Source organism: Chitinophaga jiangningensis, from assembly GCF_900142605.1.
Classification (GTDB): Bacteria; Bacteroidota; Bacteroidia; order Chitinophagales; family Chitinophagaceae; genus Chitinophaga; species Chitinophaga jiangningensis.
In genome coordinates, this window is sequence record NZ_FRBL01000009.1 from 115344 (window position 1) to 230686 (window position 115343).

Genomic DNA, 115343 nt, shown 5'->3' on the forward strand with positions numbered 1-115343 from the left:
GGAGAGATGTATTGCCTGACGTATGTTAAAGGCCTTATAACATTATATCAAAAAAATTAGAAGGGTGGATGTATGTTGATAATGCATGCTGCACATACCTCCCATTTGACCTATCCAACACAAACCACACTCATAAGAGTCGCGCCTCTCTTAGCTTATCCTCCACAATATGTGGCTGCCGCTGTAATAATTCCGCAACCTTATCTACGCGTTCAAATTTTATATAAGCTCTGGACATTATTTCAATCTCGCGTGGAAGCCATTCTTCATATGCCCGTTGATAGTTCTTCCTGATTTCTATTTGTTGCTGCGTAAGATCACAGGTATCTCTTTTAGGCAAATTTTCTACCGCCTTTCGGGCAAGGTCAATTAGCCTGTCGATTTCTACTTCTGGTAATTTAGGTTTATGAACTACTTTTGCCGGATATGCTTTAGATTTGTTTCTAATTTCAGATAGTTTTTCATCAGTCATACGTGTAAACCGCCACTCGCCACCAGTTGATCCTACCGTATAACTACATTGGGGAATAACTCCGAGATAACCGTTTTTATTTAATTTTTGAAGGAATGAGCGAAAATGAAAACCTTGGTGTCGGTCTCGCTCTATCAAATTGCGCTTGGCTAGAAATTCGTATAAATCTGTGCTCCGAACTTCCTGATAGTTATAATTTATGCGAAAATACTCTTGAATAGCATTTGAAATCCTGAGAGCTCTTTGCAAATCTTCGTGACAACAATTCATCTCCAGTTTTTTTGAGGTAAAAGCAGTATTAATCGACTGCAGGTAGCAATACTAACATCATAACCTTCCACTATAGGCAATTTAAATTTACAAAAATTCTACCTGATTTGGTAAAGTATACTAAGGCATAAGTCAGAGTCATCAAAAAAAAGCCAAAAGCCTCCCCACGGCATTCGTGCTCAGACCTGTAATCTCCAAGTCAATAAACATCAAATCGTTATAATGAAAATATATCAAAGGTTTGTCAACATAATTATGCCGTATTAATAATCCATTTCCTGGAATATTTTCTCTATCAGGTTTAATTGTCTTTTCAGCGCAGCTTTGTTCTGACCTTCTGTGGCAGCCAAACACAATTTTTAAGTTAACACCTAAGAGAGATTGTGACCTTGAAAATAGAATAACAGTTGCAATAAATTCGCGGCAGTATGATCTGTTAGTTTTGATTTGACTTAAGAAACCATTTTTTATAACAAATGGACGTGCTGCAAACACCATTAATGGTGATAATGTTTTTGCCAGTAATTTATAAATTGCTGCTGCGAGTTGCCCATAATCCTATTTCATTATTTTCACCTAATACCAGCCTACGAACAGAACTACAGCCTTATAGCTTCCCAGGTATAATCCGCATTTAAACATCAAAATAGTACATAATAATCAAATTCAACACCTTAAAGTGCGAAATGGATGCCAACTAAAGAGGAGTGCCGCTACAGCACTCCCACCTTTTCATTCTATTTTACTTTGACGCTATCCGGTGGCGTATAACTACATCCACCAACATATTTATATCGCGTTGGATAACATATTACAAAAAAGGGTGGTGCGACATAAATTTGATCCTGGTTACCCGGCAGCAAATCATATGATGAAAGTAGCATCTTTTCCATAGCAACACTTGGTAATAGTATGTGCTTGCTTGCGGTTGAATCATCAGGAACAAAATAGAATGTCCACCAAATTTTAAAATCCGTTTTATTCTCAACTTCCGGTATAAAATCTGTCCACGGGAAGTCTTGGAATCTTTTCCTACATTTATCAATCCACTCCTTAAAATCAGGTGAGCTATTTTTTGAAAATTGAATAGAATCAACTAGTTTATTTTTTTTGTATTCAAGGATAATTCCAAATATTTTGACTTCCCCATCTCTCATTATATCTTTTGGCCCCATTGGTATCCTATAATAAGGTCGGAGATAGTCAGCTGATTTTGCTCTTTGACCACTTGCAACATGGCTCAATAAGAGTAGAAATACTAATAATATTTTCATAATATTCCAATTTTAAATCCCATCAATTACACTTTGTACCTAATTCACCATTTCGATACTTTCCTGCTATTGACTGAATACTTTGCTTTTGAGCCAAACTTAACGCTTGATATTGGGGTGTTTCTTCCAATCCTCTCCAGGTTAATGATTGTGCATCAGCTAATGAAATTCCAGGGTACATTTCCTGAAGTGCCAGAACCATACTATTAAAAAAAGAGTCGCCGGCCATCTGTCCATGATCCCACGGATTATTATTGTAAACATTATATTTTACAAAAAAATATCCATGAATTAGTTCATGTAAAATTGTAGCAGCAATATATTCCCTGGAACCATTGGCAATAGAATTATTAAGAGTGATATCAATATTTACTACAGCTGCGCCTCCTGAACCAGCCACCCCTGGAATATTTTTTGCGTCTACTGTATCAGCAAGTTGTCCTTCATTAAATCGCGCATTAACAACGTCGGACGTTTGATACAGTGTCGATAAAGTCCTGGCTAAACTGCTTGTCAAATTGTTAAAACCCATATATTGTAACGTAGCTTTAAAACAGGGACTTGATAGCTCATCTACAACATCGGTTAAAATAACAGGTGGCGGAGGCATGTTACCAGGAGTCTCTCCACTGCCTGACCCACTACTTCCTCCTCCTTCTGGGGGAGGTAATTCCTGCCAATCACCTGGTGCATTTTCACCAGGTCCCTCTGGACCAGCATCTCCTGTGCAAAATGTGTTTGAGAAATTAAACTGCCAAGGGCCTCCGTTAACACTGTACCAATAATTCACGGTAACACAACTTCTTATTGCATTATTAAATCCGTCGCTTGAAGTCTTTCGAGCATTTGTTGTTGAAACAGCTCCTCCATCCAGGGCGTTAATTCGGCAATTATTCCCATCCCAGTCACTTAACAGAACTAATCCTGAGAATCCATGTCCGTTACTACCATGCGGAATGCAGCGCATTACAAGTGATCTGTAATTGCTATCTGCATCCTTATAAATAAACAGATAATCCTTAATGCTTAATGGCAAGATGTGATTACCATAAGTCACACCTGCAGAATCAGAAGATAAAGGGACTTGCACTACAGTAGCTCGACTCATGCTTCTGATAGTGGCCTGCTCCCATATAAGTTCACCATTTGGTATTTGGGATACTTTAGCATTCTTAAATTCATTTCTTTTTAGATTTTGGTCAAAAAATTCTTTTGCGTTTTTAATTAAATCGCCGTGAACTGGTTCATTTTGTGGTTTTCTACATGACAAAATAAACAGGAAGGCAAGGGGAACTAATAACAGTTTTCTCATTTAGTTTTGAGGTTCGTGAATATGAATAGGAAATAAAAACGCTTTGGATCCATCCAAAAATGGATACAGATATAGGATACACGAATAGTGGAGGTAATTAAAAAACTTTAGTTGATATAAGGATTAACTTAGGGTATTCTTACATTTTAATATACTGAAATTAACGATTAATCTAAAGTACCAAATTATATGAAATTATTCTATTAAATTTTAACAGGTGAATAATAACTCGACACAGAAATAAGATGACAAGCCTGGAAAGCCCCAAAAACAAACGCTGCATTGTTCGTAGCTTCTAGGTTTTTCCTGGTACATGGGTACTACTTTTTTAAATAGCTTAATTTCTTATTATAATTTGTTAGTGTCTCAGTTTGAACTTTTGTATTAGTCAGCGATTCTTTGCAATACCTTCTATTTCTTTTTGTATTAGAGCCAAGGCAATTTTTAGACCTTTAATTCTGTTTATAAGCAAGGTTTGTTGAGAATTCCTCTCCGTCAATTTCTCCAATGATTTTTCGCATTTATGAGTTAGCGACGTAATTACAATCGTTGCCTGGATTAAATCGAGCTCTGAAAAACTTTCCATTTTTTTAAAAATTAATCGGTGACTTTTCTATTTATACCAACTTCCAAAGTAATATAAACTATTACATAACCGAATAAGTATGTTGAAGTCGTTATTTTATTTGCCCCATCTGCTGTTGGTAAGCGAAACAGAAGGTCCGTTGATGACTGCCGCCACTTCTCCACTAAGTACAACAATTGGTACCAATAGCATGCCGTACCAGCAAGGATTGCAGCCCATTTTCAAAAGCGAACGAAATAGGAAGAATGTGGAAGAAAGAAATTTTTTGTAACACAAGTGCCGTGTTGACAGACTGTCAAAATGTAAGCAGGCAGTGGTTTTGGAGTGTAAGAACGTGTGTCATGTCGTGTGTCAATTTTGTGTCGTGAAAAGTGGACGAAAGTGGAAAAAAACGGACAAAAAACGACATTGACACAAATAAAAAAAGGTTGTAAGTCAAATACTTACAACCTTTTTTGTGCCCAGAACTGGATTCGAACCAGCACACCCTTGCGAGCGCTGCGACCTGAACACAGTGCGTCTACCAATTTCGCCATCTGGGCATCACTGATATTGTGTTTCAGGGCTGCAAAGATAATCACCGCCACCAATATTCCAAAAATATTTTATCCCTTTTCGCAAACGGTTGCATAAAATAATTCACACAGTTATCTGTGAATCAATGTATTTTCAGTGCTTAAATACCACGGAACATGAACATGAAAACCAGCACCCTGTTGCTGCTGCTTACAGCTATGGGCACCCAAACGCAGGCCCAGCAAGGAAAGCAACGAAAGCCAAATATTATCTTTATCTATGCCGACGACCTGGGAATCGGTGAAACCGGTCCTTACGGACAACAAAAAATCAAAACACCCCGACTGGACCAGCTTGCACGCGAAGGAGTAAGATTCAATAAATTCTATACCTCCACACCGGTATGCGCTCCCGCCAGATGCATGCTCCTCACCGGCCGTCACGGCGGCCACAGCTACATCCGCGGCAACTATGAAATGGGCGGATTTGAAGATGCAAAGGAAGGCGGACAAATGCCCCTCCCTGAAGGCACCATCACCATCGGACATATGCTGCAACAAGCCGGCTATAAAACCGCCGCCATCGGCAAATGGGGTCTGGGCATGCAAACCACCACCGGCAACCCAAATAAACAAGGCTTCGACTACTTCTACGGCTACCTCGATCAAAAACAAGCACATAACTACTACCCGACCCACCTCTGGGAAAATGGGAAGGTGGACAAGCTCAACAACAACTATGTATTCGTTCATAAACAAATCACCGCAGATCAGGCAACCGACAGCATATTTAACCTCTTCAAAGGCAAAGACTACGCAGTCGATGAAATGACGAAAAAAGCAGCGCAGTTCATTACTGCCAACCGCAGCAATCCTTTTTTCCTGTACCTCCCCTACACCATTCCACATGTATCCTTACAGGTACCGGATTCGGCTGTACGAAAATATATAGGCCAGTTCGACGAACAGCCCTACCTGGGCCAACAGGGATACATTCCGGTGAAATATCCGAAGTCCACCTACGCCGCCATGATCACCTACCTCGATACACAGGTCGGCATAGTAATGGACCTTGTAAAAAAACTTGGCCTGGACGATAATACCATCATCCTCTTTTCAAGCGATAACGGCACCACTTTCAACGGCGGCGTAGACCCAGCCTACTTCAACAGCGTAGGCAACCTCCGCGGATTAAAAATGGACCTCTACGAAGGCGGCATCCGCGAACCACTCATCGCCAGATGGCCCGGCAAAATACCGGCAAACTCCACCTCGGATGTCCTGTCCGTACAATACGATATCATGGCCACGCTGGCAGCCATTGCCGGCACCAAAGCCCCGGCCAATGATGGTATCAGCCTCCTTCCCGCCCTCACCGGCAACACTGCGGCAGTACAACAGCGGGAATACCTCTATTTCGAATATCCTGAAAAAGGCGGCGCAATCGCTATCAGAACGGGCGACTGGAAAGCGATCAAAACCGGTATGAAGAAAAATAAAAACGCCCCCTGGCAGCTATACAACCTGGCTACCGATCCTGGCGAGCAACAGGATGTAGCCGCACAGCATAAGGACATGTTGCCACGATTCGATGCTATTGTGGCGAAGGAACACCGCAATGCACATATCAGTGAATGGGAGTTTATTGATAATAAAAAAGATTAACGAATGCCTTCGGCATTCGTTGGGTGGTGTCCCGCCGGAGGCGGGACACTTAATCAGGCTTGACTAAACGCCCTCGCTTATACCAACGCAGGTTACTCCTATGTTTGCAATAAACAACAAAACACAAGTCTTTGCTGCTTACCTGCCTTGCTGCTTTGCGTGCAAAAAAGACCGCGCCCTGGCGCCGAAGGCGCCTAAATCCCCATCAGTCTTTGCGAGCAAAAAAAGTCCGCAGGAAGACCAAACCCCTGCGGACTATATTATGAATAAAGCGTGTTTGCTATTTGTTATCCCACTTGAAATATTTCACACCCAGCCCCACAAAAACCAACGTATAAGCCAGTATACCGGCCACGGCAAGGGTATGATCCATCGTCCAGGTTAATGGTTGCAAACTTCCTGCCAGTGCCTTTTGCACCACTCCATAGGGCGACCAGATCACAAAATATTTCACCACGTCACCCAACACCCCAAACTGCCCGAACATACCCACCATGATAAAGGCAAAATATACCAAACGGGTAGTGCTGTTCACGGTTTCAGGATTCTTTATCAACCCTGTTATCAGCTGTCCCAGCCCCAGATACAGGCAGCCTGCCAGCAGTGTCATCAAAAAGCCGGTGACGTAGCCCAGTGCAGAAATACGGATACCGTCCACGGCATAACCAACGGTAAACACCAGCAGCGTCATCACCGCAATCAGCGCCACCTGCACGGATATACGGGAAAACATGATCGTCCAGGAAGATACGGGCGCCACACGAAGACGCTGAAACACGCCTTTGTCGCGGTCCCTGGCAATGGAGTTCGTATAGCCCATTAAACCAATACTGGTTAAACCAATGGTTAGTACGGACGATAGCACCACAAATGCTCCCAGGTGGCTTACCAATCCCTTCCAGGAAATTAAAATGATCAAAGGCACGGCCAGCACTAATCGCAGCGAACGGCGATTACGCCATACCGTAGTAAAATCGGCCCGAATCAGGGCAGTCAGCACCTCTTTTGTTGCAGGTATTTGGATAGCCATTTATATTAAATTATGAACGTACGGCACGTCCGGTTAAACCAATGAACACATCTTCCAGTGTAATTTTCCCCTTGCGCGAAACACTGATTACCTCGGGATCTTCACGATGCAGGTCTATCAGCCTTTCCGGCGTATCTATCGCAATGATGCGGCCATGATCAATGATGGCTATACGATCACACACCGCTTCAGCCTCCTCCATGGAGTGGGTGGTCAACAGCACACCATGGCCCTGCTCACGGATTCCTTCAATGCGTTCCCACAGCTGGCGGCGCGATTGCGGATCCAGCCCGGTGGTAGGCTCATCGAGCAACACCAGCACGGGATTGTGAATCGTGGCAATCAACAGCGACACCCTTTGTTGCTGCCCACCGGATAACTGCCCGAATTTCTTCCCTACAGCATCCAGGAGCTGTATGTCCTCCAGTTTTTTTGTTATTTCGGCAGATGTTAACTTCACCCCGTAAATACCCGCAAACAATCGTAGTATATCCGTAATCGTTAGCTCGGGCTGGTAACTGGTAGATTGCAACTGCACTCCCATATTTGCCTTCGCCTCCAGCGGCTGTTTCACCACATCATAGCCCGCTACCGTAATAGTGCCGGCATGGGGCTTCAGCAAGCCTTCTATGGCACTCAGGGTGCTGGTTTTACCGGCCCCGTTCGGACCCAGCAAACCAAAAATTTCACCGGGCCGCACGTTGAAGGAAACCTCCTTTACCGCCTGAAACTGCCCGTAGTAAACGCTTATCTGATTTACATCCAGGATTAATGACGCATCAGTTGTAATCATTGTAGGGATCTTGTTTTGATTGCGTTACAAATGTAGGTACTGACCCGTTACTTTCTATCCCCTAAAAGGTGAATACAGGGCAGACTGTCGGTTAAACCATCACATTCACCGGTAAAAAAGAAAAAGCGTATTTTTATTTGCATGTAAAAGTCCAGGCAACAATTCCTGTCGTATATATAAAAGCTAATCACCCCTCAAAAATCACATTTACTAATAATAATATCTGTAAATCATTAATCTAATGGCGTTATTTCCCCAAATCAAACAATTTATTCGTTCTTACTACCGTGAAGGCGTGCAGCTGTTTTTGAGTCGACCGGTGAATCCCATCGAACAGCCCTGGCACGAAATCACGGATGGATTCCCTACCCCGCCACTCATTGAAGAAAACTACACCGACCTGGCCTACAAAGCCATGAACACCATACACTACTTTAAATCAGCACTGCAAACGCCGCGGGAACAGCAACACCACTTCGCCGTGCGCGTGCGCATCATTACCGATAAAAACACTGCCGAGCCCTGGTTAACATCTCCCCAAATAATGGATGGAAAAGTGACCGGCATTATCGCCAATAAAACAAACCTGCGCCGCCACCGGCCGGGCAAAAAAATTACCCTCCCGGAAGAAGCCATCCTCGACTGGATGATGGTAGAAGACGGATACCTCCTCGGTGGCTACTCCATCCGCCTCGGTATCAAAAACCTGGAACGCTGGGACCGCCGCACCGTGTACGACAACCTCCCCTTCCAGGTAGATGATGGTAACGATCATTTCAAACACGACCTCAGCACACCGGAAGGTGCACTGCTCCTCCTCGGCGATGCCATCGATGAAAGAGATGCGGATAAAATCCACTACTGTAAAGACTTCTATCGGGAAGCACTGTACCTGCTGGGTACCACCACACACCCCAGTGTACCCAAACCCATTACAGAAGATATGGTGCAAATGCTGGAACAGCGACTGGAAGAGGTTTTCATGAAGTTTAACCTGCTCCCCGAAACCACCTCCTTCTACGATGCTAAACGCGCCTTCCTCTACCGCCGGGAATGCCCCATGAATGTTTGGGAAATAACAGAAATTAGAACATATTACAATCCGAAATTCAAAACCATGCACCTGATCAACGTGCAGGAAACAAAAGACGGATGGAAAGTACTCAGCAACATGAACGATGTACAACTCTATCCACGGCCCAAAAATGATAAAGGACCAATCATCGACCTGACAGGTGACCATATAAAATTTTATGAAGACTACAACTTCCCGCTCTTCCTCAAAAACAGAAAAAAAGACTGACGAGCGAATAGACGCATATATCGAAAAAGCAGCAGATTTTGCCAGGCCTATCCTGACACATCTCCGCGAACTGGTGCACAACGAATACCCGGAAATAGGCGAAACCATCAAATGGGGATTCCCACATTTTGAATACAACGGCGCCATCCTCTTCAGCATGGCAGCTTTTAAAAAGCACTGCGCGGTAGTACTCTGGAAAGCCAGCCTCATGGAGGATCCGGATAACATCCTCTCCGAAGTAGGCGAATCAGGCATGGGACACCTGGGTAAACTCGAAACACTGAAGGACCTGCCCTCCGATAAAATCCTGAAGAAGTACCTGAAACAGGCCGCCAAACTCATTGACGAAGGGGTAAAACTGCCGAAAAAGCCGGTGAGCAAGGAAAAGAAGGAAATTACCGCGCCGGCAGATCTGATGGCCGCACTGAAGAAAAATAAAGCAGCATTAAATACGTACGAGGCATTCAGCTACTCTAACAAAAAAGAATACGTAAGCTGGATTGAAGAAGCAAAAACGGAGGCTACCCGGCAAAGTCGCATTGCTAATGCGGTGGAGTGGATGGCGGAAGGGAAAATTCGTAATTGGAAATACCTTAAAAAATAACGTTTGGAGCCCCCTGCACCTCTGGTGCAGGGGGCTCCAAACGAAAGCGGGCCCCGTCGGGGCCCGCTTTCGTTTGGGAAAAAAATTATAACTTCAGTAACCCAATCTTATGCAAAGTATTGACCGGCTTATTATCCCAAAATAATTCAAAATCTTCCAGCCCCGCGGCCTCATAATTCTCCTTTACCTCCTGTAACGTATACGTCCTGGCATTTTTAATATCCAGCTCGCGCAACATACCTGCCAGCCAGTTGCCCTGGGGTGGGTCCACCTTGATGTTAAACGGCTCCCGCTTTCCCTGGAACGTAAGGGAAGCCATTTCCCAGGTGCTACCCTTCTTGGATTTTGTAACCACTTCAAGCGCTGGCTGCCTGCCTAAAAACACTACCTTGGAAGTAGGCTTCACTGTGCCCGCTTCTTCCTCAAAAAGCGCACGGGTAATGAAATCCGGCGCTACCGATGTTTTGGGCACCTTGAAATCAAACCATTTATTCAATGGGTAATCCAGACAGGCACCGTGCATGAAGTTCAGCAGCGACTTCTTAAGCCCATAGCTGAAGCTTTCATGGTCCGCACCGGTAGGGTCCAGGTGCATGATATCATTATTGGCAAAAGTGCCGGTTTCTTCTGTTTCTTTCTGCACTTTGAATTTGGCAGGGTCCATACCTACAGGGCTGTGGGCTGTCATGGTAAACTGATGCCAGTAAGCCGACTGCAAAATACCTGCGGCAAACATTTGTCGCACCATTTCCAGCGAGTCAATTGTTTCCTGGGCCGTTTGGGTAGGGAAGCCATACATCAGGTAGGCATGCACCATGATGCCTGCTTCGCTGAAGTGCCTGTTTACACGGGCCACCTGCGCTACCGTAATACCTTTCTGTATGAGCCCCAAAAGACGGTCAGAGGCCACTTCCAGGCCACCACTCACGGCAATGCAACCGGAGGCCTTCAGGAGCAGACAAAGATCCCTGGTGAAGCTCTTTTCAAAACGAATGTTCGTCCACCAGCTCACATTGAGCTTACGCTTAATAATTTCAAGCGCCAGCGCCCGCATCAGCGCCGGTGGGGCCGCTTCATCCACAAAGTGGAAACCGGTCTGCCCCGTTTGTGCTATGATAGTCTCCATGCGGTCACATAGCATCGATGCCGCAATGGGCTCATATATCTTTATATAATCCAGCGAAATATCACAGAAAGTACACTTGCCCCAATAGCAGCCATGCGCCATGGTCAGCTTATTCCAGCGGCCATCACTCCAAAGGCTGTGCATCGGGTTCACCACTTCAATGGCAGAGATGTAATCGTCCAGCAGGAAGTCGCCATAGTCGGGCGTTCCCAACTGGCTCTGCTTATAATCATGGCAGGCAGCGTTGTTGATATACGTTACCGCACCATCTTTCAGCAGGAAGGTACGTTTCAATTCCTGCTCCGCTATGCTGCCCTGCACAAACCGGATCAGGTTTTCTACAGGTGCTTCGCCGTCATCCAGGGTAATGAAATCGATATAATCAAAAACCCTTGGATCCGATAATGAGCGTAATTCAGTATTGGGGAAACCACCGCCCATGGCTATTTTCACGGATGGGTAATGCTGTTTGATCCATTGTCCGCAACGGAAAGCAGCATATAAATTACCCGGAAAAGGTACAGAGATGCAGACCAGCTGCGGCTGAACCGCAGCCATACGGGCTTTAAGCAAGGCGATTAATATCTCATCTACATAGGTATATGGCTGCTGTAGTGCTGCATGCAGCTCATCGAAACTGTTTGCTGAGCGACTCAGTTTTTCCGCATAGCGACTAAATCCAAAATGACTATCCACGCATTCCATGATCAGGTCCGACAGGTCCTCCAGATACATCGTGGCCAGGTGTTTGGCTTTATCCTGGTTGCCCATGGAGCCAAAGGCCCAGGCCAGGTCGTCCAGCTGGGCAAAGCGGCTGGCTTCCGGCAGGTAATCCCTTTTTACGATCAGGTGGGCAATAGTTGGATTTTTGCCTTGCAGGAAAGCGATCACGGCATCGATGGTGTTGATATAGTCCTCCTGCAGCGCGATCATGCGGGCGGCATTCTCCGACACCGCGGCAGCCTGGTTGGCGATATGAGCAAAGAGCTGTGTTAACCCCGCTTTTGAAAATAATGCCAGCGTCACCTCAATCCCCAGGTCCGACTGATAGGAAGTGATTCCCTTCGTGTTCAGAAATCCTTTCAGGTAGGCGGTTGCCGGATAAGGCGTGTTCAGCTGTGTAAACGGTGGTGTAATTAAATAGACTGTCTTACTCAAACCAGGTGTTTTAAACCGCAAAGGTACAACATCAGCGGCGGATTAAAAACCTCCTGTAAAAGGCTTACAGCGAAGGGTTTAAGGCCGGCACCATCATTAGTCTACAAATTTTATAGACTTTTATTTGGAAATTATTTTCCCCACTCCTATCTTTGCTATCACCACCATTATCTTTTCAAAAGCATACCTTATGTTGTACCAGGCATCCCGATGTTAAATTAGTCTCTCTTCTCCACCACCACCATCTTCATGTGCCTCAATTCTTCCCACCGGGATTGAAAGCGTGTATCCGTAACCGTTTCATTCTTCATCCTAAACTCATATCAGCCATGAAATCGTATAAGCAAGTATTTCTGTCTGCCCTGTTTGCTGCAGGCTTCTGGGGCAGCACATCCGCAACACCCGCAAAACCTTTCATAAAGGAAGGCGTATGGCGCGGGGTATTTACCTTAAGCGAATCGCAGGTACCGTTTAACTTCCAACTGAGCGGCAAAGATGCCGAGCATGCGGTGTTTACGCTGTTAAATGGTACACGCCGCGACGACTTCCATGTACAGCGCATCGGCGACGATTCATTGTTCATCAAGATGAACACCTATGATGCTGCACTGGTAGCAAAAATTGAATCCGATGGCCGCATCACCGGCGAATACCGCAGCCTGGTACCCAACTTCAGAGGCAACGCCCTTCCATTCACTGCGGAATATGGGCAGTCGTACCGTTTTGCGCCCAATGGTACAGAAGAAGCGCCTAAGTTCAACATCGACGGTAAATGGGAACTGAAAATTTATTCCAAAGAGCCTACCCCGGATCGTATAGGCCTGCTCCACCAGGACGGTAATAAACTGACCGGTGTAATCATGTCCGTAGTGGGCGACAGCCGCGAGCTGGAAGGCACCATCCACGGCGATGAATTTGAGCTCTCCGGGTTTACCGGCCCCAGTCCCATCTACATCAAGGGAAAAGTGAATGATGACAAAACGTTGACAGGAGAACTGTCGCTCGGCATTTATAACAACATTAAATTTGACGGCGAAAAAAATCCTGCAGCGGAGTTACCTGATCCCTATAAGCTGACTTACCTGAAGGAAGGCTATTCGCAACTGGACTTTACCTTGCCAGACTTAAACGGGAAAAATGTTTCTCTTTCCGATGAAAAATACAAAGGCAAAGTTGTAATTGTAGAAATCATCGGCACCTGGTGTCCGAACTGTACTGACCAAACCTCCTTCCTTTCGCCCTGGTTCAATAAAAACAAAGACCGCGGCGTAGAAGCCATTGCTATTGGTTTTGAACAAAAAGACGACCTGGAATATGCCCGCTACACGCTGGGTAAATTAAAAGAGAAATACAACATTCAATATGATATTCTTTTTGGTGGCATTGCTGATAAGAAAGTGGCGTCAGAAAAGCTTCCGGCGCTCAACCGTATGATGGCATTTCCTACAACTATTATTATAGACAGGAAAGGCGTAGTCAGACAAATACATACGGGTTATACCGGTGAAGTGACCGGCCAGTATTACAAGGATTATGTAGCCAGATGGAATGCCGATCTGGACGCACTGATCGCAGAAAAATAAATTCTAAACCACACATATACATGCAAAAATTAGCATCATTATTATTTATCGGCGGTTCCATCGTGCTGATGTCTTTCGTTGCCCCTGTTAAAAACGGTGATAAAAAAGCGAAAGCTTCCACTACCAAAGTAGTGAAAGCCGCTACCTATACTGTGGACGCAGCACAGAGCAAGCTTACCTGGGTAGGTAAAAAAGTTACCGGCGAACACTCCGGCACCATCAACATCGCATCCGGTGCACTGGTGATCGAAAACAACGCACTGAAAGGCGGTAACTTTTCACTGGATACCCGTACCATTGCCGTTACCGACATCAAAGATGCCGGCGGAAATGCAAAACTGGTAGGCCACCTGAAAGCAGATGATTTCTTCGGTGTAGAAAAATACCCTAAAGCGGATTTCGTCATCACCAGCATCAAACCTACCGGCAACGGCTCTTACGATGTAACCGGTAACCTTACCATCAAAGGTATTACCAACCCGATCACCTTCCCTGCAACCGTTGCAGTGGCAGGTAATAAACTGACTGCAAAGGCTGATATTACGGTGGATCGTACCAAATACAACATTAAGTACGGCTCCAAATCCTTCTTCGAAGGAATTGGCGACAAAGCGATCTACGATGATTTTAATCTGGCGGTTGAATTAGTAGCCACTACCAAATAACGATACTTACTCCCTGCCTCCGGCCGGAAGTAAGTATCGTTGGAGAGCGCGCCAGCAGCGCGCTCTCCAACTCTTAACATAACAGTTCAAGGTCCCACCACCCCATTTACAGCCCACCACTTACAGCGCCCTAAAATCTTTTCAGCCGGTATGAACCACACAAAAATGATTTTCATTTTTATGGCATTGCTATGCCTGTACTTTGCTGTGGAAGGCTTCCGGATAAAACCGGCAGGCCCTCCCACTAAAGCGGTGCTGGGAGAAAAGCTCTTCTTCGAAAAGCTGCTCTCCAGGGACCAGACGCTGTCGTGCGCCTCCTGCCACCTGCCGCAGTTTGGCTTTGCGGACACCATTCCATTCAGTCGCGGTATAAATGGAACGCCTACACGCAGAAATACCCCCGGCATTACCAATGTTTCCGGGCGACCCAACTTCTTCTGGGACGGCCGCGCCGCCACCCTGGAAGACCAGGCCCTGCAACCCATCATTTCTCCGGATGAAATGGGACTACCCATTGCAGTTGCCGTGCAGCGGCTCAATCAAAACGAAAGCTACCGGCTGCTCTTCCAACAGGTGTTTAACGACAGCGCCAATGCCCGTAATATACTCCAGGCGATTGCTGCATACGAGCGCACACTGGAAACCGCCAACAGCCCGTACGACCGCTACATCAACGGCGACGATGCAGCGCTTACCGCCGCTGCCAAGCGCGGCCGCATGCTGTTTATCGGTAAGGCGAACTGTAATAACTGTCACTCCGGTGAGGACTTTACTGCCGATCGTTTTAAAAACATCGGGTTGTATAACGGTACTACGCTATTGGATCCGGGGAGATACGAAGTTACCCACGACAGCGCCCACCTCGGTCTGTTTAAGGTACCGAGTCTGCGCAACGTAGCGGTTACCGCTCCCTACATGCATAACGGCATGTTCAAAACCCTGAAAGACGTATTGCACTATTATAATCAACCAGACTCCTTCCTGCGCAACAGCATTAAGCGGGACCTCTCGCTCAATAAGCCATTGCAGCTATCCTCCGCCGAGCTGGACGACCTGGAAGCCTTCCTGGTATCGCTTACAGATGACCGATTTGTAAATCATCACAAACCATTAAAAAACTAATGGCATGAAAAAACTGCTACCCGTATTTACTCCCCTGCTGATTGCTCCGGGCATATTGTATGCCCAGGACCGATCGCATCCTTTTACTGATACCACCCGCCAGTTGGGCGAAGTACAAATTGTAGGCTCCCGCAGCGCCAACCGTACCAAAATCAACTCACCGGTACCAGTGGATGTGATAGACATCCGCACCTTGCAGGAGCAGGCACCACAAACCAGCATCACACAATTGCTGCAATACATCTCTCCGTCTTTCCATTCCGTGAATGGTAGTAATGCGGGAGATGCCGGTTCCGCCCTTAATCTGGCGCAACTAAAAGGCCTGGGCGCTGATCAGCTGCTGGTGCTCGTGAATGGTAAACGGCGACATAAAAGCTCCAATATCAACTGGGGCGGACTGGCCAACGGTGCCACGGGGTACGACCTCAACGCCATTCCCACCGCGGCCATTGAGCGGGTGGAAATACTGCGGGACGGCGCCGCCGCACAATACGGCTCCGACGCTATTGCCGGCGTGATTAACATCGTACTCAAAAAACAAACGGACAATATCCTCGTCAGCAGTACTGCGAGTATCCGTAGACGTGGGGACGGCCTCAGCACCCGCACCAACATCAACTATGGCGCAAGGCTGGGCCAGCAGGGCGGCTATGTAAACATCACCGCGGAATTTGCCACACAGGCCATTTCCCTGCCTCCGGGCCGGGACGATGCCGGCCTTTACAACGGACCAATTTATGGTGGCGGTGCCAACACCCGGGGATACGATAACATCTACACAAAAGAAATTGATGAAGCGATATTAAAGAGTCGCGGTATAGACCGGCATTACTTTGACCAGCGTGGCGGCGGCTCCAACAAGGCAAAAGATGCACTGCTGTTTTTCAACGCCGCTATTCCGTTGAAAGATAACTTCGAAGTATATACGTTTGGTGGCATCAGCAACCGCAACTCCCAGTTCACGGCCGTGTACCGCCTGCCGGGGTGGACGGAGCGCAATAATACCCTCTTGTATCCCGATGGCTTTCTGCCGGCGATGGACAATGGCATCACTGATAAATCCATAGCGGTGGGTATCAAAGGAAAAGCCGGCGAATGGAAAATTGATTTATCGAATGTATATGGCCGTAATGATTTCAGCAATGTGATCAGCAACTCCCTGAACGCAAGTTTAGGGGTGAAGAGTCCGACTACCTTCGATGCCGGCAAGTATAACGCCTCACAAAACACGGCCAGCCTGGATATCAGCCGCTACTTTGCCGCACCGTTACATGGCATCAACCTGGCCTTTGGGGCACAGTACCGCACGGAAACCTACCAGATCATAGCCGGAGAGGAAGCCTCCTATATCAAGGGCGATCTGCGGCAGATTTACCGGATCGACACGAGCGTAAACGGCGTGCCTTACCTCGCGGATGCCGGATTGATTGCGCTGAATGGCCTTAGTCCCGGATCGCAGATCCATGCTGGCTTCCGGCCTGGCAACGAGGTGAATGTAAGCAGAGCCATTGCTGCTGCTTATCTGGATGTGGAGGCCAACATCACTGAAAACTGGTTACTATCGGCAGCACTGCGTGCAGAGCATTTCTCTGATTTCGGCAATGTGACCACCGGAAAAGTAGCCACCAGGTATACTTTCGCGCCCTGGCTCAGTATCCGTGGATCGGCCAACAGCGGGTTTCGGGCTCCGGACCTGGCCCAGTTCTACTATACAGAAACCAGCACCAGCTTCCAGCAGGGCCGGGCGGTGGACCAGGTAACGGCTTCCAACAAAAGCGCAGCTGCCAGGGCCCTGGGCATTCCTTTGCTGAGCCCGGAGAAGTCCACTGGGTATACAGCGGGCATTACATCCCAGCCAGCTACCAACGTGGAACTGACCATTGACGGCTACCTGATTGATATCAAGAACCGGGTGGGCAATACCGGTAACTTTAGTGCTACCGACCCTAACCTGCCTGCTGAAGTCAGGAGCTTACTGCTAGCCACGGGTACTACGCAGGCTAAGTTCTTTTACAATGCATTCAGTACCCGTACCAAGGGGCTGGAAGTAACGGCCAGCTATCGGCTGCCGGTACCTGGGGGCAACCTGCAGATCCTCGCTGGCGGCAACTTCGCGAAAAACGAGGTAACGAAGGTGAACACCCCTGCGGGTTTGGAAGCTTATCGTTATGTGATCTTCAGTCAGGCCGAGCAGGCGCGGGTTACTACCAACATACCCCAGCAAAAAATCACTTTACAGGCTAACTATGCTATTCACCGGTTTAACGTGTTGCTGCGCACGGTGTACTTTGGATCTGTTACTACAGCCAGCGCGCTCAATGCCACTTTCCCGCGGCCAGATTACTTTCTGCAGGAGCTGAAGCCGGTATGGGTAACGGATGTTGCCGTGGGATACCGCATCAGCAGGGCCTTTCAGGTTACAGCAGGCGTAAACAATGTATTTAATGAACTGGGAGATTATACCGATCCGACGATTTCGGGGTTACGTAACCCTACGGTGGTGGGTATTCAGAACGGCAGTGCGGGTATACAGCCATTTATACGTTTGGCAGCAAAACTTTAAAACAAGATTGTTATGAAACCATATACATTATTCTTTTTGGCTACAGCAGCACTGTTCAGTGCCTGCAAAAAAACGGATTACCTGGATGTGAACGCGGGTGAGCGCCCGCCGCTGAGTGCACATATCAGCTTTGTGAATGCGCGCAACAGCAGTGCGGGCATTCATTTCTGGACGTTTACCACGCAGCTCACCACTACCCTGCTGGGCAGCGGGCAGGCGAGTCCGTACCTGGCCACCACTTACGGCAATGTGCAGATTAACGTAACGGAAGGCAGCGGCAGCGCTTATAAGATATCGCGACAGTTTGGCAACAGCGCCACCTATACTGCTACCGGAGGCCCCAACGGCCCTATCGCCACGTTTTATCATACCGTGTTTGCGGCACAGCAGCTCACTGACCCGGCAAAGGATTCCCTGATACTGTTCTATGACGATCTGAGTGCTCCGCCCGCCGGTAAAGCCAAATTACGCTTCGTTCACCTGGCCTCGGCCACGCCCCGGGTGCAGGTGAATCTCTCCCTAAAAACCGGAACAGAAGAATTATTTAATAGCGTGGGTTATGGGAGTGCAGGAAACGGCGACATTAACGGTAACGCCTATACGCTTGGGCCATTTGTAAATGTAACTGCGGGCAATGCAACAGTGGTGGTGAGTGAAAAGGTAAGTTTGAAGCCGGTGCCCATCTATCAGGATAAATTGAGCAATATCACCCTGGAATCAGGCAAAATATATACTGTTTTTATTCATAATGTGACAGGTGGAAGTGGCGCAGTAACGGCGGACATCATTACACATCAGCCATAAAAAAACAAAGGGGTGCCGGGGTAAAGCCGACACCCACATTTGTTTTGCAAGTATCAAGTTAGTCAATCTTGACCTCGCCGCTTTGAAAAAAGAGCATTACTTGTATATAGCTTAATACAATTGTTAAGGGAAAGACTTTTAGCTGATAAGTGACTGCTAAATCGTTTAAGAACTTAGGAACCAGATCAGTTGGACATAGCGAAGTTACAAATATCAGTAAAACAAGCAATACCAGTTTCACACTTTTGTGTGAATACAATGTTAATATGGATACAGCCCCCGTCACCGCAATCACATAGGTGGGCGATTCAGCCGCCTGGTTAAAGATCACCACCCATATCATCAGGTATGCTAACAGCAGGAACCTGCTGCGTTCCGTGCGGGCAATAGCCGTACAAACCGCCGCTGTAGCCAGTCCCCCCACTGCTGCGGCAAAAATCCAGGTATCCGCCGGCGTTGGCTCCCTGGAAAAATCATGGTGAAAGGCATGCAGCATCCCAAATAGTGAGCAATCCTCCCGGATAAATGGATCGGTAATGAGTGCAAACCAGTCGGCATAATGCTGCCACAACGTAGCCGGACTAATAAACAGCAACGGCAGCAAAGTGCCTGTGATGCCAAAGATGATGCAATACTTCAGATATTCCAGCTTCCGATCGACAAACAGGAACATGATCCCTACAATTGCCCCATAACCCTTGATAAAGAATAATATACAGGTAAATAAGGCCGCTGAACGTACCCTTCCCTTTTGCAGGTTGATGCCTGTGAGCAGCATCAGGGCTGTCATCAGCGGGTTAACCTGCGACGACTGTATTGCATTCAGCAATTCCAGCAGGATCAGCAGCAGGATCATGTTGTGCTGCTTTGGGGTAGCAGGCAGCTGCCGTACGGCGTAAAATACCGCAAACGTGTTCAACAACATCCAAAGGAGCAAACTCAGTTGCAGCGGCAGCACCGCAAATGGAAAAAACAAAACTGGAAAACTCGGGTGATAGAGAAATAAATCCCCATACTCCGCCGGATAAAATTTGTAAAGCGGCAGGCCATGCACCAGGTGCCCCCAGGAACTTCTGAAAATGTGGAAGTTGTTGATCCGCTGGGTCAGCACCGCCTGTATAAACAGGATCAGCGTTCCTAAGGTATACATCCCCGCAATCAATCGGGTGTTTCTTTGGCTCTTATCAGTTGGCAGCCGGTAGCTTAGCAGTACATCCCGCATTATTCTATTCTCACTTTGTTATACTGATGACGCGGGAAATGGTACATCCCTCTACCCCGGATTTGATTTGGGCCTGCGGCCCAAAACAAATCCGGGATAATCTGCTGGCCAAAGTCCAGCAGATTATCCCGGAAAATAAAAAGGAGATATTTTACAGCTTTACCGCTGCCCCTACCGTCATCCAACGGCCCGGCATCGGCACTGCACCTGCCTCAATATAGGTTACATCCAGTAAGTTGGTCGCATCTACATAAATCCTGTATTTAGGTTGATGCCAGGTAATCCGGGCATCGAGCAGCGTGTAGTCTTTATAATTAATGCGTTTGCAATAGCGGGTATTAGCGGATACACTGAAATGATTGATAATGTCGGTACGCACACCTGCAATAAACTGATGGCGCAGGCTTTCAATCACGTAGCGGGAAATTTTGTTGTGGGTATCGTCGCCTTTGAAGTCGGGCGACAGGTAGTTATACCCCGCGTTCAGCCCCAGGCTGTTGAACACGGCCTTTTCGCCAAAGGAGGTATTATACGCTACACTACCCGTGAGTCCTTTGGTATCAGCGCGCTGGAAGTTCTGTGGCTGCCATGGCTGTGGGATGCTGTCTTTCACGTAATCGATAAAATCGGATATCTGGCGGTAAAAGGCACTGGCAGTAAAATTAAACTTGCCGGCATATTTACGCAGGCCGAGTTCCGTGAACACAGCTTTCTCCGGGCCTAATTTATCATTACCCAGGATGGTAGCACTTTTGTAGTAGAGGTCCGTATAAGTAGGCAAACGCTGCGCTGTTCCGGCATTGGCATACAGCTTCAGGTCGGGCGTGATATCGAAACCGGCATCCGCACCCGGGAAAAATTGCCAGCCATACATGGTGTTATAATTGAGGTAGCCACCTATGGAGAAGTTGAAGCGTTTGATGCCACGGGTTTTATATTCCGCAAAAGCACCCAGGTTGGTACGCTCATGGTTACCGAGGTTGGAGCTTACAATATGCTCGTAGCGGGCTTCTACACCGGCACCGAAATATCCAATTTTGGTATTAAAGGTATTGTTCAGCTCTGCATCTACGATATGCGTATTATGCAGGTTCCTGGCTTTCGCAGTTGTTTGTTTGATATAACGGTAATCATCCTCCGCAAAGCGATAGCTGACGCGGGGCGTCATCAGCCAGTTCTTCTTAATTTGATGGGAGCTGCTAACGGCTGCCAGTGCAGTTTTCACATACTCTTTCGACTCTATATCACCAGGTGCGGCATAGTAACCGTTAGCGCCATACTGGTTGTCCACATAACCGGCCAGTACCTGGATGCTGTTTTGGTCGTTCATCCGGAAGCCGCCCTGGTACAGTGCTTTACCGGTCTGGTACGCCGTATTATAACGGTAACCATTACCCGCATTCATGCTGGCAGAGAGGGATTGCGTACTGTTGGATTTCACTACAGCGCCGTTAGCACCTGCGTTATAGCTGTTATAGAGCTTATTATTTTCATCGCGATGGAAGCTGGAGCCCAGGCTGCCATATACTTCCCCACCACTTTCTGTAGCCTTGCGGGTGATGATATTAATGGCGCCATTGAGGGCATTGATACCATACACGCGAGCGGCGGCGCCACGCAGTACTTCGATATGATCTACATCGTTGAGGGAGATGGGCAGGTTCATAATATTATGCCCTGTTTGCGGATCGGTGATTTTAATACCGTTTACCAGCACGAGCGTCTGGTCAAAAGTACCACCGTCGATCCCGATATCCGTCTGCACCCCTTCCGGGCCGCGCTGGCGTACGTCCAGTCCCGGCACATAGGCCAGCACTTCATTGATGGATACTGCCGCCATAGATTCAATCTGCCGGCGGCTGATAATGGTAATATTTCGGTTTGATTCCTTCAAAGGGGCCGACAGCCGGTTTTCCTGGACAATTACTTCTCCGAGGTTGCGCGAGCGGCCGGTATCCGGCTGCTGCTGGGCTGCCACGCTGCCTGTGGCACAGGCTAGCAGCAATGATAAATAACCACGCATTCGTTTGATTTGGTCTTAAAAGACCGCAAAGCTAAGTGATTTTACATTAAAACCTCCATGCCACTCCTGCCTTCAGCGCAAACGGAGTGCCCGGCGTATAATGCAATTCTGTAACGGCATGCTCTTCGCCGCGCAGCTGCGTTTCTGTTTCAAACTGCGCTTCATTCCAGTTTACATTAAAGAGGTTTTGCGCCTGGAGGGTAAATTCCATGCGCTTCCAGGTATAGGCCAGCGCCAGGTCGTTTACAAAATACCCATGGGCTGTGATGCTGTTATCTTCGTTGGCTGGCCTGTCCTTCATATATCGGTAACGCAGGTTTGCAGAAAAGCCACCAGGCAGCTTCACCGCTGCACCACCCGTACTGGTGAGCACCGGCGCCAGCGGAATATAATTCGCCCCTTTCGGATCATCGATGGAACGGCCATGTGCATAGTTTACATCCGCATCCAGGTACAACCAGGGCAGCGGCTGATAACGCACACTGAGGTCCATCCCAAGCCGGCGGGTTTTACCACTGGGCTCTACCACAGCCTCATCTCCCACATATACAAATTCCTGTTGCAGGTATAAATACCACAAGGCAGGCTGTATAAACAGGTTGTGTACCGGCTTCCAGATGACGCCCAAATCAGCCCCGGCAGACAAGGGCATGATATCTTTTCCCTGTTGCTGCACTACTACGCGCATGTCATTGGAGTGAAACCCTAAGCCGGTTTTCAGATACCATAAGGCTTTGCTGCCACTGGAATAGCTGAAATTCAACTTCGGACTTACGCGGCCAGCCTGCTCCTTTTGATGAGCGCCCAGCAGCTGGTCGTTATAACTAAACAGGAGTTGGTCATATCGCAAACCCGGGGTAATCGTCCAGTTGTGGAGGCGATATTCCAATTCCGTATAGGCGTAGAGGTTAGTTTGTATACCATTACCCCAGGAGAGGCGGTTCAGCAGGGTATCCCGGTGATACACATGGTTCAGTTCCAGGTCGTTGATATCATCCATCCTGACACCAACGCCGGAACGCCAGCGGGCATTACGGAACTCCCTGTTATACCGCTGCTCAAAACCATAAAGATTGCGGTTATCCCTTTGTTCTATTTCATCTCCATACACCGGATCATTCAGAAAAAAGGTAAAGTTGGAAAAGAGGTTGAACTCGTAATGCGTGAAATATAAAAAGGATTCAGTATATGCGTGTTCGTTATACAAATGTTGCCACGTAAAGGCAGCGTTGGTACGTTGGGTATTGCCGCCTTCTGTTGGGTCGATGCTACCCCAGCGACTAATCAGCCCTTCGGCCACCGCACGCTCCGGAATCTGGCCGGAAGCATTCCAGCCGGAGTGAAACGTAGATGCCTGGAAATTGATATAATTGCGACTATCTAACCACTTGTTGTATTTGGCAAACAGGTTGAGTCGATTGAAATTTTGCTTTACGTCAAACGGACCGTCTGTATACCCATAATCCGCCGCCACGTACAGGTTCTCTGCCTTTGGCCCGCCCTTATGAATAAGGTTAAAAAGGCCGGTACCACGTACTGTATTAAAAGAGCCGCCTTCGAGCTTGATCATACTGCCGGGTAAACTATCGGCCGTATGGAAACTCACGTACCCGGAGGTATTTAAATCTCCCCTGGCAGCATAATAAGCGCCTTTACCAAAATCAATGCTCTCAATGGTTTCAGGGATCAGGAAATGCAAATCCGCGTAGCCCTGCCCATGTGCGTGGGATACCATATTTACCGGCATACCATCCGCGGTAATATTGATATCTGTTCCATGGTCGTTATCAAACCCGCGGAGGAAGATCTGTTCCGCCTTTCCGCCGCCGGCATGCTGTGCGATAAACAGTCCCGGCACTTTACGTAACAGGTCCTGTGCCGTATTGACCGGTGTCATTTTCAGGTCCACCTTCATCAACGACTTTTCTACTCTTGGGGCGCGTACTTCCACTGCTGCCAGGTGTGATTCCTTTATGGGCAGGGAGTCCTGCGGCTCTCCCGCATAGGCAGCGCCGGAAATCAGACAGGCAACAAGTGTCAATTGCTTCTTCATTTTTTATCAAATATTTTCTTGATCAATAAGGTCAGCCAGGAAGCCAGTACAAACGGAAATGTCAGCACCGTCATGTCCAGCATCAGCATACCAACATCTATCAGTACCGCCAGCACTACTGATACCAGTACGTATAGCCCATCCCGTTTGCGGTTACCGGCAAACGTAATGGCGCACAGCACAGCATTGAAGCTGAACAGCCCCATGTGCACGTCATCCATTGGTTCCGCAAATTGCATGGAAATGTAGGCGCCTACCACCGAAGCGGCCATGCCGTACAATGCCGAGATAGGTGAGCTTACGAATACGCCGAGGAAAAATAACAGTCCTGCTGTCATACTGCCCTGGAAAATCACTTCTCCAAAGCCATGGGTAGATACTGTAAAGTCCTGGTACACGGGTAAAGTGGCCGTCACTTCCGACGAAGGAGGCACCATATACAGGTGCCGGAACAGAAAAAGGAATACCCAGGTGATTACAATAAAAGGTAAAGTAAACCCTGGTATGTTACGCTTAATCAGTGCGTGCTGAAAAATAGCGGCGAGGGCGGAACCGATTACCAGCGCCACCCAAATCACCGGCTGCGCTTCGAAATAGAAGGTTAAGGCCACCCCTACCAGGGCAGCGCTGAACCCATATAATCCCTGTGCAATTTCTTCCGGCGGATATTTTAACAACACAGCTACACCGGTACCTATAGCCGTTGCCAGCAAGGCGCCTACCCCCATGGTCACGGAATCATAGAAGATACCGATCAGGAATAAGAGGCCTGTCCATACGTTCCCTTGTAGCATGATCTGCCCTACACCCCTGGGTACAGCGGCGATGGGTTGCAAGAATTTCTTTAGCATAATTGTGTACTAGCTTACCAGCCCAGGAACACCATGCCTATGCCGCACATGGTTACCACGCCACCACCAATGGCGTGTACATATCGTTCCAGCTTATCTGTTTTGATGAATGAATAGCCATAGCACCCGATGAGCACCATAGTCAGCATAGTTATAACCGTAGTAATGGAAAATACGCTAATGAGCAAAATCACTTCCATGGCGGAGCGATGCGCACCTGAATAGAACAGCAGCGGCACCAGTGGCTCACTCGGGCCCATCACGAAAATTGCAAAGAGTATCCAGGGCGTTACCTTCACCCGGTTTTGCGGATATACCACTTCCCCATGCCGGTGCTCATATACATACACTTCTCCATCGCCATACACATCAAAATGTTTGTGCGGGCGATTGAGCCAGGCGGCGCGCAGCCCCCAGAGCAGGTATATAAGGCCAAAGCCCAGCAGGCACCAGCCGGAAATGTTTCCGCGCATATCCTGGAACCAGGTCAACTTTGAAAGCTGCCAGCCCAGCAAAACACCAGCCAGCCCTATCAGCACGGAGCTTAAAATATGCCCGAACCCGCAGAGCACTGTCCACAAAATGGTTTTGGACAGCTTCCAGTGACGGGAGCGCGACAATACAATAAACGGCAGGTAATGATCCGGCCCTGTTGCGGTGTGCAGGCAACTGATGGTTACCGCTGATAAGGCCAATGTTGTTAGTCCGATATTCATGAATGCGTTTCTTGAGTTTTGTAATGACGGCAATGATGCGCTACCTTTTGCAGGGCGTTGAACAACTGCTCTCCGCCGTTGCCCAGCATACGCAATACCAGCACTTGTTTGGAAGGGCTGCTGATCCCCAGTGCCACTTCCTTTTCTTCTTCCAGCAACGTATACAGTGCCGGCACGAGGTCCGCGCCGATACCTTCGCCGGTATCAACATGCATCAGTGTAGCCTGGTGCGTGAAGCCTTCCATCTGCCCGATGGCGGCCATATCCACCGTAAGTGGTTGCAGCAGCAGGTTATCCTTCACGAGCAGTTTGGCGTGATGATATACTTCCGTGATGTTATGAAAGGAAGTATAGCGGAAAACTTCACCCGAATGCTTACGCCCACAGGTAAGGATTTCACCGAAAGTAAGCAGGCAATCATCTGCCAGTTCTATCCGGTTACGCCCTTTAAATATTGCTTTTTCATGCGGCACCACCGGATGCTGCACATAGGTGAAAGCCGCGCCGGGATGCAGTTTTATCTGCTGCAGCTGGCTGGCTCCCCGCTCCATGTTGAAAATACGCTGGTAGGATTGCGACTGCAACTGCAGGCTGCAGCCGGTTTCTACCTCTATATTGATATCGTAATGATCTCCATCCAGCATACCCGGCGAAGAGCTCATCACCATTACGTAGGCCGTTGGATCATGGCGATGCTCACTCACATCCACTACCCGGAAAGGAGGCGTAAAAAACGTATCCTTCAGGTAACTGCGACCATGCTTGAATCCTCCCTTTATCGTGAGCCTGTTGTTCATGTTGTTGTTCTCCTTATCGCACCAGTGCAGGCTCTTCCACGTTTTCGAGGAGTGCGTATTTCTGGATCCAGCCTATCACGGTATCCAGGCCCTGCAGCGACATGAGGTTAGTAAATACAAATGGTTTTCCGTTGCGCATCTTCCTGGCATCACGTTCCATCACGCCGAGGTCAGCATGTACGTATGGCGCCAGGTCAATTTTATTGATCACCAGCAGGTCGGAACGGGTAATGCCCGGGCCTCCTTTACGTGGGATTTTATCCCCTTCGGCCACGTCGATCACGAAGATGGTGACATCTGCCAGGTCGGGACTAAAAGTTGCGCTGAGGTTATCACCACCACTTTCGATGAGGATCAGTTCCACATCCGGAAAGCGTGCCGCCATTTCATCTACGGCTTCCAGGTTCATGCTGGCATCTTCGCGGATGGCGGTATGCGGGCATCCACCGGTTTCCACGCCGATGATGCGTTCCTTCGGCAGGAGACTGTTTTTGGTGAGGAACTCTGCATCTTCTTTAGTATAAATATCATTGGTGATCACACCTAAGCTATACCTGTTCAGCAGGTGACGGCTCAAACGCTCTATCAGTGCTGTTTTCCCGGAGCCTACAGGTCCGGCTACTCCTACTTTCACATATTTTCTGTCACTCATGGTAACCTGTTTTTAATTGTTATTAAGACATATAGAGCCTTGAATAAAGGCGTTCGTGCTGCATGCAGCGGATATCGAAACCGGTATTACAGACCCCTACCAGGTCGCGGTCCAGCGCCATGGTTGGTGCAATCAATGCGGCGATGTTTGTTTGCATCCGGAACAGGATATCCTGCCCGTCCAGCTGCCCCAGCGGCACTAGTTTCACGGCGTTGGTAACCATACCTGCGGCGGCGTTGTAGTAAAATGCATACAATGCTTCTGCCAGGGGAATACCTAACAGGCAGGCATATACGCCGTAAGCGATGGCGAAATGTCCGTGTGTTTTTTTCGCGACAATAGCGGCCTCAAAAGCCGTTACCAGCGGGTATTCCTGCTGCCGGCGGAAGATCTTGATCAGTCGCAGTCCCAGTTTCTGGCTGGCGGATTTTATTTCCACCGGCAGTTTCAGGGCGCCCAGTTCTTCATCCAGCAGCTGCAGTTGTGCTAAGTCGTTGGCAGCGGCGGCGTGGTAGGCGAGGCATACAAACGCCGCATCGTTGAAATGCAGGTTTGCTTCCAGCATCTGTTTCACATATTGTTCCGCGGTGGCTACATTGTGCACCAGCCCTTGCTGTACGTAGGTTTCCAGTCCGTTCGAGTGCGAGTATGCCCCGATTGGTAACGTTGGATCGCTGAGGTGCAGCAGGCTGCCAAGGAAAAAACTATTCATGGTCTGTTGCATTTATCGGTTGGAGAGTCCCATTATTTTTGAAAACAGGGAACTGCCTCCGCTGCCGTGGCTGTGTGGCTGTACGTTTGCATTGAGCAGGTTGGTGAGCCGGGTATGCTGTTTCTCGGTGGCGTAGCCACTGGCCAGCAGCCAGCGGTAGATAGGCTCTTCGAAAGGCATGAGCACCTGGTCGTTCTGGATAAACAGCGGCAGGTGTTTGTTGCCGATTTCATAGCACACGCTGCCCATTTCCAGGATGGACCTGGGCGTCACCACAATCGCATCGCTGGGGATGATGTCTACCACCACGGCTACCTCAGCGTCGATCAGCAGGATATCACCCTGGCGGAGCCGCTGGCCTTCTTTCAGAAAGCGGATAGCGATTTCGCGGCCTTCCGCTGTTTTCTTCCGTTGTATGCGCTTGGTGGTTTCAAACCATTCCAGGTGCAGCAGGTCAGTGCGGAGATCCGAAATATCCTTATCTGCTATGTTTCCAATCACGGATTCAATAATCATACACACAGTTTTAGCGGATCAAAAAAGAAAATAGCGTTGCGCCAGCGGCACTACCGATACGGGTTCGCAGGTGATCAGCTCACCATCTACCCTTACCTGGTAGTTTTCCGGGTTCACGGTTATTTCTGGTGTTTTATCGTTATGTATCAGGTCTTTTTTGGAGATGTTACGGCAGCCTTTCACCGGCAGCACGATCTTTTCCAGGCCGTATTCCGCAGCAATATTATTATCCACTGCCGCCTGTGATACAAAGGTGATACAGCTGCGTTGCAGTGCTTTCCCGAATGCGCCGAACATATTGCGGAGGATGACAGGTTGTGGCGTTGGGATACTGGCGTTAGGATCACCCATTTTGCTGGCGATGATCATACCACCTTTGATGATCATTTCCGGTTTGGCGCCGAACAGTGCAGGCTTCCAGAGTACGATGTCGGCAAACTTACCGGCTTCGATAGAGCCTACATGTTGAGAGATACCGTGTGCAATGGCCGGGTTGATGGTATATTTTGCCACGAAGCGTTTTGCGCGGAAGTTATCATTACCACTGTTTCCGTCTTCCGGCAGGGCGCCGCGTTGTAATTTCATTTTATCAGCGGTTTGCCACGTACGGGTAACTACCTCGCCTACACGACCCATAGCCTGGGAGTCGGAACTCATGATGCTGAACACGCCGATATCATGGAGGATATCTTCGGCAGCAATGGTTTCAGGGCGGATACGGGAGTCAGCGAAGGAAACATCTTCCGGGATGCTTTTGCTCAGGTGATGGCATACCATCAGCATGTCCAGGTGTTCGTCGATGGTATTTACCGTGAAAGGACGGGTAGGATTGGTAGATGCCGGGAGCACGTTCGGGAACATGGCCGCGCGGATGATGTCCGGCGCGTGGCCGCCGCCGGCGCCTTCGGTGTGGAAGGTATGGATCACGCGGCCGTTGATGGCGTTCATGGTATCTTCCAGGAAGCCGGCTTCGTTAAGGGTATCCGTATGGATGGCTACCTGCACGTCGTATTTGTCGGCCACTTTGAGGGAGGCGTCGATTACGGCAGGGGTAGCACCCCAGTCCTCATGGATTTTAACTCCCAGTGCACCTGCTTCGATCTGCTCAGCGATAGGTGCTTCCGTAGCGCAGTTTCCTTTACCAAAGAAACCGATGTTCATCGGAAATGCTTCGGCGGATTGCAGCATACGTTTGAGCCACCATTTACCCGGTGTGATGGTGGTGGCATTGGTGCCATCCGCAGGGCCGGTGCCGCCTCCGATCATGGTGGTGATACCACTGAAGAGGGCTGTTTCGATTTGCTGCGGGCTGATGAAGTGGATGTGGGTGTCTATTCCGCCGGCGGTGGCGATCAGGCCTTCGCCGCCGTGTACTTCTGTGGAGGCGCCGATGATCATGTTGGGCGCCACACCATCCATGGTATCGGGGTTGCCCGCTTTGCCGAAGCCTACGATGCGACCGTCTTTAATACCGAGATCACCTTTTACGATACCCCAGTGATCAAGTACGATTACGTTGGTGATCACGAAGTCGAGCACACCTTCCTGGCGGAGGGCGGTGCTGGACTGCGACATCCCGTCGCGCACGGTTTTGCCGCCGCCGAATTTATTTTCTTCCCCATAATAGTTGAAATCCTTTTCGATTTCAATGATCAGGTTCGTATCTCCGAGTCGTACCCTGTCACCAGTGGTGGGGCCGTACATATTGGCATATTTGGTTTTATTGATTTGCAGGCTCATTCCGGTTGGTTTTTGAAGTGGAGAGATTCAAGGCTTGCGATAGCAGTAGCTTTTACGGCTTCGGCGGTAGTATCACCGTTGGTGAGGTTGTTGATACCGAAAGCTTTTCTGGCACCGCCGATGGTTACCAGTTCTACTGTTTTTTCTTCACCTGGTTCGAATCGTACGGCGGTACCGGCGGCGATGTTGAGTCGCATGCCGAAGGCCTTTTCGCGATCGAAGCTCATTTTGCGGTTCACCTCAAAGAAGTGGCAGTGGGAGCCGATTTGCACGGGGCGATCGGCGGTGTTCACCACTTTTATTTTCACGGTGCTGCGTCCTTCATTACAGGTGATATTGCCTGCCGGGATAAAATATTCTCCGGGAATCATGTTTGGTTAGTTTAGAAATTAACGGATTGGGTTGTGTACCGTTACCAGTTTGGTACCGTCAGGGAAGGTGGCTTCTACCTGCACGTCGTGAATCATTTCCGGGATGCCTTCCATGACGTCTTCACGGGTGAGGATGGTGGCGCCCCACTGCATGAGGTCGGCCACGGAGCGCCCGTCGCGTGCAGCTTCCAGGAGGTGGCTGCTGATGTAGGCGATAGCTTCCGGGTAATTCAGTTTAAGGCCCCTCGCTTTGCGCTTGGCAGCCAGCTCTCCGGCCAGATGAAGCAAGAGCTTCTCTGTTTCTCTGGGAGTCAGATGCATATGAGTAAAATTTTATGAAATGGCAATAGGAGATCCATTCGGAAGTCGTATAACGCTAACGAATATACAATTCCGGACCTATAATGTGTATATACGGCGCAAAGCCTCCTAAGGACGGATTACGCCTGACTACCAGGTTGGATCGTTATAGAGGCGGCAGGTGCTGCAGCCTCAAATGTACGGTGGTTAAGCGCTGAAGGGGATCAGCAGCTGATGGAAGCGGATAAATTTGGGTACGGCAGGTATGGGCATTATTTCATGCACAAATCCTGCATAAGCAACAGGTGCCGGGTCCTGCGTTTTGATGAGGGAAAAGTAATAAACTGCGAGGTTATTGATGGCGAGTCGCTGTAATCGTTGCGACAAACTGTTTACATCTTCGTTGTTGTCCGTATCATTTACATAGAGCAACTGTTCGAAGTGCATGGGATCAACGGTACTGTAAAGATTAGTAAAATCAGTACATTGCACCGATTCTTCCGTGCGGGTGGCGTGACCGCTGAGCAGTGGCCCTTTATTTTTTCCGGTGAAGGAGAATCCAACCAGGAACAGGAAGAATAATATGTATCGGTAAAACAGTTTCATCTTTCGAACCGCAAATTACAAAGAAATAAAAAAGCAGGGTAGCACAAATCATGACTATTCTAGCCAAAATCCGGTAATTTTGCGGTTATGAGGTCATCGGTAAAAATTTTTTCAAATTTTGAGTATAAGCGACAGTTTTTGCCGGGTATATCGCGGCAGGTGCTGCTCAACGATGCGCAGCTGCAGGTATATCGGATAGAGCAGTACCTGCGCGACATTGTAATTCCTGTGCTCCCCTACCGCACTTCCTTCAATTTCCTGATCTTTGTTACCAAAGGGCATATTGTGCAGCAGCTGGAAACGGATAGTCACCGCCTGGGCGCTAACTCCCTGCTGTTGATCCGCCAGGGGGCTATCACGGCCACGCTGGAAATATCAAAGGATGCCGCGGGATTTTTCGTTGTATTTGAAAATGAGGTGGTAGAGAATCTGGCCCTGCAGGGGCAGTTGTTTAACTTTTTCTTTGTATCTCCCTTTGTACAACTCCCGCCGCAGGCGGTAAAATGGCTGAGTAATCTGATTATATTACTGGAGGAGGAACTGGCCCTGAAAAACTCCTCGCTGGAAGTAGCCATAGGCCTTTTCAGACCATTGCTGCAAAAAATTATGGTGGCCGCCGGGGAAAGAGGGCCTAAGCGCAGCAGAGCGCTGGATTTGGCGCTGCACTTCCGGGAGCTGGTACAGCAGCATCACCTGCAACAAAAGCAGGTAGCGTTTTACGCAGATCAGCTTAATATCTCTGAAAATTATTTAAATAAAACCGTGAAACAGGCTACAGGCAAGCCTCCCAAGCAGTGGATCAATGAGGTAAATATTTTACACAGCCAGATTTTACTGCTGGACAGTAGCCGGGATATTTCCAGTGTGGCTTTTGAACTCAATTTTCAATCGCCGAATTACTTTGCAAGGTTATTTAAGCAGGTTACGGGTGAAACGCCCACGCAGTATAGGTATCGGGCGGCGGTGATTTAATTTTTTTTTCAATGCGTCAGTCGCCTACGGCGACTGACGCATTGTTTTAGTAAAGGGCCTGCGGCCCTTTACTAAAACAATTTAAACGATTGTTACCTTCACACCCGCATCTTCCAACTGCTTCACAATATGGGGCGGCACCCCTTTATCGGTTATAATTTCATCTACATCTTCCATCCCGCAAATCCTTCCGAAACCCCGCTTTCCAAACTTACTGGAATCTGCCAGCACAATTGTTTTTTGTGCGGTGGCAATCATTTTCTGATTCAGATGTGCTTCCATGATATGCGTAGTGGTAAATCCAAATTCGAGGTCAATACCATCTACCCCTAAAAATAATTTACTACAGGAGAAATCCGCCAGTACCCGCTCGGCATAAGGCCCCGTTACCGAAGTAGAGCTGTTGCGCAGGCTACCGCCCAGCTGTATTATTTCTATGTCGGTATGCCGCAGCAGTTCCAGGGAAACGTTTAAAGCACCTGTAATCACCGTTAGCTGCCCTTTAGGCTGTATATGCCTGGCAAGCGCCTGTACGGTGGTCCCTGAGGCGATAATGATCGCATCGTCCTTATTGATAAGATTGGCCGCCGCTATGCCTATGGCACTCTTCTCATCCCTACGGATATGCTCCTTTTCATTTACCGGCTTATCATTCGTATAAGGATTGGCGGTAGTGGCGCCTCCGTGGGTACGGTATAATAACGATTTATCCTCCAGCAGTTTCAGGTCCTTTCGGATTGTAACAGCCGAAACATCTAATTCACGGCAGAGGTCGATCACCGAAACGGCGTTCTTCTCCTGCAGCCTGTCCAATATATATTTATGGCGTTCAGCAATGTTTATCATAGACATAACGTAAAATTAACCTTTTGAATGCTTGATTTACCAAATATCGAATTATTTTCTTTTTTTTCATTTAATTGTTTATTTTGGTTTCGTTATGTTTCGTTTTATCTTGCAAACGAAAACGAAATATCTCAAACAAAACAAAAGAAAAGGATTTCACTCATGAAGCGGTCAGAAGCCTTACAGCAGGTCAGCAATCACTCCCAGCAAACCTGGGACATCCTCATCATCGGTGGTGGCGCCACCGGCCTGGGCATAGCCATGGATGCCGCCAGTCGCGGCTATAAAACCCTGCTGCTGGAGCAGGCCGACTTTGCCAAAGGCACTTCCAGTCGCAGCACTAAACTGGTACATGGCGGCGTCAGATATCTCGCACAGGGAGACATCGCCCTGGTACGTGAAGCCTTGTATGAAAGGGGCCTTTTGCTGGCCAACGCCCCTCACCTGGCACATAACCAACAATTTATTATCCCCCACTATAGCTGGTGGCAGGGACCTTTCTATACGATCGGACTGAAAGTATACGATCTGCTCTCGGGTAAACTGAGCCTGGGCAAATCACACCATATCGGCAAAAATGCCGTTACCAGCCGCCTCCCCAACATCAAGGCCGCCGGACTGAAAGGAGGTATCGTTTACCACGACGGCCAGTTTGACGATGCCCGCCTCGCTGTTAACGTAGCACAAACAGCCGCCGCCCACGGCGCCGTGCTGCTCAACTACTGCAAAGTAACAGGCCTGAAAAAAACAAACGGACAAATCAGCGGCGCAAGCGCCCAGGATATTGATACAGGTCAGCAGCTGGACATCAACGCTAAAGTAGTCATCAACGCCACCGGCGTGTTTGTAGATGAAGTACTGCAAATGGATAACCCAGGCGCCCCCAATATGGTAAGACCCAGTCAGGGTGTACACCTGGTACTCGATAAGGAATTCCTCGACAGCGACAGCGCCATCATGATCCCTAAAACCTCCGACGGCCGCGTGCTCTTTGCCGTTCCATGGCATGAGAAAGTGCTGCTCGGCACTACGGATACCCCGCTGAATGAACACAGCCTGGAACCGGTGGCACTCGAACAGGAAATAGAATTCATCTTAAACACAGCCGCACAATACCTAACGCGCATCCCTACACGTAAAGATGTGAAAAGCGTATTTGCAGGATTACGCCCGCTGGCAGCACCACAAAAAAATACCGGCAGCACCAAAGAAATTTCACGCAGCCATAAATTAATGGTAGCCGATTCCGGCCTCATCACTATCACCGGTGGTAAATGGACCACCTTCCGCCGCATGGCCGAAGACACGGTAAACCTGGCCATCAGCAAAGGTGGCCTCACACCGGTGGCTTGTCGCACCAAAGACCTGCGCATCACCGGCTACCAACTCCGCCCTACCGACGGCGCACCATTAGATGTTTACGGTAGCGAAGCTGCCAGTATAAAATCATATATTGTACGGCATCCGGAAATGGCAGCGCAACTGCATCCTGCATTCCCGTATATCAAAGCACAGGTAGCCTGGGCCACCGAACATGAAATGGCGCATACCGTGGAAGACGTCCTCGCACGCCGCCTCCGCGCACTTTTCCTCGACGCCGCCGCAGCAATTGCCATGGCGCCAGCCGTAGCCGCCATCATGGCCGCCATCAACGGAAAAGGAAAAGAATGGGAACAGGCGCAGGTAGCTGAATTTACCGCCATGGCGCAGCACTACCTCCTTTCACCACAAAAACAACAACAGCCTTTGCCAATAACAGCATAAAATAGTAAACTCGCAGTTTGCACCATCTGAGTAAAACCTTCTATCCACGATAAAACGAAAAACAATGAACAGGTACATAATGGCACTGGACCAGGGCACCACCAGCTCAAGAGCTATCCTTTTCGATAAAAGCGGCAGTATCAAATCTGTAGCACAAAAAGAATTTACCCAGATCTTCCCGCAGCCGGGATGGGTAGAACATGACCCGATGGAAATCTGGAGCAGCCAGATAGGCGTGGCCACCGAAGCCATTGCCAAAGCAGGCCTCGAAGGCACCCACGTAGCCGCCATCGGTATTACCAACCAGCGCGAAACCACCGTTGTATGGAACAGAACAACCGGTAAACCAATATATAACGCCATCGTATGGCAGGACCGCCGCACCGCCGGCTACTGCGACAGCCTGAAAGCAGCCGGTAAAGAGCCGATGATCCGCGAAAAAACCGGACTCGTGATCGATGCCTATTTTTCCGGCACCAAAATAAAATGGATACTCGACAACGTGAATGGTGCCCGCGAACTGGCTGCCAAAGGAGAACTTGCCTTTGGTACCATCGACAGCTGGCTGATATGGAACCTTACCCATGGCGCTGTGCATGCCACTGATATTACCAATGCTTCCCGCACTATGCTGTTCAACATTCACACCCAGCAATGGGATGAAGAACTGCTGGCATTGCTGGACATCCCCGCTTCGGTATTACCGGAAGTAAAAGAGTCCAGTGAAGTTTACGGCCACACCGCCACCGGTGTGTTTGCCACTGAAATTCCGATTGCAGGTATTGCCGGCGATCAGCAGTCAGCCCTGTTCGGACAAATGTGTACTGCACCGGGCATGGTGAAAAACACCTATGGCACCGGATGCTTTATGCTCATGAACATCGGTGAAAAACCAATTCTCAGCAACAATAACCTGCTGACCACTGTTGCATGGAAGGTAAATGGCCAGGTGAACTACGCACTGGAAGGCAGCATCTTCATCGCCGGAGCTATTGTGCAGTGGCTGCGCGACGGGCTGGGCATCATCCGCGCTTCTTCAGAGGTGGAAGCACTGGCAGCCAGCATACCACAAAACGATGGCGTATACCTGGTACCGGCATTTGCAGGCCTGGGAGCACCACACTGGGATCAGCATGCACGCGGCACACTGGTGGGTATGACAAGGGGCACTAACTCCGGTCACATTGCCCGCGCAGCATTGGAAAGCATTGCATACCAGACCATGGACGTATTAAAAGCAATGGAGGCAGATGCCAACATCAGCATAAAAGAACTGCGGGTAGACGGTGGCGCCACAGCCAATAACTTATTGATGCAATTTCAGGCCGACATCCTGCAATCGCAGGTAGTAAGGCCTGGTATAACGGAAACCACTGCTCTTGGCGCCGCCTACCTCGCAGGTTTAGCTACCGGCTACTGGCAGGATCTGGAAGAGATCCGCAGCCAGTGGAACATGGAAAAATGCTTTACACCAAACGGAGACGCAGCACAGCGTGAAACCTGGATTGCCGGCTGGAACAAAGCAGTAACGACCGCCAAAACATGGGCAAACCTATAAATATTTAAAACCTCGTTATGACACCCTTTATTGCAGAATTTCTGGGCACTGCCCTCCTAATCCTCCTTGGTAACGGCGTAGTAGCCAATGTGGTACTCAACAAAACCAAAGGCAACGGTGGCGGATGGATCGTGATCACCACCGGATGGGCACTGGCCGTATTCACTGGCGTAGTAATAGCCGGTCCGGTGAGCGGCGCTCATCTCAACCCTGCTGTTACCATCGGCCTTGCCGTAGCTGGCAAATTCGCGTGGGCACAGGTACCCTCCTTCCTGGCAGCGCAAATGCTCGGCGCCATGGTGGGCACTACCCTTGTATGGCTCAACTACAAAGCGCATTACGATAACACGCCCGACACAGGTTTACAACGAGCTACCTTTTGCACGGAACCGGCTATACGCAATACTGCGCTCAACCTTATCTGTGAAATCACCGGCACCTTTGTACTCCTTTTTGCCGTATTCTATTTCGCCGGTGCTGAATTCGGCGATACCAAAGAGCCGATTGGTATGGGTTCTTTAGGCGCTATTCCAGTGGCCTTCGTGGTATGGGTCATCGGCCTTTCCCTGGGAGGTACTACGGGTTATGCTATTAATCCGGCGAGAGACCTGGGGCCGCGTATCATGCATCAGCTGTTACCTATTAAAGGGAAAGGAGGCAGTGATTGGGGATATGCGTGGGTACCCGTTTTAGGGCCGGTAATTGGTGCTGCTCTTGCGGCTGCACTTTACCTGGCTTTACAACCGTAACCGGGTCCGCCTTCGGCGGACTTCTTTTCGCGCAAAGCAGCAAAGCAGGTAAGCAGCAAAGACCTGCAATTTCTTTTTCCGGTTTTCCCGAGGGCCGAAGGCCCTCGGGAAAACCGGAGGAGATGAGGGCTCCGCTCTCATCTCCTCCGGTAAACAACAAAACAAAATCCTTTGCTGCTTACCTGCTTTGCTGCTTTGCGAGCTAAAAAAAGATCGCATCAAGGGCCGAAGGCCCTGACCAAACCAACAAGTAAAAAATATTACCATGCATAAAAAAACAACCTTTGCCGTTAGTGCATTAGCACTTGCTGCTGCTATTTCAGCATTCACCATTCCTTCAGCAAAAAAAGGCAACGATCCTAAAGTATTTAAAGTAGGTCACCGCGGCACACGCGGCCTCATGCCGGAGAACACCATCCCCGCCATGTACAAGGGCCTGGAAGCCGGCGCAAACACCATCGAGTTCGACATCCACATCACCAAAGATGGCCAGGTGGTAGTATACCACGACGCGTCTTTTACCCCCAGCTATACCACCAAGCCTGACGGCGCTGACATCTCCCCGGAAGAAAGAAAAAAATATACTTTTTACCAGATGGACTACAAAGACATCCGTCCGTTCATCATCGGTGAAAAAGCATACCCGGCCTTCCCTGAGCAACAACGCATGCGCAGCTACGCGCCCCTGCTGGGAGAAATGATCGACTCCGTGGAAGCCTATACGAAAAAACACCACCTCCCTCCTGCCTACTACCTGCTGGAAATCAAATCCAGTGAAAAAACCGATGGCACCGAACAACCGGCACCTGAAGAGTATATCACTAAAATGATGGCAGTAAAGCAACTGGGCAAACTGGGCCACCGCCTCTATGTGCAGTCATTCGACATGCGTCCGCTGCAGGTAATGCACCGCAGATACCCTAACATTAAATTAGGATTCCTTACTGGTGATAAAAAAGTGACCTTCGAGGAAAATATGAAAGCTTTAGGATTCACACCTTACTTCTACAATCCTTATTATGAGATGGTCACACCAGAGCTGGTACAGAAATGCCATGCACAGAAAATGGTGATTGTTCCATGGACGGTACAGGAAGCCGATAAAATGAAAGAACTGCGCAAAATGGGTGTGGACGGTATCATCACCGACTATCCTAACCATTTCGCGGCTGCCGGACTCTAAGCCGATTTACCGTTCGCATAAAAAAAATTCGAATTCAAACCATTATTTGATAAGTTTGACGCTCGATTTTTTATACAGCCTTGTAAAATCAACAACAAAACGACATGACAGTATCCAAAAGAACGGTGAGCGCACTAATACTGGGAGCAGTAGCAGTAATGCAAAGCTTCTCAGCAGTAGCGCAGGTGAATGCAAAACCAAAGCTGATTGTAGGAATTGTAGTAGATCAGATGAGATGGGATTACCTGTACAGGTACTACGACCGCTATGAAGCTGGTGGCTTCAAACGCATGCTGGGAGAAGGTTTCTCCTGCGAAAACACCTATATCAGCCACCTTCCATCCTTTACTGCTGTAGGTCACAGTACCGTCTATACCGGCTCTGTACCTGCCATCCACGGCATTACCGGTAACGACTGGACCGACCAGGTGACAGGCAGAAAATGGTATTGCACTGAAGATACCACCGTATCACCAGTAGGCAGCAATAGCGACGCTGGTAAGATGTCGCCCCGCAACCTGCTGGCATCCACCATCACCGATGAACTGAAACTGGCTACCAACTTCCGATCCAAAGTAGTAGGCGTATCCCTGAAAGACCGCGCCTCCATCCTCCCTGCCGGACACACGCCTGATGGCGCCTTCTGGCTCGACGATGCCAACGCCAGCTTTATCACCAGCAACTACTACATGAATGATTTACCGGAATGGGTAAAGAAATTCAACGCACGTAAAGAGCCACAGCAGCTGATGTCCAAACCATGGAACCCACTGTATCCCATCGCCACCTACGTGCAAAGCACTGCGGATGATAACCGCTGGGAAGGTCCTTATAAAACAGAAACTGCCCCGGTATTCCCGCATAATCTCCCTGCGATCTATGCAAAAGACCCAGGCAGTCTGCGTTCTACGCCTTTCGGCAATACCCTCACCCTGGATTTTGCCAAAGCTGCAGTAGAAGGCTACGACCTCGGTAACAACACCGTTACGGATTTCCTGACCATCAACTGCGCCTCTACCGACTACGTAGGTCACCAGTTTGGTCCTAACTCCATCGAAGTGGAAGACACCTACCTGCGTCTTGACAAAGACCTGTCGGCTTTCTTCAGCTTCCTGGATAAAAAAGTAGGTAAAGGCAACTACCTCGTTTTCCTCACTGCTGACCACGGCGCCGCGCATGCCATCGAGTTTATGAAAGAACATAACCTCCCTGCCGGCCTGGCACAGGACAGGAAAACAATGCCTGAACTGAATACACTCCTGAAAGACAAATTCGGTGTAGAAGGACTGGTGAAATCTTTCCAGAACTATCATGTAAACTTTGATCTGCAAAAGATTGCCGCAAATACTAACCTGAACTTCGACGCAATCAAAAAAGTAACCGTTGATTTCCTCGTTAAACAACCGGGCATCCAGTTCGCAGTAGATATCGAAAACATCGGTAACAGCGCAGTTCCTGAGCCTATCAAATCCATGATCGCTAACGGTTACAATCCAAAACGCACCGGCCAGGTAATGATCATTCCTGAACCAGGATGGTTTGCCGGTAGTGCAAAAGGTACCACGCACGGTAACTGGAACCCTTACGACATCCACATTCCACTGGTGTTTATGGGCTGGCATATTAAAAACGGCCAAACCAACGACATCACCCATATGACAGACATTGCCGCTACACTGGCCGCTATGCTGCATATCCAGATGCCGAATGGTTGCGTAGGAAAGCCGGTGACGGCAATTACGCAAACGGCGAATACAACTAAGTAGAGAATAATGATGAATAGAAAAGGGTCGTTTCACGCAAGGTGAAACGACCCTTTTTGTTTGGATGATTTTAGCGAATTTGTGGGGATGACACCTTCGGTGTCATCCCGCGAGGGCCGCGCTGCGCCGGTGTTGTTACCCGAAGGAGTCCTGCGGCCGCACGCGGCTGTTGATTACCTGGAGGAGTATTGTGGCTGGGCGCGGCACTGCTGTATGTTACCCGGAGTTTAAAGGATCAAGCCACTCCTCCCATAAACGGATCGGTCACCGATTCCTTACCTGTTTCCACTCTGCCGGCAAAGCGTTGTGCAAACTGATTAAACCCTTCCGCTTTCACAGTAAAATCATACCAGCCGTGGCTTTTGCCCAGTGGTAATACTACCTGTTCAGTAGCATTGGCTGCCAGGGTGCGACTAATCGATTTATTACCATAAGCATTATCTGCAATAGTGATCGTTCGAGGCTGGCCGCTATGATTGACCAGTTTCAACACCGCATTACCAGTAGGTTTGGCGGTGATGCCTGCTGTTTCATAAGTGGTTTGCACCTGTACACCCGGATCATTTTTATCACCATTGAACTGACGGAAGAAACCATTAGGCCCCTGCAGGTGCAGTTCATACTGGCCACCATCAAAATCTGCCAGTGCCCATTTGTAGTGCAGCGCATCTCCGGCTTTTACGGCAAACGACCAGTTGCGGCCCTTGTTGCCTTCGTAAGCACCAGTGGTATACACAGTAAATGGCGACCCTGCAGCGGCTTTACCAAAGAATTTGTTACCGGCCTTTAGGTCGATGTACAGCTGACCAGATGCGGCATCCATCCGCGCATCTGCATATAGCTCGTAAGGCAGCGCGCACGATGGGCGTACTCCCGGCTCCTGCAGGCGCAAGCCGTTGGCGCTGATCTGCTGTATGGCTGCATCATCCAGCTGTTTGAATCCTGTAGGTAAATCCTTAAACTTAGCGTTGTAGATATTTTCTACCATTTGCTGCTGTTTGAGGAATGGCAGCTTGCCTGGTACCGTTGGGTCATACGGGCTAAAGGCAGCGGTGAGGTCGCCACAAATGGTACGGCGCCACGCACTGATATTATCCAAATGAATATTTTTCTTGTATTTCTGGTTCACGAAAGTTTCCAGGAACTGGATGGTAGAGGTATGATCATAAATTTCAGAACATACTTTACCTCCCCTGCTCCATGGGCTGGCAATCACCATAGGCACCCTGAAACCGAGTCCTACAGCGGCGCCGCGGGCTCCTTTTTCCGGCACACCCTGGCGAATTTCTGCCTCCAGGCGCACATGCTCCAGTTCTGTTTCAATGCCTGCTGATGCGGCGCCGGTACCTGGTTTCTTTTCATCGTAAATTGAATAGGGCACCACGTGATCGTAGTAACCATCGTTTTCATCATAGGTGAGGATGAAGATGGTTTTCTTCCATACTTCTTCGTTGTTGGTTAGGATGTCCAATACTTCAGATACGTACCAGGCACCGTACCATGGCGCACTCGGGTGATCACTGAAGTTCTGTGGACCTGCCAGCCAGGAAACCGTAGGCAGCTTGCCTTCATTTACATCTTTACGAAACTGATGGAACAGGTCGCCGGCCGGAACCGTCACTTCCCTTTTTGCGCCACCATCCTTGTATTTGAAAGTAGTAACGTTTCTATATGCAGGATCGCCGGCATTCACCACGAATGCGCGATCATACAATGCTTTTTGTTCCGGTGTAAGTTGCGCATAGGATTCCTTGTTCCATTTCTTCAGCTCAGACGCAGCGTTGTCAAGGGCTTCCAGCTTTTTGCCGAGTGCAATCTGGTTCTTGCGGGCAGCCTCTTCCGAGGATGGACTGGCTTCCTGCAGCCTGTTAATTTCACCAGGTAATGTTTCTACCTGCGACACCAGGCTCTCAATATATTTTTTAGAAAACTTCACATTGTAAGCGGCGAAGAATTCCAGCAGGTTACAACCAAAGTTAGCGAGCCATGCCCGCTCCTCTCCTTTAAATCCGCCGCCACAGCTAATTTCATTCTGATAAAATTTCCAGTCGATGTTATTTTCCGACAGCAGCTCCGGAAACGTTTTCCATCCCAGTTTTGCGTAGCTGTAGTTGTCGTTGCGGATATGCGCTTTCATATCACCGTTATCTTCATGGGTAATTTTACCTGTCCAGAAGAAAGAACGGTTAGGTGTAGTGCTCGTCATGGCGGAGCAGAAGTTCTGATCACATACGGTGAAAGCATCTGCCATGGCGTAGTTGAAAGGAATGTCCTGGCGACTGAAATACCCCAGTGTGAGCGGCATTGCTGCATAATCTTTGTTACCGGATTTTTTTGCGAGCAGCCATTTGTCGTATTTCCCTTCATTGTAAGCATCTACCTGGCTGGCCCTTGAATGTGGCAGAGAGCCCATCCAGGTTACCTTTGAGCCTTTCATATCGAAACGGAAAGGTGCGAATGTTTTACCATGTTCATCTGTTTGACACCATACAGGTTTACCATCCGGAAGGATAACAGCCCTTGGGTCGTTAAAGCCTCTGACGCCCTGCAATGCACCGAAGCAGTGGTCGAAAGAGCGGTTTTCCTGCATTAGGATTACTATATGTTCTGCATCCAGGAAAGTGCTGCCTGGCGCGGGATTGATGGCCATAGCTTTTTGAATGGATGCAGGTAGTAGTGTGGAGAGCCCGGCTGCACCGGAGAGTAATGCTGACTTCTTGAGGAAGTCCCTTCTCGTGTCGGTCATAGAGTTTGCTTGATTATTCCGATAAAATAGCAAAGTTATTTTTGTGAAGATGTATTTTTTGATGGATGGTTATACTTAATAATTTCTTAACTCATACGGGTTTATCGGTGTTTATAGCCCCGCCACCGGCGGGGCTATAAACACCGATGGTTTGGTACAGGCCGAAGGCCTATACCAAACCATCGGAATAAAAAAAATTAAAGTTTAATCAACTTCACACTTCTCACCTTCCCGCTATCCCTACTAACAATTCTTACAAACCAGGTACCTGCCGGCACTTTACTCAGATCCAGCCGTACCTGCTGTAACCCTTTACTGCCAGGCGTATGCACCTGCCTTACTACCGGCGCTGCACTATTCAACGCAGTAATTTCAATCAGGTAGAGGTCGCCTTTATTACCATGAAAACGCAGTTGCGCATCCGATGCACCTACCGGGTTCGGATATACGACAACGGCATCATCGGTAGCGTCAGCGGCGTCAGACGGTGCTTTCGTCATGGTGGCGTTACCAGTGACAGCTGCGAGACTGCCGGTACATGCACGCACCAGCAACCATGGTTTACCATCGCCGGTATTGAGATCCGGTTGATTGTTGAGCGTCCACCATTTTGCCCTATATACGTTACCGTTATATACGGCGGAGTCGTTGGCCCAATATACCTGTGTAGCACTCCATAATGGAATACCGTTACAGTTGTTGCCAGTGCTGCCATTTACCGTAATGTTCACCGTTGCGCTGGTGGTCACTGCATTAAGGTTATCGGTAGCTTTAGCCGTGAGTGCGTAGGTACCGGCACCCACGTTATTCCAGGTGTAAGTGTAGGGTGCTACACTATCAGTATTAAGCAATGCGGTGCCATTATAAAACTGCACCCATTTGATACTGCCATCGCTGTCGGCGGCCGTGGCGGCAATAGTAACCGCTGCGGGGGCAGTATATGTAGTATTATTAGCGGGTGTGGTGATGGAGACGGTAGGGAACACGTTGGCAGGGTTTACTGTAACGTGCACCGTATCGCTGGTTTTAACTGCACCCAGGTTATCAGTAGCGCGGGCAGTAAGGGTATAACCGCCGGCTGCCGCACCTGTCCAGCTATAGCTGTAAGGTGCAGTGGTATCAGTACCCAGCAGTGTGGTACCTCTGTAGAAGGCTACTGATTTCACTACGCCATCACTATCAGATGCGGCTGCGGAAATAGTAATGCTCGCAGGCGCCGTGTAGGTTGCATTATTTGCAGGCGCAGTAATACTTACCACAGGTGGTTTGTTGGCTGCACCAGTTACTGTAATATTTATTACGGGAGATGTAGTACTTGCGTTTTTATTATCTGTAGCGATAGCTTTCAAAGCGTAGCTACCGGCAGTTACCCCATTCCATGTATAGGTGAACGGGGCACTGTTTACGGTTCCCAGTAGCGTACTGCCGTTATAGAAAGCCACGCTGCTCACTACACCGTCGCTGTCGGAAGCGGCGGCAGTAATGGCAATGTTCACCGGGCCTGCGAAGGTGGCGTTATTAGCAGGCGACGTTATCTGTACGGTGGGTGGTTTATTGGGCAGGGCACCATTTGCAAATACTTCATTGATTTTGTTTACGAGCGGACTCGTGGTATTAGGGCAGTAGATCAGTTTTCCTTTGGAAACGGTGCTGCTGGTCATGTTGAGCATATCACCAAACACCTGCCAGATGATCACACCGGCAAGGTTATGGTCCTTGATGTACTGTGCCTTTGCAGCGATGGAAGCCGGGTTATCGTAGCTGAGGAAATAGCTGCCTTTTGTTTTGTATGGCACCTGCGCTAAGCTGTCCCAGTGTTCCGTCCAGCCGGAGGCTGTTTGTTGAAGGATGTAGCTGTAGGTCGGCGTACCATCGTACAGGTCGCGGGCCCAGTTCGTATAGTCGGCAGCGGTTTGGATAGGACCGTCCGGCTGCACGGTTTCTGCTCTTTTAACGGTAGGTGCATTCAGGGCGGCGTTGCCATTGGTGATTACACCGCGACCATAAAACGGCGCACCCAGATTTACTTTACTCATGTTCACGCCCAGTGCCTGCAATGCGGTGGTGGTAGCATGCAGGGAGAAGTTGTTATACTCGGCACCGGGATAATCATACAATGGCGCGTTGTGCCCTGCTTTGTTGGACCAGCCACCATTGTAATCATACGTCATCATATCAAAATAGTCCAGGGAGTTGTTGAGCCGCGGCCAGTCGAATCCGGCGAGCTTGGAGGGGCTGGCGGAAAAGCAGGAGGTCATCAATTTGTTAGGCCCGATGGCGGCACGAACTTTCTCCATGAGTATGGCGAAGTTCGTATAGTCGGCGGGGCTGTAGTTAACGATGTTCATACCGGGATCATTGGGATATTCCCAGTCGAAGTCCACGCCGTCAAATCCCATGCTGATCAGCGTTTGAATGCCGGCGATGAACCGATTGCGTTTTACGGAGTCGGCGGCCATTTCAGGATAGTGCTTGCACATGCTCCATCCGCCGATGGAGGCCAGTACTTTCACCCCTTTCTGGTGTGCCAGTTCGATGATACCTGGTGCGCCGCCGGCTTTGTGAATAGAAAGCGGGAAGCTGCCGCTTTTGCCGGTGTTGACGTTGGTCCACCCGCTTCCGCTGTTGCGGTAGCCCAGGTTGTAGGCATTGCTGCCATCACTGATATAGTACAATACTTCCAGCTCCCCGTACAGCAGGTACATATCCCAGCTGCTGTAAATGTCTTCATTTACCAGTGGTGCCGGGGCTTGCACCGCGCCTGCCTGGTAAATGCTTTTGTTACGAAAGTCGCCGCTGTGCAGCGATCCATCCTGCGCCACCCCAAAGAAGGAGAAGTTGAGGATGGTGTACTGCGAGTAGTCAACATTCAGGTGGTTGTACCCTCCTGCCGGTGTGATGCCGGATACATTTTTCCAGGCGTCCCACTGGGTGATGTAGCCGATCACCTGTTTGTTGTGCTGGGCGGTGGTAGCCGGTACAGGTGGACTCACCTGTGCAGTGGCCTGGCATAGCGGAAAGAGCAGTAAACACAGGGATACCAGGCGCCCCCATGCGCCGATGCGGATAGAATTGGTGGTCATACAGATAGTTTAAACTAATGGTGGTTAAATAATGAGTACAGATTGCTTTGTTTGAATGCCTGACGATATATAGTGCCCGACCGGTAATGGTTATGTTCAGCTTTTGGTTAACGGATTTATTGACGGATTTGCACGAGTACAGGGCGCACGATCAGAAGTAGTCGGACAGGGTTGCTACAGGTACCATCCTACAAAAAAATATTTCCCGTGTTATAATATAGCAGTCAAATTTTGATAATTGGAAGTTATTGTATTACTTGCAGCACAATCTCAATTAGTTACCACTCCTGACTTAAGCCACGCTCTAGGAAACCAGCATTTTTATTAACCAGTAATACTATGAAAAACACCCGTCGAAGTAACCTTTTACCCGGCATTGTATGCCTTTTATTGTTATGTGGTGCTGCTGCCTGCAGCAAAAATGACGACCCCGTAACACCTGCACCAGATGTAAACGCACTGTATGCAAATTCCATTAAAGACGCCATGACGGCCGACAGTTCGGAGATTATAGACACCCTGTGGACTATAACGCCTACGAACACACGCCTGCAATGGAAAACCATCAATGGCAAACAGTATGTGCTCATGGCAACGTTTATGCGCTTCCCTTCCAGCTACCCACTGGGGGATAGCATCACCACTACCTGGGGCGAGTCATTCCTTTTTGCACCGGGCCAGATGAAGGCAAAACTTGCCAGCATGAGTGCGGGTACCGACACGATTCTGCGCATCTGCCAGGTGTTGGGGCTACCACCGATCAATCCGAAAACCAATACACATATTGCCCAGATGTGGGTGCAGGCCGCTCAGTTGTACAGGCCCGCCGGTAACCCTGACATTACCACCACCACTACCGGTGCCGTGCTGGTACCAGCCGCCACAAACGATTACATCACCTGGTTTAACAACTACATCCTGTTTGCCTACTTCCACACGCTTACCTCCGCCACGGATTACCATTATCCATGGACGCGCCTTGGCTATACTTATGACTGGGCTCCGGGTGCGAAGGAAGTAGGAATGAGTGAGTTTGTAATGAAGCCTAACAGTGGTGCATGGGTGGAAAAAACCACGACCGCACAAGATTTCTTTAAGCAATAAGCAGTATAAAAAAGGTTCTGTTGCCTGGTGCAACAGAACCTTCAATGGATTGGGGCAGCAAAATAAGATCAACGGATTAGATGCATGCTTATGGGGTACATGGATGAAAAATCAATGGGTCTTCATAAGGGTAACTAATTATTTGTACTCAATTCCTGCTGCAATATTAACCCTTTGACATTCAACCCCATGCATCATATCGGGAAAATGATTTTCACATTCGGGAATTGTTATTCATCCCACTGTACTACTTCATATGCCTGCTGCCCGTTGTTATTGATAGGCTGATAGTAGGTACCGTTATACACTACATATTTCTGACCACTGTATTCTACCTCCTGTGCACCTGAAGGCACATTAGTGATAATAGCGCCTACGGGTGGGTTGACCACGGTGTAGGAAGAGCCTCCCCTGGTATAAAATGCACCGCCATAATAATAATAAGGCGATCCTCCCACATTTACCGTGGTATAGCCACTTGGCAAGGTGGTAACCACCGCACCCAACGGCGCAGGCACAGCGGTGTAACCGGCAGAGGACTGCGTATAATATACACCCTGATCATAATGGTACTTGGCGTTATTAACTGATACTACGATAGCCGTAGCCGTTAGTGTGGCGAGGAAGAAACCTACCGGATGCCATGCCGGGCCCCAGCCTACATACGGGCGGTAAGGATGGTAGTAGTAATTATAACGGCCGGGGTATACTCTGCGCGGAGGCACTACCACATTCACGTTACGGTGTACATTCACGTTGTTACGATGTACGTTCACATTATTCACATGCCGGTTATCGACATGGACGTTACGATTATGAATATTGTTATTGCTCAGATTGTGTTGGTTGTTAATCGTACGGTTGCCGCTGTTAATGTTACGGTTGTTGTTAATATTACGATTGGGCGCATTACGGTTGGGCGTGTTACGTTGTTGGGCTGGCTGACGGTGCTGCGTATTACGGTTAGGCGCCGCCTGCCTGCGCTGGGCTGGCTGGTGTTGCCCACCACCTCCCCTGCCTCCGCCACGGTGTTGAGAAATAGCGTCCTCAGCGATTAAAATACACGTGGCAAGGCATACGCAACGCAGACTAATTCCAAAAAGCAGATTCATGTTTGTGCTTTTGAAGTGAGTAAATAGTCTATGCCCAGGAAAATTGTTTGTATCAGTTATTACAATTATCGCATGGAAATTGTTACAAATAGTAAAGCAGAAATTGATATTTATGACTGATATAGCCCGTCGTTTTCCGGAAAATCCGCTGTTGAAGCCTGCAGACCTCACTCCCAGCAAAGAGGGCGTAAAGGTGGCCTGCCTGCTCAACCCCGGGGTTTTCAGCTACGACCGCAAAACCTGGCTGCTGGTACGGGTGGCGGAGCGGCCGGAGCAATCGGATGTACACCTTTCCTTCCCGGTGCTCAATGCCGATGGCAGCATGACCATCCGGCAGATCAAGCTGGACGATCCGGACCTTATAGCCACCGATGCAAGGGTGATCAGCTACCAGGGGGCCGATTTCCTGACCACCCTTTCTCATTTACGCTTTTTTTCCAGTGAAGATGGTATTCATTTTAAGGAAGATCCCGCGTATCCGCCGATTTATGGCAAGGGGAGTTTAGAAGCCTTTGGGGTGGAGGACTGCCGCGTGAGTAAGCTGGGCGACTGCTATTATCTCACTTATACTGCCGTTTCAGAAAACGGAGTGGGAGTAGGTATGAAAACGACGCAAAACTTCCAGGAGTTTCAGAGCCACGGCATGATAATACCGCCACATAATAAAGACTGTGCCCTGTTTGAAGAGCTGATCCATGGGATGTATTATGCCCTTCACCGCCCTAGCAGCGTATCGCTGGGAGGTAATTACATCTGGTTGGCCTCTTCACCTGACGGGCTACACTGGGGCGATCACCGCTGCCTGCTGAAATCCAGGCCAGGCAAGTGGGACAGTGCCCGTGTGGGCGCAGGTGCGGCACCCATCCGTACAGAAAAGGGCTGGCTGATGATTTACCATGGCGCTAATACCGCGCACCGTTATTGCCTGGGAGCGGCGCTGCTGGATATACACCAGCCTTCGAAAGTGCTGGCCCGTACAGACGAGCCCATCATGGAGCCACTGGTGCCGTATGAGCTCACCGGTTTCTTCGGGCATGTGGTGTTTACGAATGGCCATATTGTGAATGGCGATGAACTTACTATTTATTACGGTGCAGCAGATGAATTTGTATGCGGTGCAAAATTTTCCATTCAGGAAATCTTAAGTCGATTACAATAGCGCCTACATTTGCAGATGCAAAAATCTGAGGTGACCATACGTGCCATTGCTCCTTACGAGGAGCTTCCCATGGACCTGCTTTTGCTGGCAGACCCATCGGAGGAAATGATTCGTTCCTACATCTACCAGGCTCGCATATACGTAGCTGAAAAAGAGGACCGGCTGATTGGGGTGTACGTGATAACCCTAGAGGAACCGGGCCGGCCAGAAATCCGTAACCTTGCTGTGGCAGCCGATTTCCAGGGGCAGGGCTTAGGGAAATTATTATTGCAGCATGCCATAGCCCGCGCGAGGGAAAACGGCGCCAGCGGCCTTATGATTGGCACCGGCAACAGCTCGGTGGGACAATTATATCTCTACCAAAAAATGGGATTTGAAATAGTGGCGATCCGGAAAGATTATTTCACCACGCATTACCAGGAACCAATATACGAAAACGGTATCGCCTGCAAACACATGCTGGTGCTGGAGATGGCTTTATAAAAAGCCGCGGCCTTGAGCAATACCTGACTTTAATATCTCCCTATACTATAATTAAAAAAATTATTCCTTTTTCTTTATTTTAGCCTTAAGATTATTACCTGACCCAATCTATGATAAAGAAGAGAATTCTCCTGGCAGACGATGATCAGGATGACAGAGCTTTTATCAGGGAGATGCTGGAATTAATAGATAGCGATGTTAATGTTGACTGTGTACAAAACGGAAAACAGGTATTTGATTATTTAGCGGTTTGTAGCAAGCAGAATTTCCCGAGCCTGATCCTATTGGATTATAAGATGCCTATGATGACAGCCGGCGAGGTATTGGAAAAGATGCAAAGGCTGGAACAGTACACTAACATTCCTAAAGTGGTATGGAGTACTTCGGAGGAAAAGACGCATATCGACCGCTGTCTGGCCGCCGGGGCATTAAAATATTTTGTAAAACCGGTAAGTAATACCGGGCTGAAAGCTATTGCCAGTGAAATCCTTGAGCTATGTGATGATTATGCCGGCAGATAAATATTAAACACGGCGCCTTCTCCCGGTTTGCTGATGGCCTGGATAGTGCCCCGGTGATTTTCTACGATCTTACGACAGATGGCCAGTCCGATACCCGTACCCGGATACTCATCCCTGGTATGCAGGCGTTCAAACATTTCAAAAATCTTCATGGCATAATGCTGATCAAAGCCAATACCATTATCCGCTACTGTTAATAGCAGGATGCTGTCCTGGCGCCCGGTAGATGGATTGAGGATGGACTCCACTCCTGCGGTGACTACTATTTCAGGTGGCACTCCCTTACGGTGATATTTGAGCGAGTTACCGATCAGGTTTTCCAGCAGCTGGCGAACCTGGAATGGAATACCGTAGATGCCCGGCAGGTTGGATGCCACTATTTTACCACCGGTTTCTTCCAGGGTATCCGCAAAGAAGGTAGTGAGTTCTTCCACTACATCCTGGAGGTTTACATTTTCGAAGGCGATGGATTGCTCGGATACTTTGGTAAAAGAGAGCATATCATCAATAAGGCCCTGCATACGTTTGGCGGCATCCGCAGAACGCAGCAGGTAATCCTTCTGTCGGGTGCTCAGCATCAGGTCTTCCGCTTCGAGCACCATGCTGTTATACAACTGGATTTTACGCAGCGGCTCCTTCATATCGTGCGCTGCAGCAAAAGCAAATTTCTGTAGTTCTTTATTCTGGGATTCCAGCTGCTGCGTATATTTCAGGATTTGTTGTTCTGCCATTTTTCTTTCGGTGAGGTCGCGGGTAACCTTAGAGAACCCGATGATGCTCCCGTCGTTGTCGTGCATAGCGGTGATGACCACGCTTCCCCAGAAGCTGGTTCCATCCTTCCGTACACGCCAGCCTTCGTGAATAGCTTTACCCTGCGTGGCCGCCTGGCCAATCAGTCTTTCCGGCAGGCCGCGCTGTTGATCCTCCTTTGGGTAGAAAACGCTGAAATGCTTCCCTAAAATCTCTTCCTCGCAATAGCCTTTGATTTTCTGTGCACCTTTATTCCAGTTCTGTACAATACCGTTTACATCCAGCATGATGATGGCATAGTCTTCTACTTCATCAATCATCTTCTGATAACGGCGCTCTGTGGACTGTACTTCTAGCTGTTTGGCATGTTCATAATCCTGAGCCACGGGTTCGGAAAATTCAAGAGATGGTGGCGTGATGTTTTCTATTGGGGACATTGCTGCTATTTTCTCCTTTGATCTGTCTGGTTCCATGTATGAACAGTTTTTTCAACACACTACGTACTTGTTTACATATACAGGTTCAAGTTGTAACAACAATTATACCTGATAACCAATATTTGTTTATTATTTGAATATCAAGTAATTAGAATCACTTCTACCAATAAACGAATTTTTTTAAGGGGAGAAATAAAGTACACAGTGTCCCAAAAGTTACACAACAGCGATGCGATTGCAGAATAAAAGGGCCCTGAAGGCCCCGGTTTTAAAGAATATGGTGAAAGATATGATTAGCGCTTAACGCCCATGATCTCGTCAGTTTCGTCGAGGAAGCGCTGAATTTTATTGGTGTTCATGAAAGTCCGCAGGGCGAACTCCCGGTATTTGCCGTTCGGTGTGTTGAACATCAGCTTTACTTCAGTGCCGGTGTAAATCAGGTTAGTGGATTTACGAACGATATTGTAGCGAATAAAATCATCGAACGGGATTTCTTTTTTGGTTAAGCCACCGAGCGACTTACTAACGATCACACGGCGTTGCTTATCAAACTGCCAGCTGTTGGTAAGGATGAAGGCGAATACCAGTGCCAGTACCAGCGGGAACCATACGGCGATGAATTCACGCGCCGGCGATTTACCAGGTGCATACCCCGGCGTGGTGAATGCGTAATACCACCAGGCCAGGCAGAGTACCATCAGCACCGCTGTAAAAATTTTGTTTTGCTTCATGTGGTAGATCTCCCCTTCTTCCTTATAAAATTCGAAAGAGCTGATGGGTACATGCACCGGGTTAGCGGTGGCTGCCGGCTGGTTGCCAAAGATCATGTGATGCAGGGCAGGCAGCAGTTCCGCTTCGAAGTGGATGGCTGTTTTGTCTTCAAACCCTTTGTAGTAGGAAGATATACGGATTCCTTTTCCATGACGGTTGCTTTTTTTGAAAATGGCATAGGTTAACCCATTCGTTCCGGTAACCGGATCGATGGCTGCAATTTCATCGAAAGCAATTGTTTTCAAGGTCAGTATTCCTGCCCATTTCTGGGTCACTGTTTTTGCGTTCGCATCAAAAACGAAAGCAGTAACAGCGTTGGCAAAAAAGAAGCCTGCCACTATTACAACGAAGATGTAACCCTGTGCCAGAGAGGCTTGCAGTGAAGGTGACCCTTTGGCCATGAAGGTCCAGATAACACCAAGGATGAACAGTACAAGGATGCCAGATAGCAAATAGGCGCGATTAGGAAATACCTGGATGAGGGTATCTCCAATTTTCCATTTTGTTTTTCTCATGGGCGCGAAAATAAATAAAATTTCCATACCCAAAGCTGTATGCACTTCTGGGTAAAGGCGGCGCCTCACAAGCCGATTACCAAATTAAGGCAGACTATATTGACTAAAAAAGCTCCAGATAATATTATTGTTACTGAATGCTTTTGAGGTAACATCTGTATCCAGCCCGGTACTTTGATTTCCACCTGGCCATGAATGCCCCCCGTCTTCCGTTAAGTATAACAATACCTGGAAATCAGCTGCAGTACATCCGTTCCATCTGTAAATGGTATATAGGGGAAATGTAGCGATTGTCTGTTTATTGGCTATACACCCTGCCTTTGCAGCCACCACATTCAGACAACTGTCCACAGGTGCATTATCCAACCCGGTAAGTGTATAGTTCTGACTTTTACCGCCGGCGTACTTTGCATTCTGGTCCAGTTTGGAGTGGATATGCAATACCGGCACATTACGGGAAGGGTTATACGGTGTTTTCATCTGAAAAGCACCGGCATTGGGCGCAATAGCGGCTATTTTCCCAGAAAGTTCTGAGGCAAGGCGGTAGCACATCATGGCGCCATTGGAGTGGCCGGTAGCATAAACACGTTTTTTGTTGATGCCATAACGGTTGCCTAAGGTATCTATTAAGGCAGCTATAAAACCTACATCATCCGTATTTTTCAGGGATGCATTTACACCACAGCAATTACCTGCATTCCATGTTTTGGCCCCGGAAGGATTGTCCAACCCATCCGGATACACAACTATAAACCCTGCCGTGTCAGCAGTCGTATTCAGGTTCGTAAGCCGGGCCATCTGCGAGGCCGAGCCAAAGCCACCATGAAGTGCCAATACTAATGGCAGCTGACCAGTTCTGGCAAAGTAAGCCTGTGGCAAATGGACGGTATAAGTCCTGGCTTCACCTTTAAATACAAAAGACCCGCTAATGTCCGTAGGAGTAGCTGCCGGGGTGGCGCTTTTTTTTCCGCAGGAAAAAAACAGGATCGGTAAAACCAATAGAATAGTAAGGCGCATGGGGGCTGGCATTATTTCTTACAAATATATAAAATAAGATAATATCTAAAAATCAGCTTGATTTTAGCTCCAAATCCGTATTTTAGTATTAAATCGTGATCCAGTGAGCAATGATGAGGCTATTCTATTACAGGAGTTGCGGCGGGGGAATCAGGAGGCTTTTATAGCCATTTACAACCAACATTATCCTTCGCTGTACACTTATATCCTGCGTTTTATCGCTGTTCCCCAACTTGCCGAGGATGCTTTACAGGAAGTATTTGTAAAGATCTGGGAGGTAAGGGAGCGGATAGATCCTGCCCAATCATTCAGGGGATATCTTTACCGGATCACCCGGAATCATGTTTTTAAGTTAATGAAGAAAATAGCGGCAGATGAAGCGTTGCGTCACCAGGTGATGCAGGACCTTCACCGGCAAACGGACGATGCAGACACCCGCCTGCTCTGGAAAGAGTATGAGCAGTTGCTGCATACTGCCATTGCCCGGCTACCGCCACAGCGGCAGCGTGTTTTTAAGCTTTGCCGCGAAGAAAGCAAATCATACGAGGAAGTAGCAGCAACGCTGGGCATTTCGAAAAATACCGTGAAAGAGCACATGGTACTGGCTTTGAAGAGCATACAATCATTTTTTTACGAGCATGCAGACGGCGCCCTGTTCCTCCTTTTTTGGACAGAGGTGCTCATCAACCAAAAAAAAAGCCTGACTTTTTTTTAGGAAGGAACCACCCTCCGGCAAATTTTCAGGATAGTATATAGTATGCCGACAGGAAAGAACAATGAATATTACCGACTATTACTGCAACGCTGGCAACAACGCAAGTGCAGTCCCCAGGAGGCAATAGAACTCCTGGACTACCTCAGCCTGCCGGAGGCGGACCGCCTGCTGCTGGCTGAAATACAGGCTGCGTTTGAGCAGTCGGCACCGGATACCGACATCAGTGGGCCGGGCGACAGGGTCCGACAGGCCCTGTTCACTCACATACAATCACCTGCTCCCATTATTCCTTTACGCAAAAACGGGAAACTGCGCTTCCTGGCAGCAGCCGCTGTACTGGCCGCCATCGCCATACCAGCCGCAAAGTACCTGCTGCCGGAGCAAAAACCAGTCATCACCAAAGCTATTTCGCAGGACGACCATGACATCTCCCCCGGAAAAAACAAAGCAGTATTAACACTGGCAAACGGTGAAAAAATAGTATTGGACAGCGCCGGCAACCAGCTGCTGGCCAGCCAGGGTGGCAGCGCTATCCGCAACCACAACGGGGAACTACGCTACGACGACAACGGCCATCAGCCACCGGTATACAACACACTGACCACCGCCGCCGGCGAAACATATACACTCACCCTCGCCGATGGTACCAAAGTATGGCTCAACGCAGCCTCCTCCATCCGCTTCCCCAGCGCCTTCCCAGGCAGCGAGCGACTGGTGGAACTCACCGGTGAGGCCTATTTTGAAGTGGCCGCCAATGCCAACAAAGCATTCCGCATCCACACCGGCAAGATTGCTATCGACGTACTGGGCACCAGCTTGAACGTAAACGCCTACACGACAGCAGCTACCACCAACACCACGCTGATAAGCGGTGCCGTGAAAGTAAACAGCTCCTCCGGCTCCCTCCTGCTGGCACCGGGTGAGCAGTCGCAGGTAAGCGCCAACGGTCATCAGACCAAACAAACCAATGTCAACATCAGCAGTATCATCGCCTGGAAAGACGGATTTTTCCAGTTCGAGAATACCCCGCTGACCGAAGTGCTACAGCAATTTGCGCAATGGTATAACGTAGAAATCGTGTACGAAGGAAAAGTAAACAACCGTAAATTCTTTGGAATCATCAACCGCAACAGCACCCTGAAAAACGTGCTGCGCATTCTGGATGCCAACGATATCTCATTCAGGCTGGAAGGAAACAAATTGATCGTGCAACATACATAGGACGAGAGAAAAAGTAACATACATAGTCATATCAGCCAAAACAGTGAACTGTAAGACCGCGTAAGCATCGCAAACTAACCACATATCTAAATCAAAATTCGCAGAAGTATGCAATCAAGTACTATTGCCTGCACCCGGTCCGGACAAGACCGGCGTCCAACCAAACACCTGAAGGTCAGCAAGCTACTGGCCCTGCTATGCCTGGCTACCGGGATGCAGGCAAGTGCCGGAAAACCTGCACAGGTAGTGAGCGTGGCATTCAGAGATGCCTCCACCAAAGATGTATTCCGGGAGATCAGCAAACAGACAGGACTCAACATCCTCGCGGATGAGCACCTGCTGGAAAAAAGCAGCAGAGCCTCCCTGGTAGTGAACAATGTACCTGTAACGGAGGCACTGAACCTGTTATTACGCAATCAGCCCCTGACTTATTCCATCGAAAACGGTGCAATCATCATCAGGAACAACCCGATGATGCCACCCGCCACCACGCCTCCCCCTCCGGTGGAAATACATGGCGTGGTAACCAACGATAAAGGTGAACCCATGCCAGGGGTAACCATTACCGTGAAAGGCAGCAAAACCGGCGCTATTTCCCAGCCGGACGGCTCCTTTACCATTCGCGCCAACGAAGGCGAAACGCTGGAGTTCCACATGGTGGGGTTCAAAGCAACCCTCATAAAATTTGATGGTAAAAATACCAAACTGAAAGTGATGCTGGAAAGCGATGTATCACACCTCTCCGATGTGATCGTAGTAGGTTACGGTACCGCTAAAAAGAAAGACCTCACCGGCTCCATCAGCTCCATTAACAGCGATCAGATGAACATCGGCGGTATTACCAGCAACGCGGCACAGGCCATCCAGGGCCGCGCAGCAGGTGTACAGGTAAGCCAGACCAACGCCGCACCAGGTGGTACCACCGCCGTACGTGTACGTGGCGGTAACTCCATCAAATCCACCAACGAACCACTATATGTGGTAGACGGTTTCATCACCGAAACCGGCAAGGACATCAACCCGAACGATATCGAAGATATCCAGATCCTGAAAGATGCCTCCTCCGCAGCCATCTACGGTGCCCGCGGTGCCAACGGTATCATCATGATCACCACCAAACGTGGTAAAAACGGCAGAACGTCCATCACCTACGACGGCTACATGGGCTCCCAGCGTATTATCAAGGAATACGATAAAATGAACGGACTCGATAATATGAAGGTGACCAACGCTAAAGCCAATGAAAAAGGTCAGCCGGACTACTACACCGCTGCCGACCTGGCCAGCGGCCGCGATAACGACTGGTTCAAACTCGCTACCCGCCCCGGCCTGGTGCAAAGTCATAACCTGAGCATCTCCAGCGGCAATGCTACAGACCGTATCGCCATGTCGGGCAACTACTTCCAGCAGGACGGTGCGCTGAAAAACACCAGCTACAGCCGCTACTCTGCCCGCGTAAACTACGACAAGCAGGTATCTAAAAAATTCAAGGCCGGAGCAAACGTATATCTCTCCCACGCCTATACGAATTTTAAAACCTACGACGGTAACATCGTTCCGAGCAACGTCATGTACGGCGTACTCACCGCCTCCCCGGCCATCCCGGTATATAACGACGACGGTACGTATGCCCGTTACCGTGGTAAGGATAATCCGCTGGCATGGCTGATGGCTCCTACCAACGACCGCTTCGAGGACAAAGTAAACCTCAACGCCTACCTCGATTACGAGATCATTGAAGGTCTGAACTTCCGCGTAAACGGTGGTACCGAACGACTGAATACCAAAGAAGGAACCTACCTGCCGCGCGACCTCGTAGACGGTGAAAAAGTAAGAGGTAAAGCCAGCCTGCTGGACGCACAAACTTCCAGGCAACTGATCGAAGGATACTTCACTTACAGAAAAACATTTAATAAAATCCACGCCATCAACCTGGTGGCAGGAGCTTCCTACCAGTCGGACCTGAGCCAGCGCCACTACAGCCTGGTACAGAACTTCAGTACCGATGCTTACCTGTATAACAACCTGGAAGCCGGTACCGAAAGAATCCAGAGCACCAGCCAGAAAATTCCGAATAAACTGGCTTCTGCCTATGGCCGCCTGAACTATACATTGATGGATAAGTACCTGCTCACCGCTACTTTCCGCCGCGATGGCTCCCAGGCATTTGGTACCAATAACCGCTTCGGTTACTTCCCATCTTTCTCACTGGCATGGAGAGCTTCCGATGAAGAGTTTATCAAAAACCTGAACGTATTCTCCAACCTGAAAGTACGCGGTGGTTACGGTAAAACCGGTAACGACCGTATAGGCAGCTACATTTACATGTCTACCTTCGGGCCTACCAACGTATCACTGGGCGAAGGCAGCGACAGCTACGGTGGCGTGGTGGCTACCCGCTTATCCAACCCGAACCTGCAATGGGAATCCCTGGCGCAGCTGGACCTGGGGCTGGATATGGGCTTCTTCCAGGATAAGCTGAGCGTGACCATCGACTACTACAAGAAAACAACAAAAGACCTGATCTACGACCTGCCAATCGGCGACTGGAACGGTTTCCAGACCATCACAGTAAATACAGGGGAGTTGCAGAACCAGGGCGTGGAACTGGGTATTAATACCGAAAACATCAATCATAAAAACTTCACCTGGAACACCTCGTTCAACATTGCTTACAACAAGCAGAAAGTGATTAACCTGGGCGGACAACCATACATCATCACGCAAACGGCTAACCTGTATGGCGGTCGCGGTATGGACTTTACCAAACTCGCCCCGGGACAGGAGCTGAGCACCTTCTACGGTTACATCTACGATGGCGTTATCAAAACAGGGGAAGCGCATCCGGCACAGCCTAACTCCAAACCGGGCGATCCTAAATTCAAGGATATCAGCGGTCCGGATGGTAAGCCTGACGGTAAGATTGATGCCAGCGACCGTACCTATCTCGGTCATGCCAACCCGCATTACATCTATGGTTTAAACAACGACTTCCGCATCGGCAACTTCGACCTGAACATCTTCCTGCAGGGTGCACTGGACTACAGCCTGTATAATGGTACTGCGCTGGTACTGGAATCAGGTCCCGGCTCGGCAGCACTCAACAGATGGACCACCACTAACGAGAACACCGATATTCCGAGAGATGGCTATGCCATTGGTTATGGAGGTTTGATGAACTCCCGCTTCGTGGAAAACGCTTCTTACCTGCGCGTGAAAATGGTGACCCTGGGTTACAATATCCCGGTTAAGAACACTTTCCTGAAAGTGATGCAGGGCCTGAGAGTATATGGTTCCGTACAAAACCTGTTTACCATCACCGGCTATTCCGGCAGTGATCCTGAAGTGAACAGTAATATGAACAGCAGTGGCGCTACCGCTAACCTGAGCTCAGGTTTGGACTATACCGCCTTCCCTGCTTACCGTACCTATACTGTAGGCCTGAAAGCGAATTTTTAACCTGTAAACTTTAGAAGAATGAAATTTAGATATATCGCACTTGCTGCATTGATGCTGGGCGCTGCGTCATGTAGCAAACTGGAAGATCCGAAAGTATACAGCTTCCTTACCAGCAGTAATGCATTTCTTACACTGAGTGACGCCAAGGCTGCTGTAAACGGTGTGTACTCCCGTTTAAAACAACCGAGTGGCCGCTCCGATGCCTGGATGTACTACGCCGGTTTCCAGGTAACTATTTCCGACCTCACTACCGACATCGGACATGCCAGCTCCGGTGGCGATGTAGGCCTGATGTCGGAATGCCAGTGGGCACCTGCCAACACCTACCTGGCTTTCGCCTGGCAGCACCAGTACAAGCTGGTAACAGATGCCAACATCGCACTCTACAACATCGGCAAAATGAACAGCATTACCGATGCACAAAAAACACAGTTCACCGCAGAACTCCGCTTCCTCCGTGCGCTTGGCTATGTGGATCTGACAGATGCTTTTGGCCCGGTGATACTGGTAACTGATTCTACTGTGGCGCAAAACCAGTCGAACCCTACTTACTTTGACCAGATGGCTCCCGTTCCGGTGGAACAGGTAAACCAACTGATCATCAAGGACCTGGAATTTGCAGCTGCCAACCTGCCGGTTAACTATGTAGGTAACGCGGTATACAGCACGAATGATATTGGTCGTGCTACCAAAGGAGCTGCACTTTCCCTGCTCACTAAGCTGTACATGCGCGAGCACCAGTGGGATAAAGCCCTGCCGCTTACGCAACAGGTAATGGGCCTGGGATATGATCTGTATCCTTCTTATGCCGGCTTGTTTGCAGAAAAGAATAAATGGAACCAGGAAAGTATTTTCTCTGCCCTGGCGGACCCGCTGACGGATGCGGTGGAAATACTGAACCACTTTGGTCCGCTGAACCACCCTACCGTAACAGACCGCTGGCAGTACTTTGCCGTAACCTGGTACTTCTGGAATACCTTCAACGATGCCGATGAACGTAAGCAACTGTTCTATTACGACTACGAGGGCAGCGATGGCCTGCACTACAAACAGGGCCCTCCGGGCGCTACCAATCCGCCGGCAGGTGAATTCTACATGCCGGATGTAGCTACCAAGAAATTCGCTGATCCAAACGGTTCTACTACTTACTACGATGGTCACGTGTTCCCGATCCTGCGTTACGCGGATATTTTGCTGAGTCGCGCGGAAATCATCAACGAAATTTCCGGCCCTACACAGGAAGCCGTAGACCTGATCAACCGGGTAAAGGCACGTTCCAAGGCGCCACAACTGGGTGCTGCAGGCAGTTTCACCCGCGAAACACTGCGCGATGCCATCCTGCAGGAGCGCGGCTGGGAGTTCTTCTTTGAGTGCAAACGCCGCCAGGACCTGATCCGCATGGGTAAATATGAGTCCGTGGTAAACACTTACCTGCAGGCTGCCAAGCTCACGCCTACCATCCAGATGCCGAGAGATAAGTACTTCTCTTATCCGCAGGCACAAACGGATATCAATAAAAAACTCAGCAACGGTGACAGACGCCAGTAAAAAATGTATTTTTCCGGCAAGACCAACATTGCAAATGATAAAATGGAATCACATACAACACAGGCTGCCGCTGGTTTTAGCGGCAGCCCTGCTGTTGCTCGCCGGCCAGTCGTGTAGTCGCTACAGCACCGATGTAAAGGAAATCATGGTATTGCCTGTAGGCGCCAACGCATTAAAGGTGGCTACTAAGGTTACCTGTCGCGCAGAACGCGATGCCGCCGTTGAATACTGGCCACAAGGGCATGCAGATCAGAAAACCACTACCCCGCTGTCCACCGCCAAAACGGTACACAACATCGTACTTACTAACCTGCAGGGTGCTACGAAATATGAATACAGGATTCTTACCGGCCATGGCAGCAACCTGAAGGCCAGTAAGGTTTATGAATTCACCACCAACGACATCCCGGTGTGGATGAAGGATATATTTCGTGTAGTGTGCCCCGATAGTTCGGTATTGCCGGCAGCTTTCGGGAAAGGCTACGTTATGCTTACCCAGCGTGAAGATCCGGGCTATGTATGCATGGTAAATGCACGCGGTAAAATTGTATGGTACCACCAGGTGCATAATGCGGGCTATAAGGTAGCGCGGTTTACAGCCAGCAATACGGTACTGGGGCTGCTGGGCGGCGCGGGCTATGAAACCAGCTACGGCGATCAGATCCTCGAAGTATCACTCACCGGTGATACCCTGTTATACCTGAAAAAAGGTCAGGGAGATTTTAAGCAAACCATTCACCATGAAATCCTGGAGGACAAAGACCACCTGCTCACACTGTGTGTAGAGGAACGCGTGATGGACCTCAGCAGCATTGGCGGCAGCAAAACCGATACCATCAAAGGCGACGGCATCCTGGTGCTGGACCGCAAAGGTCACCAGGTATGGAAATGGACGGTATTTGATGAGCTGGACCCGCTGAAGGAAAAAAATATCCTGAAAGAGAAAGGTGACTGGATGCATGCCAACTGTATCACCATCGATAAAGATGGCAACTACCTCGTCTCTTTTTATAACAACGGGCAGATCTGGAGGATAGACAGTAAAACCGGCAAACGCTTGTGGACACTGGGTAAAAACGGCAGCTTCCCTATTCCGGACAGCGCCTTTTTTGATCAGGCCCACGGCATTCACTTTGATCAGCGTGGCTACCTTACTTTCTTTGACAATGGGGTGAGTAAGAAAACCTCCCGCACACTTACGTTTGCCATCGACGGGCAGCAGGCGAAGCTGATGAACAACACCGTGTTACCGCCGGAGTTTTACAATGAACGGATGGGCAGCAGTTATCAGATCACTGACAGCACCCTGCTCACCTGCGCGACTAAACGCAATTCCGTATTGCTGACCAACCTGGAAGGCCGTTTCCTTTGGCTGCTGAAAACGGGCATGTCGTCGTACAGGGCCAACTTTATTGCGGCCGACAGGCTACAACCATTTATCAATCAACCTGGCTATTAATAAGCTTTGAAATCTTGTAAGATGAAAAAAATTTTCACCGTGATGGGCGTGCTTGGTTTGGGAGTGGCTGCAGTAACTACTTCCTGCGGCTCAAAGGTAGAAGGAAAAGAAACCAACGCAGCGCCGGAGGCGCCTAAAGAAGTCACTGTTACCATTGACCTCAAAGATATACCGGATGATAAATTCGGGGAGCTGGTAAAATACGGCCGTGAGCTGATGATGAACACGGCTAAATATATCGGCCCTAAAGGGAGTGCGGGTCAGTTTACCGGCAACCTAATGAGCTGTACCAACTGCCACCAGGATGGAGGTACCAAACCGTTCTCCTTTAACCTGCTGGCCTCTCATGATAATTACCCGCAATACCGCGCCAGGGAAGGCAAAGTGCTTACGCTGGCAGAAAGGGTGAACAACTGTGTAACGCGCCCGCATAATGGAAAGCCGCTGCCGCTGGATAGCAAAGAGATGGTCGCCTACCTCGCTTACCTAAAATGGATCAACTCTTTTGCACCGGAGGATAAAGCCATCAAAGGGCAGCATAACCGCAAGCTGGACCTGCCTGACGTGGCAGCAAATCCGCAGCATGGGGCAGAACTGTTTGTACAGCATTGTGAGCGCTGCCATGGTAAAGACGGGGCAGGTCAGCTCAATCCGGAAGGCACGGCGTATACCTATCCACCATTGTGGGGTAAGGAGTCGTACCAGCCGGGTTCCAGTATGCACCGCGTAGTGAAACAGGCCGAGTGGCTGAAGAATAACATGCCTTATGATAAAACAGATAAAGGCACCTTCCTCTCCGATGCAGATGCGCTGGACATTGCCGCGTTCGTGAACAACGACGAGCTGCATCAAAGACCCAATCCGAAGAGTTTTGATTACCCGCATATCAATGAGAAGGCAATTGATTATGATATGGGACCATTTGCGGATACATTTAACGCTACCCAGCATAAATACGGGCCGTTTAAACCGATCATCAGCTATTGGAAGGAGAAGGGCTGGAAATATTCGTTGTAGCATTGTAGAGACGGGCTGCGCCCGTCTCTACTTTTGTTCCTGCAAAATAAGGTTAATACTATCCTGCCCCAGGCGTTGCTTTAGCCAGTCGTACAGCCGTTTACGTTCCAGCGTTGCAATTCGCTTTTTCACCCCCAGCACTACCACCATGGTCGTATCTGTTTTATCACTTCCTGCGGTTGTAAAAGGCATACTGCCTGCCGAATAGTATACAATATCATGATTAAGCGCATGTAATTCTCCGGAGAGATCCGGTGTGCTCTTTTCGGCTACCGTTACGATAACGGGCGTAGGTTCGGCGGCATTGATGTCGGCGAGGATACTGGCTTTTACCTGGCTAAAATCAAGGTTCTGCTGATTTTTGATTCCCTGCCGCAGTACTAAATCTGTATTATACAACCGGTATTGTGTTAACCGGGAACGCAGCACTTTTACGGTCGAGTCACTGAGCTTCTCCCCGATTAATAACAGGTCAATCTTACTCCCCTCCATATTGTAAACAAATTCCCTATGCAGTATTTGCGTGGAAGGAAAGTGGAAGTTATCATTGACGAACCTGCGTGCATTACTTTCAAAAATGCTTTCCTTTACAATGCGGAAGCTCAGGTATATGCTGGGTACCAGCGTAATGAGGGTGATCAGCAGGATGTACCGGAGTACTTTTCGTTTATAGTTGGTGTCTTCGTACCGGTGGTGCCTAAAACGCAGGTAGCGGATCATCAGGTAGGTACTCAGGCAAATAAATACGCAGTTAATAAAATACAGATAAAAGGCGCCCAATACAAAATACCAGTTACCGGTAGCAATACCGAAACCTGCTGTGCACAAGGGTGGCATGAGTGCAGTAGCAATTGCCACGCCGGCAATGACGTTGGACTTTTCTTTTCGGGTAGCGCCTACAATACCTGCAAGACCACCGAAAAAGGCCACCAGCACGTCCCAGGTGGCGGGCATGGTACGCGCCAGCAGTTCTGACTGTGCTTCGTGCAATGGAGTGAGCCAGAAGTAAATGCTGGAAGTGATGGCGGAGATGAGGCTGGCCCGAAGCAGGTTTCTGCCGCCCTTTTTGAGCAACGCAAAATCTGTAATAGCGAGCCCGACCCCGATACCCATCACAGGGCCCATGAGTGGTGAAATGAGCATGGCGCCAATGATCACGACAGGACTGTTAATATTCAGGCCTATGGAAGCAATAAAGATGGCGAAGATCAGCGTCCATAAATTGGCGCCCCGGAATTCTGAATTTTTACGAACGGAGGATATCACTTCCTGCTCATCCGCCATTTCTACCCGCAGGTTAAAATGCTTGTCCAGCAGTATCCTGGCTTTGCGCCAAAACCGGCCTTCTGATGGTTTATTTACCGTAGGTTCGTTCAACATACCTATTAAACCAAATTAACCCCGAATGTGTTTGAGTTAGTACACAAAAATCCAGTTGTTATGAAAAAAGTTGTTTTAGGCCTGGCAGTACTGATGGCATTTTCGGTGGCCTGCCAGAACCCTCAAAAGCATGACGAGAAAAAGGCGCAGGAGAAAGCCGGAGAGGCAATCGAATCGGCTGAAAAAGCTGCCGCCGCGCAGGCAGCCAGCGATGCGAATGCTGTACAGGCAGCTACTGCTGCCATTCAGGCCAATATTAATGCGGCTATGGCCACTGTAGCTATGCCCGACTTTAAAAAGGCGAATGCACGCTCGCTGGCAAACGATTTTCACAAGTATCTTTCTGACCTGGTAAATACCAACAGCGGTAAAAAAGCAGCAGAGTATGCAGATAAACTGCAGGACCTCAAAAAGGAATACGACAAAAAGGTGGAAGCCGAAAAACTGGACCCGGATGACAAGGCTAAACTCCAAAAATATGTAGGCGATATGTTGCAGGCCGTACAATCTGCCAATCCATAATTGTGGTAACCCCGGGCAACCGGGGTTTTTAATTTATGCGATTACCTTTCCCGTTTTCTTCGCACGTGCCACCATAGAAGTATAGTATCGGTCCAGGAAATGGTAGATCACCAGTTCATGCTTGCGCTGGGCAGCCAGCAGCAGGCGGTTCAGGAACATATGGATGTAGCTGGACATTAACCCGAATTTATCCGGTAACTCCTGCAAAGCAATCATCTCACTTATGGCGGCACTACGTTCCCGCAACAGCTGTACTACTTCATCCGGCAATTCCCCTGCGAGCATGCTGGTGAGTTCAGAGGATGCCTGCCTGTATTTATCATTCAGTTGTTGCTGTAATCCTTTGTTGCCATTGAATTCCTTAAAGAAATGCTGTTGCAGTTGCTGCATCAGTGCGGCTTTCTGTTCCAGGGTAAACCCGAAAGCCTCCAACAGCTGGTCCGTGCCCACTACTCCTATCTTCCAGCGGTACTCCTCCCCGCTTTCATCGTCGAGCAGCTGAATGAGTTGTAGAACAAACTGGCTGTCGTGGTGAAACACCATTTCACTAAAGGCCATGGTATCATTGCCATAGCGTTCAATTTCCCGTGTATACGTATCCGTTTGTATTTTGCTGACCAGGTTTTTATTTACAGAGAGATGCGTTATTTCGTAGAGTCGCTGCAGCACTACCTGCCAGAAGCCGGGGTCATCTGCGTGCCGGAAGCGTACCCTGATGTGATGGTCCGGATCGGTGTAGCGGATAAAGAACCATTGTTGTATCACGTCGTTTTCCAGCAGCTCCGTCACTAGTGGGGCAATCATTTCTTTTAGGATATCTTCGGCGGTGCGGGTGCCGCAATAAATTTTTACGTAGAGCCATTCACTGCCGGTATGGAAGCTGCGCTGGATATCTGCTTTGGGGATGGCTACCGGCGGTATGTCCAGCGTGGCGCCGGAGTTATACAGTGGCAGCACCAGCTCATTGGCGTGTTTACCGTGGGGGCCTTCTATCCAGCAGCGGTCAGGCGTTTGCAGCAGTTCCTGCAGCACCACCTGTTCGGAGCGGTCCATGATTTTTCCTAAGAGGGCTACGGCTACGGGGCTATCGAGGTCTATTACCAGGTCGTTATCCCCTTCCGAGATCACTACATATTGTGGCAGGTCCCATTTTTGGCGGAATGCCTGGATTTGTTCATGATAACGGTCACGGTTATACGCATTATCCGCTTTGCGCCAGATCCAGGTACGTTTATGCAGGATGAAGTTGCCGTAGCGCACCCGTGGCAGGAAGGTGAAATCGCTGCCCACCAGCCATTGCCAGTTGTAGCCTGGTTCATAATCCTGGAATTGCAGTTCACAGAGGAATTTATAGACAGGCAGGCCGTTGCGGTAGTTATGGGCGGTACTCATGCGGGGGATCACCCACTTGTTATGTTTGACCGAGCGGAGTCGGATTTTGCCCTGGCGGATGCTGATCATCAGGTCCGATACGGGGATTTGTTCCGCACCTGCTTCGCTGGCAGCGAGGTATACAATTTCGTAGGGTCGTAACCGTGGCCGCATTAAAATATTTCCTGTACGGGATTCCGGCAGGTGTACCACTTCCGCAAAAATGATATCCCTGTTCAGCTCTTCTTCTTTTCTCAGGGAGATGTTAACCTGTGCTGATAAAAAGGCATCGCCGTGGCAGAAGCGCCCGAGGAGGTTAGCGGCGGAGGGGCCGTTGCAACCGTGGAGTTCAAAGAGGTAGTTGCCTTCGTCGATGGCGGCAGCGCTACCGGCCAAAAGTTTACCCATGAGGTAGCCGCTGGCGGGGAGTTTGGGTGTACGGTCCGATTGTAATCCCTGCAGGTCTGCTTTGGTGAGCACCACTTCTGCGGTGTTTTCGCGGAGGCGTTGCAGTTGCAGTGTCAGTAGTTTATCAGCGGCCACGCTGCCATTTTCAGGCGTGGCGGGCAGTTGCAGTTCATCGAGTAAGGGGGTATGATCGCCGCCGGTGTGTGCGCCGTAACCGATGCCGGCTTCCGTGTCGAGGGCGAGGCTGAGTGGCACTTCCTGTTCTTCGTAGCGGGCGGAAAAGGCGCTGATAAACTGTTCCAGGTCCGGACTGATGCCGCTGCGCGCCAGTACGGCGAGGTCGCTGGTATGTGTGGCCAGCTCGCCCAGTACTTTCTGGGATAGATGGTTGGCGGTGGTATGCAGGTAGAGGTCTGTTTGCAGCAGGTCCTTACTGCTGGTATCCGGCAGCAGGCTTTTTACGATGCGGTTTACTTCGCTGTAAGCGGCCATGCTGGGCTGTTGCAGCAGTGTCACTATTTTTTGCAGTTGCGTGGTGATATCATTCGCTTCGGGGATAGGCTGTATCCTTTGGAGGAGTGTATGAAAAAACTCAGTGCCTGTTACCGTTGGCTCCAGTTCACTCACCAGTAGCTGGTTAGCGAGTAGTTCCTGTACAAATTCATCCGCATCGTACCAGGTAATTTCATTTTCCTCACTGATGAGGCATTGGCGGATTTGCTCGAGCGTGGCGCCGGAAGTGGCCGTGGCAAGTATTTCCCGGAGGTAATCCGTATTGTCTACTGCGGTGAGGTAGTAGTTACGTACTTTATTGCGCAGCGTATAGGCAGCATAGCGAAAGCGGCTGCCGGAGAGATAGATAGAATTGTTCGGGTAATATAACAGCTTTTCGCGTATAGCCGGCACCGTAGTAATAGCCCCTGCCAGTTCCGCTACATAGTTCATATCGAGGCGGCAGTATTTACGGTGCAGTTGATCATCTCCCAAAAAAACCTCCGTATGTGTATGACTACTGCCGGTGGTAACGCCGGCAAACAGCCCGTAAGGTGTGCAGCGGGTGCTCATACGCAGCAGGTAACGATATAGGGAGAAGACCAGTTTCTCCTCCTCCTTGGCTGCCAGTGGCTGGCCACTGAGCCATCGCTGCATTTCCTGGTAAAGGTCGATCGATGCAATATATATGGCCTCCTGTAATCCCGGATCGGCAAAAATTTCCCTGATGACGGAAGGAAGCATATTTATTTCAATGTGCTGCAGGCGTTGGAGGGTACTCACGGGCAGCATAGGTGTTCTCAAAGCAAAATAATTCTCGGCGCAAATCATGGTTATCATTACTGTGTGCAATGAATTTAAAGGGAATTGTAATGGCAGCCTATCCCGTAAAAACGGGATATTTCATGTTTCAACATCTACCTAAAAATCACGCTTTTCCGGGATTACGTTTATTGCAGTTTGTTCCTACTTTTAGGTAATGCCTGTAAAATTTAAGAAAACCTGTAATCAAAAAATATCCTCAAAATATATCTCCTGTCAGCTATAATTTTTTTTTAAAACAACACAATTATTGGTTATGAGAAAAACATCAGAAAAAAAGCTCAGCCTGAGCAAAATTAAGGTTTCCAGTCTGAACACCGCTTCAAGAGAAAGAGATGCTAAAGCGCCAACCTACACCGGTTGCAGCCTGTTTGCAAAATGTACACCTCCTAGTACAAAAGCATCCTGTATCTAATTTATTCTTGAGAAAAAACTAAATCCTGTTTCATGAAAAAGACTTCAGAAAAGAAATTGCACCTCGGCAAGATCAAGGTAGCAGAACTGGGAAAAAAAGTAGCTGGTAACTCTCCTGCTTTATTTTCTATTTCTATCAAAATCAGCTGCATCAGCCAGGGTGCGCCGATCTGCAGTGAAGATTCCTGCAGATTCTGATTCCTGTAAATCCTAATCATCTAAATTGTTGATTATGAAAAAATCATCTCAGAAAAAATTACATCTGGGGAAAATAAAGGTTTCTGTACTCCAAAATGCGGGTAGTGCTAACGGCAATGCAGCTACGGGTACTACCTGCCACGTACTGTGCTCTGCCATGTGCGCTGCTAATACCAGCCAGGGCGCGCCTATTTGCAGTATTGATTCCTGCAGGTTCTGATCCTGCCGGGAGCATTGCTTTGCAATGTAACCGTTATCCCTTTCCCGCATACACCAATGTATGCACCCGTTTGTATTCACAGGTACAACTGGCAAAACATGCAGTACATGCATGTTTTGCCTTTTTGACGTAATGAACTACCTATATGCCCGACAGAAAAGCAGCCACCATCATACTGGAACAAATCAGTAAGGAATTAACCGAATTTGCAACCGAGGCCGAATACCCGGGACTCCTCGGCGGCTATACCGGCAGCGCATTATTCTTCGCCTACTATTACCAGCTCACCGGGGATGAAAGTCACCTCGACAAAGCATACGCCGTCATCCAACGCAGCCTGGACGCAGTGGCCACCACCAGCATCAACGGCTCCCATTGCAGTGGGCTCTCCGGCATCGCCTGGACGCTGCTGCACCTTTCCCAGATGGGCCTGATTGAAGGAGATGACCTCAACGAAACCTTCGAAGAAACAGACCAGCTCCTGGCCGAATGGATGGACCTGGAAACCGCACAACAGCGATTCGACTTCCTCCACCAGGGCCTGGGCGTAGCACTCTATTTCCTCAACCGCCTCCCCTCTCCCGTGGCCAGAAAACAACTGGAAAAACTGGTGATGGAGCTGGACAGCCAAAAGTTTAAACTCCGCCAGGGCGTGGCCTGGAAGGACCTTTTCAGCTCACTCGGACTGGAAAAGGAAGATCGGCCCCTGTTTAACCTCGGCCTGGCCCATGGCAACCCCGCCATCATTTCCATACTGGCACGTATATACGAAAAAAATATAGCGCAGGATATCGTCAGGCCTATGGTACACCAGGCGGTGGACTGGCTGATCAGCACCCGCAAAACCAACCAGGAAGCCGGCATCAGTCTTTTCCCGGTACTGATAGACGAGCAGCACGTCATGGCCGGTAGTGTTCACAGCCGCCTGGGCTGGTGCTATGGCGACCTCGGCATCGCCTCCGCCCTCTGGGACGCCGGCAGCCGCATGAACGTGCCCGCCTGGAAGGAATACGCCTTCGAAATATTCACCCATATCGCCACCTACCGCGATGTAGAAAATGGCACCGTACTGGACGCCTGCCTCTGCCACGGCAGCGCAGGCATTGCGGTAATGCTGCAGCAGGCAGGTCTCAATGCCAACGACAGCATGCTGCTCCAAAATGCAGAACAATGGTGGGAAACAGTCGTTACGCAAAACACCTTCGCCGACGGGCCAGCCGGATATAAATTTTATCATCATCCCCAATACGTTGATAGTCATAATATGCTGGAAGGCATCTGCGGAATCGGATTGTCGCTCATCACCTTTGTAGCACCTGAAATCAAGCCCGCATGGGCCGAATCACTACTGATAGTGTAATTATTTAAAATTATCTTGCAACGATTTTTTTAGCTATCTTAGAGAACTACGAAATGAAAACTATATTCGAATAACCCGTCATGGCTATGCCACTAAACTGCAAGCCCAAGTACAGCAAATAAGAAAAACCATGGCTCGACTTTTTTTTGTGGACGATCATCCATTGATCCTGGAAGGACTGAGAGCATTATTACACCAAGAACAAGACATTGAAATAAAAGGCGAGGCCAGAACCGGAGCAACATGCCTGCACCGATTGGTCAATAATCCGGTGGACCTGGTACTGCTGGACACCGCGCTGCCAGATGTGCACTCCGCTGATCTCTGCACCACCATCCGACAATTATATCCCGGCACCAGTATCCTGGCACTGAGTTATAGTCGCAGCGACAGTAACATCCTCCGTATGCTTGACAATGGCGCCAGCGGCTGCCTTATCAAAAATGCGGACAAACAGGAACTCATGACCGCCATCCATACGATCCTCAGTGGCCATACATTCCTGTCGCCAGCCCTGGAAGCCGATATCAGATCCCTTCGTCATCACCTGCATATCACCAAGCGCGAAAAAGAAGTATTGTCGCTCATCGCTGACGGACATACCAATCACGAAATAGCAGAAAAGCTGTTTATCAGCGCTGATACAGTAGATAGTCACCGGCGTAACCTGATGGGAAAGCTGAATGCGAGGAATACGGCCATGCTGATAAAATGCGCGTTCGCCAACCGGTTACTTACTGATCTGACCTTTTAACCGATTTGTGTAGAGCCGGGCTGCGCCCGGCTCCTCGCGGAGATCATTTTTGAGAGCCGGGCGCAGCCCGGCTCTACAGGCGGCTGCTCGACTCCCGCACAATCAATTTCCCAGGCAGCGTTACCTGCTCGGGTTCAAATCTCTTCTTATGGATATGCTTCAGCAATAATTCGCAGCTGAGCTTACCTATTTCAAACGCAGGCTCGGCCACCGTGCTTAAGGAGGGCGATACAATAGCAGCTACCGGATCATTTGTGAATCCGATTACCCCAACGTCTTTGCCTATACGAATATTTTTACGCTTTAATGCCAGGATAGCACCGATGGCTTTACGGTCGTTTACGGCAAAAATGGCATCAGGTTTCTCCCTTCTTTCCCATAACTGCTCCAGGTCCTGCTCCCCGTGTTGCTGGGTAAATCCGGAATGTACAATCCAGGAAGGCTTTACCGGCAGCTTATGTTTACGCAACGCATCGAGGTAGCCATTGAGGCGGGCCTGCGTAAAAGTTAGCCCTTCCGGGCCTGCGATATGTGCTATTTTACCATATCCATTTTTGATGAGATGAACGGTGGCTTCAAATGCACCGTTGTAATCGTCCTGCATCACTTTGGAAGTATGAATATTTTCAGATACCCGGTCAAAAAATACGACGGGCACCCCATTGTCGATCACCTCCTGGAAATGCTGATCAGAATCGGCCTGGGAAGATACCGATACCAGCAGCCCATCCAGCCCGCTCAGCGATAGATTGCGGACAATATCCACCTCCCGCTCCGCATCATTACCAGTAACGAACAACGTAAGGTTATAGCCTGCCTTGTAGGCTACCTCCTGTATGCCGGTAAACAAAGTAGAAAAATAATAATTGGTGATCTCTGGCAGTAAAATGCCCAGGTTATGGGTACGGTTATGTACCAGCCCTATTGCGTTGAAGTTAGGTCGGTAATTGAGTTCTGTGGCTTTCTGTAATACTGCCTGCCGGGTACTGGCATTCACATCGTAGGTATCTCTCAACGCTCGTGACACAGTTGACACAGAAATATTCAAAGCACTGGCAATATCTTTTATCGTGGCAAAGCGGCGCATTCTCTGTACTCGTAGTTGGTAGGTACTCAATATAAGCAAAAACAGCCGTTCTGCACAATTTCCAACCTGTTTTTCGGTAACGTTCTCGGTGATTTTTTTGATCAGCGTTGCTGGTGATTGTACTTTGGAGAAGTAATGCAACCAAGAGTAGATCACCTGTAAACACAGCCTACGTATGAAAAGATGTATGTATCTAACCAGCTATTCCTTCTACCTTCTGATCTTACTGATATGCTGCAGTAGCAACACTTTTGCGCAACAGGCCGCTATAAAAGGCACTGTGCACGACGCTGCAGCAAAATCACCACTGCCCGGTGTAACTATCAACGTGAAAGGCAGCACCAGTGGTACCACCACAGATGCCAACGGCAACTTCTCCATCAACGCAGCAGCCGATGCGGTGCTGATATTTTCGTTTATGGGATACGATAAACAGGAAATCCCTGTTGCCGGCAAAACCACGATGAACGTGGCGCTTCAACAAACTACCGCCCACCTCGGCGAAGTGGTGGTTACTGCTCTCGGCATCGAACGCAAAACCAGATCGCTCGGCTATGCCACCCAGCAGATCAAAGGCGCGGACCTCTCCATGGTCAAAGATCCAAACGGCAACATCATGAACAGCCTCAGTGGAAAAGTGGCCGGCATTGTGACCACGCCTGCCGCCACCGGCCCTGGTAGCGCCGTTCGCGTGGTGCTCCGGGGAAACCGCTCCCTCACGGGCAACAACAACGCACTCGTGGTAGTAGACGGGGTACCCATCGATAATACCATGTCCACCGAAGCAGGTGGCGGCGGCTCGGTAAATACCATCGCCACACAGTCCAAAAGCACCGGCAGCAGCTACTCGGGCAGTGATGGCGCCAGCAGCATCAACCCGCAGGACATTGAATCCATCAACGTGCTCAAAGGCCCCGCCGCTGCAGCTCTCTACGGCAGCCGCGCCGCAAACGGTGCCCTGATCATCACCACCAAATCAGGTAAAGCAGGCAAAATGACGGTCAACTATAACGGCGGCATCGCCCTGGAACAACCCAACCTGCTCATGAAATTTCAAAATACATACGGCCGCGGAAACGGCGGTACCTACAGCCCTGCCGCCGCCGAAAGCTGGGGAGCGCCACGCATTACCTACCCGGATAATGTGCGCGACTTCTACAACAACGGTACGTCCATCACCAATTCGGTAGATATCTCCGGAGGATCAGATAAACTCCGCGGGTACGCATCGTACACCAATAATTCCAATACGGGTATCATTGAAGGCAATGCTCTCCTCCGCCATACACTCAACCTCCGCCTCAATGCACAAATCACCTCCCGCCTCAGCGCTGATGTGAAAGTGACATACCTCGACCAGAAAATAAAAAATAAACCACGCCTGGGTGACAACGGCGTAGCCAACGAAGCACTCATCATGCCACGTGATATGAGCTCCGACTCTCTCCGCATCTATGAGCGTTACGACAAAACCGGTAAACCAATTCCGGTATACTGGACCAACTCCTCCATATACGTGAATCCCTACTGGGACGTGAACAGAACCAGCCTGAATGAACAGCGCAGCCGTGTCACCATCCTCGGTACCGCCAAATACAAACTCACCGACTGGCTCAACCTCCAGGGCCGCTACAGCCTGGACCGCTACGATGACAACATCGACGGCTCCTACTACGAAGGCACCCTGGCCATGACCGTAGCCCCCGGTGGCAGATACCTGGAAGGTAACATCAGCGCATGGGAAAGAAATATAGACCTCTTGCTGTCAGGCACCAATAAAATGGGCAGCGACTTCGGCGTGAGCTATAACCTCGGTGCAGCCTTGAACGACCGTCGCGGTAAAAACAAGCAAACCATCGCCAACGGCCTGGTAGTGCCCAACCGCTTCCACCTCAACTTTGCCGCCACCCCGCAATTAGCAGTGCTGGATGCGGAAAGGCAAATTCAATCGGTATACGGAAGCGCATCGTTCGACTTCCGCCAATACCTTTACCTTGATGTGAGTGCACGCAACGACTGGTCCTCCACCCTGCCAGCCCCACATAGTTATTTCTATCCTTCTGTAGCATTATCCGCCATCATAACGGATATGGCTAAACTGCCTTCCTGGATCAGCTATGGTAAGGTAAGAGCCACCTATTCCCAGGTGGGTAATGATGCAGACCCGTACCTGCTGCTGCAGGCCTATAGCTATACCCAAGGCACCGGTAATGGTTTTATTTCAAGGGATAACCTGAAATATATTCCTGACCTGAAACCGGAACAAACAAAAGCCTATGAACTCGGCCTGGATTGGAAGTTCCTCAACGACCGCATCGGTATCGACCTCTCCCTGTATAAAACCAATACCATCAACCAGCTGATATTTGTTGGAGTTCCACAGGCCACCGGCTTTAACCAGCAATATGTAAACATTGGGAATATCGAAAACCGCGGGATAGAAATTGTGCTCAACGGCAACCCGGTGGCAGGCAAAAACTTTAACTGGAATACCACCATCAACTTCGCCCGTAATAAAAACAAAGTTATCTCCCTCACGGACGACATCCAGGAAACAAGCCTGTCGGCCTCGAATGTATTGGGCAGCCTGCTGATCCGCCCCGGTGGCTCGTATGGCGACATATACGACAAAGTATGGGCTACAGACGAAAAAACCGGGCAGCATATTGTAAACAGTGCAGGCCTCCCCGTTATGACCACCGGCTTGCAAAAAATAGGGAACTTCAATCCTGACTTCACACTGGGCTGGGGTAACCGCTTCTCCTACAAGCAATTTGATCTGAACCTCCTGATTGATGGGCGCGTGGGTGGTGTACTGGTATCCGGTACTGATGCATTCCTCGCCTACTACGGCATTGGTGATTACACCGCTCAATTCCGCGACGGAGGACTGGTACTGCCGGGTGTACACGAAGACGGTACTGCCAACACCACTGCCATCAACGCAGAAAAACTCTGGACCAATGTGTCACAAAGTGGCCGTAACGGTTATGCGCAGTTCTTTGCTTACAGCGCTACCAATTTCCGCCTGCGTGAGCTGGCCCTCAGTTATAACTTCCCGTTGCAAAACAGCGTGTTGAAGCAGGCGCGGGTATCACTCACCGGCCGCAATCTCTTCTTCCTGTATCGCGGTAAATCCATACTGGATATACCGGGCATGGGTAAACGAAAACTGCCCGTTGATCCGGAATCTGCCATCGGCACCAGCAACTACCAGGGTATTGAATCCGGCCTGTTGCCTGCCACCCGCAGCTTTGGTGTGAATGTAAGCCTTTCCTTCTAAGCCTTTTAAAAAGCTCTAAGTATGAAAAAGAATCTCCGATATATCGTCGTTCCAATGCTGCTTTCGCTGGCAGCCTGCACCAAGAATTTCGAAAACATCAACACCAATCCGGGCAAGATCACCGATATATCTTCCAGGGAACTGCCCTTCATGTTTTCGCGGGCACAGTCGGCCGCACCTATGAACCAGTCGTACTACCAAACAGCACAGAACCTCTACGCCGATCTATACGCGCAATATTTTGCGCTCACCACCACCAATTTCCAGACGGACCGCTACGTGATCAATGACGGCTGGCTGCCCAGGCCCGGCATTGTAGCCAATGTGCTCACGGCGCCGCAGCTGAAAACTATTTTCGAAAATACCGCTCCTGCATCGGGAGAATATTCACTGGCCAGCATTATGTGGGTATATACCTTCCATCGGTTTACGGATTACTTCGGTCCCGTGCCATATTTCAAGGTGGGGGAAGCGCAGCTGAATATTCCTTATGATGCGCAGGATAAAATCTATGACGACTTTTTCAAACGGCTGGATACTTCCGTTAATAACCTGAAGCAGCTGACCGCTACGAATGTATTTGGTACCTACGACCTCATGTACGGCGGTGACGTGCAGCAGTGGATTCGCTTCGCCAACACCCTGCGTTTACGTTTGGCCATGCGCATTTCCATCGTAGATCCGGCACGTGCGAAACAGGAAGCCGAGGCGGCCATTGCCGGCGGTGTAATGACGGAGACCTCGCATACTGCCTGGCTGAAAAGATCGTTATTAAATGACGGGAACGGCCTTTCCCAGATCGGCTCCTACAACGAGTTCAGCATGAGTTCTACCATGGCCTCGTATCTGAAAGGATATAACGATCCGCGTATGGCAGTGTTCTTCCAGCCGTCTGTAGCAGGCAATGCATACAGGGGCCTGCGTAATGGTTCCAGCACTACTGCTATCAACCAGCCGATGAACAGGCCGGCGCAAACGTCTAACGTGGGTAAGCGCTGGGCTGTATGGAACGGAGCCGCATGGACACCGCAGCTCACGGCCTCGCAGGCAGTGATCTACGCAGCGGAAGCCTACTTCCTCCGCGCGGAGGCGGCACTCAACGGCTGGAATGCCGGCGGTACCGCACAGGAGCTGTATGAAAAAGGCATTGAAGTAAGTATGAAAGAATGGGGTATTGCAGATGCTACCGCGATTTCGAATTATATTCAGGGCACCTCCACACCGGCCGCACCGGGAGATGTAGAAAACTCACCCGCCGTAGCCAGCATCCCGGTTAAGTTTGGCGCTTCTGCCACAGTTCAGCGCCAGCAGATAGGCACGCAGAAATGGCTGGCGATCTATCCGGATGGTATAGAAGCCTGGGCGGAATTTCGCCGCAGCGGCTATCCTGTGATGTATCCGGTGGTGCAGTCGGACAATACCGACCTGCCGGCAGGTACATTTATTAACCGGTTACCCTACCCATCTACGGAGGCAACTACCAATGGCAAAGAGTTGGAAAAAGGCCGGCAGCTGCTGGGAGGACCTGATAACGCCGCCACTAAACTCTGGTGGGATAAAAACTAAGTGAATGATTGTACGTGCATTGCTACTATCAATTTGTGTGATAAGTTCAACGGAAACCATGACTTACGCAAACGGTTATACGAAAGATACCGTGCTACCGAAAGTATACCGGCAAACACCGCCTGACGGCATTAACCAGCAGCTGAAAACGGAAGCTGCTGCCGCCTTTGCGGCACACCGGCACGCAGCGGTTAACCGTGAAGCACTTAAAAAAGAAATACTCGCAAAATCAGGTGCGCTGATCCAGCACGATTTACCACTCCTGGTAAAGGAAACCGGTAAAACGCAGTTGAAGGGGTACGTGGTAAAGCATATCTATTTCCAAACCAGGCCCGGCGTATTTGCCACAGCCAACCTGTATATACCGGATGGCAAAGGGCCCTTTCCGGCGGTGGTGAATAGTCATGGCCACTGGCCCGGCGCCCGCTGCAGCGATATGGTGCAGGCCATGGCCCATGAGCTGGCACAGCAGGGCTTTGTATGCCTTAACATAGATGCCTGGGGCTCCGGCGAAAGAACCACGATACATGGTGAGCTGGAATACCATGGCGCCAACCTGGGGGCGGCACTGCTCAATACAGGCAACACCCTTCTGGGCATGCAGCTCACGGATAACATCCGCGGGGTGGACCTCCTCTGCTCACTACCCATGGTGGATAAAAAACGTATAGCCGCCACCGGCGCCAGTGGCGGAGGCAACCAAACCATGTGGCTGGCCGCAATGGACGAGCGTATCAGCGCAGCCGCGCCGGTAGTAAGCGTGGGCACCTTTGAATCGTACGTGATGCATAGCAACTGCGTGTGCGAGCTGCTCCCGGATGGACTTACCTTTACGGAAGAAGCCGGCGTAGTGGGATTAATTTCTCCCCGACACCTGAAAATTTGTAATGCACTCCGCGATGCCAGTCCCACTTTTCAGCCGGCGGAAATGCTGCGCACCTGGGAAAATCTGCAGCCGGTGTATGCCGCCAACAAAGCCAGTTACCAGCTGTTTAACACCACCCACGGCTACTGGCCGGAAATACGTGCAGCGGTGATCACCTGGCTGCAACAGGTGTACCATACCAACCCGCACCGGGCGGACAGTGCGCAACTGCTCCCACAGGAACAGCTAGCGGTTTTCCCTAAAGGCAAACGGGATGCGGCTGTAATGAGCACGGAAGCATTTTGCCACCAAACAGGGACACAGCTAAAGCAGCATTTACTGTCTGCCCAAAAAATAAATAGCCAACAAAAACGTGCAGCGCTGGCACAACTGCTGCACATACCGCAAACTGCTGATTTTACTAAGGCGCAGCAGGCAGGTACTTTAGGGAGATGGCAAACACTCCTGGTAAATACTACCGTAAACACAACAATTCCCGTGCTGCTGCACGCACCTGAAAAACAAGAAAACGGATATGCGTTGCTGTTAGACTCCCGCGGGAAAGACAGCATTCCCGCTGCAGTGATAGACAGCATCTTAGCCAGCGGAAAAGGCATAATGCTGGCCGATCTCTGGGGTACCGGCGAACATCGGTCGGATACTGCCACGAAGGTGGATGGTAGCCTCCCCCCTTTCCATACCCTGTCCAGATCCGCCATGTGGCTGGGTCACACCGTGCAGGGACTTTGGGTGCAGGAAATACAGGCCCTCATCTCTCTCCTGAAAAAACAGGAACATACCAGTAATATTAGCCTGTATGCCAACAGGGAAGCGAGTATTGCCGCACTGGCGTTTGCCGCGCTGGACACAACAGTCAGCGACATACAACTGAACGAATGCCCCGTAAGCTACGTGTTTGATGACCGCGTACACATCGATCATTACAACATGGCCATACATATTCCGGGTATCCTGCAATGGGGCGATGTTTCGTTGCTGGCAGCACTGAGCAACGCCAAAGTCCGCATCGCAGCACCGGTCAGCATTTCAGGTCAGCCATTTAACAAAGCAGCAGCACTTAAAATTGAAAACGAATTCCACGACATAACAAAACGAACGGGAACAAACGCACACACCACCATCAACACAGAAAACATTGCATATGAAAAATAACCGTAGAGATTTTCTGAAACTCGCCGGCCTCGCGGGTCTCGGGCTTACCGGCACCGCACTGCTGCCAGGCGAAACACTGGCGCAGGTAGCGCCCGGCAGTAAAAACCGCCTGGAACAGATTCGCCGGCAGGCCGCACGCAAATACACGCAGCGCTTTAACATGTGCGGCTATGCTGCTCCTAAAATTGACACCGTGCGCATTGGCTACATCGGGCTCGGCAACCGCGGCGGCGCCGCAGTAGAAAGAATTTCCTACCTCGATGGCATCGAAATCAAAGCCCTTTGCGACATCCGCCCGGAAAAAGCAACCGAAGCTAAAGCCCGCATCAAGCGCCCCGGCCACAATCCGCAGCTATACGCTGGCACGGAAGATGCCTGGAAACAAGTGTGCGAACGCAAAGATATTGACCTGATATACATCTGCACGCCCTGGAGCCTGCACACACCCATGGCTGTTTACGCCATGAAACAGGGTAAACACGTAGCCATGGAAATTCCCGCGGCTACCAGCATGGAAGAGTGCTGGCAGCTGGTGGAGACCTCTGAAACCACCCGCAAACACTGCGTGATGCTGGAAAACTGCTGCTACGATTTTTTTGAGCTGCTTACGCTGAACATGGCGCGACAAGGCTTCTTCGGGGAAATTGTACACGGTGAAGGAGCGTATATCCATGATATTGGCGACAGCCTGTTTGATAAAACGAAGCGCTATGACCTGTGGCGACTCAAAGAAAACGCTAAACGCAACGGGAACCTCTACCCTACGCATGGCCTGGGACCTATCTGCCAGGTGATGAACATCAATCGCGGCGATAGTATGGAGTACCTCACCTCTGTATCCAGCAACGATTTTATGCTGGAACAACTGGCAGAAGAAACAGCCGCGAAGGACCCTTCCATGAAAGAATGGGTAGGCAAGCCTTTCCGGGGTAACATGAATGTAACGACCATCCGTACACGAAAAGGTCGTACGATTATGGTGCAACATGATGTGACCTCCCACCGCCCGTATTCCAGGATTCACCTGGTGAGCGGTACAAAAGCGGTGGCACAGAAATATCCGCTGGAACCGCGCATTGCCGTGAGCCATGAAGGATGGGTATCACCGGAGGAATTTAATAAACTCGAAGAGAAATATACACCACCGATCATTCACAAACTGGGTGAAATGGCGAAGCAAATTGGGGGCCACGGTGGCATGGATTTTTTAATGGACTGGCGCCTGATCGACTGCCTGCGCAACGGTTTACCGATGGACATGGATGTGTATGACGCTGCCAGCTGGACTGCTGTAGGCTTGCTCAGTGAGTGGTCCGTAGCGAATCGCTCCAACTCCATTGACATGCCAGATTTCACCGCCGGCGCCTGGAAAACGAATAAGCCGGTAGATATTTCACTCACCACCGGCGGAACTACCACCGCACGCACCGCATCGTAAACTTTAACCTTGAATATATAATCTTTTTGTCCAATGAAAGTAATCCGATCACATGATCCGAAAGCACTGGGAACCATGGCAGGAAAAGCTGCCGCTGCATTAATCCGTGACACCATCCGCGAAAAAGGTACTGCCAACATTATCCTGGCCACCGGTACCAGCCAGTTCGAAACCATTCATCAGCTGATCCGGGAAGATATTGACTGGAGCAAAGTGAACATGTTCCACCTCGATGAATACATTGCGCTGCCGGAAACACATCCGGCCAGTTTCCGCAAATACCTGAAAGAACGTTTTCTGGAGAAAGTACCCCCATTGAAAAATGCGTATCTTGTTAATGGCGAAACCGATCCTGAAGCAGAGTGTAGCCGTTTGGGTAAGCTCATCCAGGATCATCCAATAGACGTAGCATTGGTAGGCATTGGCGAAAACGGCCATCTCGCCTTCAACGATCCGCCGGCTGATTTTGAAACCACCCGGCCTTACCTCGTGGTAGCGCTGGATGCTGCCTGCAGGCGCCAGCAAATGAACGAAGGCTGGTTTGCTTCCGAAGAGGAAGTGCCGGGAAAAGCCATCAGCATGAGTGTACACCAGATCATGCTGTCGAAGCACATCATTTGTTCTGTACCTGGCATCCGCAAAGCTACAGCCGTTAAAAACAGCCTGGAACAACCGGTAAGCAACCTGTATCCGGCCAGCATATTGCAGCAGCATGCCGACTGCGTATTTTATTTGGACGAGGAATCAGCATCTGCGCTGTCCTGAAATTGAATTCATCAAACAACCTATTCATGCAGAGAAAGTCAGCGGTGTTAGATGCCAGCGCCTTTAGTAAGAAAGACACAACGATATCCCTCCTGATCATTGGCATGCTCTTTTTTGTATTCGGTTTTGTATCGTGGGTAAATGCGATCCTGATTCCATACTTCAAAGTGGCGTGCGAGCTGAATCACTTTCAGTCATACCTGGTGGCCTTTGCCTTTTACATTGCGTATTTCGTCATGTCGGTACCATCGGGGTATTTATTGAAAGCGATTGGCTTTAAAAACGGGATCATGTGGGGTTTCCTGGTGATGGCATTAGGGGCATTTATTTTTATTCCGGCGGCACTCTTTCGCACGTACGAAATATTTCTGCTGGGGTTGTTTACCATAGGACTTGGATTGGCGGTGCTGCAAACGGCCGCCAATCCTTACATTACCATACTGGGCCCAAAGGAAAGGGCCGCCCGGCGCATTAGCGTAATGGGCATTTGCAACAAGGGAGCAGGCATCCTGGCGCCACTGTTGCTGGCAGCGGTGATCCTGAAAGCTACGGACAATGATTTGTTTGCCAGCCTGGACACCATGAGTGTGGCAGAAAAAAATGCCGCGCTGGATGCGCTGATCCGCCGGGTAATACTGCCTTATTCCGTACTGGGAAGCGTATTGGTGGGCCTGGGCCTGATCGTACGCCTGTCCCCGTTACCCGAAATCAATACCGAGCAGGAAACCGGGGAAGTGGCAACTGCCAATGCCGGCAGAACCAACATCTTCCAATTCCCCCACCTGATACTGGGCGCCCTGGCCATTTTCCTGCACGTGGGCACGCAGGTGATAGCGGTGGATACCATTATTGGCTATGCGCTTTCCAATGGCATGCCATTGCTGGAAGCCAAAGTATTCCCTTCCTATACCCTTACAGCCACGATCTGCGGCTATCTCGGGGGCATCATCCTTATCCCTAAATACATTTCCCAGCTAAAAGCATTGCAGGCCTGCACTATCCTGGGGGCCTGCTTCACTTTACTTATTATTTTTACTAAGGGAGATGTAATTCTCCTGGGGCATCATGCGGACGTATCTATCTGGTTCATCGTATTGTTAGGGCTGGCCAACTCCCTGGTATGGGCCGGCATCTGGCCGCTGGCGCTGGATGGACTGGGTCGCTTTACCAAACTGGGTGCCTCGGTAATGATTATGGGGCTGTGCGGCAATGCAATAATGCCGCTGCTCTACGGCTATTTTGCCGACCATTATCATGTGCGGGAAGCCTATTGGGTATTATTCCCCTGCTACCTGTATCTTGTATTTTATGCCTTCAGGGGTTACAAAGTGAGAGGATGGCTTTAATTTAAATGTAGTGTTATGAAGCAGCTGACGAAAATTATCAACGGAAATATTATTACCCCACAACGGGTGATCCACCATGGAACAGTGATTATTCGGGACGGCAAGATTCTGGACGTAACTGCAGGAAATCCTGAAACACCCGGTGCCACTGTGATTGACGCCGGTGGCAGGTATATATCGCCGGGCTTTATTGACCTGCACATCCACGGTGGTGGCGGGGCTGATTTTATGGATGCTACCCCGGAAGCATTTCTGACGGTGGCCAACCTGCATGCCCGCTATGGCACTACTGCCATGGTGCCTACTACCCTGACCGCCGAAAAAGCGGACCTGCTGCGTACGCTGGACAGCTATGCTGCTGCCTTGCCGTTGAACACCCGCGGTGCGGCGTTCCTGGGCATACATATGGAAGGCCCCTATTTTGCCATGAGTCAGCGCGGTGCGCAGCATCCCAAATACATCCGCCATCCCGATGCGGTAGAATACCAGGAAATACTCGATTACAGCCCGCATATCGTGCGTTGGAGCATTGCCCCGGAATTACCCGGAGCGCCGGAAATGGGGCGCCATTTGCGCAGCAGAGGCATCCTGCCGGCGATAGCTCATACCGATGCTATTTATGATGAAGTGGTAACCGCTTATGAAAGTGGATTTACGCTGGCAACGCATTTTTATTCTGCCATGTCCGGTGTTACCCGCCGCAACCTGTTTCGCCACGCTGGTGTGATCGAAAGTGTATACCTGATGGACGAGCTGGACGCAGAAATTATTGCGGACGGTGTACACCTGCCGGCAGCCTTGCTCAAACTCATTTACAAAATCAAAGGGCCGGACCGTATTGCACTGATCACCGATGCCATGCGCGCTGCCGGCATGCCGCCGGGGCCTAGTATTTTAGGGCCGCTACATGGAGGTTTAGACGTGATTATTGAAGACGAGGTCGCCAAACTTCCCGACTACAGCGCCTTTGCAGGCAGCGTGGCTACTACTGACCGACTGGTGCGCAACATGATTCACCTAGCCGGTATCCCGCTGGTGGAAGCGGTGCGGATGATGAGTCTCACCCCGGCACGTATTATGGGTATAGCCGCGCAAAAAGGCTCGTTGTCACCCGGTAAGGATGCCGACATTCTCCTCATGGACGAAAACATCCACGTGCAATGGACCATGGTAAATGGCCGTGTGGTATTTAATGCGTTATAGGCTGCCTGGCTGCAATCCTTTCCGCCTGCTTCACGTGGCGGAGGTTATGATAAATCACGACTCTCAATGTATCTCCCAGTCGTAACCGGAGCCATGGCATAATACTGATGGAGGTGCGCACTTTGGTGAGGTTGGTATGGCGGCAACGCTCCAGGATATCCAGCAGTTGTTGCTGCTGGTGTAAAAAAGTATCCAGGGTGTCCCGGTCAAGCGTTGCATGCAGCGGGTTCATGGCTTTGAGCGTTTTCATTTTGTTCGGCTTCGCTTTGGGCAGCATCATTTCAGCGAAGTAATTTCCCATCTTCCCACTCTTAAAAAGCAAAGCAGGCGTATACCTTGCCGCCTGCATACGGCGGTTTATTTCAGGGATATAAAAGTTACCGTACAGGTTCAGGTGCGCGATGCATTCCAGGATGGTCCAGCCACCGGAGGCAGGCCGGTGATGCCACAGCGTTTCGTTTTGCTGGCGGATTTGCTGCACAAAGGCGATGTTTTGCTGTGTCATATTTTCCAGTTCCGAGAGCAGTTGTTCAACAGGGATCGTCATAATTTTTTTTACAAAGGTCCCGGATATACGCATACCTGTTCTTGATTGAGATCAAGATTTTTTGAGTCGGGATAATGTTTCCGGTGTCATACGTAAATAGTTGGCGATATACTTATGCGGAATTTCCTGGAACAGCTGCGGACTCCTTTTCAGCACGCGTTCATAGCGCTCCGCAGGGGCATGGATAAGCAGGTCCTTTTCGCGCTCTACCTGTTGTAGCACCAGGTCTTCCAGGATGGTGGCCCATAGCTGCAGGTATTGCTCACTGCTACGGATAAACGTCATAAATTTTTCCTTTGGAATGATGCTGACGGTGGCCTTGCGGATTACCTGCATATAAAATTCAGAGGGCTTCCCGGAGAGGAAGCTGTCCAGCGAAACAATGATATTTCCCTGGTAGCCGAAGCGGATAATTCTTTCTTCTTCGCCATCCACTATAAATATTCTCACACTGCCTTCTTCTATCAGGTAAATGTTGGTGTCGGCGGTGCCGGACTGTTTCAGGTATTCGTTACGGCCAAGGGTGATGGTGCGGTCGAACAGATGTTGGTCGCGAAAGGTTTGTAAGATTTCTACGGCGTTCATATTTGCTTTTGCTACAGCAGGTTTACATAAATGACTGCCGGAATTCCAGTGGTGACACAGCAGTTTTGGCTTTAAACAATTTACTAAAGGTTTGCGGATAATCAAACCCCAGCTCATAGGCGATTTCGCTGACAGTCATGGTGGTGGTGCTGAGTTTTTCCTTTGCCACGGCGATTACTTTATCCTGAATATGTTGCAGGGTACTTTTGCCCGTCAGGTTTTTCAATACACCGCTGAGGTAATTGGGAGATACGTGGAGTGCGGCAGAAATTTCCGTTACAGAAGGCAGCCCTTTCTGCGACACAAACCAGTTATTCAGCTGCTCTTCCAATCGCGCTAACAGCTGATGACTGCTTACTTTTCGGGTAATAAACTGCCGTTGGTAAAACCTTTCCGCGTAGGTCAGCAGCACTTCCAGCTGGGCTACAATGATGTCCTGGCTGAAGCGGTCGATGCTGTGTTGGTATTCCTGTGCAATATGTTCGATGATGCTGAGAATGGTGGCTTCTTCTTTTTCCGAGAGAAACAGGGCCTCATTCACTGCGTAATCAAAAAACTCATATTGCTTGATCTTATTGGCCAGCGGGGTGTTCCACAGGAAGTCCGGATGGATGTAAATCATCCATCCGGACTGCTTCATATCGGCAGGGCTGGTGCCGATACTAAAAACCTGGCCCGGCGCCATAAAGGCCATGATGCCTTCATCGAAATCATATTCCTGCTGACCGTATTTCATTTTCGCAGTAAAGCCACGTTTGAGTGCGATCAGGTAAAAGTCCTGCACGATGTGCTGCACGTCGGGGAAATCGCCTGGAGGCATTTCTCCTACGTTGATCATGCTAAACAGCGGGTGTGCGGGTTTAGGAAAGTTCCTGAACTCGTGAAAGGCACTGATGGTTTTAAATCGATGTACGGCGGGCATAATACAAGTTCGTTAATTTTGAGCATATGCGGCGGCAAAATCCTTCGCAAAATCTTTGAGTTTTACTTTTCCGAATTGCGCAGGTTTATGGAGATGGTAATGTTCCGCCAGCAAGCCGCTGTGTAAGCCGGCATACATTTCCACCAGTCCGGCGGCAATTTCAGGATTCATGCCTATTTCGATGAGTCCGGCGGTTACGGCTTCGTCCGGCACGAGCTCCCAGCGCAGGTCCGGCAGGCCGATGGCGGCGCCCAGTGTAGCAGCCGTATCATCGCAGGTTACTTCTTCACTCACCACATAGCGCACATCCCTGCCGTTAAACGGCCTTACCAGTTCCTCCGCAACGGCTGCTGCGATGTCGACCGGTGCCACCCAGGGTATCAGGTCTGTGCCGGCATAGTTGGATGTTATCCGGCCTGTGCTTTTGATCATGTGAATATAAGGGAACAGGTTATAGTAAAAGGAGGTAGGGCGCATGTGCGTGATGGCTACGTCTGCTGGCAATGTATTCAGGAGTTGCTCTACATTATTGGCCCCTATGAGGATGCCGTTTCCTTTTTGGAGGTGTGCACCGATGCTGCTGAGGTTGACTACCCGTTTTATCCCAGCGGCGGCGATGGCGGTGGCATAATTACGGCCCAGCCGGCGGTAGTATTCCACCAGGTTGAGGCTATGATCGAAATAGTTGTTGGGCGGCACCATGGTATATACGGCATCTGCTCCGGTAAATACTTGTGTCAGGAAATCAACATCTTCCACTGAGCCGACGGCTGCGGTAGCGCCTAATTGTTGAATGGCCGCCTGGTTGTCAGGGTTGCGGGAAATAACGGTTACCTGGTGTCCATCTGCTATCAGGGAGGTAACGAGGGGCTTGCTGATATGTCCCAGTGCGCCTGTGATTACAATCTTCATGTTTTGTGTTTTTTGTAAAGCAAAGGTGAAGATTGTTACAGGTGTGCGTGTGATGGAATCTATGGTTGTTGTGTTGGAATCTAAGGGGTTTTCACGCAAAGGATTTTCCTTTGTCTTTTTCTCTCGCAAAGCAGCCAAGCAGGTAAGCAGCTAAGGCTTGTGTTAAGTTGGTGAGGTTTGCTTGTGGTCAGCCGAAGGCTGACCACAAGCAAACTCAGGGGAAACCAAAGGTTTCCCCTGAATTGTAGTTACATTATATCTCCACTACAAAATCTTCTTTAGCAGCCCTTACTTTTTTCATGGGTGCCAGCCAGTCTTTTTCTTTATCACCGTAGCCCAGGTACAGGAGCGTAACGGATTTGAGTCCTTGTGCGTGCAGGTCAAGCACTTCATCTACCAGTTCATTGCTGAAGCCTTCGGCAGGAGTGCTTTCGATGCGCAGTTCCGCTGCCTGTGCCAATGCCAGTCCCAGTGCGATGTATGTTTGACGGGCGGTATGCTCAAAGTGTTGTTCGGCTGTTTGGGCACCGTACATCTGTTTCAGCTTATCTGTATAAGCGTTGAATCTGCCGGCAGGAAGACCTCTTTCTGTGGTCGTTTTTTCGTATACATTATCGATGCGTTCAGGCGTATATTTATCCCATGCGGCGAATACCAGCACGTGGGAGCAATCGCGCATTACGTCCGGATTAAGCGCGCCGGGCACCAATTTTTCTTTGATGGCCTGGCTCTCTATCACAAATACTTTGAAAGGCTGTAAGCCGGAGGAAGTAGGTGCGAGTCTTGCTGCCTCTACTATCTTATCAATATTTTCTTTACTTACTTTTTTAGTCGGATCGTAGGCTTTTGTTGCGTGCCTCCACTGTAAATCTCCTAATAATGCCATGTTATATTAAAGTTTATTTCCTTACTCATGCCAGCAACACTGCTAAGAGGGCGAGTATTGCCGGTAACGCCTGTACGAAGAATATCTTCTTAGAGGCGGTTAGTGCGCCGAACATGCCGGCCACAATTACGCAGGCGAGGAAGAAGATGCGTACATTTTCTGCCCAGCGTGCGTCACTGATCAGGAATGACCAGATGAGCCCTGCCGCGAGGAAACCGTTATACAGTCCCTGGTTGGCGGCTAATCCCTTAGTAGGTTTGAAGAGTTCCGGCGGAAAGTTTTTAAACGTTTTCTTTCCCGCCGTTTCCCAGGCAAACATTTCCATCCAAAGGATGTACAGGTGCTCTATGGCAACGAGAGCAGTCAGTATTTGTGCAAGTATGAACATGGTAAATAGTATTTAACATTTGCTCTACACATAGAAAGGTGATTTGTTTAATCATCCTTTCTGCTCCCGCGCGTTATATTTTAAGACCTTATGGGCAATGCTTTTCAGCATTTCCATCTCTTCCAGTGTAATACCCAGCAGATCAAACATCTCTTTGGGAATACGCCTGGCGTTCTCTTTTAATTGTGCTCCTGCGGCTGTCAGGGATATTTCCACTACCCTTTCATCCGCTTTGCTCCTGTTACGGTTTACCAGTGCTTTCTGTTCCAGTCGCTTCAGTAGTGGGGTGAGTGTGCCACTGTCGAGCAGCAGCTTGTCCCCTAATTGGTTTACTGTTTGCTTGTCGTGCTGCCACAATACCATTAATACCAGGTATTGCGGGTAGGTAATATCCAGTTCGTCCAGAAATTTGCGGTACAACTGGATGATTTCCCTTGACAAGGCGTATACAGGAAAGCAGAATTGGTTATCGAGTTTCAGGTAATGATCAGGAACCATACAGTAAAGGTAATGAATTTTTAGCAATTAGATTGTGCACAATTTAAATGGAACATTTTATAGAGTTATAGTTTTATGATTGTTGGACATACATATTATGTTGTTTGATTACATGATACCTTCGGTGTCATGGGAGGGATTCCGCGCTGCGCGCGGGGGGCTGGTAACCTGGAAGCTTAATAAGTTCACTAAATCAACACAACTTATCTCTTCCCATACTTCAGCCATACCACCTCGTGCTCCAGCTGCTCGCAGCTTTTTAGTTTCAGCAGCTGCGGCACATAGGTTACGAACGACTGATGCACATCAAACGTAGTAGCACGGTACAATCTTCCATCCGCTACCGGTACAATCAGCAGGCTGATTTCATCGATTAAGCCTGCATGCAAAAATGCGCCATTGATACTTCCGCCACCTTCCAGCATGATGTTATTGATACCAAAATTTGTTTGAAGCTGCGATAAGGCAGCTGCCAGGTCTACCGTGTCTTTACCCGCGAAAAGGTAAGAGACCCTCCGCTGTTGCAGGTATGCCAGGTAGCCATCGCTGACTTTTTCTGTCAGCACCTGTATGATATGATCACCGCCGATTTCATTGGTGCTCCATCCCAGCTTCCCATGTGCATCAATGGCCACCGCAAATGAATCGGCGCTGGCATCTCCCTTAAATAATACCCGTTCAATTTTATCCTTTACCGGCACCGAGCCCGGCTCCTCTGCATTATCAAACTCGGCCATGGTAACACGGCCACAAAGCCAGGCATCGCTGTCGAAGGTGTTGTGGCAGTTGTTGTAAATCTCCGTATAGGCTTGCCTGGTAGCATCATCGCCCCAGCCGGAAACAATGATTCTTCCGTCTATGGTCGACATCATATGACATATAATTTTCGGGTGGTTCATTTTTTTATTTTTAGCTAACAGCCTGCCCGAAAAAAAGTTGCGGTAATCAAAAACCACCCTACATATCAATATAATCCCGTTTCTTTGCACTCCAAAACGATCAAAACCAACGGTCACATTATTAAATTAAATATCCAACCATTACCTGCTGCAATAGTCAGGGCAAACCATTCATAGCGTATTACATATGGGAATTGAGAATTACTTTTTGTTTTTGATGACGGCATCCTTTTTCATCATGATGCCAGGGATTGACACGGTTTTCATCCTCAACAAAACTATTGGCGAAGGTCGTAAGGCAGGCCTGTACTCCACACTGGGCATCAACTCCGGCGTATTGGTACATACTACTTTTGCAGCACTGGGCCTGTCTGTGATTGTGGCAAAATCAGCACTGGCATTTTCCATTATCAAATACCTGGGTGCCGGCTACCTGATTTACCTCGGGGTGGTGAGTCTGCTCCAGGGCAAAGGCCTGGACCTCAGCACACCTGACAACGAGGAAAAAAGTCCGTTGAAAAACTTTTACACCGGCCTGGTCACCAACATCCTCAATCCTAAGGTGGCGTTGTTTTTCCTGTCATTTTTCCCACAGTTTATTGCAAGGGAAAACCTGTCCAGCCCAGCGCCGTTTATTTTATTGGGTGTGAGCTGCTGCCTGATAGGCATCGTATGGTTTTCGATTGTAACCTTACTGGCTGCTACATTTTCTGAACGACTGAGCGCAAATCCTAAGTTTGCCGGCAGAATGGGAAAGGTATCGGGGGTGGTGTATATTTTGATGGGGTTGAAGATTGCGATGTCGAAGAAATAATCTAAAACGTATACCTTGCAAAAAGCGCTGTACATAAAATGTACAGCGCTTTTTTGGTTTTATCTATCTTTAAATGCCATTATCCAAACTTCACCGACGTCATCGTCAGTGACCCCGCCACGGCTTTATCATTAAAGAACGACACGGCATCTTTCTCCGATTTTAATCCCAGTGCATACATCAGCGGAAAATAGTGATCCGGCGTAGGAATAGCCAGCATCGCCTCTTTGCCGAGCTGACTGTAATTGATCAATGCTTTATGATCACCGCTTTGAATTAGCTCCTTGAATTTATTATTGATGCTTAATGCCCAGTCAAATCCGTAGTTGACGTCATTGAGCCGGTCCCACGCTACCAGGCGAAGGTTGTGCACCATGTTACCACTACCAATAATCAGTACGCCCTTTTTACGGAGGGCAAATAATTCGCGGGCCAGATCATAATGATATTGTGCACCTTTGGTGAAGTCGATACTCAGTTGCAGCACCGGAATATCTGCTTTCGGATACATATGCCGGATTACCGTCCAGGCACCATGATCCAGGCCCCAGTCATGGTCCAGCTCCGCATGTACCGTTTGCAGTAAGTCAGCCGTTTCTCTGGCCAGCTCCGGAGCTCCCGGTGCTGGATACTGTACATCAAACAGTTCCTGCGGAAAGCCGCCGAAATCGTGAATGGTACGGGGAAAATCCATGGCTGTAATTTTAGTACCACGGGTATACCAGTGAGCGGATACTACCAGCACGGCGGCGGGTCTTGGTATCTCCTCCCCCATTTTAGCCCATCTGCGACTGAATTCCGTGTCCTCAATACCATTCATGGGCGAGCCATGACCGATAAAGAGCACCGGCATCAGCTGATCGGTAGGTTGCAAATTATCTGTAAAATTTCTGAATGCCGAAAAAGTAGTCATACTTAAAACTCCTGTAAATATTGTTCTTATAAAATTTTTCCTTTCCATACCATCTCTGCAAATTCCAGCGTTTCGTTAAACATCCGGGAGTATATTTATCAGATCATTCATGCTAATATAGAAAATAAAAAGGACCCGCAGCGATGCTACAGGTCCCACCAGTATAAACAATGGATTTTATTTTAGCTTTTGCCAGAGATCACCGTTACGGGTATTCAACTGCATCAGTGTACCTGCTTGTTTCAGCTGGCCGAGCGCAGCTGCTGCTGCTTCCACGGTTATTTCACTCAGCTCTGCAAACTCCCGGGTGGTCAGTGAAGGAAACACGCCAAATAAGGCCTCCCACGACTTTTCGTAACTGCCTTTTACAGCCGCCGGTAATAGTTTGGTGATCGCTTTAATATATACCTCATAGGGTTTTACACCGTAAACAAATTCTGTTTGCCCGTTTTTATCGGAAATGAAAATTGATGGAAATCCTCTTACGCCCATGCTGCGTGCCAGCTCCAGGTCTTTCTGAAACAGAACTTCAGCAGTTTGTTCATAATCCGTTTTCAGCCTCGCGGGATCCAGGCCTGCCGTCACAGCAGCATCAGAGAGATGTTCCCATCTGGTGATATTCTTCTTCTGAAGAAATAACATCTCCCTGGAAGCCCGCAGGAAAGCAATCGCTTTCTGCTCATCCTGCAACTGTGCTGCCTTGAAGGCTATAGAAGGCGGATAGGATGATGGCAATGGATCTTCCAGCCATACATCCCCTATAATGGGCATATTGTAATGAATGCTAACCTCATCCCAGTGATGGGCCACGTCGGAAGGCTTGCTGATGCCACCGCTGTTGTAACTCCAGTCGGGCAACAATCCACCCATATGATAATTAAACTTTATATACTTTCCGAATTCCAGTTTTAATTTTCTCAGCTGCGGCTCAATACCCCAGCAGGAGGAGCAGATAGGATCGGTGAAATATGTAATTGTCAGTGGTTTTTCTTCGGTGCTTTGAATGTTTCCAGTTTGAGCGGGCTGCATACCTGGCATTTCACATACTCCGGTTGCGGGGTCACATATCAGCGGATTTTTATTACCTTCCATCTTAATTTGAGTTTGTGCATCATAGTAGAGATCGGCTGTTAGCTAATGGCCGACAGCATTGAATAGATGGCGAATACCTGAAATATCTATTGTGATCTGCACAAATGTCAGCAGTTCCATACACAAACACAATAAGTCAGATTTTTATGACTACTACCACAAATACTGAAAAAGAATGCCCGGCGCAGGCCCTGCTAAAATTGCTGGCCGGCAAATGGAAGCCTGAACTATTCAAGCTGGCGGTGGCCGGCCCTATGCGATTTAACAGTCTGCTCCGCCAGATTAACGGCGCCAACAAGCAATCGCTCTCCGTGGCGCTGAAGGAACTGGAAACGGCCGGACTACTGGATAAGATTACGGTTAGTGAAAAGCCCCTCCATATTGAGTACCACCTCAGTGAGAAAGGTAAGGCGCTGGTGCCTATCTTCCAGCAGCTGGAAGGCATGGCTTAAAGATGCAGGTTCTAATAAATTATTACCCGCGGGAGAAAGGAACACATTCCTTTCTCCCGCTTTTTTTGCGCCATAGGCAAGCTTATTTTTCGTATATTCATACATGAGCACTGATACCTCCATTTACACGTGAACAAGCCGTAGTGAACAACCCGTCTGAGCAATCATCAAAACCCACATACAATGAAAACATCCATGTTATCGGCCATCTGCATCCCTTTGTTGGGTGCCATCCTCACGTTTAACAGCTGTTCCCGCGACAGTAACGATTTGCGCACATTAGCATCTTCCCAAAAAACAACTGCCAGCACCGAACTCGTTCCTGACAGTGTGTTAAAACAGTACAAATTAACGCCACACCAGATCTATGCAGGCTTTTACCGATTTCAGGGACCATGCTATGGTCCGGGACTCAATGGTTCCAACTTCACGGGCGTGCCCGACAGCATGGACATTGTGATCCTGTTTTGTTTCCGGTCCACCTCCCCGGTGGCCGACAGCGTGCCCGGCTGGATCACCAGGCTACATGCCAAAGGCACCAAGGTGATTGTAACCGGAAACCTTGACCTGAGGCCCGGCGCCACCAACGACTCGGTGGGCTATGCCGCTACTGCCAAATACATAATGGACAGTATTGTAAACCGCTATGGCTTTGACGGGTACGACATTGATGTGGAGACTAACCCCACCGGCTCTACGTTAACCCGGATGGTGGGCGTATACAAGGCGCTTTCAAAATATATGGGGCCGGCTTCCGGCACTGGCAAGCTGCTTACTTTTGATACCAATCAAAATGGCAGCAACAATATGTTTAAGCAGGTATACAATCTGGTGGACTATGTATGGCTGCAGGCTTATGGCCGGGGCGCGTCTACTTTGCAGTCGACCTGGAACACCTTCTCCCCTTATATTCCTGCGTCCAAATTTGTTCCCGGCTTCAGCTTTTATGAAGAAAACGGTTATCCCGGCAATGTTTGGTATGATGTAAGGTACCCGGTGAATGGTACGGGCCGTGCCTATGATTATGCTAACTGGCAACCTGGCGGTGCTCAAAAAGGCGGGGTGTTTAGTTATGCAATTGACCGGGATGCACCATTGACCTCATCTACGGATAATACGCTGTACGTGCCTACGTATTTAGTAAGCCGGCAGCTGATTCATTTGATGAATCCCTGATATACAGCATCTTTCAGGAAGTCGCCCCGGGGCGACTTCCTGGAATTATTACTTAATATTTAATCACCACTTTACCGATCGTTTTACCTGACTCCAGCATTTCGTGTGCTGTTTTCAGGTTTTCGACGGTGAAGCCCTGTAAGGTGGTAGTTAAGGTAGATGTAATGGTACCGTCGTCCAGGAGCTTCGCTATGTTAGTGAGGATGTGGTGCTGCGCAATCATGTCCGGCGTGTGATACATAGGCCTGGTAAACATCAGTTCCCAGTGGAAGCTCAGGCTTTTACGCTTGAGCTGGCGGAGGTCTACAGGTTCTTTCGGATCGCTGATGGAGCCAATCTGGCCTTGTGGTTTTATTACCTTTATAATAGTTTCCCAGTACTGGTTGAGGTCTACAAAGTCGACAATAAAATCTATTTCTGTATAACCGTTAGCGTTAAGCTCCTGCTCCAGGTTGCGATGGTTAACAACCAGGTCCGCTCCCTGTTGCTTGCACCAGGCAACGGAATCCGGACGGGAGGCGGTTGCAATTACGGTGAGCCCCAGCAGCTTTTTAGCGATTTGTATGGCTACCGAGCCTACCCCACCGGCACCACCAATGATCAGCAGGGATTTACCAGCATCTTTCTCTTTTGACAGGCGGAAGCGATCGAACAGCATTTCGTAGGCGGTGAGCACTGTTAAAGGCATGGCTGCGGCTTGTTCTAGTGAAATTTTTACCGGCGCAAACCCCACGATCCTTTCATCCACGAGTTGGTATTCCTGGTTAGCACCGCCGGCACGTGTGAAATCGCCTGCATAGTACACGTAGTCACCTTTTTTAAACAGTGTTACTTCCTCTCCTACTGCTTCCACTATGCCTGCAGCATCCCAGCCGATCACTTTGGGCTCTTCGGCGATCTGGTCTTTCAGGCTGTTTTTCCTGACTTTATAGTCCACCGGGTTTACGGCTGCCGCCTGTACTTTCACGAGAATATCGTGGCCAGTGGGTGTAGGTTTAGCCGTTTCAAATAAAATAAAACTCTCTGCTTCGTTTATGAGTAATGATGTTTTAAATCCAATTGCTTTCATGACACTATTTTTAATGTACCTAAAGGTAGGGTGGAATAGTGGCTTTGCAATTGTACAATAAGGTCTATTATTTGTACAATTGCGTACAGGAAATTTTATTTAGGGAGATTATAGTGCTGCGGGAACCGGTTGCAGCAGTTTTTCCAGCATTACCACATGCTGGCAATACTGGTATAGGTTCCAGGCAGTCATCACACTGGTGAGGCAATGAATCATCTGGTTAATCTCTACTGCGAAAATCATTTCGGCATTGAAATATTGATAATCTGCGTTGATGAAAGCGGTCAGCTCCTCCTTCAACGTTTCGTTTGTTACCACACCTTGGTCTATCGCCTCCTGGAATTTCGTTTTCATTTCCGGGTTGTGCGACTCCCTGATGGCACGTAAAGCATGATGTATGGTTTCGATTGCCACTTGCTGCCCGTAGAAAGTATTGAGCAGATTGATCACTTTATTTTGCAGGTCAGTATACGAATTGGTGTGTTGGATAATGGAAGCCATTTTTTCATAATAGCTTTTCACCGTAGGATTTTGCTCGTAGTAATAGCGGAATACCTGTTTATCAAGCAGTGCTATAGCCGCCGTATCAGCTTCCTGTTCCTGTTCGAGCTTTACCTTCAGGGTGGCCGCTTCTGTTCTTTTATACCGTTGTCCTTCAAAGTCGAACGAGGCTACTTCGATTTCTGCTGCCGCAATGGCGTCCAGTATTTTGATTTCATTTTCATTTCTTCGTATAGCCGTTGATAGTTTATTATTGGCATCGTTGAAAATTTCTGCGAAGGTTGGCACAGGTGTACTTTCGATAACAGCATCCAAATCCCATTCCTGGTAGCGGGGCACGCGGTACTTATAAAAGCTTTCGAATGGTGGTGGCACCACATACGCAGCATCTTTTACTTGCCACATCGCTTCAAATTCATTAGCCGGGCACACGGTCAGGTCTTTTGTATCTACGGCTACATACACCATTTTTGTGGCGGTATGCTGCAGCGTGTTGGTATCACGGAAGAGTTGGATTGCAGGTGTTTCATCTGGTGGTACGTACAGGTTCAGTGAAGTGATGCTGGCTTTACGTTCTTCAAAAGTGGGGTGACTGGCCCATTGGTCTTTGTACACGATACGGCTGGCCTCATCATACTCCGCTAGCGCAGCAGGTATAGCAGTGAGGCTACCTTGCAGTTGCAGCTCATTTTTACGCACCAGGCCGGAGAGGATTAATTGTTGATTGTCGTATATATTCTCCGTAATCTTTTTGTCGGCAAGCATTTCATTGGCCATACCAATCGCTTTCGAGTAGGTAATGCCGCCAATGGTCACTTTCACTAATCCGCTGATGGCATTGTTACCGCCGGCCACGGCCGCGGCAATGGTATCCGCATGAAATTCCATCTCCCTGCTAAGCCCCATATATTGTTTATTTACTAGTTTATACATATCCCGGAGGATGTACTGGATACCCCTTGCGATGCTGCTGGCAACAATAGCGAAGATGGCTACCACTGCGTGAAGACCAGCCATGCTTTGCAGAAAATTATTATATCCGTCGTTTTCAAACAGCATGTTATAGATCACACGGTTCACGTTGTAGGTGAAACTGCCCAGCTTCATGCTTCGTTGGCTGAAATGCCCGAATTCATGCGCCATGATGGCTTTAAACTCGCTTATATTGACCGTATTTACCAGTCCCATACCTATAATCAGATTTTTCCGTACCGGGAGAAACATGCTCCAGAAGCTGGAGTTATAGTATACTGCTGCGTTTACATCGGGCGAGATTTCAATTTTCTTAGGAAACCTGGTTTTGGTTTCTGTTGTTAACTGGCGGATGAAAGCAAAAAGTTCAGGTTGTTCTGCTTCAGTCACTTCAAAGTTATCCCTGTCGGCCGCTTTAGAGCTGGTAAAAATAAACTTAACAACAAACACGATCACGGCTACACCGAGTACTACCAGCCCGCCCGCCACAAGGATGATGAGCCAGTTGATGCCGAGGGTGATGATGTAGATACCGGCGCTTATACTGGCAACCCCCAGCACCAGTGCGGCTGCCAGCAGCATTAGGTACACCAGGAAAAACAGTACGATGGCACTGATAACGCGGATGGTCTGTTTTCTGAAGCTGGCTGAGGGCAGCAGGATTTTCTCATCTGTTAATGCCGGCGTGGGTGGGTACAGTGGAATGCTCATTTATATGAATAATTATTTCCATGCAAAATAAGGAATTGGGCGGTAAGAAGGTATAGCTGGAAATGGGGAATTTGGCTTGATAAGAAGGCTGCTATAAAAAGTAGTCCGGCCGGTGAATCACTGACCGGACTTAACTTCAGTTCGCACTAATTCACCGTCGCCCCCGTTGCACTAATCACCGTACCGGGGTTCCAGTTATCGGTTGTCACAGGATTCGTGTAGGTTGTTTTCAGCACATTCAGCACGGTATAGCCGGCTGCTTCCGCTGTTGTAATGCGGTGGATCCAGGCGGGCCGGCCGTCTATATTTGATCCATCTCCGTTGTTGCGGTATTCACCGTAGCGGGCAGTAGACTCGTTGGCGGCATTTCCCCAGTTATTCCAGCCGGCGGTGTTGATAACGGAGGTCATGGCAGTATTGAGGTAGGCAACAGCGGCGTAAGGCCTCCAGGGGCGTCCTAAATCGGTTTTAGCACCAGCAGCGCCGCTGATGTTACATTTCAGGAAAACAAACCCATAGGGTACATAGCTTTCCGTGCTGGCTGCAGTGATGGCGGAGCCACCATAGCTATAGAGCTTACAGCTTTCAAATACCGCCGTGGAAGGGCCGAAGATAAAGTCGGTAGTACCTTCGAGATAGCAGTTTTTAAGGTATTGACGACAATTACCGCCGTAATAGGTATCCTGTCGGCCGAGGAAGCGGCAGTTATTGAATACCGCTTTATCCCCTGCGATGTAAATAGCCAGTGCCTGCCCTACCGGGCCCGAAGAATTTTCAAACGTAATATTGACCGCATAAAATCCTTCGGCGCGGATAAAGGTGCTGGAAGAGCCACTGGTACCGTAAGCGGCACCTGTAGCAGGGTTAATTTTGCTGGCGTAATTATCATAGGTGAGTTTCACCCCATTCACACTTTCTCCTACGATGGTTACATTTTTTTTGGAAGATGCCAGTGTCAGCACTTCTTTATACGTACCGTTTTTTATATAGATCACTGTGCGGTTACTGCTGTTGTCCGGTACGGCATTGAATGCCTGTTGTATCGTAGTGTAGTTGCCCGACCCATCTTGGGCTACAGTAATATTAATGGGTACCAGCAGCTCTGTTTGTGGTTTTACAGATGCTGTGGTTACCGGCGGGGTACTGGATTTACCGCAGGCCAAAAATGCTGCGGCGCATAGGAAAGCAAATAGGAAGTTACGCATACAAGTAATTGTTTAGTGGTCTGTAAATATGCCCGACATCCACGATTGGGAGGTTAGAAAGCTGGCGTAGCCTGAGGGCCGGCACCGCCGGATACTACAGCCGGTACACTGGATGCCGCTGTAAGGGTATAAGGGTAAGTGGGCTGACTTACCACGGATGTACCACCAACGGTGATGCTGCCGGTACACTGATCATAGATGTTACCGATGGTTCTGATTTTGCCACCATCCTGTTCGTAACAGGGATTGTTTACTTTATAATAGTAGTTGTTTTCGCACCACCATTTGGAGCCAGCACGTGCATTGCTGCAATAGTAGTTGCCTTCGGAGGTGAAGTAGTTATTAAAAATATGTGCGTTACCAAGTGTGCCGGAAGGCATGCGCTGGTCACATTTAGCCCCCCACCAGTTATGGTGCAGGGTTACATGGAGTTTGCCCTCCACTTCGGCGCCGGCGCTGCCCAGGATCATGGTGTAGCGGTGATCCACCTGGTTTACATAATAAAACTTACACCAGGAAACGGTGATATAATCCGCTTCAAAGTTGATGTCACATAGTCCATCCGAACAATCAAAGATGGCGCAGTGATTTACCCATACATGATGGGACCCGCGAATGGTAATTCCATCGCCGGCAGGATTGGTGATGTTCAGGTTGCTGACAATAACATTGTTAGCTCCATTTGCGATGTAAATGTTACCAACAATTTTTGCCGCTGCATTTACCCCTTGTATGGTTTTATTGGAAGCTACTTCAATTCTGCTACTAAGCATGATAGTACCTGAAACCCTGATCACATAAGGCTGTGAGGAGGTAGCGTAGGTATTTAGGTCGGTGGCGTTTGAAACGACAACAGTAGGCCCGGCGGCACCGCCAGTGGTGGTACCGTTTTCATTGCAGTAGCCTACCTGTCCGGGGAGCACCTCTTCTACCGCAGCTTTTACCCTGGATGGCACATCTGTTACCGTACTTTTGGAACAGGAGGAAAAGGAAATGGTTGTGGCACAAAAAAGACTAAGGAGCGCCATAACAGCACCTTTGCTGTAAGTGTGTTTTTTGAGGAATCTAAGTTTCATAACATGTTTTTGTAAATGATGAAAATCCGTATGTGGATGTCGGGAATTTTACAATTCAATAATTGCCATTATTACATAGGCATAAACGTTTTTCATGCTACATACATCAATACCATAAAATAATTAATAGTCATTATGACATTTAAATAAACGGACATAAAAAAAAACTGCTACACCAGTCAGCAAAAATTCATAAATCGTTGGAAAATACTACCTACGGATACCCGGGTTAAGGTATAAACTTGATCGCTGCATTTTTACGTCGGTAGTCTTCGCGGCTTACCGACAATACAATATAATAAAAAATCAGAAAGGATAAGTTTTTTTGGCGGCAGCCCCTCGAGTGAAAACACCACAAAAAGGCCGCCGTAACAATCAATGTTTACCGCATCAGGTGTGTTGCTGTCCTGATCGAGAAACCGCTGAAACTACCTACCACATTATCTCCCTGTATATTACTTTTTAAACTTACCGGCGTGGTAAATGGTCCGCCATTGATGCGTGCTTTATTGAAACTGCTCCAAAAATCATATACGGGGCGTTCCACACTTACTAAAAAATACTGTAAGGTATCTCCTACCGGCAACCTGGAAGAGTGGGTTATATGTACAGCCTGCCCGTTAATCAAGTCATCGGTACTTGGAATATACCTGTCCGTATACATAGCGCCCCAGCCAAATGTACTCTTCGACTCCACATTTTTCCAGTAGTACAGCTGTGCATTGCCCAGCGTATCCGGATCCTTGTAATGCACCATTAAACGTGCCCGCACCGTGCCGGAATCATCTTTAAATGAAGCAGTATTGGTTAAACTATCAATCCGCACCGGTTGCGGCAAGGTGGTGATGGCGGTATACTTTTTTCCCGCCGCTTCAATTTCCAGCAGGTACGACTTTCCAGGCACGCCCATCAGTGCATGTGCTGAATCGCTTACTATCCTGGGATCGAAGTATACACCCGGCACTTTTACAGACCCCAGCTCGGGAATCTTTACTTCCTGCAATTTCACTTTACTGGAGTTATCCCAGGTAAATCCTGTCCCTGCGGTATAAATGCCGGTTGTAATGGTAACGTTCGCGCCTTCAATAGGGGTATTGGCAAAATCAGCCTGATCGTAGCGCAGTGATTTACCTACGATCACATAATTATACGAACGCAAAGTGTTATTGATATAGCCTTCTACCACCACTAACGGCGGACCTGCATCCACACTAATATCTATATCCTTTTCACATGCTGCCAGCGCCAGTACAATACCCATCAATCCAATTAGTCTCTTTCTCATACATCAGAAATTAAAGTTCCAGGTAACGGATGGTAATATCGGAAACAGCGTCACCTGCTTGCCTTGTATCGTTTCTTTTTCTTCATCTACATCCAGGTAAATGAAATATGGATTCATACGATTGTATACGTTATATACGCCAAACACCCAGTTGCTTTTAAACCGCTTCTTACTATCCGGATTAGGGGTGAAACTGAACGACAAATCCAACCGGTGATATGCAGGCATTCGATAGTCGTTGACCTTCCCATACTGATCTATATTGGTCAACACCGGTTCGTCGGTTTTCGTATTATAACCCAGGTTATATACAAACCTTCCGTTAGGCATGGTCAGCGCATTGCCAGTGCCATACACAAACACCCCGGAAAAGATCCATTTTTTAGATAGTTGGTAATTAGCTGTGATGCTGAGATCGTGCGTACGATCATAACGGTAAGGATATGGCTTCCCGTTATTGAGCTCCGGGAAAGTACGTTCTGTTCTGCTTAAAGTATAACCTATCCAGCCAGTGAGTGCACCCGTTTTTTTCTGTAGTAACAGTTCAATACCATAAGCCCTTCCGGTACCGAACACCATCTCCCCTTCCAGATTCTGATTAAGCAGCAACTGTGCACCAGGCTTAAACTCCACCTGGTTCTGCAATCTTTTATAATAAGTTTCTATACTAAACTCGTAACCTTTCTCCGGAAACTCCTGGTAAAATCCGGCTGCCACCTGGTCTGCAATGCCCGGCTTAATCAGCTTGCTGACAGGTATCCAAAGGTCGCTCGGGAAAGTAGCTGCACTGGTAGTAGCCAATTGCAGGTACTGCACCGTACGGGTATACGATAATTTCAGACTGGCATCTTTTGCCAGCAGGTAACGCAATCCCAGCCTGGGTTCCGGATAATAGTACCGCGCAATCACCACTCCTTTATTATACTTTTCACTTTTACCGGTAGGCACACCATCTTCTCCGTAAATCACCCTTTCTGTTGGCCCTACCTGGTCAAAATAACTCACGCGCAAACCACCTGTAACATGAAATAGCCTGCTTACATCCCATCCTGCACTGAGGTAGCCGGCAGCTTCCCTGCCGTACTGTTTGGAAATTTTAGCATCAAACTCCTGCTGACCTGCATTTGTTTCGCCGGCGCCAGGCTTGAATTCATGACGAATCAACTGCCAGCCGGCCTTTAAAAAGAGTTTATCATTTGCATGATACAGCCAGTCATTTTTGATCTGATAATCATTGAGCCCGGAGGAAAAAATGATGCCATCGGTATCGTAGGTTACATTACTGCCTAAATTGAAATAACTGTACACCAACGATAATTCCTGGTGCAGTTTTTTACTGATTTGCTGCTTCCAGGTAAGCCCTGCAATGGCATTACCCCAATCCGCCCTGAAGTTGCGTTTGCGCCCGCTAGACTCCTGTTCCCGGGCATAGGCAAACTTATCCTTTCCATTGTAAAAAGTTAGGGCAAGACTATTGGATGCATTGATATCATAAGTCACTTTTGCATTGATATCATAAAAATAATAGCCGCTGTTCCTGAAGGAATCCGGGGCAATTAACTTTGCCAGCTGATCAAAGTAAGTTCTCCTGGCACTGATCAAAAATGAGGATTTACCTTTCACCAATGGGCCTTCGGCCGTTAACCGGGAAGATATCAATCCTATTCCGCCACTTACTTTCAGGGAATCCTTATTGCCATCACGGGAAGTTACGGCAATAACACTGCTGAGCCTACCGCCATATTCAGCCGGCATACCGCCTTTGATCACTTCAACATTATTGACGGCATCCCCGTTAAAAATGCTGAATGCCCCCAGCAGGTGATTCGGATTATATACCGTTATACCATCCAGCAACACGAGATTCTGATCAGGTCCGCCTCCACGAACATAAATGCCGGCGCCTGCATCTCCCCCATTCTTTACACCCGGTAATAAGGTGATGGTTTTCAGGGGATCAACTTCACCAAACAGTACGGGCATACGCTTCAACTGATCGATGCCAATTATGTGCGTACTCATCTGCCCGAGGGTCACTTGTCGCTCCCCATACACCGTAATGGTTTTCAGCTGCGTTTGCGCGGGTTTTAATTCCAGCGGAACACTGGTATCTCCTTGTATCATCATTATTTTTTCCGCTGGCTGATAGCCTGGTGCAGTAACCACCACCTGGCATTTTCCAGGCGCAACGGCCACGTGCGCATTACCGGACATATCCGTTATCGTTACCGCCGTGTCCACTTTTATCCCCGCATTGGCAACGGGTTGTTGCTGCGAATCGGAGACAAATAATTTCAAAGACCGCACTTGTCCGTATCCCTTCAGGGTTGCGAACAGTAAGATTAAAAAGTGCCAGAATCCAATCAGAAAGGGTTTCCGCCTGTTTGCCATTTGCTCAAACATTGTACTTGTTTACAGATAGTATAACATTCATTGAACACACATCCCCGCCTGCCTCAAAACATGAACCGGTGGAAAGAGTTTCCTCATTATCAAAAGTTATTGGGAACTTAACACGCTACAACGATACAATGGAATCTTCCCAACGCTGGCAAACAGAACCATATAAACCGGCCTGCAGCAAGGCTGACAGCTAAGGTGATAGAAATCAGGACGAATGGTCGACAGATACAAAACTGCTGCTACAAATGAATGAAGGTGATTGCACATTTCATGCGCACTGGTTTTTCAAATAAAGACATTCTTTGCAGAGTCAGACGTTCGGATTTTTACACAAGAATTACGCCAGAATAATTTCACGAAAAAAGCGGAAGGCATTTCCATGGTATTGGAAACGCCTTCCGCTGCTACCTTTCCGCCCCGGTCAAACGGGCGCATAAGTATTATATATTACCAAAAATGGAAGCCAGCTTTTTATCCATGGCTTCATCATTTTCGCCACCACCACCATAGCGGCCTATGATCATCCCATTGGGATCAATGAGTATTTTTGTAGGGAGAGAATGAATGCCATAGTAATCACTGATGTCATCAGGGTTAGGTTGGTTGGCCATACGCTTTTCCATGTCCAGGCCACGCAGTACATGTTTCCAGATGCCGATACCATCGGCCTCCACGGCCTTTTTCCAGGCGGCATTGTTGCGATCATCATCGGAAATACCAATAATTTCGAAGCCTTTATCCTTATATTTTGCATATAATGATTTCAGGTGCGGATTTCCCTTTCTGCATGGCACGCACCAGCTGGCCCAGAAATCTACCAGCACGTATTTACCTTTGAAATCGGCCAGACTCAACGGCTGCCCGTTAATATCCGTTTTAGCGAACACATGTGCCACACTTCCCGGAGAGCCCATTTTCAGGCCATCCAGCTCTTTTCGTATATACTTACCATCTGCACTCTCCTGAATATTAGCCGGCATTGCTGCAAAGAGAGCTTCCCCTTCCTGCAGCGGAATGCTGCTCACTCTCCAACGCAGCGCCTGCACGCTTACATAGGAGTTTGGATGCGCTTTTATATACCCGAGATCAATTTTTTCCAACTGCTCATAATAAGGCTCCATCTTATCCTTTACGGCAGTAACCTTTTCTTTGAATGCTTCCTGCTCCGCTTCACTGGCTTTGGTTTTGCGCAGGGCCATGTACTGCTCATTCATTTTATTGTACTGCGCCGAAAGCGGCTTCAGCGCGGCATTTACAGGAGCCCTCAGCGCTTCCAGCTGTTCCTGCTCCTGCTGTGTAGCGGAGCCGGTTACTTTAATTTTGCTGAAAGCATTTTTGTTACCGGCAACCTTCATATATGCCGGCTCAATAAAGAAGGCAAGAACAGCATTCCAGTCCCTCATCGCCTTGTTTTTGTCGGCATACATGCGCGCCAATGTTGGCTCCTCAACCTGCCCTTTAAATGTAAAACTGCCGTTTTTAGCCAGCACACTGTCCGTATAGTACTTATCTCCTACCCCATAACTTAAGTATACATAGGCGTTATTTAACCCTTCCACCTTACCGGTGATGGTGTATGGCTTTTGCGCCATCGCTGCGGTGGCAAGCAGTGTAGCCGTTACCGTTATTAATTGAAATTTCATATAGCTGGTTTTTGATTGTTAAGGAGAGATGCAAGCGTTTCGTGCAATTTATTGCCGCGTAATTCTTTGGCTACAATTTTGCCATCGGGATCTATCAGTAATGAATATGGAATCCCCTGGATGCCATACTGCTGGGCTACTTCGTTGCGCCAGCCTTTCAGGTCCGACAACTGAATCCAGGGCATACCGTCCTGTTTGATGGCGGCTTTCCATTTTTCTTCATTATCGTCCAGTGATACACCTACCACGGTAAAGTTTTTATCCTTGAAGGCATTATAGGCCTTGAGTACGTTCGGGTTTTCTGCACGACATGGGCCACACCAGCTGGCCCAGAAATCCACCAGTACGTATTTACCCTTCAGGTCAGAAAGGGTTACAGGTTTTCCGTTGGTATCATTCTGTGTAAAATCCATCATTTGAGCACCGATGGCGCTGCGCTTCAGCACTTCCAGGCGCTTTGCCAGGCGGGTACCTGTACTGCCATGCTGCACGGCTGTGTCCAGGGTTTTATACAAGCTATCGAGTGGTGCATACTCTCCCATCACAGCCATGTCTGCCAGCATATTCACGCTGATGGCGCTGGCCGGGTGCGAGCGGATATAGGCAACGGTACGGTCGTGGCGCTGGTTACGCAAGGTTTCGAGCTTGTTCTCAATAGCTTTCGTGCCGCTATCGGTTTTATGGGCCTCTTCCCAGTTGCCATACAGCGCGCCTTCCTGGTCAGTAATATCCTTGATGGATGCGGTGAAGGCTTTGTATTCATCCTGAGCAGGCGAGCCGGTGATCACCAGGTTTTCCACCGCATCCAGGTTACCTTTGATGGTTACCGCATCATTGCCCATATACAGGTCAATGTAACGGGTGGAGGTGCCAATGTAGATTTTCTGCACATCGCCCACTTCGCCGGTCCAGGTGAATTTGCCATTCGTCACCACTGCCGAATCGGTGCGGGCGGAGTCGGCCACGGGCACCATAATGTGCACGATGGAGTCGGTAAGGCCTTTAATATCAGCCATAATACTGGCATGTTTGGGCACAGCGGGCTTGCATGCTGCGGCTGCCAGCAGGGTACATACGATGAGTTGTTTTTTCATTCGTGTCTGGTTTTATGAATGCTTGTTATTTCTGATATCCTTTATTTTGATCTCCGAAGGCTGGGTTTTGTTGAAATTCCGCGCGTGGCACGGGGAAGATGTATTGCAGTTTATCTGTGATTTCCGGCTTGATCTGCTGCACGGTGGCAAACGGTAAGCGCAATAATGCCTGCCACTCCTGCCCGTCTTCACCGGTGAGGCTCCTGACGATTTCATAGTAGACCTGCAGGAGCTGCGCGTCTGTTGTAGCTGCGTTGTCGATGGCCGCAAAATCAGTTACGCCGGCATGCTTCATTACTTCCTTCACGAGTGCTTTTGCGGTGGTAACGTTACCACCGCTGCGGAGCAGCGCTTCCGCACCCAGCAGGTACACTTCCGTGAGGCGGAAGGCATAAGCAGTTTCGGATGTAACAGTAGCCTTGGTGTCTTTCGCGATATATTTCAGGAAATAGTAGGTTCCTGGTACATATGTATTGGCAGGGCCTATCAGCCAGCTTTGGCGCGGATCGTTTTGCAACAAGTCCTTCAGCTGCTGTTTGGCCACATACAGACTCGAAGCACCTGGGTAGTATTGTGAGCTTAAGTTATAATAATATGCAGCCTGATTTTGCTGCGGCTGTACACCCAGGATCACTTCCCCGCTGGCCAGGCCTTTCTGGTAAAAGATATCTTTTACGTTTGTTTCCAGTTTATAAGGACTGTTTTTGATGATATCATCTGCCAGTGCAGCAGCAGCGGCGTAATCGCCGTAACTCATCATAATACGCAATTTGAGGGCCTTGGCTCCCCATTGATTTACGTAGAAGTTAGGCCTGGTGGTAGCCGCATTTTCAATAGCGTAGTTAACATCTCCCAAAATTAAATCATAGCTCTCCTGCACGGTACTGCGCTTTTTGGGAATATTACCCAGCGTTACGAATGCTGTACGCAGCAATGCACCATAAGCACTGCTTTTATCATACCACTCTCCGTATAAACTCAATAAACGGAAATGTCCGTAGGCCCGCATAAACCGGGATTCTGCCAGTATTTCCTTTTTGCGGTTTCCTGTAAAGGCGTTATCCGGCAAGGCATTTACGCCTTCGATCACCCCATTGGCGGCATTCACAAGTGTGTAGCAGGATGCCCAGGGGCCACTTGTAAAACCGGAATTAGCGTAGGCATTTTCTTCCATCGGGTCCGCGCCGTAACCACTCCCCATATAGCCTGCGCAGGCAGCAGGAATAAATTCATTATCCCGCCACTGGGTCGTATTCGTACCCCCATTCACGTTAGCAAAGCGGTAGTAAATACCGTTGAGTGCAATTTCAGAAGTCCGCTGATCCAGTATGGTATTACCCTCTACCCTGGCGTTTTCCGGCAGCTTGCCCAGTTCTTTTTTACAGGCGGCTGCGGTAAGCAGTAAAATGTATAATATGGCTGTTTTTTTCATGTGCTGACTAGTTTAAATTAGAAACCAAAGCGGAGACCGATCGTGTACTGGCGTACGGTTGGATACGTTCCCACATCACTGCTGCCGTTAATGAGACTATAAGGATTATTACTTACCTCAGGATCCGGCCCCGGATATTTGGTGATACAAAACAGGTTAGTTCCGGAAACATACGCGGAAGCGTGGCTCAGGTGCATACGTTTAGCAAGGGTTGAAGGGAGGGTATACGTAAGCGTTACAGATTTCAGTTTCAGGTAAGAGGCATCATATACATTATTGCTGGCCGTATAGTAATAACCGTTTTCCCCCTGGATAAGGCGTGGCCTGTCGCTGCCAGGATTCTCAGGCGTCCAGCGGTCCAGTATGCGCACGCCCTTGTTGGTACGCCCACCTACGTAAGAGTTTTGGATATCCGCCAGGTATAATATCTCCCCACCATAAGAAAAAGTAAGCAGGGTAATCAGGCTGAAATTTTTATAGCTGAAGGTGTTGGTAAAGCCGCCAAAAAATTTAGGTTGCGCATGGCCAATCACATCTTCGGCATAGTAACCGGTGCTATCCAGCTTGTACATAGGATCACCGATATTGAGAAAACGCGCGAAATAGGGTGCCAGTGTGAAATCGCGTTTATAGTCGTCCAGCTCCTTCTGCGTACGGATGATGCCGGCAAACTGTTTACCATAGATGAGTCCCAGCGGTTCATTTTTACGAACGATACTGTTACCAAGGTAATACTGCGCCGTTTCCGGATCGCCGTTAGGGTCCGTAAAATCGGTGGTGATATCTTTTACCAGTGATCTGTTCCCTGAAATATTGATAGCGCTGGTCCACTGAAAGTTTTTATGACGAATGATATCCCCGCGCAGGTCCAGCTCCAGGCCCCTGTTGCGGATAGTGGCCAGGTTGGTAATTACGGTAGCATAGGAAGAACTGGGAGGCAGACTGGTAGAGAGCAACAGGCCCGTTGTTAGTTTTTCGTAATAACCAAACACACCTTTCAGGCGGTTGCGGAAAAGGCCGAAGTCCAGCCCGAGGTCCTTTTGTAGAGTAGATTCCCAGCGGATTTTTTCGTTACCCAGCTGCGTAGGCACGAGCGCGTTACTACCCGCATACGACCGTGGGGTGTACAGGGTATAGAACATGTAGTCCCCGAAATTCTGCGTACCGGTATAACCTGCGCTGGCACGCAGCTTCAGCTCACTCACCCAGTTTACACGCTTCATGAAGTTTTCATCAGAAATACGCCAGGCCACACCACCGGAAGGGAAGTAACCCACGCGGTTGTTTTCCGGAAACTTGGAGCTTGCATCGGAACGGCCGGTGAAGGTGAAAAGATATTTATCAAACAACGCGTAGTTGGCGCGCAGGTAAAAACTCAGCAGAGAGTTTTGCCCGGATAAACCGGTGGCAGGCAGCGTTACTGCCGCGGAAGACAAATTGTTCAAATACTTATCATCCGGGAAACCCTGACCGCTGGCAGAGAAGGAGTTGAAACGATATTTCTGCCAGGAGGTACCACCCACTACGGTGAGGCGGTGATGATCGTTGAATTGCTTTTCCCAGGTAAGCGTATTTTCATAAAAGAGGTTCACATCATCCGACTGGCTCTGGGAACCAGTACCACCGTTGGAGCTGCCTACACCATTGGGAGAAGCGATAACCGCTGTGCTGGGCACATAATTGAGCTGATGGTAGTTATTATAGTTGACCGACAGGATGCTTCTGAATTTCAGTGCCGGCAGGATTTCATATTCTGCGGAGAGGGAGCCGAGTAATACTGCGGTTTTGGCTTCGTTGATGCCATCGAGGAGTACCAGCGGATTTTGGTATCCTTCGTAATTGGAGGCACCAATATTAGCGCCGAGGAATTGATATACGGAACCATCTTTATTGTAGGCGGGCAAGGTTGGCGGCGCGTACAATGCCTGCGCGTACATCCCGTTGGTAATATTGTTTTTGGTGAAGCCGAAATCGAGGTTGGTGAGTACCCTGAATTTGCGGGTGATATCATTGTCGAGACTGATCTTACCGGCGATGCGGTTGAAGTCCGTTCCTTTTACTGTACCATTTTGTTTCGTATAGGCGAGAGAGGTATAGTAGCGGGAGTTGGTACCGCCTCCTCTTACGGCGATATCAGCGCTGTGCATGATACCCGTTTGCATCACTTCATTGAGCCAGTCGGTATTAGCGGTACCTAAAAAGTCGGGATTATTCAGGATACTGAGGGCGGTAGCATTCGGGGCCAGGCCGGCAGCTGCGCGTTCATCGTTCAGGTTTTTGGCCGCTTCCTTCATGACCATGCGATACTGATCCGCGTTGAGTAATTTTTCTTTTACCGGTTTACTGACTCCCGTGTAGTAGTTTACATCCAGCACTGGTTTTTGATCCAGCTTACCTTTTTTGGTGGTGATGATGATCACGCCGTTCGCCGCTTTGGAGCCGTAGATAGCGGTGGCAGAGGCATCTTTAAGAATATCGATAGATTCGATATCGCTGATATTGAGGCCGGCGAGACTATTAAGGCCTCGTGCGAAGGAGCCGCCCACGGAGGAGTTGGGGTCATCGCTGCCGAAGCGCTCTACCGGGTTTACTACTTCTGCCTGGTTTTGGATATAGCGATTTTGAATGGTTACCTGTACACCATCTATAATGTATAGTGGATCGTTACCACCGATGAGGGAGGTGCCGCCGCGGATACGGATTTTTGCGACGCCGCCAGGGGAACCGTCGGCCTGTGTAACCTGTACCCCTGCTGCTTTTCCGGCCAGTGCCTGGTCGAGGCTGGCGAAGGGCACATCTTTTACTTCGTTTACATCCACGGAGGCAACGGAGCCGGTAAGGTCCTTACGCTTGGTGCTGCCGTAGCCTACCACTACATATTGATCCAGCTCACCTGCTTTGGGTTTAAGCACCACTACCATGTTGCTGTTGGAGGTAACGCTGATGGTTTGTGTTTCGTAACCGATGCAGGAGACGATGAGTATAGCGCCGGTGCCGGCTTCCTTTACGGTGAATTTACCTTCTTTATCGGTGATGGCTGCTTTACGGCTGCCTTTTACCTGGATGGAAATACCCGGGAGGGGTTGGCCCTTATCGTCCGTCACTTTCCCGGTCACATCCGGCAGCGGAACTACCGGTGCCGGAACGTAGGCTAGTGGTGTGGGTTTGCTTTCCATCTCCCTGGAAATAACAACCGAATTACCCTGCACAGCGAAATGCAAAGGTTTGGGAAGCACCTGTTGCAAAGCGCTTTTAACAGGAACGCCGGAGAGTTGGATAGATACAGGTGCCACACCCTGGAGGTCCTGTGTGCGGTAAAAAAATACGTACCCGGTTTGTTCTTTAATCAGGGTAAGCACCTGAGGTACCGGCATATTTTTACAGGAGATGGTTACCGACTGCGACACGCCCGTAGCACTGAGGTGCATGGCAAACACTGTTAGCAGGATCGTTGTGAGTTTCATGATTCTTTGGATTTTGGTTGCCTGCGCACGAACCTGGTGGTTGGTTTTACAGCGGGCTGGCAGCGATGGCTGGGTGCGCAACGGCCCGTTGCAATAAGCGATTAATTGCATACATTTGTATGGTTTGGTTGACGATTCTCCTGTTCCCGGTTTTTCCGGGAAAGAGCTTTCCTAAAAGGGGTTAACCGAACTAAACCTGGTGTGGACGGCAAATCTTAACGCCAGGTTTTTTTATGGATAAATGACATGCCCATTCCGGCTGATAGGGTATCAGTCAGTCCGATAGCTGGTAACGTTCTGTAAGCTTAAATGAATCTTTTTACTCCGGTGTTACGGTAATGCTTTTACCTCCATTTGTGATACTCATATGAATGCGTGTTGTTCTCATCAGTTCCGCCACCTGTGGTAGTGTGAGCGTTCTTGACATTTCGCCGGTAAAGGATCCATCCGGTATCCCTCCGCTGTAAATAATATCTACGTTATACCATCTGGCCAACTCCCGCATCACGCCTGGCACATCGGCATCTTTGAAGGAAAAAAATCCGTTTTTCCATGCGATGGCGGCTGACACGTCGGCCTGTTTGATGAGTTGCAGGTCGGTAGCTGTTACCTGTGCCTGCTGGCCTGGCAGCAGGTGTTGAGCTTTGGTTTTTCCTCTGACCAGTACGGCCCCCTGTACGAGGGTGGTGCTGGTAAATTTTTCATCTTCATAAGCATTCACATTAAATCGCGTTCCTAGTACCAATATATCTGTATTGTTTGCAGTTACGGTAAATGGATTATCAGCGGAGGCGGCTACTTCAAAGTAGGCTTCCCCGGTGATGCTAACTTTCCTTTCCTTGCCGGTGAAGGCAGTAGGATAAGTAATGGATGAAGCGGCGTTGAGCCATACGCTGGTACCATCCGGAAGAACCAGCCTAAACTGGCCGCCACGTGGAGTTTTGAGCGTATTAAACTTCACGACAGTTTCGTTATTGTTTTGCTGGTGGTACGACAAGGTGGTGGCTGATCTTGACACCACGGTATTTCCCTGTTGCGATACCACGCCGTGCTGGCTGCTATCCAGCTGCATTTCTGTACCATCGTCCAGTACGAGTACTGCATTGGTGCCGGTTTGTACTTTTGCAATGGCCGGGTGTGCAGGCTGACTTTTTTTCCAGAGCAGCCACCCTCCGGCCACTGCGCCGATGATCACTGCGGCGGCGGCCACCCGTATGATATAGCTTCGCATGGAATGAATCCGGGTAGTAGTACCCGTGCCGGTAGCAGCCTGTAATCGTTGCAGCATGCGGGCCTCCAGGGAGGCTTCATCTTCATGCGGCGCGGCTTCCAGTATGGCGGTCAGTTCGGCTTCACTGTAGGCGTTATACCATTGCAGCAAAGCGTTCTTTTCGGCATCACTGGCTGTACCATCCAGGTATTTCCCGGACAGGATGACTAATTCATTTGTTTCCATATGTACGGATAACTTTTACAGGTGATTAATAATATAGTACCTAAAGCAGGGCGTATCCCTACCTCTGTTATAAAAAAAATTTCAGGGGAGAATTGAAAGCAAGTGGAGGTAGTGTCTTAATTGCAGGCGCAGGCGCTGTAAAGCTTTGGTGATGTGCTTTTCAACGGCTTTCTCGGAAATCTGCAATTGCCGGGAAATTTCTTTATTGGAGAGTCCCTGGTTGCGGCTGTAGTCAAAAACCAGGCGGCATTTTTCCGGGAGCAGTTGTAATTGTTCCTGCATGGATTGCTGGAGGAATCGTAGGGATGCCGTATCATCTCCGTCCTGGAGCAGATTTTCAGGGATATCGGCTGTATCAAGGATTTGCCGGGATTTTGCCAGCTGCCGGATGGCGGCATAACGGGTAGCTACGGCCAGGTAAGGCCCCAGCGCCTCAATGATGGTGTGATGGCGGCGCTGCCATAATCCTGAAAACACGTCCTGTACTACATCTTCAGCCATTGCACGGGAGGAAAGCCGGTGCAGCGCAAGGGTAAACAGGCGTTTCCAGTAACGGTAATAAATTTCCGTAAACGCTCCGTGTTCATCCTGCTTCAGCAACAGAACCAGGTCACTATCGCTGTATTGATTATAGTCGGACATCAGGCACAATCTGATTTTATCAGTCAAACAAGTGAAAGCATTCACGCTGGTTGGCACGTGACAGCTGTTGTGGGAACTAATATACAAACTTTTTTTTCTAGTAAAGGGATTGTGTTTTTTTTGCCCGCAAAGAGGCGTAAGGATTTTAAGCTCGCAAAGACTTATTTTGTTTGAGGCGCCTCCGGCGCCGGAAGAGCGATCTTTTTTGCTCGCAGCAAAGAATTTTGTTTTGTTGTTTAGCGCAAATACCGGAGCTGTGTAATGGCTTTTTTCCTGATGTCCAACAAATCGACGCACTTATATGTTGAAACAATATCATCTCTTTAAAAAAAATACTATGGCACAAGATGAAATTTGCCAGCACATCCGGGAAATAAAAGAATTGAAAACGGCGGAAAAATATGAATGCGCCGAATGTGTAAAAATTGGCAGCGACTGGGTTCACCTCAGAACCTGCCAGACCTGCGGGGTAACATTAGGTTGTGATCAGTCGCCGCACAAGCACATGACTGCTCACTTTCATGCCACTGATCACCCGGTGGTGATTTCTGCCGAGCCCGGCGAACAATGGCTGTATTGCTATAAGGATGATACTTTTGCGGAATATGGCTGATCAATTCCGGTGTACGCAACAGTACTGATCCTGTAAGTCTCCCCGGGGCATTCGGATGCAGGACCTGGTTTGAAAACGGCATCACATTGGGTGATGCCGTTTTCTTATTACTTCAATTTTTGTTTATACTCTGTGAGCGCCTGCTCGTATTCCTTAACGGTATAATCCATCACGGACCCTACCATTTCTCCGTTCTTTAATGCTTTACGTGCGCTTGCTACCGCCTGCTCCTCGTAGGTAACAGCTTTCTCATAATCCCCACCTTTGGCATAACAGGTGGCCAGGGCGTGAATCAATACCGGGTTCCCACCAGTAGGATTTATAGCCTCATAATTTTTAGCCGCCCAGATGTAAGTGCTTTTCTCATACACATCTTTATTATAAATCTCTCCCAGGGCAACCGATGCCATTGATTTGTTGGTTTGCTGTAGTTCCTCCGCATAGGCAATAGCCTGCTGTTGACTTACATGATTAAGGAGTACTCCAAACTTCATCATTTCCATGATGGTTTTGCGCTGGGCACTCTCCGCCACTGCCTTATCCATAAGCTGCAAGGCTCTTGTATAATCCTTTGCAGTTATCGCATCCTGGATAGGTTTCACGAGCGCCTGCATGGCTACCATGGAATTTCTGCCTGCGTCTGCACTTTTATCATAAGCTGCTTTAAACGTCGCCATGTCAAAACGCCCGTTGAGGATGGCCGGTAATGCTGTATCCAGTGAGTTAGGGTGACCGATCCAGAGGATCTGGTTATTTTTGATAATGAATGTTGAAGGAATCCCATTTTGACCGGCTGCCTTCAGCCAGTTGTTCCCCATAAATTGTTCATTATTATCCGCAACCACTGCGTATTCCATATTTGCGTCATTGCCTTTTACGAATTTTTCCACCATCGGCAGCGTTGATTCATAAGGCTTGCCTTCCGCTACTTTTTCCCAAACATCCACCCCAATAAAAGTTACTTTCCCTTTGTATTCCTGTTGCAGCTTTGTAATATGGGGCATGGCTGCTTTACAGGGGCCGCACCAGGTAGCCCAGAACTCAAGCACATACAGGTGATCACCTTCGAAAGATTTTACCGGCTCCCCCTTGATCCACTTCGCATATTTTAAGGCGGGGGCAGTGTCTCCTATCGTTAGTTTAGCGTTAGATTGGCCTACAGTAGTGACTATCCCTGCAAAAACGGATAGCAAAAGCAATACGGCGATTTTTATTTTATTCATAGCTGTCTGATGTTGTTGATTAATAATTTTGTGTCAGTGAGGTATTAAATTGGGTGGCACTTTGCGGGAAAGGGAATATCCATAATGGTGAATCCGGTTTCAGCTGATATGTTATACCATTGAGGGTTCTGGTAATCGTGGTGGCATAGGTTCCTTCCCGGTTCCATCTTTTCAGATTGATGAAATTGCGGATGGTAAACAGGAACTCAATCCGGGATGTTTGCTGCAGATATTTCATTCCCTGCGCTTCATCGCTTGCACTTAGCGGGGTGAAAGGCACTATCCTCCGTATGCGGATCTCGTTTATGGCAGCCATGCCTTCCGCTACCTGCTTATTGCGGATCAGGCATTCTGCTTTCATCAGTACGAGGTCGGAGGTTGTCATACCGGCCATATTTGCCTCATAAGTAGGGGCAATCCATCCCGGAATACCAGCTAAGCCCACAT

The 115343-nt window shown here is 49.1% G+C and carries 95 protein-coding genes and 1 tRNA gene (1 of these 96 only partly in view); 41 read left to right on the forward strand and 55 right to left on the reverse strand.

The features are described from left to right. Positions 1 to 130: 130 nt before the first annotated feature. From BUB18_RS22840 to BUB18_RS22860, 5 genes are all read right to left on the reverse strand, one after another. Positions 131 to 742, reverse strand: coding sequence for a hypothetical protein (locus BUB18_RS22840; protein ID WP_073085516.1), 612 nt, complete (start codon positions 740 to 742; stop codon positions 131 to 133). 141 nt (positions 743 to 883) lie between these two features. After that, positions 884 to 1240, reverse strand: coding sequence for a hypothetical protein (locus tag BUB18_RS29480; RefSeq protein WP_143160068.1), 357 nt, complete (start codon positions 1238 to 1240; stop codon positions 884 to 886). Between the two features lie 239 nt (positions 1241 to 1479). After that, positions 1480 to 2016 carry a hypothetical protein gene (locus BUB18_RS22845; protein ID WP_073085518.1) on the reverse strand — a complete coding sequence of 179 codons (537 nt, stop codon included), beginning with the start codon at positions 2014 to 2016 and terminating at the stop codon, positions 1480 to 1482. A 22-nt stretch (positions 2017 to 2038) separates the two neighbouring features. After that, positions 2039 to 3328 (reverse strand): hypothetical protein, encoded by a 1290-nt coding sequence (locus tag BUB18_RS22850; protein WP_073085520.1) that lies wholly within the window; start codon positions 3326 to 3328, stop codon positions 2039 to 2041. A gap of 1044 nt (positions 3329 to 4372) precedes the next feature. Next, positions 4373 to 4456 (reverse strand) — tRNA-Leu (locus BUB18_RS22860). A gap of 150 nt (positions 4457 to 4606) precedes the next feature. On the opposite strand from BUB18_RS22860, the gene BUB18_RS22865 reads away from it, so the two are divergent. Beyond that, entirely contained in the window at positions 4607 to 6094 is a 1488-nt protein-coding gene (locus BUB18_RS22865; RefSeq protein ID WP_245805724.1) for an arylsulfatase, read from the forward strand. Positions 6095 to 6374: 280 nt separating this feature from the next. On the opposite strand, the gene BUB18_RS22870 is transcribed toward BUB18_RS22865, so the two are convergent. Together BUB18_RS22870 and BUB18_RS22875 are read right to left on the reverse strand one after the other, a co-directional pair. Then, a complete protein-coding gene (locus tag BUB18_RS22870) occupies positions 6375 to 7124 on the reverse strand; it encodes an ABC transporter permease (RefSeq protein ID WP_073085524.1) in 750 nt (249 codons plus the stop codon). A 10-nt stretch (positions 7125 to 7134) separates the two neighbouring features. Further along, on the reverse strand, positions 7135 to 7917 hold the full coding sequence (locus BUB18_RS22875) for an ABC transporter ATP-binding protein (RefSeq protein ID WP_073085526.1): 783 nt from the start codon (positions 7915 to 7917) through the stop codon (positions 7135 to 7137). Positions 7918 to 8158: 241 nt separating this feature from the next. Between BUB18_RS22875 and BUB18_RS22880 the strand changes: the two genes are divergently transcribed. After that, positions 8159 to 9220 carry a DUF2314 domain-containing protein gene (locus BUB18_RS22880; protein WP_073085528.1) on the forward strand — a complete coding sequence of 354 codons (1062 nt, stop codon included), beginning with the start codon at positions 8159 to 8161 and terminating at the stop codon, positions 9218 to 9220. Next, positions 9171 to 9824 carry a YdeI/OmpD-associated family protein gene (locus BUB18_RS22885; protein ID WP_073085530.1) on the forward strand — a complete coding sequence of 218 codons (654 nt, stop codon included), beginning with the start codon at positions 9171 to 9173 and terminating at the stop codon, positions 9822 to 9824. The genes BUB18_RS22880 and BUB18_RS22885 overlap by 50 nt, the downstream gene beginning before the upstream one ends. An 85-nt stretch (positions 9825 to 9909) precedes the next feature. Here the strand turns inward: BUB18_RS22885 and BUB18_RS22890 are convergent, their stop codons facing one another. Beyond that, entirely contained in the window at positions 9910 to 12108 is a 2199-nt protein-coding gene (locus BUB18_RS22890) for a B12-binding domain-containing radical SAM protein (protein WP_073085533.1), read from the reverse strand. Positions 12109 to 12437: 329 nt separating this feature from the next. On the opposite strand from BUB18_RS22890, the gene BUB18_RS22895 reads away from it, so the two are divergent. From BUB18_RS22895 to BUB18_RS22915, 5 genes are all read left to right on the forward strand, one after another. Then, on the forward strand, positions 12438 to 13691 hold the full coding sequence (locus tag BUB18_RS22895; protein ID WP_073085535.1) for a peroxiredoxin family protein: 1254 nt from the start codon (positions 12438 to 12440) through the stop codon (positions 13689 to 13691). Between the two features lie 20 nt (positions 13692 to 13711). Continuing rightward, complete coding sequence (locus tag BUB18_RS22900) at positions 13712 to 14356, forward strand: YceI family protein (protein ID WP_073085538.1); 645 nt, start codon at positions 13712 to 13714, stop codon at positions 14354 to 14356. 150 nt (positions 14357 to 14506) lie between these two features. Continuing rightward, the gene (locus BUB18_RS22905; protein ID WP_245805725.1) at positions 14507 to 15478 is read left to right on the forward strand and encodes a cytochrome-c peroxidase; all 972 of its coding nucleotides are present in this window, start codon (positions 14507 to 14509) and stop codon (positions 15476 to 15478) included. Positions 15479 to 15482: 4 nt separating this feature from the next. Further along, positions 15483 to 18041 (forward strand): TonB-dependent receptor plug domain-containing protein, encoded by a 2559-nt coding sequence (locus tag BUB18_RS22910; RefSeq protein ID WP_083550629.1) that lies wholly within the window; start codon positions 15483 to 15485, stop codon positions 18039 to 18041. A gap of 12 nt (positions 18042 to 18053) precedes the next feature. Continuing rightward, positions 18054 to 18845 carry a DUF4397 domain-containing protein gene (locus BUB18_RS22915; RefSeq protein ID WP_073085540.1) on the forward strand — a complete coding sequence of 264 codons (792 nt, stop codon included), beginning with the start codon at positions 18054 to 18056 and terminating at the stop codon, positions 18843 to 18845. Positions 18846 to 18903: 58 nt separating this feature from the next. On the opposite strand, the gene BUB18_RS22920 is transcribed toward BUB18_RS22915, so the two are convergent. The 13 genes from BUB18_RS22920 to BUB18_RS22980 all read right to left on the reverse strand — a co-directional run bounded on the left by BUB18_RS22920 (position 18904) and on the right by BUB18_RS22980 (position 31404). Further along, positions 18904 to 19995: a glycosyltransferase family 87 protein gene (locus tag BUB18_RS22920; protein WP_073085543.1), complete on the reverse strand. Its 1092-nt coding sequence runs from the start codon at positions 19993 to 19995 to the stop codon at positions 18904 to 18906. Positions 19996 to 20218: 223 nt separating this feature from the next. Beyond that, entirely contained in the window at positions 20219 to 22090 is a 1872-nt protein-coding gene (locus BUB18_RS22925; RefSeq protein WP_073085545.1) for a TonB-dependent receptor plug domain-containing protein, read from the reverse strand. Positions 22091 to 22136: 46 nt separating this feature from the next. Beyond that, entirely contained in the window at positions 22137 to 24143 is a 2007-nt protein-coding gene (locus tag BUB18_RS22930; RefSeq protein ID WP_073085547.1) for a TonB-dependent receptor, read from the reverse strand. After that, entirely contained in the window at positions 24140 to 24994 is an 855-nt protein-coding gene (locus tag BUB18_RS22935) for an urea transporter (protein ID WP_073085549.1), read from the reverse strand. Before BUB18_RS22935 ends, BUB18_RS22930 begins: the two co-directional genes overlap by 4 nt. A gap of 14 nt (positions 24995 to 25008) precedes the next feature. Continuing rightward, positions 25009 to 25710, reverse strand: a complete 702-nt coding sequence (locus BUB18_RS22940) for a hypothetical protein (protein WP_073085551.1) — start codon at positions 25708 to 25710, stop codon at positions 25009 to 25011. Next, the gene (locus BUB18_RS22945; RefSeq protein ID WP_073085553.1) at positions 25707 to 26507 is read right to left on the reverse strand and encodes an urease accessory protein UreD; all 801 of its coding nucleotides are present in this window, start codon (positions 26505 to 26507) and stop codon (positions 25707 to 25709) included. Before BUB18_RS22945 ends, BUB18_RS22940 begins: the two co-directional genes overlap by 4 nt. A 13-nt stretch (positions 26508 to 26520) precedes the next feature. Beyond that, positions 26521 to 27159 carry an urease accessory protein UreG gene (gene ureG / locus BUB18_RS22950; protein ID WP_073085555.1) on the reverse strand — a complete coding sequence of 213 codons (639 nt, stop codon included), beginning with the start codon at positions 27157 to 27159 and terminating at the stop codon, positions 26521 to 26523. A gap of 22 nt (positions 27160 to 27181) precedes the next feature. After that, the gene (locus BUB18_RS22955) at positions 27182 to 27871 is read right to left on the reverse strand and encodes an urease accessory protein UreF (RefSeq protein ID WP_073086015.1); all 690 of its coding nucleotides are present in this window, start codon (positions 27869 to 27871) and stop codon (positions 27182 to 27184) included. 12 nt (positions 27872 to 27883) lie between these two features. Beyond that, positions 27884 to 28387: an urease accessory protein UreE gene (gene ureE / locus BUB18_RS22960; RefSeq protein ID WP_073085557.1), complete on the reverse strand. Its 504-nt coding sequence runs from the start codon at positions 28385 to 28387 to the stop codon at positions 27884 to 27886. 18 nt (positions 28388 to 28405) lie between these two features. After that, positions 28406 to 30127, reverse strand: a complete 1722-nt coding sequence (ureC, locus tag BUB18_RS22965) for an urease subunit alpha (RefSeq protein WP_073085560.1) — start codon at positions 30125 to 30127, stop codon at positions 28406 to 28408. Further along, complete coding sequence (gene ureB, locus BUB18_RS30045; RefSeq protein ID WP_073085562.1) at positions 30124 to 30498, reverse strand: urease subunit beta; 375 nt, start codon at positions 30496 to 30498, stop codon at positions 30124 to 30126. The genes ureC and ureB overlap by 4 nt, the downstream gene beginning before the upstream one ends. Positions 30499 to 30516: 18 nt before the next feature. After that, positions 30517 to 30819 carry an urease subunit gamma gene (gene ureA, locus BUB18_RS30050; RefSeq protein WP_073085564.1) on the reverse strand — a complete coding sequence of 101 codons (303 nt, stop codon included), beginning with the start codon at positions 30817 to 30819 and terminating at the stop codon, positions 30517 to 30519. A 186-nt stretch (positions 30820 to 31005) separates the two neighbouring features. Beyond that, the gene (locus tag BUB18_RS22980) at positions 31006 to 31404 is read right to left on the reverse strand and encodes a hypothetical protein (RefSeq protein ID WP_073085566.1); all 399 of its coding nucleotides are present in this window, start codon (positions 31402 to 31404) and stop codon (positions 31006 to 31008) included. An 87-nt stretch (positions 31405 to 31491) separates the two neighbouring features. Here BUB18_RS22980 and BUB18_RS22985 point away from each other — a divergent pair, with 87 nt between their 5' ends. After that, the gene (locus tag BUB18_RS22985; RefSeq protein ID WP_073085568.1) at positions 31492 to 32376 is read left to right on the forward strand and encodes a helix-turn-helix domain-containing protein; all 885 of its coding nucleotides are present in this window, start codon (positions 31492 to 31494) and stop codon (positions 32374 to 32376) included. 81 nt (positions 32377 to 32457) lie between these two features. On the opposite strand, the gene BUB18_RS22990 is transcribed toward BUB18_RS22985, so the two are convergent. Further along, positions 32458 to 33228: a DeoR/GlpR family DNA-binding transcription regulator gene (locus tag BUB18_RS22990; RefSeq protein ID WP_317043092.1), complete on the reverse strand. Its 771-nt coding sequence runs from the start codon at positions 33226 to 33228 to the stop codon at positions 32458 to 32460. A 156-nt stretch (positions 33229 to 33384) separates the two neighbouring features. On the opposite strand from BUB18_RS22990, the gene BUB18_RS22995 reads away from it, so the two are divergent. From BUB18_RS22995 to pafA, 5 genes are all read left to right on the forward strand, one after another. Continuing rightward, positions 33385 to 34986, forward strand: a complete 1602-nt coding sequence (locus BUB18_RS22995; RefSeq protein WP_073085570.1) for a glycerol-3-phosphate dehydrogenase/oxidase — start codon at positions 33385 to 33387, stop codon at positions 34984 to 34986. Positions 34987 to 35050: 64 nt separating this feature from the next. Beyond that, positions 35051 to 36544 carry a glycerol kinase GlpK gene (glpK, locus tag BUB18_RS23000; RefSeq protein ID WP_073085572.1) on the forward strand — a complete coding sequence of 498 codons (1494 nt, stop codon included), beginning with the start codon at positions 35051 to 35053 and terminating at the stop codon, positions 36542 to 36544. A 17-nt stretch (positions 36545 to 36561) separates the two neighbouring features. Continuing rightward, positions 36562 to 37293, forward strand: a complete 732-nt coding sequence (locus BUB18_RS23005; RefSeq protein WP_073085574.1) for an MIP/aquaporin family protein — start codon at positions 36562 to 36564, stop codon at positions 37291 to 37293. 265 nt (positions 37294 to 37558) lie between these two features. Next, positions 37559 to 38476 carry a glycerophosphodiester phosphodiesterase family protein gene (locus tag BUB18_RS23010; RefSeq protein ID WP_073085575.1) on the forward strand — a complete coding sequence of 306 codons (918 nt, stop codon included), beginning with the start codon at positions 37559 to 37561 and terminating at the stop codon, positions 38474 to 38476. A gap of 104 nt (positions 38477 to 38580) precedes the next feature. After that, positions 38581 to 40242 (forward strand): alkaline phosphatase PafA, encoded by a 1662-nt coding sequence (gene pafA, locus BUB18_RS23015; RefSeq protein WP_073085577.1) that lies wholly within the window; start codon positions 38581 to 38583, stop codon positions 40240 to 40242. Between the two features lie 232 nt (positions 40243 to 40474). On the opposite strand, the gene BUB18_RS23020 is transcribed toward pafA, so the two are convergent. After that, positions 40475 to 42985, reverse strand: a complete 2511-nt coding sequence (locus BUB18_RS23020) for a phosphocholine-specific phospholipase C (RefSeq protein ID WP_073085579.1) — start codon at positions 42983 to 42985, stop codon at positions 40475 to 40477. A gap of 197 nt (positions 42986 to 43182) precedes the next feature. Beyond that, on the reverse strand, positions 43183 to 46068 hold the full coding sequence (locus BUB18_RS23025) for a glycosyl hydrolase family 18 protein (protein WP_073085581.1): 2886 nt from the start codon (positions 46066 to 46068) through the stop codon (positions 43183 to 43185). A gap of 339 nt (positions 46069 to 46407) precedes the next feature. Here BUB18_RS23025 and BUB18_RS23030 point away from each other — a divergent pair, with 339 nt between their 5' ends. Continuing rightward, on the forward strand, positions 46408 to 47172 hold the full coding sequence (locus BUB18_RS23030; RefSeq protein ID WP_073085583.1) for a hypothetical protein: 765 nt from the start codon (positions 46408 to 46410) through the stop codon (positions 47170 to 47172). Positions 47173 to 47402: 230 nt separating this feature from the next. On the opposite strand, the gene BUB18_RS23035 is transcribed toward BUB18_RS23030, so the two are convergent. Then, positions 47403 to 48284: a DUF6515 family protein gene (locus BUB18_RS23035; RefSeq protein ID WP_073085585.1), complete on the reverse strand. Its 882-nt coding sequence runs from the start codon at positions 48282 to 48284 to the stop codon at positions 47403 to 47405. Positions 48285 to 48396: 112 nt separating this feature from the next. Here BUB18_RS23035 and BUB18_RS23040 point away from each other — a divergent pair, with 112 nt between their 5' ends. The 3 genes from BUB18_RS23040 (at position 48397) to BUB18_RS23050 (ending at position 50447) form a co-directional block, all read left to right on the forward strand. After that, entirely contained in the window at positions 48397 to 49443 is a 1047-nt protein-coding gene (locus tag BUB18_RS23040; protein ID WP_073085587.1) for a glycoside hydrolase family 130 protein, read from the forward strand. A gap of 15 nt (positions 49444 to 49458) precedes the next feature. Continuing rightward, complete coding sequence (locus tag BUB18_RS23045; RefSeq protein ID WP_178372185.1) at positions 49459 to 49926, forward strand: GNAT family N-acetyltransferase; 468 nt, start codon at positions 49459 to 49461, stop codon at positions 49924 to 49926. Positions 49927 to 50036: 110 nt separating this feature from the next. Beyond that, positions 50037 to 50447 (forward strand): response regulator, encoded by a 411-nt coding sequence (locus tag BUB18_RS23050; protein WP_073085589.1) that lies wholly within the window; start codon positions 50037 to 50039, stop codon positions 50445 to 50447. On the opposite strand, the gene BUB18_RS23055 is transcribed toward BUB18_RS23050, so the two are convergent. The 3 genes from BUB18_RS23055 to BUB18_RS23065 all read right to left on the reverse strand — a co-directional run bounded on the left by BUB18_RS23055 (position 50432) and on the right by BUB18_RS23065 (position 53937). After that, entirely contained in the window at positions 50432 to 51670 is a 1239-nt protein-coding gene (locus tag BUB18_RS23055; protein WP_083550634.1) for a sensor histidine kinase, read from the reverse strand. The two genes, BUB18_RS23050 and BUB18_RS23055, sit on opposite strands and share 16 nt — an antisense overlap. 257 nt (positions 51671 to 51927) lie before the next feature. Then, a complete protein-coding gene (locus BUB18_RS23060) occupies positions 51928 to 52920 on the reverse strand; it encodes a hypothetical protein (RefSeq protein WP_143160069.1) in 993 nt (330 codons plus the stop codon). Positions 52921 to 53004: 84 nt separating this feature from the next. Next, a complete protein-coding gene (locus BUB18_RS23065; protein WP_073085595.1) occupies positions 53005 to 53937 on the reverse strand; it encodes a CE1 family esterase in 933 nt (310 codons plus the stop codon). A gap of 103 nt (positions 53938 to 54040) precedes the next feature. On the opposite strand from BUB18_RS23065, the gene BUB18_RS23070 reads away from it, so the two are divergent. From BUB18_RS23070 to BUB18_RS23095, 6 genes are all read left to right on the forward strand, one after another. Further along, a complete protein-coding gene (locus BUB18_RS23070) occupies positions 54041 to 54652 on the forward strand; it encodes an RNA polymerase sigma factor (RefSeq protein ID WP_073085597.1) in 612 nt (203 codons plus the stop codon). 42 nt (positions 54653 to 54694) lie between these two features. Then, a complete protein-coding gene (locus BUB18_RS23075; protein WP_073085599.1) occupies positions 54695 to 55873 on the forward strand; it encodes a FecR family protein in 1179 nt (392 codons plus the stop codon). Between the two features lie 108 nt (positions 55874 to 55981). Beyond that, on the forward strand, positions 55982 to 59332 hold the full coding sequence (locus tag BUB18_RS23080; protein WP_073085601.1) for a TonB-dependent receptor: 3351 nt from the start codon (positions 55982 to 55984) through the stop codon (positions 59330 to 59332). Between the two features lie 18 nt (positions 59333 to 59350). Continuing rightward, positions 59351 to 60880: a RagB/SusD family nutrient uptake outer membrane protein gene (locus BUB18_RS23085; protein WP_073085603.1), complete on the forward strand. Its 1530-nt coding sequence runs from the start codon at positions 59351 to 59353 to the stop codon at positions 60878 to 60880. Positions 60881 to 60914: 34 nt separating this feature from the next. Beyond that, the gene (locus BUB18_RS23090) at positions 60915 to 62339 is read left to right on the forward strand and encodes an aryl-sulfate sulfotransferase (RefSeq protein WP_073085605.1); all 1425 of its coding nucleotides are present in this window, start codon (positions 60915 to 60917) and stop codon (positions 62337 to 62339) included. Positions 62340 to 62360: 21 nt separating this feature from the next. Further along, a complete protein-coding gene (locus BUB18_RS23095; RefSeq protein WP_073085607.1) occupies positions 62361 to 63356 on the forward strand; it encodes a c-type cytochrome in 996 nt (331 codons plus the stop codon). Positions 63357 to 63383: 27 nt separating this feature from the next. Here the strand turns inward: BUB18_RS23095 and BUB18_RS23100 are convergent, their stop codons facing one another. Further along, positions 63384 to 64736 (reverse strand): TIGR00341 family protein, encoded by a 1353-nt coding sequence (locus tag BUB18_RS23100; protein ID WP_083550641.1) that lies wholly within the window; start codon positions 64734 to 64736, stop codon positions 63384 to 63386. 60 nt (positions 64737 to 64796) lie between these two features. Between BUB18_RS23100 and BUB18_RS23105 the strand changes: the two genes are divergently transcribed. Next, entirely contained in the window at positions 64797 to 65258 is a 462-nt protein-coding gene (locus BUB18_RS23105) for a hypothetical protein (RefSeq protein ID WP_073085609.1), read from the forward strand. Between the two features lie 33 nt (positions 65259 to 65291). Here the strand turns inward: BUB18_RS23105 and BUB18_RS23110 are convergent, their stop codons facing one another. Further along, positions 65292 to 68333 (reverse strand): lantibiotic dehydratase, encoded by a 3042-nt coding sequence (locus BUB18_RS23110; protein WP_178372186.1) that lies wholly within the window; start codon positions 68331 to 68333, stop codon positions 65292 to 65294. A gap of 274 nt (positions 68334 to 68607) precedes the next feature. Here BUB18_RS23110 and BUB18_RS29715 point away from each other — a divergent pair, with 274 nt between their 5' ends. The 5 genes from BUB18_RS29715 (at position 68608) to BUB18_RS23125 (ending at position 71297) form a co-directional block, all read left to right on the forward strand. Next, positions 68608 to 68766 carry a hypothetical protein gene (locus tag BUB18_RS29715; protein WP_178372187.1) on the forward strand — a complete coding sequence of 53 codons (159 nt, stop codon included), beginning with the start codon at positions 68608 to 68610 and terminating at the stop codon, positions 68764 to 68766. A 32-nt stretch (positions 68767 to 68798) separates the two neighbouring features. Continuing rightward, positions 68799 to 68963, forward strand: coding sequence for a hypothetical protein (locus tag BUB18_RS29720; RefSeq protein ID WP_178372188.1), 165 nt, complete (start codon positions 68799 to 68801; stop codon positions 68961 to 68963). A 34-nt stretch (positions 68964 to 68997) separates the two neighbouring features. Then, positions 68998 to 69183: a hypothetical protein gene (locus tag BUB18_RS29485; RefSeq protein ID WP_143160070.1), complete on the forward strand. Its 186-nt coding sequence runs from the start codon at positions 68998 to 69000 to the stop codon at positions 69181 to 69183. Positions 69184 to 69328: 145 nt separating this feature from the next. Beyond that, complete coding sequence (locus BUB18_RS23120; RefSeq protein WP_073085615.1) at positions 69329 to 70543, forward strand: lanthionine synthetase C family protein; 1215 nt, start codon at positions 69329 to 69331, stop codon at positions 70541 to 70543. Positions 70544 to 70673: 130 nt separating this feature from the next. Continuing rightward, complete coding sequence (locus tag BUB18_RS23125; RefSeq protein WP_073085617.1) at positions 70674 to 71297, forward strand: response regulator; 624 nt, start codon at positions 70674 to 70676, stop codon at positions 71295 to 71297. Positions 71298 to 71370: 73 nt separating this feature from the next. On the opposite strand, the gene BUB18_RS23130 is transcribed toward BUB18_RS23125, so the two are convergent. Further along, positions 71371 to 72384: a LacI family DNA-binding transcriptional regulator gene (locus BUB18_RS23130; protein ID WP_073085619.1), complete on the reverse strand. Its 1014-nt coding sequence runs from the start codon at positions 72382 to 72384 to the stop codon at positions 71371 to 71373. Between the two features lie 175 nt (positions 72385 to 72559). Between BUB18_RS23130 and BUB18_RS23135 the strand changes: the two genes are divergently transcribed. From BUB18_RS23135 to nagA, 7 genes are read left to right on the forward strand one after another with little or no spacing between them, the layout of a single operon-like run. Then, complete coding sequence (locus BUB18_RS23135; protein ID WP_073085621.1) at positions 72560 to 75667, forward strand: SusC/RagA family TonB-linked outer membrane protein; 3108 nt, start codon at positions 72560 to 72562, stop codon at positions 75665 to 75667. A 21-nt stretch (positions 75668 to 75688) separates the two neighbouring features. After that, positions 75689 to 77233, forward strand: coding sequence for a SusD/RagB family nutrient-binding outer membrane lipoprotein (locus tag BUB18_RS23140; RefSeq protein ID WP_073085623.1), 1545 nt, complete (start codon positions 75689 to 75691; stop codon positions 77231 to 77233). Between the two features lie 58 nt (positions 77234 to 77291). Further along, a complete protein-coding gene (locus BUB18_RS23145) occupies positions 77292 to 79271 on the forward strand; it encodes an alpha/beta hydrolase family protein (RefSeq protein WP_073085625.1) in 1980 nt (659 codons plus the stop codon). Next, positions 79261 to 80709 (forward strand): Gfo/Idh/MocA family oxidoreductase, encoded by a 1449-nt coding sequence (locus tag BUB18_RS23150; RefSeq protein ID WP_073085627.1) that lies wholly within the window; start codon positions 79261 to 79263, stop codon positions 80707 to 80709. The genes BUB18_RS23145 and BUB18_RS23150 overlap by 11 nt, the downstream gene beginning before the upstream one ends. Positions 80710 to 80742: 33 nt before the next feature. After that, on the forward strand, positions 80743 to 81474 hold the full coding sequence (locus BUB18_RS23155; RefSeq protein WP_073085629.1) for a glucosamine-6-phosphate deaminase: 732 nt from the start codon (positions 80743 to 80745) through the stop codon (positions 81472 to 81474). A 26-nt stretch (positions 81475 to 81500) separates the two neighbouring features. Further along, the gene (locus BUB18_RS23160; RefSeq protein WP_073085631.1) at positions 81501 to 82820 is read left to right on the forward strand and encodes a sugar MFS transporter; all 1320 of its coding nucleotides are present in this window, start codon (positions 81501 to 81503) and stop codon (positions 82818 to 82820) included. Between the two features lie 15 nt (positions 82821 to 82835). Then, positions 82836 to 84023, forward strand: coding sequence for an N-acetylglucosamine-6-phosphate deacetylase (nagA, locus tag BUB18_RS23165; protein ID WP_073085633.1), 1188 nt, complete (start codon positions 82836 to 82838; stop codon positions 84021 to 84023). On the opposite strand, the gene BUB18_RS23170 is transcribed toward nagA, so the two are convergent. From BUB18_RS23170 to BUB18_RS23205, 8 genes are all read right to left on the reverse strand, one after another. After that, positions 84010 to 84570, reverse strand: a complete 561-nt coding sequence (locus BUB18_RS23170; RefSeq protein WP_073086024.1) for a DinB family protein — start codon at positions 84568 to 84570, stop codon at positions 84010 to 84012. The genes nagA and BUB18_RS23170 overlap by 14 nt on opposite strands. A 51-nt stretch (positions 84571 to 84621) precedes the next feature. Further along, entirely contained in the window at positions 84622 to 85155 is a 534-nt protein-coding gene (locus tag BUB18_RS23175) for a Crp/Fnr family transcriptional regulator (protein ID WP_073085635.1), read from the reverse strand. A 22-nt stretch (positions 85156 to 85177) separates the two neighbouring features. Further along, on the reverse strand, positions 85178 to 86077 hold the full coding sequence (locus tag BUB18_RS23180; protein ID WP_073085637.1) for a helix-turn-helix domain-containing protein: 900 nt from the start codon (positions 86075 to 86077) through the stop codon (positions 85178 to 85180). A gap of 12 nt (positions 86078 to 86089) precedes the next feature. Beyond that, positions 86090 to 86989: an NAD(P)H-binding protein gene (locus BUB18_RS23185; RefSeq protein ID WP_073086026.1), complete on the reverse strand. Its 900-nt coding sequence runs from the start codon at positions 86987 to 86989 to the stop codon at positions 86090 to 86092. Between the two features lie 253 nt (positions 86990 to 87242). Next, complete coding sequence (locus BUB18_RS23190; RefSeq protein ID WP_073085639.1) at positions 87243 to 87875, reverse strand: nitroreductase family protein; 633 nt, start codon at positions 87873 to 87875, stop codon at positions 87243 to 87245. Between the two features lie 25 nt (positions 87876 to 87900). Next, positions 87901 to 88263 carry a DUF1304 domain-containing protein gene (locus tag BUB18_RS23195; RefSeq protein WP_073085641.1) on the reverse strand — a complete coding sequence of 121 codons (363 nt, stop codon included), beginning with the start codon at positions 88261 to 88263 and terminating at the stop codon, positions 87901 to 87903. A gap of 51 nt (positions 88264 to 88314) precedes the next feature. Further along, positions 88315 to 88761: a MarR family winged helix-turn-helix transcriptional regulator gene (locus tag BUB18_RS23200; RefSeq protein ID WP_073085643.1), complete on the reverse strand. Its 447-nt coding sequence runs from the start codon at positions 88759 to 88761 to the stop codon at positions 88315 to 88317. A 203-nt stretch (positions 88762 to 88964) separates the two neighbouring features. Then, positions 88965 to 89660: a dihydrofolate reductase family protein gene (locus BUB18_RS23205; protein WP_073086028.1), complete on the reverse strand. Its 696-nt coding sequence runs from the start codon at positions 89658 to 89660 to the stop codon at positions 88965 to 88967. A 217-nt stretch (positions 89661 to 89877) separates the two neighbouring features. Here BUB18_RS23205 and BUB18_RS23210 point away from each other — a divergent pair, with 217 nt between their 5' ends. Beyond that, positions 89878 to 90474, forward strand: coding sequence for a LysE family translocator (locus BUB18_RS23210; protein ID WP_218588092.1), 597 nt, complete (start codon positions 89878 to 89880; stop codon positions 90472 to 90474). Positions 90475 to 90553: 79 nt separating this feature from the next. Here BUB18_RS23210 and ygiD read toward each other — a convergent pair whose 3' ends face one another. Both ygiD and BUB18_RS23220 read right to left on the reverse strand, forming a co-directional pair. Continuing rightward, complete coding sequence (gene ygiD, locus BUB18_RS23215) at positions 90554 to 91387, reverse strand: 4,5-DOPA-extradiol-dioxygenase (protein WP_073085648.1); 834 nt, start codon at positions 91385 to 91387, stop codon at positions 90554 to 90556. A gap of 177 nt (positions 91388 to 91564) precedes the next feature. Next, complete coding sequence (locus tag BUB18_RS23220) at positions 91565 to 92479, reverse strand: ClpXP adapter SpxH family protein (protein WP_073085650.1); 915 nt, start codon at positions 92477 to 92479, stop codon at positions 91565 to 91567. A 146-nt stretch (positions 92480 to 92625) separates the two neighbouring features. Here BUB18_RS23220 and BUB18_RS23225 point away from each other — a divergent pair, with 146 nt between their 5' ends. Next, entirely contained in the window at positions 92626 to 92931 is a 306-nt protein-coding gene (locus BUB18_RS23225) for a winged helix-turn-helix transcriptional regulator (protein ID WP_073085653.1), read from the forward strand. A 183-nt stretch (positions 92932 to 93114) separates the two neighbouring features. Next, positions 93115 to 94107: an EndoS/ChiA family endoglycosidase gene (locus tag BUB18_RS23230; protein WP_073085655.1), complete on the forward strand. Its 993-nt coding sequence runs from the start codon at positions 93115 to 93117 to the stop codon at positions 94105 to 94107. A 52-nt stretch (positions 94108 to 94159) separates the two neighbouring features. Here the strand turns inward: BUB18_RS23230 and BUB18_RS23235 are convergent, their stop codons facing one another. The 12 genes from BUB18_RS23235 to BUB18_RS23290 form a co-directional block, all read right to left on the reverse strand. Next, entirely contained in the window at positions 94160 to 95176 is a 1017-nt protein-coding gene (locus tag BUB18_RS23235) for a zinc-binding alcohol dehydrogenase family protein (protein ID WP_073085657.1), read from the reverse strand. Between the two features lie 108 nt (positions 95177 to 95284). Next, a complete protein-coding gene (locus BUB18_RS23240; RefSeq protein ID WP_073085659.1) occupies positions 95285 to 97360 on the reverse strand; it encodes a M48 family metallopeptidase in 2076 nt (691 codons plus the stop codon). A gap of 146 nt (positions 97361 to 97506) precedes the next feature. Continuing rightward, a complete protein-coding gene (locus BUB18_RS23245; RefSeq protein ID WP_073085661.1) occupies positions 97507 to 98565 on the reverse strand; it encodes a pectinesterase family protein in 1059 nt (352 codons plus the stop codon). Positions 98566 to 98618: 53 nt separating this feature from the next. Further along, on the reverse strand, positions 98619 to 99641 hold the full coding sequence (locus tag BUB18_RS23250; RefSeq protein WP_073085663.1) for a pectate lyase family protein: 1023 nt from the start codon (positions 99639 to 99641) through the stop codon (positions 98619 to 98621). 382 nt (positions 99642 to 100023) lie between these two features. Then, positions 100024 to 100926, reverse strand: coding sequence for a DUF4249 family protein (locus BUB18_RS23255; RefSeq protein ID WP_083550647.1), 903 nt, complete (start codon positions 100924 to 100926; stop codon positions 100024 to 100026). Positions 100927 to 100929: 3 nt separating this feature from the next. Then, positions 100930 to 103224, reverse strand: coding sequence for a TonB-dependent receptor (locus BUB18_RS23260; RefSeq protein WP_178372190.1), 2295 nt, complete (start codon positions 103222 to 103224; stop codon positions 100930 to 100932). A 545-nt stretch (positions 103225 to 103769) separates the two neighbouring features. Then, entirely contained in the window at positions 103770 to 104972 is a 1203-nt protein-coding gene (locus BUB18_RS23265; RefSeq protein WP_218588094.1) for a TlpA disulfide reductase family protein, read from the reverse strand. After that, positions 104969 to 106066, reverse strand: coding sequence for a TlpA disulfide reductase family protein (locus BUB18_RS23270; RefSeq protein ID WP_073085667.1), 1098 nt, complete (start codon positions 106064 to 106066; stop codon positions 104969 to 104971). The genes BUB18_RS23265 and BUB18_RS23270 overlap by 4 nt, the downstream gene beginning before the upstream one ends. A 25-nt stretch (positions 106067 to 106091) precedes the next feature. Further along, a complete protein-coding gene (locus BUB18_RS23275; protein WP_073085670.1) occupies positions 106092 to 107498 on the reverse strand; it encodes a RagB/SusD family nutrient uptake outer membrane protein in 1407 nt (468 codons plus the stop codon). 17 nt (positions 107499 to 107515) lie between these two features. After that, positions 107516 to 111073, reverse strand: a complete 3558-nt coding sequence (locus BUB18_RS23280) for a TonB-dependent receptor (RefSeq protein ID WP_245805727.1) — start codon at positions 111071 to 111073, stop codon at positions 107516 to 107518. A 208-nt stretch (positions 111074 to 111281) separates the two neighbouring features. Then, a complete protein-coding gene (locus BUB18_RS23285) occupies positions 111282 to 112418 on the reverse strand; it encodes a FecR family protein (RefSeq protein WP_073085672.1) in 1137 nt (378 codons plus the stop codon). Positions 112419 to 112499: 81 nt separating this feature from the next. Next, positions 112500 to 113060: an RNA polymerase sigma factor gene (locus BUB18_RS23290; RefSeq protein ID WP_073085674.1), complete on the reverse strand. Its 561-nt coding sequence runs from the start codon at positions 113058 to 113060 to the stop codon at positions 112500 to 112502. Between the two features lie 337 nt (positions 113061 to 113397). Here BUB18_RS23290 and BUB18_RS23295 point away from each other — a divergent pair, with 337 nt between their 5' ends. Beyond that, on the forward strand, positions 113398 to 113673 hold the full coding sequence (locus BUB18_RS23295; RefSeq protein ID WP_073086036.1) for a UBP-type zinc finger domain-containing protein: 276 nt from the start codon (positions 113398 to 113400) through the stop codon (positions 113671 to 113673). 107 nt (positions 113674 to 113780) lie between these two features. Here the strand turns inward: BUB18_RS23295 and BUB18_RS23300 are convergent, their stop codons facing one another. Further along, entirely contained in the window at positions 113781 to 114896 is a 1116-nt protein-coding gene (locus BUB18_RS23300; RefSeq protein WP_073085676.1) for a TlpA disulfide reductase family protein, read from the reverse strand. Positions 114897 to 114915: 19 nt separating this feature from the next. Then, positions 114916 to 115343 carry the 3' portion of a RagB/SusD family nutrient uptake outer membrane protein gene (locus tag BUB18_RS23305; protein ID WP_083550650.1) on the reverse strand. The gene runs 976 nt beyond the window's last position, so 428 of the gene's 1404 nt are visible here — the last part of the coding sequence; its start codon lies off the right edge, out of view; its stop codon occupies positions 114916 to 114918.

Excerpts from the sequence above, each read along its gene's own strand:
- BUB18_RS22840 (WP_073085516.1), bottom strand. The coding sequence starts at position 742 with ATGAATTGTTGTCACGAAGATTTGCAAAGAGCTCTCAGGATTTCAAAT.
- BUB18_RS29480 (WP_143160068.1), bottom strand. The coding sequence starts at position 1,240 with ATGGTGTTTGCAGCACGTCCATTTGTTATAAAAAATGGTTTCTTAAGT.
- BUB18_RS22845 (WP_073085518.1), bottom strand. The coding sequence starts at position 2,016 with ATGAAAATATTATTAGTATTTCTACTCTTATTGAGCCATGTTGCAAGT.
- BUB18_RS22850 (WP_073085520.1), bottom strand. The coding sequence starts at position 3,328 with ATGAGAAAACTGTTATTAGTTCCCCTTGCCTTCCTGTTTATTTTGTCA.
- BUB18_RS22865 (WP_245805724.1), top strand. The coding sequence starts at position 4,607 with ATGAACATGAAAACCAGCACCCTGTTGCTGCTGCTTACAGCTATGGGC.
- BUB18_RS22870 (WP_073085524.1), bottom strand. The coding sequence starts at position 7,124 with ATGGCTATCCAAATACCTGCAACAAAAGAGGTGCTGACTGCCCTGATT.
- BUB18_RS22875 (WP_073085526.1), bottom strand. The coding sequence starts at position 7,917 with ATGATTACAACTGATGCGTCATTAATCCTGGATGTAAATCAGATAAGC.
- BUB18_RS22880 (WP_073085528.1), top strand. The coding sequence starts at position 8,159 with ATGGCGTTATTTCCCCAAATCAAACAATTTATTCGTTCTTACTACCGT.
- BUB18_RS22885 (WP_073085530.1), top strand. The coding sequence starts at position 9,171 with ATGAAGACTACAACTTCCCGCTCTTCCTCAAAAACAGAAAAAAAGACT.
- BUB18_RS22895 (WP_073085535.1), top strand. The coding sequence starts at position 12,438 with ATGAAATCGTATAAGCAAGTATTTCTGTCTGCCCTGTTTGCTGCAGGC.
- BUB18_RS22900 (WP_073085538.1), top strand. The coding sequence starts at position 13,712 with ATGCAAAAATTAGCATCATTATTATTTATCGGCGGTTCCATCGTGCTG.
- BUB18_RS22905 (WP_245805725.1), top strand. The coding sequence starts at position 14,507 with ATGAACCACACAAAAATGATTTTCATTTTTATGGCATTGCTATGCCTG.
- BUB18_RS22910 (WP_083550629.1), top strand. The coding sequence starts at position 15,483 with ATGAAAAAACTGCTACCCGTATTTACTCCCCTGCTGATTGCTCCGGGC.
- BUB18_RS22915 (WP_073085540.1), top strand. The coding sequence starts at position 18,054 with ATGAAACCATATACATTATTCTTTTTGGCTACAGCAGCACTGTTCAGT.
- BUB18_RS22920 (WP_073085543.1), bottom strand. The coding sequence starts at position 19,995 with ATGTATACCTTAGGAACGCTGATCCTGTTTATACAGGCGGTGCTGACC.
- BUB18_RS22925 (WP_073085545.1), bottom strand. The coding sequence starts at position 22,090 with ATGCGTGGTTATTTATCATTGCTGCTAGCCTGTGCCACAGGCAGCGTG.
- BUB18_RS22930 (WP_073085547.1), bottom strand. The coding sequence starts at position 24,143 with ATGAAGAAGCAATTGACACTTGTTGCCTGTCTGATTTCCGGCGCTGCC.
- BUB18_RS22935 (WP_073085549.1), bottom strand. The coding sequence starts at position 24,994 with ATGCTAAAGAAATTCTTGCAACCCATCGCCGCTGTACCCAGGGGTGTA.
- BUB18_RS22940 (WP_073085551.1), bottom strand. The coding sequence starts at position 25,710 with ATGAATATCGGACTAACAACATTGGCCTTATCAGCGGTAACCATCAGT.
- BUB18_RS22945 (WP_073085553.1), bottom strand. The coding sequence starts at position 26,507 with ATGAACAACAGGCTCACGATAAAGGGAGGATTCAAGCATGGTCGCAGT.
- ureG (WP_073085555.1), bottom strand. The coding sequence starts at position 27,159 with ATGAGTGACAGAAAATATGTGAAAGTAGGAGTAGCCGGACCTGTAGGC.
- BUB18_RS22955 (WP_073086015.1), bottom strand. The coding sequence starts at position 27,871 with ATGAATAGTTTTTTCCTTGGCAGCCTGCTGCACCTCAGCGATCCAACG.
- ureE (WP_073085557.1), bottom strand. The coding sequence starts at position 28,387 with ATGATTATTGAATCCGTGATTGGAAACATAGCAGATAAGGATATTTCG.
- ureC (WP_073085560.1), bottom strand. The coding sequence starts at position 30,127 with ATGAGCCTGCAAATCAATAAAACCAAATATGCCAATATGTACGGCCCC.
- ureB (WP_073085562.1), bottom strand. The coding sequence starts at position 30,498 with ATGATTCCCGGAGAATATTTTATCCCGGCAGGCAATATCACCTGTAAT.
- ureA (WP_073085564.1), bottom strand. The coding sequence starts at position 30,819 with ATGCATCTGACTCCCAGAGAAACAGAGAAGCTCTTGCTTCATCTGGCC.
- BUB18_RS22980 (WP_073085566.1), bottom strand. The coding sequence starts at position 31,404 with ATGAAACTGTTTTACCGATACATATTATTCTTCCTGTTCCTGGTTGGA.
- BUB18_RS22985 (WP_073085568.1), top strand. The coding sequence starts at position 31,492 with ATGAGGTCATCGGTAAAAATTTTTTCAAATTTTGAGTATAAGCGACAG.
- BUB18_RS22990 (WP_317043092.1), bottom strand. The coding sequence starts at position 33,228 with ATGTCTATGATAAACATTGCTGAACGCCATAAATATATATTGGACAGG.
- BUB18_RS22995 (WP_073085570.1), top strand. The coding sequence starts at position 33,385 with ATGAAGCGGTCAGAAGCCTTACAGCAGGTCAGCAATCACTCCCAGCAA.
- glpK (WP_073085572.1), top strand. The coding sequence starts at position 35,051 with ATGAACAGGTACATAATGGCACTGGACCAGGGCACCACCAGCTCAAGA.
- BUB18_RS23005 (WP_073085574.1), top strand. The coding sequence starts at position 36,562 with ATGACACCCTTTATTGCAGAATTTCTGGGCACTGCCCTCCTAATCCTC.
- BUB18_RS23010 (WP_073085575.1), top strand. The coding sequence starts at position 37,559 with ATGCATAAAAAAACAACCTTTGCCGTTAGTGCATTAGCACTTGCTGCT.
- pafA (WP_073085577.1), top strand. The coding sequence starts at position 38,581 with ATGACAGTATCCAAAAGAACGGTGAGCGCACTAATACTGGGAGCAGTA.
- BUB18_RS23020 (WP_073085579.1), bottom strand. The coding sequence starts at position 42,985 with ATGACCGACACGAGAAGGGACTTCCTCAAGAAGTCAGCATTACTCTCC.
- BUB18_RS23025 (WP_073085581.1), bottom strand. The coding sequence starts at position 46,068 with ATGACCACCAATTCTATCCGCATCGGCGCATGGGGGCGCCTGGTATCC.
- BUB18_RS23030 (WP_073085583.1), top strand. The coding sequence starts at position 46,408 with ATGAAAAACACCCGTCGAAGTAACCTTTTACCCGGCATTGTATGCCTT.
- BUB18_RS23035 (WP_073085585.1), bottom strand. The coding sequence starts at position 48,284 with ATGAATCTGCTTTTTGGAATTAGTCTGCGTTGCGTATGCCTTGCCACG.
- BUB18_RS23040 (WP_073085587.1), top strand. The coding sequence starts at position 48,397 with ATGACTGATATAGCCCGTCGTTTTCCGGAAAATCCGCTGTTGAAGCCT.
- BUB18_RS23045 (WP_178372185.1), top strand. The coding sequence starts at position 49,459 with ATGCAAAAATCTGAGGTGACCATACGTGCCATTGCTCCTTACGAGGAG.
- BUB18_RS23050 (WP_073085589.1), top strand. The coding sequence starts at position 50,037 with ATGATAAAGAAGAGAATTCTCCTGGCAGACGATGATCAGGATGACAGA.
- BUB18_RS23055 (WP_083550634.1), bottom strand. The coding sequence starts at position 51,670 with ATGGAACCAGACAGATCAAAGGAGAAAATAGCAGCAATGTCCCCAATA.
- BUB18_RS23060 (WP_143160069.1), bottom strand. The coding sequence starts at position 52,920 with ATGAGAAAAACAAAATGGAAAATTGGAGATACCCTCATCCAGGTATTT.
- BUB18_RS23065 (WP_073085595.1), bottom strand. The coding sequence starts at position 53,937 with ATGCGCCTTACTATTCTATTGGTTTTACCGATCCTGTTTTTTTCCTGC.
- BUB18_RS23075 (WP_073085599.1), top strand. The coding sequence starts at position 54,695 with ATGCCGACAGGAAAGAACAATGAATATTACCGACTATTACTGCAACGC.
- BUB18_RS23080 (WP_073085601.1), top strand. The coding sequence starts at position 55,982 with ATGCAATCAAGTACTATTGCCTGCACCCGGTCCGGACAAGACCGGCGT.
- BUB18_RS23085 (WP_073085603.1), top strand. The coding sequence starts at position 59,351 with ATGAAATTTAGATATATCGCACTTGCTGCATTGATGCTGGGCGCTGCG.
- BUB18_RS23090 (WP_073085605.1), top strand. The coding sequence starts at position 60,915 with ATGATAAAATGGAATCACATACAACACAGGCTGCCGCTGGTTTTAGCG.
- BUB18_RS23095 (WP_073085607.1), top strand. The coding sequence starts at position 62,361 with ATGAAAAAAATTTTCACCGTGATGGGCGTGCTTGGTTTGGGAGTGGCT.
- BUB18_RS23100 (WP_083550641.1), bottom strand. The coding sequence starts at position 64,736 with ATGTTGAACGAACCTACGGTAAATAAACCATCAGAAGGCCGGTTTTGG.
- BUB18_RS23105 (WP_073085609.1), top strand. The coding sequence starts at position 64,797 with ATGAAAAAAGTTGTTTTAGGCCTGGCAGTACTGATGGCATTTTCGGTG.
- BUB18_RS29715 (WP_178372187.1), top strand. The coding sequence starts at position 68,608 with ATGAGAAAAACATCAGAAAAAAAGCTCAGCCTGAGCAAAATTAAGGTT.
- BUB18_RS29720 (WP_178372188.1), top strand. The coding sequence starts at position 68,799 with ATGAAAAAGACTTCAGAAAAGAAATTGCACCTCGGCAAGATCAAGGTA.
- BUB18_RS29485 (WP_143160070.1), top strand. The coding sequence starts at position 68,998 with ATGAAAAAATCATCTCAGAAAAAATTACATCTGGGGAAAATAAAGGTT.
- BUB18_RS23120 (WP_073085615.1), top strand. The coding sequence starts at position 69,329 with ATGCCCGACAGAAAAGCAGCCACCATCATACTGGAACAAATCAGTAAG.
- BUB18_RS23125 (WP_073085617.1), top strand. The coding sequence starts at position 70,674 with ATGGCTCGACTTTTTTTTGTGGACGATCATCCATTGATCCTGGAAGGA.
- BUB18_RS23130 (WP_073085619.1), bottom strand. The coding sequence starts at position 72,384 with ATGCGCCGCTTTGCCACGATAAAAGATATTGCCAGTGCTTTGAATATT.
- BUB18_RS23135 (WP_073085621.1), top strand. The coding sequence starts at position 72,560 with ATGAAAAGATGTATGTATCTAACCAGCTATTCCTTCTACCTTCTGATC.
- BUB18_RS23140 (WP_073085623.1), top strand. The coding sequence starts at position 75,689 with ATGAAAAAGAATCTCCGATATATCGTCGTTCCAATGCTGCTTTCGCTG.
- BUB18_RS23145 (WP_073085625.1), top strand. The coding sequence starts at position 77,292 with ATGACTTACGCAAACGGTTATACGAAAGATACCGTGCTACCGAAAGTA.
- BUB18_RS23150 (WP_073085627.1), top strand. The coding sequence starts at position 79,261 with ATGAAAAATAACCGTAGAGATTTTCTGAAACTCGCCGGCCTCGCGGGT.
- BUB18_RS23155 (WP_073085629.1), top strand. The coding sequence starts at position 80,743 with ATGAAAGTAATCCGATCACATGATCCGAAAGCACTGGGAACCATGGCA.
- BUB18_RS23160 (WP_073085631.1), top strand. The coding sequence starts at position 81,501 with ATGCAGAGAAAGTCAGCGGTGTTAGATGCCAGCGCCTTTAGTAAGAAA.
- nagA (WP_073085633.1), top strand. The coding sequence starts at position 82,836 with ATGAAGCAGCTGACGAAAATTATCAACGGAAATATTATTACCCCACAA.
- BUB18_RS23170 (WP_073086024.1), bottom strand. The coding sequence starts at position 84,570 with ATGACGATCCCTGTTGAACAACTGCTCTCGGAACTGGAAAATATGACA.
- BUB18_RS23175 (WP_073085635.1), bottom strand. The coding sequence starts at position 85,155 with ATGAACGCCGTAGAAATCTTACAAACCTTTCGCGACCAACATCTGTTC.
- BUB18_RS23180 (WP_073085637.1), bottom strand. The coding sequence starts at position 86,077 with ATGCCCGCCGTACATCGATTTAAAACCATCAGTGCCTTTCACGAGTTC.
- BUB18_RS23185 (WP_073086026.1), bottom strand. The coding sequence starts at position 86,989 with ATGAAGATTGTAATCACAGGCGCACTGGGACATATCAGCAAGCCCCTC.
- BUB18_RS23190 (WP_073085639.1), bottom strand. The coding sequence starts at position 87,875 with ATGGCATTATTAGGAGATTTACAGTGGAGGCACGCAACAAAAGCCTAC.
- BUB18_RS23195 (WP_073085641.1), bottom strand. The coding sequence starts at position 88,263 with ATGTTCATACTTGCACAAATACTGACTGCTCTCGTTGCCATAGAGCAC.
- BUB18_RS23200 (WP_073085643.1), bottom strand. The coding sequence starts at position 88,761 with ATGGTTCCTGATCATTACCTGAAACTCGATAACCAATTCTGCTTTCCT.
- BUB18_RS23205 (WP_073086028.1), bottom strand. The coding sequence starts at position 89,660 with ATGAACCACCCGAAAATTATATGTCATATGATGTCGACCATAGACGGA.
- BUB18_RS23210 (WP_218588092.1), top strand. The coding sequence starts at position 89,878 with ATGACGGCATCCTTTTTCATCATGATGCCAGGGATTGACACGGTTTTC.
- ygiD (WP_073085648.1), bottom strand. The coding sequence starts at position 91,387 with ATGACTACTTTTTCGGCATTCAGAAATTTTACAGATAATTTGCAACCT.
- BUB18_RS23220 (WP_073085650.1), bottom strand. The coding sequence starts at position 92,479 with ATGGAAGGTAATAAAAATCCGCTGATATGTGACCCCGCAACCGGAGTA.
- BUB18_RS23225 (WP_073085653.1), top strand. The coding sequence starts at position 92,626 with ATGACTACTACCACAAATACTGAAAAAGAATGCCCGGCGCAGGCCCTG.
- BUB18_RS23230 (WP_073085655.1), top strand. The coding sequence starts at position 93,115 with ATGAAAACATCCATGTTATCGGCCATCTGCATCCCTTTGTTGGGTGCC.
- BUB18_RS23235 (WP_073085657.1), bottom strand. The coding sequence starts at position 95,176 with ATGAAAGCAATTGGATTTAAAACATCATTACTCATAAACGAAGCAGAG.
- BUB18_RS23240 (WP_073085659.1), bottom strand. The coding sequence starts at position 97,360 with ATGAGCATTCCACTGTACCCACCCACGCCGGCATTAACAGATGAGAAA.
- BUB18_RS23245 (WP_073085661.1), bottom strand. The coding sequence starts at position 98,565 with ATGCGTAACTTCCTATTTGCTTTCCTATGCGCCGCAGCATTTTTGGCC.
- BUB18_RS23250 (WP_073085663.1), bottom strand. The coding sequence starts at position 99,641 with ATGAAACTTAGATTCCTCAAAAAACACACTTACAGCAAAGGTGCTGTT.
- BUB18_RS23255 (WP_083550647.1), bottom strand. The coding sequence starts at position 100,926 with ATGAGAAAGAGACTAATTGGATTGATGGGTATTGTACTGGCGCTGGCA.
- BUB18_RS23265 (WP_218588094.1), bottom strand. The coding sequence starts at position 104,972 with ATGAAATTTCAATTAATAACGGTAACGGCTACACTGCTTGCCACCGCA.
- BUB18_RS23270 (WP_073085667.1), bottom strand. The coding sequence starts at position 106,066 with ATGAAAAAACAACTCATCGTATGTACCCTGCTGGCAGCCGCAGCATGC.
- BUB18_RS23275 (WP_073085670.1), bottom strand. The coding sequence starts at position 107,498 with ATGAAAAAAACAGCCATATTATACATTTTACTGCTTACCGCAGCCGCC.
- BUB18_RS23280 (WP_245805727.1), bottom strand. The coding sequence starts at position 111,073 with ATGCAATTAATCGCTTATTGCAACGGGCCGTTGCGCACCCAGCCATCG.
- BUB18_RS23285 (WP_073085672.1), bottom strand. The coding sequence starts at position 112,418 with ATGGAAACAAATGAATTAGTCATCCTGTCCGGGAAATACCTGGATGGT.
- BUB18_RS23290 (WP_073085674.1), bottom strand. The coding sequence starts at position 113,060 with ATGTCCGACTATAATCAATACAGCGATAGTGACCTGGTTCTGTTGCTG.
- BUB18_RS23295 (WP_073086036.1), top strand. The coding sequence starts at position 113,398 with ATGGCACAAGATGAAATTTGCCAGCACATCCGGGAAATAAAAGAATTG.
- BUB18_RS23300 (WP_073085676.1), bottom strand. The coding sequence starts at position 114,896 with ATGAATAAAATAAAAATCGCCGTATTGCTTTTGCTATCCGTTTTTGCA.